Here is a 114,029-nt window from a genome sequence, read left to right on the forward strand (position 1 = left end):
GGGTCGGCCAAGAGCGGACGTTTACGGATGATTTGAAGCCGTTTGGAAGCAAGGCACTATTCAAGAGCCCCTTGCTCCCAGCTCCAAGATGAAACGGGTGAAGACTGAGGGCCAGCCAGGTAAGAAACTCGCTAACTTCCGCTGGCCCATCTCCAGAGGGTGACGCATCCGGTGGTAGCGCAGGAAATAGCGTATCCAGTACCAGTAGGTCTTCTCGGTGCGAATGCTGTAGTGATTCACCCTAATGACGTTACGAAACTGTTCTCGCAGGCGTGGCTTGGCTGATGTGGTATCCATATCGCATCAACGCTGTATGTTTGCACAGTATTATTGGTTGCACAAAAAGAGGAGGCCAAGCGAATACAGGTTATATGCAACAGTAAGAAGATAACCAACTGTTTTATAAAGAGAATTTACGTATTGAATCGATCGGGTGAGGTGTTGTTATGAAGAAGTCACTAATATGCAATCATAAAGCCGTCGGTCCACTCAACTGTTAGAAGGAGGCACTATGAAAACAACAGTCGACCTTGAGATTTTTAGCCCACGATGGGGCAACGAAGATACGTATACGGTTCAGCTCAATCGGGATTTCATGGAAATAAAAATGTCCCCGAGAGTTTCGAGGGCCACATGGATAGAAAATCAAGATCCAGAATGGAGCGGCGAATCCATTCAGGCAATTATGAATAATGACAATATTTACCCACCAAAAATCACGCAAGATCTTTTCGAGCACGTATGGAAAGAGTGGCGAAACGGCGACATAAATGATCAACAAGCCGAGGCCGAACTTCAAGAAATTGCTAAATGGATCAACGCCGTTACTCGCGCGAAGCCAGATACAGAGTTCTGGAATAAGTACTTCTAACAAGTGGCTCAAATCGCTCGCTACGCTCACTGGGACGGGCTAAAGCCCGCCCCTTAGCTTAATCGTTAGGTTGCAATGAAAGTATGCAGATACTGACCTACAAAAGAACACATACTGGCGACCCCGACTCATCAGGTCGATTTGGCATCAATGACTGTATGGGCCGTATCCGCAATTGGAATTTTGATGCTGTAATCGGTGTCGGTGGTTATGGCTCGGAACCTAGGAGCTATGGCATTGAGGGGCGTATAAATTGGGTCGGCCTTAATCCAACCCGTACGCCACATCCACAAGGTTACGGTCAAATCGTAACCTTTGAGTCGTTTGCATTGTTTGAAGAAAAGGGACCACTGCTTTCCGAACTAGCCCCGCTCATAGCACGTCGCATGTACGAAAAACGGGCTCGCGTATTGTTCAAGTCATATTCTTCAATGGAAAAAGCCGAAGCAGAAGTTCTATTGCTATCTTTGCTAGGTAATAGCCAATCAATAACCCCTACCGTCAAAGCGCGCCGTAAATGCCACAAGTTAAGAGCCGTAAAAAATTGCCGCGTTGCAACTTAACAAATGGTTCAAACCGTTCGCTTCGCTCACTGGGACGGGCTAAAGCCCGCCCCTTAACCAAACGCTAGGCGAAAAATGAGCACCAAAGCCAAATTCGAGCTACATGCCCTAAATTTAGGAAAGCTGGTCGGCAATCTTTTGACAATCGAGATGGCAGCTAGAATGTTTCTAGCTAAGCACGACGAAGACTTTCAATCCAAGATCGCAACTCAGCTACCGCGAGTTTCGGAAGGGGATCTTGTCGAATCGGATGCGTTCACCAATGCTGACGACTTAAGGCAAACGCTGCAGAAGTACAACAAGCGTGCGCCCAATGCGTTGGCAGTTCCGATTGATGAGATTGTATCTCTTCGAGACGCGTTGGCGCACGGGCGGACATTCGGATTCGGAGAGATACAGCACCTGAGGCTACTTAAATTTAGCCGGAAAGCTGCCGAAGGAAAGCATCGTGTCGAGTTGGCGCAAGACATGAGCGAAACCTGGTTTGTGCACAACATCCGCGTGCTCGAATCCGCGTTACAGAGCCTCACGCAGGCGTTGGACTATGAGCAGCGCGAGTTTGACTAGCCCGGCGCCTAACAAGGACAGGCACAGCGACGGCTTTTCCGTTGCGGCTTCGCCTCCACTACAAAGCCGCGCGTGCTGGCGGCGTTAGGAAAAACTGAAATGCGCGGCTTCATTTACATTCTCCATTCAAATGAGCGCCCCGGCATTGTAAAAATCGGGAAAACCACCAAGTCACCCAAAATTAGATGCAATGAACACAATCGTGACTGGTATCTATCAATTAACTCTTGGGAAGTAAGATTCTGGCGATGGATCGAGAACTGCAATATCGCCGAAACTGAAATACACAAGCTATTCGTCAAGCACAATCTAGGCGCCAGAGGACATCGTGAAGCTTTCAGGGTCGACGTGAGAGTTGCTGAAGAGACAGCTATAAGAGTTTGCGATAAATACCCTGCGAAAGGTGACGAACCGACGGCGCCAATCTTGAGGAAAAAGAAAACCCTTGATCGAATTGCTTACGCCCACATTGCACGCAACGGAATGCTCACAGAAAAAATCATAGAATACAAAAAACTAATGTCAGAACTCGATTTCTACAAATGGCTTATGGAGATAAAAGAGTTACTGTAGAGCTCCTTCTAACCATCAGTCATTCAGCAGCCGCGCCTATGCCTAACAAATGGTTCAAGTCGCTCGCTTCGCTCACTCGGGCCCGGCTAAAGCCGGCCCCTTAACCAAACGTTAGAAGCACATGAAATATTGCGCCAGCCTTAAAGAAAAAACAGACTTAGTTCACCACCAATTTTCCGAGCTGATTGGCAAAGCAGTTGTAGGCTATGAGTTAGCGCAAATTTGGTGTGAGGAAACCGCCGCTTGGAGCGAGTGGAATGACCTTCCAGTATTTTTATCAATTGGTTCAGGTGAGCTTTCTATCTCATGGCAAAAGTTTGATGAGCTCGCTATAGAGGTTGATCGTGTTCTGCCTTTTTCACTTTGTGGGAGCACAGTGCGCTGGATAGATAGCGGAAATATCCATCTTGACGCTGCTATTGGGCGTACCGTTGAGTCAGTTTCTTTAGCACAAGGAGCAATGACAGTGGGTGGCAGCGAAATAGAAATTTGGACGCGCTTACTAATTCATTTCACAGGCGGTGGTAGCTTGGATATTTTCAATGCGCTTGACGAAAACGGCTTTGAATTTCATACCAAGGCTGTAGAGGCCGGCGTATCGTGCTTCTAACTAGTGGTTCAAATCGCTCACTTCGTTCGCTGGGACCGGCTAAAGCCGGTCCCTTAATCAAACGTTAGAGATCACGGCAGTGGATGTGCTATCACACAAATTCCTGGTGAGACTAGGCACTGATACCGGAGCAACCACTGCGCAAGAGCGGTTATCGGTTGATTTCCTCATTAACGGCACATCTCTACTTACAAATATCGTAAAAATTGATGGCGGTCACGATGACTTTATAGGTTGCTTAGTACGCGGTTTCCCGAAGCAAAACGTTCAAGCAGTGGAGCGGCTCACGTGTGTGACATCTCCAGACTCAGAGTCAGGAAGAGTCCTTTTATACGTTTGTCCAGAGTGCGGGGATATTGGTTGCGGTGCTTACAGTGCTTTCGTTGAGCGTGCTGGCGGCACCTACGCTTGGCGAGACTTTGCATATGAAAATGGCTATGAAGATCCAAGGCCAATTTCAGGTGTTGGCCCATATACATTCGAAATTAAGCAATATGAGGTAGAGCTATATCGTGCAGGTGCCCTCTAACAATGCGCTCAAAGCGCTCTCTTCGTTCGCAGGGACCGGCGAAGCCGGCCCCTTAGCTTAATCGTTAGCCAGTAGGGGCATTCTGTGAAATCGGTCGAGACGCCGCTAGGAAGTATCAAATTTGAAGTAGTGGTGCATGGCAGGGCGCAAATGCGGATACTAGAGCTGCCGTGTACTCTTCAAAACGACATGACGCTTGAGCGGGTCGTTGCATGCGTGCTGATTGTAGAGCCAAGTATCGACGGCGCTGACCTTACTTTCTCAGCGCAGCTTGATAATGAAAGCCAGACTGGATCTCCTGAGTCTGGCGAGTTTCTCGACTGTGTGTCGTGGGAGGCTTCTGGCTGGGCTCTATCGCTAGGAACTGAAGATGGCGACGCTCTTTCTCAAAGGCTGAAGTGCCTGAATATCGAATCAAGTCCATATCCGATATCTTACTCCCGGTCGGGCCTAGAACTCCTCTTAACGGAACTAGAAAGAGGGAAAGCTTTGTCATTTCATTTCATCGTCGCATATAAGAGTCTCCCGGATGATCGGGAGTGTTCCACCTGGTTTGCGGTCGATGTTCCGCATGAGGTGGCTAACAAGGCATGCACGCGACAAGCGCGTGATGGCAGCGTTAAATGGCATGGTGAAGCGTGAATCGTCATTGGTGCCGTAGTCACTAGATGACCGCTTTTATCCGGCTGGAGTCATTGGCGACTGGCGGCTATGGGTCGAACCTGTGCTGCTGTAAAGGTCGTCCGCATACGATGAGGTGCAAAGGGCAGGGCAGTCAGGAGTTCAGCGTTCGCCACTGGCATCGCTTTTTTCGGTACTTTCTTTAGTACTCTGCTCCGTCAGATCTGCCTTGGTGGGCCAACTGTGCAGCACTTCAGGTGCCAGGAGAGTTGTCATTGCTGACTCTGATTTTTCGGGATCATCTTTTGATAAAAATCAAAAGATCGCAGCCTTCGGCAGCGCCTACAGATCGATCGTATTTCAATCTTTTGGAATGAGTGCTCCAGGCACTTGAATCACTCGGCTCGCCAAACGATGTCCCGCTTCTGCCGCCTCAGCCGGGCTGCCTCCCTTGAGCCGGTTGGCCAAATACGCCGCACTGAACGAGTCCCCTGCCGCCGTGGTGTCCACCACGCATTCGACCACCTGCGCCGGGACTTCGAACGACTCTCCATTACAACGAATCAGACATGCTTCAGCGCCACGCTTGAGCACTACTTCGGGCGTGCCAATCTGCTCATAAGCGGCAAACACCGCCGCACAATCGGAAAAGCTGAACAGCGCTTGCTCGTCCTCAACCGTCAACAACGCTAGGTCGACATAGGGCAGAACGCTGCGATAGGCCGCTTGCGCTTCCTCGGTCGAGGCCCATAACCGTGGCCGGTAGTTGTTGTCGAAAACGATCCGCGCATCCCGCTGTCGCGCTTCGATCAGGATTTCTAGAAGTTTTTCCCGTCCTTGTACGCCGAGCACCGCGAGCGTGATGCCGCTGAAATACAACACGTCGTAATCTGGCAACGCCGCCAGAACTGGCGCGGCGGCTGGGGTGGTGAAGCAATCGCGGACTGCCGCTTCGTTACGCCAGTAGAGAAAACGCCGCTCGCCGGCAGCATCGGTCTGGATGCAATACAGGCCGGGCAAGCGACCGGGTAAACGCTGGACCATTTCCAGGCCAATGCCTTCATCGGCCCAGCTCTGGCACATTGCATCGCTGAAACTGTCATCGCCCAGGGCAGTTATGTAATCCACCGCACCACTATCGCCTAGCTCACGGGTTAGGTAGACCGCAGTGTTCAGGGTATCGCCACCGAAGCTTTGTTGCAGGCTACCGTCGGCGCGCTGCTGCAATTCGATCATGCATTCGCCGATCAGGGCGATGCGCTGGATGTTGGGGCCTAGGGTGCTGAAGGTGTTCATTGATGGGTCTCTGGTGTATGGATGTTACCTGGCAGGCAGCTTCGGTCTGGATACTTAGAAGCAGGTTTCCATGGTTTCGATGACATTCAGCTGCTCATCCACCAGGCACCCGATACGCCACTTGTCGAAGGTCAGGCAGGGGTGCGAAGTACCAAAGGAAATAATATCGCCCACTCGCAATTCAACCTCCGGAGCCACGCTCATGAACGCATGTTGGTCCATCACTGCCGTCACCTTGCAGGCACTCACATCATCGCCGATGGCCGGCACCACACCGGCCTTGTAACGCAGCAACGGCACCGGCAAACCGGCATCGTAGGCCACGTCGCGCTTGCCCAGGGCTATCACTGCAAAACCCGGTTCTGGCAACGACTGCACATGAGCCCAAATTTCCAGCGCCGGGCGCAGACCTTCGTGCAGGTCGCTGCGTCGGTCGAGCACGCAACATTGCGCTTCTTTATAAATACCATGGTCGTGGGTCACGTAACTGCCGGGGCGCAGTACGCTGAGGAAGCGCCCGCTGGCATTCTGCGTTTCAAAAGATTCGGCGATCAGGTCGAACCAGGCCGAGCCCGACGCAGTGATGATCGGCTTGGCAATAGCGAACGCATCGCTGTTCTGCAACTGCACCGCTAGGCGTACCAAGGAGTCGGCAAACTCGCGAATGTCGCTCACGGCCTGATCGCCATGAATCACCCCTTCGTAACCCTCAATACCGGTCAGCGCCAACGCCGGTTGAGCGGCGATAGCCTTGGCCAGCGCCAGCACTTCAGCTTCGGTGCGGCAACCGCAGCGACCGCCAACCACGCCGTACTCGATCATCACGTTCAGGCGCGCGCCGCGCGAGGCGAAATACGCGCCGAGGTCAGCGACGTTATCCGGGTGATCAACCATGCAATGGAACTCGAAGGTCGGGTCTGCCAGCAGATCGGCGATCAGCGCCATGTTCGGTGTGCCGACCAACTGGTTGGCCATCAGCACGCGGCGCACACCATGGGCGTAAGCCGCGCGGGTCTGTGTGGCGCTCGCCAGAGTGATGCCCCAGGCACCAGCGTTCAGTTGCCGGCGAAACAGCGCCGGGGCCATGCTGGTTTTACCGTGGGGCGCCAGTTCTGCGCCGCTGTTGCTGACAAAGTCCTGCATCCAGCGAATGTTGTGTTCCAGCGCGTCGCGGTGCAGCACCAGCGCTGGCAGGCTGACGTCGCACACCAGATTGGCACCGGTCTGGGCGGATCCCTTTTCCACGGAGGCGGTATTGATGGCTGTAGACATGGTCGATTTCCTCACCCACGCAGCCGCAGGCAATAATTGTTATTCATTGATACGCCGGGCGAGGTTATTGGCGTTGTCGATCAGCACCCGGCGATAGTCGTTGTAGTTATTTTGCGCATCGGCTCGTGGGGCGACGATGCACAGGGTCGCGATGGCCACGCCGTTCGGGTCATTGACCGGGGCGGCGAAGCAATGGGTAAAGGTGTCGGCGACGCTATCGAAGGAAAAGAAGCCATCGATACCAGCCTGGCGGATTTCCTGGAGAAACCGCTCCAGCGGCAGGCGTTCGCCGTCCGGCAGAATGAAGTCATCGGGATCGATCAAATCGACTATCTCCTGATCGCTCAGGTGGGCCAGCAGCAGGCGTCCCGAAGCGGTCCAGGGGATTGGCGCGTTCTCACCGATGTCCGAAGAAATGCGGAAATGCCGCTCGCCTTCTTTCATCAGCGCCACGGTGTATTTGCGTCCGTTGAGCAGACACATCTGCGCGGTTTCGCGGGTCTGACTGACGATATCCTGCAAGGCGTGATCGGCTTCCCGCGCGAGGTCGAAATGGCGCAAATGCGCCTGCCCGAGGAAGTACAACTGACGGCCGAGATAAACCTGCCCGTCCTTGCCCACAGGTTCAAGGATACGCCGTTCCAACAAGGACGCGACCAGCTCGTAGACCGTGGATTTCGGGCTGCCGATGCCGCTGGCGATTTCGTTCGGTCGCAGGGGCTGGCCGGTCTCCTTGAGGAAATCGAGGATATCGAACGCCCGGTCCAGACCGCGAGCCCGGCGCTTGATGGTGTCTTCGGTCATGTTTTCAGGTTCCCATTCAAAGTGCCGAGAGTTTACCTAGAGCCAGGCGGCGACAGTTAGGCTGTCTTTTTCTTGTAGGCGATGCAGTCGATCTCAACCTTGCAGTCCACCATCATGTTCGCCTGCACGCAGGCTCTGGCAGGGGCGTGCTCGCTTTTGAAGTACTCGGAAAACACTTTGTTGAAACTCCAGAAATCCCGCGGGTCTTCCAGCCACACACCGGTACGCACCACATCTTCCAGCCCATAACCGGCTTCTTCGAGGATTGCGATCAGGTTTTTCATGGTCTGGTGAGTTTGCTCGACGATGCCGCCCACAATGATTTCACCATTCACCGCCGGCACCTGGCCGGACACGTGCAACCAACCATCGGCTTCGACTGCGCGGGCGAAAGGACGGGGCTGGCCTCCACCGGCGGTGCTACCGGTGCCGTAACGAATGATGCTCATGAGTGTTTCTCCTGATTGAAAAATGAATGCTTAAAAGCGGGTGTTCTTGAGAAATTCCGCAAGCCGTGGCGACTGCGGGCGTTCAAACAATTCCTTGGGCGGCCCCTGTTCTTCGATCCGCCCCTGATTCATAAAAACGATCTTGTCCGATACCTCGAAGGCAAAACGCATTTCATGGGTCACCAGCAGCATGGTCATGCCTTCTTCGGCCAAGCCCTTGATCACACTCAGCACTTCACCTACCAGTTCCGGATCGAGGGCCGAGGTGACTTCATCGAACAGCATCAGGCTTGGGTTCATCGCAATCGCCCGGGCAATCGCCACGCGTTGTTGCTGGCCGCCGGACAACTGGCCTGGGTAATGATTGCGTCGCTCCAGCAGGCCAACCCGCTCCAGCCATTTTTCCGCCAGCGCCACCGCCTCATCCATGTCCAGTTTTTTGACTTTGAGCAAACCGAGGGTGATGTTCTGCAACGCGGTTAGGTGCGGGAACAGATTGAATTGCTGGAACGCCATGCCGGTCATGGCACGATGACGAGCAATGACTTTTTCCGGGTGACGCACGCGCTTGCCGTTGACCTCGTCATAGCCGATGGATTCGCCGTCGAGCAGAATCTGCCCGCCCTGGAACTCTTCGAGCATGTTCACGCAGCGCAGTAGCGTGGTCTTTCCCGAGCCGCTGGAGCCGATCAGCGTGACCACGTTGCCACGATGCATGGTCAGGTCAACACCCTTGAGTACTTCGAGCTGGCCGTATTGCTTGTGAAGGCCACGAATGTCCAGCAGAGCTTGATTCTGTGTCGAAACTTGAGCTTGTGTCATGGCAAGGCCACCCGTTTTTCAATGTGCCGGCCGAGTAATTCGATGGCGTAATTGATGATGAAAAAGAGAAAACCGGCGAACAGGTAAAACTCCAGAGTCATGAACGTCCGAGCGATGACCTGCTGAGTGCTGAGCAGCAACTCGGCGACGCCGATCACCGACAACAGCGTCGACGCCTTGACTATCTCGGTGGAGGAGTTGACCCAGGTCGGCAAAATCTGCCGTAACGCCTGAGGCAACAACACGTAACCCAGCGCCTGGTAAAACGTCAGGCCGATGGCCTTACTCGCTTCCATTTGACCACTGGGTAGCGCTTGCAGCGCACCGCGCACAATCTCCGCGACGTGGGAGCCGCAAAACAACGTCAGCCCCAGAGCGCCAGCCCCGAACGCGCTGATCTGCCAGCCCAATGCCGGTGCCATGTAAAAGCACGCCAACACCAATACAAATACGGGCGTACCGCGAATGATGTCGACGTAAAGCCGGAATGGTGCACGCATCCAGAACGTGCCATACGTGAGTACCAGACCCGTGACGATGCCTATCATCGTGCCCAGCAAAATTGCCAGTGCCGAGCACTGAATAGTGGTCACAAAGCCCTGCCACAGGACTTCTCGCGCCACCCATAACTCATGCAACCAAGTGGGGGATTCGTACATGGGGCCTCCTATCGGCGAATCGCCAGACGCTGCTCGAGGTAACGCAGCATCAAGGCAATGAGGTAGCAGGCCGCAACATAGAGCACTGTAGTCACCAGCCAGGTTTCAATAACCCGATAGCTCTCGACATTGATCTTGCGCGCGTAATAGGTCAGCTCCGGCACGGCAATCGCCGCCGCCAACGAGGTGTCCTTGAACAGTGAAATGAAGTTGTTCGACAGGGCCGGCAGCACATTGCGCAGCATCACGGGGACGGTGATGTAAGCCTTGACCTGCCACTCTCCCAACCCGATCGCCAACCCGGCTTCACGTTGTCCCTTGGGAATGCTCAACAGCCCCCCACGAAACACTTCGGTCAGGTACGCCCCGGCATACAGCGACAGGGTGATGATGAACGAGGGGATCTTGTCCAGGCGAATGCCCAGGCTTGGCAACGCGAAATAGATCAACAGAATCAACACCAGAATCGGCGTATTACGAATCACCGTCACATACACCGACGCCAGCACCCGCAACACGCGATGCTTTGACAGCAAGGCAAACGCCATCAGCAGGCCGATCACGCAGCCGATCGCAATCGACACCAGCGCCAACTGAAGACCCAGACCGAGCCCCGCCAGCAAGGTGTCGAAGTCGCGCCAGACGGCAGCAAAATTCAACTGATAGTTCATAGTCAGCAGTACCTTGAGCGGGGCGATTTATAATCGCCTCGCTCTCACGGGATCATTTGAACTCGACTGGGAAACCGATCGCAGGTGGCGGAAGGTCTACACCGAACCATTGTTTGAACGACGCCGAATAGGTCGGAAACTCAACGCCGGTCATGCCTTCATGCAGAACGGTGTTGATGAAGTTCAGCCAGTCCTGATCGCCGCGTTTGACGGCGCACGCATAGGTTTGTGGGCTCCAGGCATAAGCCGGGCTGCGATAGCGACCGGGGTTCTGTACAATCAGGTATTTCACCGACGACTGATCGGTGGCTGCCGCGTCGGCGCGGCCGGAGTTCACTGCCTGATACATCAGATCAACGCTGTCATATTGATCAACCTTGGCCTTGGGCAGCGCCTGATGCACAAGCTCTTCGGCGTATACGTTCTGCAGCACCGCTACGGTAACGTCGTCACCGGCAGCTTTCAGGTCGTCGATTTCCTTGTATTTGCTGTTAGCCGGTAACAACAAACCGACACCTTCGCGGTAATACGGCAAGGTGAACGCCACTTGCTGTGCGCGGCTGGCGGTTACGGTGATGAACTGGCAACTCATGTCGACCTTGTCGGTCAGCAGATTCGGAATCCGCGCATCAGACGACTGCACCACGAATTCGACTTTGCTCGGGTCGTTGAACAGACCTTTGGCAACCATCCGTGCGATGTCGATATCAAAACCCTGCAATTGGCCATCCGCTCCCTGAAAGTGCCACGGCGCATTGGTACTGCCCGTGCCCACGATCAGTTTTCCACGGCTCAGCACGCTGTCCAGCTTGCTGTCTGCCGCTTGAGCGACACCCATGACGGAGGCCGAAGCCGCGAGAAACAAAACACACGCTTTAAATAAAGATGATGGGCGATGCATAGCAAGCACTCCAAGGTTATGATTGTTCCGCTATAACGGATATAAGTATGTAACAACGGAATAGACAGCAAGAAGTATGCCGCAGGTTGTGGGCGAAACCCCGTGAGAGATTGAAAAGTGTTTTGAATCAAACGGATGCGTATGAGCGTGAAGCAGGTGTTACGAAATGGACAGATGGATAAACGCTACCGTTGGCTACAGGTTGTGGGCGGTTGTGTGACATCTCGATGCATTACACGCCAAACGGAGCAACAGCATTGCGCAGAGCATCTGTAGTTTTTGGCAGTAGCTCTACCTGCTGGTCTCGTTTAACGTCAGCAGGCCTTCGATAGGCTTTGAAAAGGATATTTCAGTGAGCTCAAGAGCAGTCATCTCAGTATCAATACCGTGGTCTGTTGGTTTAATTGCTCGGTCGAAGTAGAAAATAACTTACCGGCTAAAACCTGTCGTTGAGCAGGTTTGTAGCCAGTGTGTTTGGCATAATGTTACTCACCCTTCACCCTTCACCCTTCACCCTCATCGTAGCGATGTTATTGATTAAGGAGTTTCCAGTATTTATGTCTTCTAAACGGAGCCCGGTACTTGCATTTATCATGTCGCTTGCAGTCGCTGGCTGGGGGCAGGTTTACGTCGGTAGAGTCACTCTGGCCCTGGTTATTGCAGGGATTATGTACGGCGGGATTTTGCTGGCTGGCCTTCTTGGTTTGATCGCGAGCCCAGCAGGAGTTTATGCATTCGCAGGGTTCGTTTTACTGATCAAGCTTAGTTCGGCATTTTTAGCTGCTAGCCAGGCTCGTAAAGCAAGCTGTAGCGGGAACTTTCCGAGAATGAGAACTCATGCTCTCTATGTGGCCGCGCTAATCATAGGTACTCTCACATTAATGTATCCATTGCGATCCAGTTTGCTTGGGTACAAGCTTTACTCCATTCCCTTTGGCTCGATGATTCCTGCACTGCAACTCGGGGACTACATTGTCACGGATACTAGATACGACACGCCAAACGTCGGAGACATTGTTGTCTATCGGTACAGAGGCACAAGTTCAGTTAAGCGAATTGCGGCGGTAGGTGGGGATACATTGTCTATCGTGGATGGTGAAGTACTGAACAATGAGCGTAATTTGGGGCTTTTTTTCGCGCCACCTGCTCGAGTGTCTATGGAATACTCGCTTACCCTCGCTCCGGTTAAAGTCAAACCGAACCATGTATATTTATTGGGTGATAATCGAGACTCCAGCACCGATAGCCGTTTTATTGGGCAGATTTCGACTGACGATATCAGCGGCAAGGTCACTGGAGTATGGCTGTCAAAAGAGCGGGCTAGGGTTGGTACGACCTTCGATTAATGCCTGAGGCTGCCACGGTAAAGTGGGGCACAGACAAGACAATATTGTTGCCTCTGGCCTGCTGCAATCTGAGAATCATCTAGCACGCACCCCACCTCACGTAGGTGGCGCAAAATTCAAGGCGCGACCATTGTCTTTGGTTCTAAGGGGACATTGATGGCATTCTGCGAACAATTAGGAACAGGCCACGATTCTGAAGTAACCAATTGTTCACTCTTGGTCAGTTTCTACTTGTCGGGATAGCCACTGAATGACCACAAGTGAACGCTATACGCATCACTCACCCCGCCGAGCATAAAGGCTACACATTTTTGGGTTGGGCGGTCCCATGCAAGTGATGCCGGTGGGCGTTACAATGGGGCCAGCGCCGATTTCCCTGATCGGGCACGCCCGGAGCTAGCTTCTCGATGTTCACCCTTGTCCACCTGGAAACATCGCCGCCTGAGTCCCTGAATTCGCAGGTGCTACAAATGGTGGTGGACTACTTCAGCGATATCAGCCCGGTGTCGTTGACGCCAAGCAATCCGCTCTATCAGTTGTACCAGTACGTGATTGGCTACGAGGTGCATATGTATCTGCAAGCCATGAGCAGTGCTGCGGATAGCGCCCCGAGATTGATCTTGGCTCTGGATAATGAAGACCCCTCGTTGGTGTTGGGTTTTGCCCTGTATTTGCCGAGCCAGGATGATGCCGAGGCTTGCACGCTGGCCTACATGGCAGTTCAGGCCAGCCACCGCCGACGTGGTATTGCCAAGGCCATGTTGCAGCAATTGCTTGAGCATCGTCCCCATGCGGAGCTGGCCTGCGTGGCGAGCAAGGTGCCAACCTTCGAAGCCATGGGGTTTCAGGTCGTGGCAGCGCAGGGGCCACACGTGGTGCTAAGCACTCGAAATTATCGTTCGGGTGGAATGGTGGCGGTGCAGGATCTGGCCCCGATTTTTCAGTCCAAGGAAGTGCGGCAGATTCACGCTTATCTAGTACAGCAGCATGGCAAGAAAGCCATGAGCGATGCCGAAAGCAAGCGCGACCGCCTGCTCGACCAGATGACCCATCAGGCTCAGGCATTGGTCAAAGAGCGCTTCCCTACGATTCACTGATGACAGTTCCGGCAACTACCTGCCGAAAGCCGCCTCCTGTATAAATTCGTGGTCTGCTCCCCCGGTTACCTTAGGAGAAAGCGATGCGCAAAATACCTCCATTGAACTCCGTGCGTGCATTTGAAGCAGTAGCGCGTCATCAGAGTTTTTCTGCTGCTGCCAACGAGCTTTCTGTGACGGTTGCGGCGGTCAGTCATCAAGTTCGGCAACTTGAAGACGGCTTGGGGCAAAAGCTCTTGGAGCGAGGCCGGACGGCAAGTCTCACACCGGCAGGCAAGGCGATTTATCCGTTGTTACGCGACGGCTTTGATCAGATTGCCCAAGCCTTTGCCTTACTCGTAGCGCCACAAGCCGGTGACGCGATTCAGGTGTCCACCACACGTGCATTTGCGGAGCGCTGGCTTATGCCGCGTCTGGCGAAGTTCAACGCGCTTTATCCCAACCTTGTGGTGTCTATTCATGCGTCGGAAAAGATCGTGGATGTGCGTGCCGGGACAGCAGACCTGGCTATTCGCTATGGGCCGGTCGACGCCGATGTGCGGGGCCCCGTGTTGTTTGTGGATAAGTACATCGCTGTAGCGCACAACAGCATCTGTCCTGCCGATCGAAATGCCCGGATTGACGATTTTCACAACCGTTCGCTGCTGGCGTTCAAATGGAAGAATCAGGCGCTGGATGTGCCGTTGTGGTCGGCTTGGCTGGCTCAAGTTGAACACGATACCTCGCGAGAGTTGCGCACCTCTTGGTACAGCGAGGAAACGCTGGCATTACACGCTGTCGAGCAGGGATTGGGCCCGTTGCTATGCAGCGACGTATTGGTTGACGATGGGTTGCGCTCTGGGCAGATGCGTAGAGTGGAAGGGCCGAGCTTGCCGGGCTTCACTTACCACCTGATCGAAGGCACAGGCTCTGCCCCACACAGCAGTCTTTCATTGTTTAGAGATTGGCTGCTGAGTGAGGCGGCCTCATTCAGGGAGAGCGCTCTGAATGAGGCGCAAGAGCCGAGCGGCGACACGGGCACTTACGCTGGCGAAAGCTGAGGTTTTTTCGCACCAGCCAGTTGCTTTACCAGGTTCGGGACGGTGTCGAAAGCATCTGCGATGGAGGCTTCATGTCGAGCGTCGCCAAACTCTTGATAATCGATGGAAATGGTATGGGTTTCATTCACCCCCAAGTAGTGCGCGCAAGTCTGGATATGAGTATCTAGGTGATTCATGGATTCGCGAATGCCTCCGGGGCCAAATCCGAATTCACCACGGGAAGACAGAGTGACCAGTTTCTTGCCATCCATAATCGGTTCCAGAGGGTAATCGCCACGGCCCAAATCAAAGCTGAATGTCTTGCCGATACGAATCACATTGTCGAACCAGGATTTGAGTTGAGCCGGCATGCCGTAGTTGTACATCGGAGTGCCGAGAACGATGACATCGGCGCGGTTCAGTTCCTCGATCAACTCATCGGAGAGGCGCAGCGCCTCGCGCTTTTCGGCAGTCATATGCGCTTGTGGCGTAAACACCGCTGCAATCCACTCCTCTGTTATGAATGGCGGTGGGTTGCGTCCAATGTCACGAACAATAACCTTTGTGTTGCCATCCTGTTCAACCCAAGCATCGACAAAAGCTTGCGAGAGTTTACGGCTTAGGGAGCGTTCGGATCGTACGCTGGCATCAATGTGCAAAAGAGTAGTCATGGGTTAGGTCCTGTTTAGTCTGAGATTGAATTACCTCAAGGCGTAAACAAGTTGGCCATAACTTTCGGCGGTCTGCCTATTGAGTTTTATTGGAGCTGAGTTAAATAAAACTCAACCGTTAAGTTTTATCTGTTTCGCTGGATTGAGACCCTTGTTGTTTCAAGTTTTTAGTGGTCTGACTGACGTTTATAGTTTGCCAGGTTGAGTAAAACTTAACGGACTGTATTTCATAAAGTGTTGTTTGATTTTTATAAGTTCTAGAACGCTGGCTCTTGATTGCCTTAGTGACGTTGAACTCTCTAAAAATAGAGACGGGCCCGGTGTTTCCAGGAAATTGACCTGGCATGGCGCGGGTTGGTAGGTGGGCGACGTTTGCAGCCAATCGGGGTTTTGTAGGGGTTATAGGATTTTTCATAGCTAGGACAACCAATTTAACAGCCCTGTCTTAGCCGCTTTGCAGAGGACACAAGCCATGACCCTGAACGCTTTGTCATTCAATGCTGTTGCACCTGAGGCCGCAGCTGTCGACTTTATTGCTGCGATGGGCAAGTGCGTCAGCGGCGTCACGGTTGTGACAACTGACGGACCCGGCGGACGTTTTGGTTTAACGGTGAGCGCCATGAGCTCGGTTTCTGCAGAGCCTCCGCTGTTATTGGTGTGCATCAATCGCAATAATCTGGCCTGCTCAGCAATTGATCGTAACGGCTGTTTTGCAGTTAACGTGCTGACAGGCGCGCAGCAACAAATCGCCCAAGTGTTTGCCGGTCAATTGCCTGTTGCTGGAGGCGATCGCTTTGCCTGCGCAAGCTGGATGGAGCAACACACTGGTGCTCCCGTTCTGGGTCAGGCTCTAGCCAGTTTTGACTGCTACCTCGAGCAGCAGATCAACCTCGGCAGCCATGCTGTATTTGTCGGGCGTGTGGCGCAGGCTCAATCTGCCGAAGGCAGTGCTTTGGCCTACTCGCAGCGTATTTTTGGCACCTTGAATGCGGATGCCAATGCCAAGTGAGAGCTGATTAATCATTACCCATAAATAGCCCCGCAGTGGCGGGGCTTGGTAATGAACTTGGCCGTTACGCATCGATGCAACGGCGTTCAATCGCAGGTGACGGCTCTAGTTTTGGGTCACGTACTTAAGCAGTTCAACCACTTGTTCCGGGGTTTGTGCCCAGGCCATTGCGGCGGCGTCGACTTCTTTCAGTGGGTGAATGATGTCGTCAGCGTGCAGAGTTATATAGGGTTTGCCCAGTGCGGCGCAGAAGCCTGCATCAAAGGCTGCATTCCATTGTTTGTATTTGTCGCCAAAACGGATGATCGCCACGTCGCACTGCTCAAGCAATGTCTTGGTGCGGATCGCGTTGACCTTGGATGATTTGTGGTCGCGCCAAAAGCTTTCAGCTTCAGCGCCGAGTACATCACCCGCAGCGTCGCTGCTTTCATGGTCGGTATTGGCCGAGGTGAATTTAATGTCGAGCTGTGCTTGGGCGGCGCCGTTGATGATGCGCTCACGCCAGTCGGTATGAATCTCGCCGGATAAGTAGATAGTCCAAGTCATCAGAACCTCAATGCTTTGTTAAAGACGACCACTATACCAAGCATGGCGCGCCGATGACGGCGCGCCAGTTGGATCAGCGTGCAGGATTGAAGGTCAGTGTGCTGCGGGTATGCGCTGCAACATCGCTGTCGCTCAGGTGCATGGGCAGGTAAACGCCTTGCATATAGCGCTCGGCTTGGTCGCTGTAATGGCTGTCGAAAGGTGTACCGCTTTGCCCAACCGGGTTGATGCCCAGCGCAGTGCTGGCATCGGCCAGGTCGACCAAGCGTCGGGTTGACGGCCCATAAACCACTGACCATGGTGCCGGGCTTACACGGTGTGACAGGTTGTTCGGCGTTTCATGGCCGCCTGGCGCTGCAAATGGGCCGACATTGAAGATGCGATCCAGAGGCTTTTTCTGGCCCAGTAGGTGGTTGTGAGTCAGGGTATGTGCAGTGCCCCATTGCCAGTTTTTCGGGTCGTCGCCCAAGGTTTGCTTGAGGTGGGCAATACTCGCTTGCCAAGCCACTTTGACTGTTTGCGCACGGTCTTCGACGGCCTCGGTGCTGCGGTTATCCCACCACGGTGAGTTAGCGTCAGCAGTCAGGCGGGGCAGCGCCACATCCAGTACGCGGGTGGTGAGCAAGTTGTCGAAAAATGCACCTTGCAACTCATCGCTCATCGCTTGCTTGGTTAATTCATATACAAGCTGGTTGAACAAAGTTGGCGCGGTTGCGTCGACTGTGTGGTCGCCGTTCCAAGTTACCAATTGTTCAAGCAGTGCACGTTCCTGGTCGTCAGTGGCTGCATTGCGCAGATCATCGATGATCGGGGCCAGCAAGCGTGGTGCGTAGCCTGTACCGGGGTCAAGTTGCAGTGCCTGGCTATTTTCCAGATCCCACTTCACCGAGTTGTCCGCTAAGCGTTGATTTAAACGCTGACCGCGATCCGGCAAGTTGTAGTAACCGGGGATTTCTATACCTGTGGGGGAAACGGTCTGAAAGTTAGCGGAGATGATATAGCCACGCTGCGGGTTTTCTTCCTGCGGGTTATCGCTGAATGGGTAATAGCCGAGCTTGTCAGCCTCTTCCGTGGAGCCATCGAGAATAAAGCTCGGGTTGACGCCAGCAGGGCGACGCGGCAGTTTGGCCGCCGCCCACCAGCCGATATCCCCTTTGGCGTTGGCCCAGATCACGTTAAGGCCCGGTGATTCGATTTTCTCTGATGCTGTGCGTGCTTTCTCAAGCGTGTCGGCGCGGTTGAGCTGGTAAAAGCCTTCGAGAATCGGGTTGTCGGTTTCCAGAAACGCCCACCACATGGCGATAGGTGTTTTGCCTGCGGACTCGCCCAATGCGTCGTTGATGATGGGGCCATGCGGGGAGCGGCGCAGGGTCAGAGTGACCGGCTCGGCATCTTTGACCGCAATGGTTTCGGTGCGGCTTTGTAGGTCTGTCCACTGGCCCTGGTACCAAACCTGATTAGGGTTTTGCGGGTTAACTTTTTCGGCGATCAGGTCGAGGTCGTCGTTCTGGAACATGGTGATGCTCCAGGCGAAATCCTTGTTGTGGCCCAAGGATGCAACCGGGTTGAGCGCCTGATGGTGGCCGTATAAGTCAAAACCGGGGTAGCTCAACTGCGCTTCGTACCACACCGCGGGTACTGAGAAGCGAATATGCGGGTCGCCCGCCAGCAAGGGTTTACCGCTGGCCGTGCGGCTGCCCGATACCGCCCACGCGTTGCTGCCTTCAAATTGTGGCAAACCCGCTTCGGCGAGCGCTTCATGGCTTAGGCGGGCGATGCTGTTGAGGTCTTTCCAATCATTACTCGCCAGCGGTTGTTGCATAACACCTTGCGGGTGCCAATCGAGATCGAACACCTTGAGGTAGTCGGCACCCAGTTGGTCACGCACATAGCTCAGCACGGGTTCTGTGCGAAACGCGGCAGCGAAGCTGTAAGCCATGTAACCGGCAACGCTGATAGTGTCGGCCACAGTGAATGGGCGTTTGTTAATGCCCAGCACATCAAATTCAACCGGCGCCGGATGGTTGTCCTGATACTGGTTGACGCCATCGAGATACGTTTGCAGCGCTTTGTATGATGCGCTGCTCTGATCCATCGTCTGCACGTATTCATCGGCGTGTTTGCGGATTTCCAGGGTGCGGAACAGACGGTCGGTTTCAACCAGTTTGCTGCCTAACACCTCTGCCAGCTCTCCGCGCGCCAGGCGGCGCATCAACTCCATCTGAAATAACCGGTCTTGGGCATGAACAAAGCCCAGTGCGCGGTACATGTCAGTTTCGTTTTCAGCCTTGATATGCGGCACGCCGCGCTCGTCGTAACGCACGCTGACGGGGGCTTTGAGGTGTTGCAGGGCAACGTCCCCCGTGCGCTGGGGTTGTTTGCTGGTGTAATACCAACCTCCGCCGGCAGCGGCTAGAGCAACAATGACGGCCAGTACAGAGAGCGAGCGCTTCATTCAATCATCCTTATTATTGTCTTGCGGTTCAGACCGCACTTTATGCCTCTATTGTGCGGACTAGGCAGGTCCACGGCATTGACCAAATACGTAATTGCTGAAATTATTTGGTCAATTAATCGTCGTTTATCCACAAGGCGCATATGACTGTTGAACAGCAGCTGCCAGCCGCCATCAGCCTGACTCATTCGGCGACTATGCGCCGTCTGTTATATGAGGGTTTGAGCAGCCTTGGCTTCGACCCGACCGATACTTATCGACGCGCCTATGACGGTGCGCGCCTAGCGCCGCCTTTATTCGATAGCCGCCATGAACATGATCACGCGCCGCGTTTTTGGCAGGCGCTGGAGCAGTTAACCGGCGATGTGGATATCGGTCTGCATTTGGGCGAGGTGATGAAACCGCGACCGATGGATGTGGTGGGCTACTTGCTATTGGCCAGTCGCGATTTGCGTCAGGCGTTGGAAAGCTTTGTGCGTTTTCAGCACATTCTCTCGGGCGGATTTGCTGCGCGGCTTGAAGAGCAGCGCGATAGTGTTCGGCTGATTATCGACCTCAACTATCGAGGTGTCGGCTCGCTGCGTCAGCAAATTGAGTGCTTGGCGCTTCTTTGGCAAAAGCAGTTGAGTAGCGTGACCGATGATGAATTCAGTCTTAGCGGGGTTGAGTTTCGTCATCCACAGCCGCGCATTATCAGTGAGCATCGGCGTCTGTTTGGCATTACTCCGCGCTTCGGGCAGCGCCACGACGCGTTGATATTTCCTCAGGCAATGCTTGCACGGCCTTCGCGTAGCGCTAATGCGCGCCTGTTCGAGTTGCTGAGCAAGCAGGCGACGATAGAACTGGCAGAGTTGAGCGAGAACTTGTTACTCGACCGTGTGCGCAACTGGCTGGAAACCAATCTAGGACGGCAGTTGTGTGGTCTGCAGCCATGCGCTTCGGCGTTGAATCTCAAACCGACGGCGTTGCAGCGGGATTTGGCGGCGCAGGGCAGTAGTTTTCGTCAGCTCCACGATGAGGTGCGCAGGCGGCGTGCGCTGGCGCTGCTTGAGCAAGGCATGGCCACGCGTGATGTTGCGCGTGCGTGCGGCTTTGCCGAGTTATCACCTTTCTACCGAGCGTTCAGGCGCTGGCAGGGTGGGACGCCCAAACATAAAGGTTTGCGCTGAGCGTATCGCTGACTGGCGCACCGCTATTTATTTAGCGGTCGCGGTCCAGTCACAGAAACAGCCAACCGCCATGTTATTGCTGGCGCTGACTGAGCGTCCATCAGCCAGAGCATCAAGAATTGGCTCAATAAAGCTATTGCTGGAATTGCAGGTCAGTCCCGAGCTGTAAGGGCCAAAGTAGGCGAGTTTGCCGGTTCGGTCCCAAATCGCTACCGCCGGGCTTGCGGGGAGCTTTTCGTTGCCCGGCAGTTGCGGCAAGGGCTTTAATGCGCTGAGTGTTTCCGGCAAATTACCGTTGGTTCCGGGTTTTTGCACCGCGTAAAACTCAACGCCTTGCGGCGCGAAATGTTCGACCAACTCGGCCAAATGCTGTTGATTGCCGACATTGCACGGGCATGCTGGGTCCCAGAAGTGCACCAGGCGAATAGGGCCCGGACCTGCGATAGCAGCGGGCAAGCGTATATCTGCACCCGTGAAAATGGCTGTGCGCTCGCTGAATGCACGCAGGTAGCGTGCCTCAAACCACAAGAACGCCGACAATAGTGCGATCATCACTGCAACGGCGGCGATACTGACGATGATGGTTTTACGGCGAGCTGCTGGCATGGGGGCTGTGCTTTCTAATGGTCGTATAGCTTGCCACGATGCGCCCGGCAGCAAAATATCCGCAGCGTAACCAGTGACGTGAAATAATTGCGCCACACGCCTACTTATCATGGAAAGCCCAATGCCAGAGCGTTTCAACCCTGACAGCGTGGTCGCTGGTCTGCGACCCATAGCCGCAGCCGCCATGAGTCTGCCGCAGGAGCAAGCGTATCGATCGTTCTATGGGCTCGACAAGCTAGCGGCGCAGCAGGTGCGGCTCGGTTTCTTTGATGCTGCCGGTTATCGCATTGCCGTTCAGGCCTGGTGGCCGCAAGCACCCAAGGCAACGCTGGTGTTGCTGCATGGTTATTACGATCACACGGCGCTGTATTGCCACGTGATTGAGTGGGCACTGAGTGAAGGTTTCGCGGTACTGGCATTTGATCTGCCGGGGCATGGCCTGTCGAGCGGAGCGCGTGCCAGCATTGGTGCCTTTGCTGAGTACCAAGTCGTGCTCAAGGCTGCTTTGACGCAGGCTGCTCAGCTTGATTTGCCGCAGCCCTGGCATCTGTTCGGCCAGAGTACCGGCGGCGCAATCGTTATCGACTACTTGTTGACGGGCAATCCTGGTGCCGAAATCGGCCAGGCGATTCTGTTTTCACCCTTGGTGCGGCCTCGGGCCTGGGGCTGGTCGAAGTTGAGTTATCGCGCGCTCAAGCCGTTTGTGCGCAAGATTTCACGACGTTTCACCGAAAACTCGCACGATGCAGATTTTATCGACTTTCTGCATCACCGTGACCCACTGCAACCGCAGTGTTTACCCACCGCCTGGGTTGGCGCGCTAATCCGCTGGGTGCCGGATATCGAGGCGACAGTGCGCAGTCCGCGAAGCCCGCTGATTGTTCAAGGTGAGGGTGATATGACTGTCGATTGGCAGCACAACCTGGCGATGTTGGACGCTAAGTTCAGCGCGCCGAAAGTTCTGCTTTTGCCCGAAGCGCGTCACCACATGGCCAATGAGGCGCAGTCCTACCGAGACCAGTACTTTGCGTTTCTGACCGAGCAATTGCACAAGTAGCAGAACTGCAAGACGCCACTGGCACGTCTTGCGGTTAGCCGGGAGCAGGCGGCGTGTTAAATACCTTGCGGGGCAGGAGCGAGATCCGCTGTATTTTGGCCGACAGCTAAACCTGCCCGCATCGCTGCCAGTGCCGCTTGGTAATAGGTTTTACCGGCATCCGACTGAGCGAAGCTTACGAACTCCTCGAGCTCAGCATCGCTCAGGTCGCGATAAACAAACAGCAAGGTGTTATCCAGCTCTGCGCCGATCTGACTCATCAAGTTCTGTCGTTGTGAGCTGAGTAGCGCTTGCGCCGCGCCGCCGCCGAGCAGGCCTGGAAGCATCTGACTGAGGCTGTCTGCCGCTACCCCAGCCAGCGCCAGGCTAACTTCCGCACCCGCTTCCTTGGCTGGCAAGGCTTGCGCCAGGTGACCAATCAGCAAACGACGGGTGTCAGAAGCCTCTACTTGTGGCAGACCATTGGCGTAACGCGCGAGTTGCTCCTTGTTGGTCGCGTGGGTTTCTGCTGCGACTATTTTCTTGCCCAGTGGCGAATTGAAGAAGGTCACTGCTGGCGCTGGGTCTGCCAAGTTGTCTTGCAAGGCTTTTTGCGCACGCTGATCCATGGCTTGTGGGGCAAACCGTTTGTTGCTGTTGTCGACCAATGCCTGGTAAACCGCAGGCGGCAGTGTGCTGCGATAACGCGCTTGAGCAGCGCTCAGGGCATCGTTGAAGTGCGCGCGTTGTTCAGGCCAACCCGCAACCTGATAAAGCTCGATTGAAGAAGCTGCCAGGCTTGGCAGGCTAATAAGCGTAAAAAGTGCAACACATAGGGCGCGCATAAAGACTCCTGTCTGGCGTGCGGCTATTTTCATTGGCCAGTCGATGCTTGTCGAGAAGCAGAAGCGGCGCTGATAGAATATCTGCATGTCTGAATATCCGTCCCCAGAGCAGCTTTCGAGCATAGTCGACGACCTGGCCGAGCAAGGCTGGTCACTCCAGCCTGATTTTCTCACACAGGCTCTGACCCTCGAACTAGCAGAAGAGTGCCGCAAACGTGCAGCGCAAGGTACATTGCTGCCTGCGAGTATAGGCCGTGGCCAACGCCAAGCGGTTCAGGAAGGCATCCGTGGTGACCGTATTCAATGGTTAGAGCCGGGGCAATCTCACGCGTGCGACCAGTACTTAGCGAAACTCGAGTCGCTGCGCCAGGCGATCAATCAAGGCCTGTATCTGGGCCTTGAGGATTATGAGAGCCATTTTGCCCTGTACCCACCGGGGGCATTCTACAAAAAGCATGTAGACCGCTTTCGTGACGATGATCGGCGGGCTGTTTCAGTGGTGTTGTACCTCAACCAGCAGTGGCAAGCAGAGCAGGGCGGCGAGTTGCGATTGCATCTACCTGATGGACAGGTGTGTGATGTGCAGCCGCAAGCCGGGGTGCTGGTGATCTTTCTCTCTGCCGGTATGCCTCACGAGGTTTTACCCGCTCAGCGCGAGCGGTTGTCGTTAACCGGTTGGTTTCGTCGGCGTGGCAGCTCGTCTCTTTAGGGCAAGCGGCTTGCGATACATCAATGCTGGAGGTCAGCCATGCACAAAATCCTAGTCAGTCGTTGTTTGTTGGGCCATCGGGTGCGCTATGACGGCGGTGCGCATGGGCCTTATGACGTTCTGGCGCGCTGGCAGGCTGAAGGCCGTGTTGTTGCCCTGTGTCCAGAGGTTGCGGGTGGCTTGCCGACGCCGCGCCCGGCTGCAGAAATTCCCAGTGGCCAAGGTGGACAAGTGCTCGACGGCTTGTTGCCGGTGATCAGTGTTGACGGCCAAGACTTCACCGCTCAATTCGTTTCAGGTGCCGAGCAGGCACTGGCTTTGGTAAAGCAGCACGGTATTCGAATGGCGCTGCTAAAAGCGCGCAGCCCGTCGTGCGGAAATATTGAGAATTATGATGGTAGCTTTAGCGGTACCAAGGTCGCCGGTGAAGGTGTGACGGCCGCTCAGCTACGGCGTGCGGGAGTTACAGTGTTTAACGAAGAACAGTTAGGCGCGGCAATGCAGATGCTTGCTGAGCTTGAACTAAACTAGAGCTGCTGTTTGCAGGGAACAAACCTGTCTCAAGCAGCGTCAATCGCATGAATCAATCCACAAGGTGTTCATGATGAATAAGTTACTGCCTGCTTTCGCTCTAAGTGCTGCCATGCTCGGGGCCAGTTTCGCAGCTATCGCTGAAGTGCCACGTACAGCCGCTCCGGAAAATGCCTCGGTGTATATTATTGAGCCGAAGGATGGTGCCACGGTCGATAAAACCTTCACCGTACGTTTTGGTTTGAAAGGCATGGGTGTGGCTCCAGCCGGTGTTGATGCGCCAGAAACCGGCCATCATCATTTGTTGATTGACCTCGATAAGCTGCCCGCAATGAATGCACCGCTACCGGCTACCGAAAACCTGGTTCACTTTGGTAAAGGCCAAACCGAAACCGAGCTGACCCTCGCACCGGGCAAGCACACCTTGCAATTGCTGGTGGGCGATAAAAACCACGTGCCACTGGATCCACCAGTGCTGTCGGAAAAGATCACCGTTACGGTTAAGTAGATTGCCCGGATTGCAATCCGCGCAGTAAGCCATAAAAAGGGAGGCCGAGGCCTCCCTTTTTAGTGCGCTTTAGCGCGTTCTTAGAACAGAACGCGGCTGCGGATCGTGCCGTTTACGTGCTGCAGTTTTTCCAATGCGAGATCGGAATAATCTGCGTCGACGTCGATGACCACGTAACCAACCTTCTCATTGGTCTGCAGGAACTGACCGGAGATGTTGATGCCGTTTTCGGCGAATACGCGGTTGATTTCGCTCATCACACCCGGAATGTTCTCGTGGATGTGCAGCAAACGGTGCTTGCCTGGATGTGAAGGCAAGGCCACTTCTGGGAAGTTGACCGACGAAACCGAGGTGCCGTTGTCGCTGTACTTAACCAGCTTCTCAGCCACTTCCAGACCAATGTTGGCTTGCGCTTCGGCGGTCGAACCACCGATGTGCGGCGTCAGGATCACGCGATCCAGACCGCGTAGCGGGCTTTCGAACTCTTCAGTATTCGAGCGTGGCTCAACCGGGAACACGTCGATGGCAGCGCCAATCAAGCGTTCTTCCTTGATTGCTGTCGCCAAGTGATCCAGCTCAACCACCGTGCCGCGTGCTGCGTTGATCAAGATGCCGCCGTGCTTGATTGCGCGGATTTCTTCTTCGCCAATCATCCACTGCGTTGATGGCAACTCAGGAACATGCAGCGAGATGATGTCGCACATGCCCAGCAAGTCATGCAGCTTGCCAATTTGGGTTGCATTACCCAACGGCAGCTTGGTCACTACGTCGTAGAAGAACACTTGCATGCCCAGTGCTTCTGCAAGCACCGACAGCTGTGTACCAATCGAACCGTAGCCGACGATACCCAGTTTCTTGCCACGGATTTCAAACGAGTTGGCTGCACTTTTGATCCAGCCGCCACGGTGGCAAGAGGCGTTCTTCTCTGGAATACCGCGCAGCAACAGAATTGCTTGCGCCAACACCAACTCGGCAACCGAGCGGGTGTTCGAGAACGGTGCGTTGAACACGGCGATACCGCGTTCACGCGCAGCGTCGAGATCAACCTGGTTGGTACCGATGCAGAAACAGCCGACTGCAACCAGTTTGTTTGCGCAATCAAACACATCTGCGGTCAGTTGGGTGCGTGAGCGGATGCCGATAAAATGGGCCTCGGCGATCTTTTCCTTCAGTTCGGCTTCAGGCAACGAGCCGGTGAGGTACTCGATATTGCTGTAGCCGGCAGCCTTCAGAGTGTCCACGGCATTTTGGTGGACGCCTTCGAGAAGAAGGAACTTGATCTTGCTCTTGTCGAGAGAGGTCTTGCTCATCGGAGTACCTGTTGTCCCACAATAGAGTGTCAGGAAAATTCTCAGCAGTGACTGCTGATAGGCCCGCAGGTTAGTGCTGGGCACTGGTTAACGGGGTGCGTATGCTAGCATACGTACCCCGCGAAACACCTACCTTGGCAGATGAAGCGTGCTCAGGGTGACCATGAATCGTTTGAGAGTTCTGTAGATGACCAGTCCTGTCCTAATTGATGAGTTGAAATCCTTAGTTGAAGCCGGAAAAGTCCTGACGGACGCCGATTCCCTTGAAGCGTTTGGCAAGGACTGGACCAAGCATTTTGCCCCGGCGCCACTGGCTATCGTCTTTCCCAAGAGTATCGAACAGGTGCAGGCCATCGTCCGTTGGGCGAACCAGAACAACGTTGCGTTGGTGCCATCTGGCGGCCGCACCGGTTTATCTGCTGCTGCCGTCGCAGCCAATGGCGAAGTTGTGGTTTCGTTTGACTACATGAATCAAATTCTGGGGTTCAACCAATTTGACCGCACCGTGGTCTGTCAGCCAGGCGTTGTCACCGAACAACTGCAGAACTTCGCAGAAGAGCAGGGTTTGTACTATCCAGTCGACTTCGCCTCTGCCGGATCGAGCCAGATTGGCGGCAATATCGGCACCAATGCCGGTGGTATCAAGGTTATTCGCTACGGCATGACCCGCAACTGGGTCGCAGGACTCAAGGTTGTGACCGGCACCGGCGAATTGCTTGAGCTGAACAAAGACCTGATCAAAAACGCCACGGGTTACGACCTGCGCCAGCTGTTTATCGGTGCCGAAGGTACGCTGGGCTTTGTTGTCGAAGCGACCATGCGTCTTGACCGCGCCCCGCAGAACCTGACTGCGATGGTGCTTGGTGCGGCTGATTTTGATTCGATAATGCCGGTGCTGCACGCTTTCCAGAACAAGCTCGACCTGACCGCGTTTGAATTCTTTTCGGATAAAGCCCTGGCCAAAGTCATGGCGCGCGGTGATGTGCCGGCAGCCTTTGAAACCGATTGCCCGTTCTATGCGTTGCTCGAATTTGAAGCCAGCACCGAAGAAGTTGCCAATGCCGCGCTTGAGACGTTCGAGCATTGCGTTGAGCAAGGCTGGGTGCTCGATGGGGTGATGAGCCAGAGTGAGCAGCAACTGCAGAACCTGTGGAAGCTACGCGAATATATCTCCGAGACTATTTCCCACTGGACGCCATACAAAAACGATATTTCGGTGACTGTCTCGAAAGTCCCGGCGTTTTTGCATGATATCGATGAAATCGTCGGTGAACATTACCCTGACTTTGAAATCGTCTGGTTCGGCCACATCGGTGACGGCAACCTGCACTTGAACATCCTCAAGCCGGAGAATTTGACTAAAGACGAATTTTTCGCCAAGTGCGCAACTGTTAATAAGTGGGTGTTCGAGATCGTGCAGAAGTACAACGGCTCGATTTCCGCTGAGCACGGCGTCGGTATGACCAAGCGTGACTATTTGGGATACAGCCGTTCCGAAGCTGAAATTGCTTACATGAAAGCCATCAAAGCGGTGTTTGACCCGAATGGCATCATGAATCCCGGTAAGATTTTCGCCTGAGTGACTGTTTAGCCAACGCTGAACAGCGCTCACTATTGCCAGGTGCTGTTGGTCAGCATTGCTTGCAACAGACTCGCTGGACTGTATTGCCTTTTAAGGAGTGTTCATGAGCTACCAGCATCAATATATCGACGGCACCACTATTCATTTTCCAATGGGTAAGGTGGTGTGTATCGGCCGTAACTACGCCGAGCATGCCAAAGAGCTGAATAACCCCGTTCCCACCGAGCCGCTGCTGTTTATCAAGCCGGGCAGTTGCGTGGTGCCACTCAACAGTGGCTTCAACATTCCGGATGACCGTGGTGCGGTGCACTACGAAGCCGAGATTGCAGTGTTAATTGGCAAGCCGCTGTCACGTTCGCCGAACAGCGAAGAAGTACGTGATGCTATTTCAGGCTTCGCTCCGGCTTTGGACCTGACCCTGCGTGAAGTGCAGGCCAAACTCAAAGAAAAGGGCTATCCGTGGGAAATCGCCAAGTCATTTGATGGCGCCTGCGTATTAGCACCTTTTGTCAGCGGCGATGCGATTACTGATCTGACCGACATTGGGATTCGCTTGAGCATCAATGGCGAAGTCTGCCAAGACGGCAACAGCAGCGACATGCTCAATCCGATCGTGCCAATGATCCAGAACATGGCCGGTCACTTTAATCTGCAACCTGGCGATGTCATCCTCACCGGAACTCCTGTCGGCGTAGGCCCTCTGAATAAGGGCGATGACCTGCAGCTTGAACTGGTTGGCCTGAGCAGTTTTAACAGCCAAGTCCTCTAATGCTTGGCCCTGAACACCTTTCTTAATATGTGCAGGGATGCGCGTTGAGCGGTATTTGAACTTTAGGATACGCCTAGATTGAGCGGTATCGTTTTTATTGAGTAATTGCGGTGCCCCAAAGCTCAAAGATGTTCAGCACTGTCTGTCGCAGCCTGCTGTTTTTAATGCTTGTGGTGTTTGTCAGTGTGGGGCTCTATCAACGCTGGGATGAACGAGCGTTGTTCTATATCAAAGAGCTGCAAGCCAATGCCGAGGTGCAAGCGTCGAGCATTTGGTTACCCAGCTATCGCGTAACCCTATCCGATAAAGCGATTGATGGGCTTGAAGAGGGCGAGGTTTCCGGCCTGACTTACCGGCCCAGTAGCAACACCTTATTTACCATATTGGGTAAGCATACCGAGTTGGTGGAGTTGTCGCTGACAGGTGATGTGCTGCGGCGTATCCCGGTGACAGGGCTTGAAAACCCGGAAGGTGTCGAAGTGCTTTCTGGTGACTTGATGGCAATTGTCGATGAGCGTCAGCGTACGCTAACGATTTTCTCATTAACGGCAAGCACCACCCAGGTTGATGCTCGGCAGCAGATTCAGGTTGACTTGGGATTCCCTGATGCCGGTAACAAAGGCTTCGAAGGGTTGGGTTGGGACAGTCGTCAACAACGTTTGCTGCTCGCTAAAGAGCGAGACCCCCGTGGCCTTTTCAGCATGCCACTGCCGAGTAAAAGCGGTCCTGCGCAGGGCATGCAAGAACTGAACATTGATGATGTTTTTGTCCGCGATATTTCTTCGGTGAGTTTTGATCCGCGTACCGGACATTCGTTGATGCTGTCTGACGAATCGCGCGTGTTGGTTGAGCTGGATGCCAACTTCAGGCCGCGTAGTTTTATTAGTTTTGCCACCGGGCTCAATGGCTTGGGTTGGGGGATCAAGCAACCCGAGGGTGTGGCTATTGGTGCTGATGGCGACATTTATGTAATCAGTGAGCCCAATCTGTTTTATGTGCTGAGTAAGTCTGATGCTGGCGACGATTAATTTAAGGAACCTCTGAAAAACTACTGCGCTAGATATTACTGTGTTAAAAAACTGCTCAAAATACTCATTTAGGCCAACTAAAGTCGAGCGCGACCCCGGTCGCTTTTTCGCACTTTTTTGCCTTGTACTATCGTCGCTCGCTACCTTTTTCAGAGGCTCCTTAAGTTTGGCTTAAGCCAAAATTCAGCAAGGCTTCAGCTACGCTGGTTAATCTGACCCTGTCATTCACTGATTAGAGATTCAGACTATGAAACGCACTACTCTTGCACTGCTTATTGCACCCCTGTTTTCCACTGCCGTTATGGCTCAGAGCTACAACGGTCCTAGCGCCAATGTTCAAGTGACCACCGTCGCCGAAGCAGTGAAGGCTGCTGATGACACTCAGGTTGTGTTGCAAGGTCAGATTGTCGAACGTCTGCGTGGCGAGCACTACACCTTTAAAGATTCGACCGGCACTGTCGAAGTTGAAATCGACGATGAAGACTGGCCAAGCCAAAGCGTTGACGACAAAGCCACCGTCAAGCTAGTCGGTGAAGTTGATCAGGGTCGTAGCGGCGTTGAAATTGAAGTCGACCGCGTCGAACTGGTTAAGTAAGCCAAGCTAGTTTTTTGTGATTGGCGTTCCGGGTGTACTTGATTAAGTGCACTCGGAGTCAGCCTGAAAGTAGATGTACGCTGCTGCAAGAGAAATTTGGGCGGCGTTTTTGATGTGCAATTTCTGAGAAACACAAACATGCGTTCCTTTTTCTCGGTTAAACGTGTGTTGCTGACCTTATTGGTACTGATGGTGATATTGCTGGCGGTAGCCGCCCAGCAGTTTCGCTTGTTTGAACGGATTTGGTTTAACGCGACATCTGCCAGCAGTAGTCAAACGGATGCAATCTGGTTGTCGGATTATCGAGTCAGTCTTGAGGCCAAGGTTATTGAGGGTCTGGAAGACGATATCTCAGCCCTGACTTTCGATCCTGATAGACGCACCTTGTTCACCGTCACCAATACGCAACCCCAGTTGATTGAGCTATCGCTTGATGGACGGGTTCTGCGACGCATTGATTTAGTCGGTTTTGGTGATGCCGAGGCGGTTGAATACATTCGCCCTAATGTGTTCGTTATCACCGATGAGCGCCGCCAACGGCTGTTGCGGGTAGAAATTGATGACAACACTAAGCAGATCAACGCTGATCAAACCAAGCAGTTTTCGCTCAGTGTTGGGGGCAGTGGTAATAAAGGTTTCGAAGGTTTGGCGTATGACTCGGTTGGCAAGCGTTTGTATGTTGCCAAAGAGCGTGACCCCGTGCGGATTCTTGAAATAACCGGCTTTGCCGAGACCAATGCCGAGGAAAAGTATTCAGTGCATGTGGCTGATAACATCAAGCGCGACAAGGGTTTGTTTGTGCGTGACTTGTCCAGCCTGCAGTTCGACGAGAGAACGGGCCATCTGTTGGCGCTCTCTGATGAGTCCAGCCTGGTTATTGAGCTCGACGCCGATGGTAAGCCGATCAGTACTTTATCGTTGCTGCGCCGCCAGCATGGCTTGAAGGCGTCGGTGCCACAGGCCGAAGGTGTCGCAATGGATGATAACGGCGTGCTGTATTTGATCAGTGAGCCTAATCTGTTCTATGTCTTCGAGAAAAAAACAAACTAGGGCAGTTCAACAATCCTAGAAGTCACAACCATCCCAGAATTCACAACAACCCCAGAAGTCATAAAAAAGCCGGTGCTCAAACAGAGCTACCGGCTTTTTATTGTTGGGCATTGCTTACAGAGTTTTAGCTCTCGTCGTTGAGCACAGCTATGGGCGCATTCTTTTGCACCGATTCAACACCGCCTTTACAGCTCGCGGCAGTGCTGTACATCTGGCTTTGGCCGACGACTTGGCCGTTGGTCGATTTGAGCACGAAGTAGTGCTTATCATTGCTAGATGTTTTGATCTCGAAAGCACCTTCGCGCGCCGAGTTCTTTCTGACTGACTCAATGCCATTGAGTGCCGAATCCTTGGCTTTATACATTTCGCTGGTGAGAATAATCTCACCGTTACCTGCTGACAGATTGAAGTGAAACTGACCGTCTTTAGCTTTTTTCAGATGAAATTTGCTGGCCATTGCGACCTCCTTGGTCGGGGTAGAGACAATTCGAGTCTAGCTTGTCTCTGCCATCCGGCCAGCTCAGGAACCTCTAAAAAACTACTGCGCTAGATATTACTGCGTTAAAAACGCTCACAGCCTTTAGGCTGAACGCACTTTAGTGCGGCTCCGAAGGGGTGAGCAACGCGAATCAAATGCTCATTTACAACACGTAAAGTCGAGCGCGACCCCGGTCGCTTTTTCGCATTTTTTGACTCGCTGGCGCTCGCCCTTCGGGCCAGCCTTTGGCTGTTACTCCCGTTGGTAGTTGCGCCTTGTACTACCGTCGCTCGCTACCTTTTTCAAAGGTTCCGTAAGTTCACTTATCGAGTCAGACGCTTGACCCCTTCGCTGGTTCCCAGCAGTAATAAGTCGGCGCCGCGCGCGGCGAACAAGCCATTGGTGACAACGCCGACGATCGCGTTGATTTGAGCCTCCAGTTCGCTTGGGTTAACGATCTGCATATTGAATACATCAAGAATTACGTTGCCGTTATCCGTGACTACGCCTTCGCGATACACCGGGTCACCGCCGAGCTTGACCAGCTCACGGGCGACATGACTGCGCGCCATCGGAATGACTTCGACCGGCAGTGGAAATGCGCCAAGCACCGGGACCAGCTTGCTGGCATCGGCGATACAGATAAACGTCTTGGCCACAGCCGCAACAATTTTCTCGCGAGTCAGTGCTGCGCCGCCGCCTTTGATCAAGTTCAAACGCTCATCGCTTTCATCGGCGCCGTCGACGTAAAACTCCAGGTCGCTGACAGTGTTTAGCTCGTACACCGGGATGCCGTGACCTTTGAGGCGGGCTGCGGTGGCTTCGGAGCTGGCAACTGCACCATCGAATTCCATTTTGTGCTTGGCCAGTGCATCAATAAAGCAGTTGGCGGTAGAGCCCGTGCCCACGCCAACAACGCTCTTGGCGTCCAGCTTGGGAAGGATATGGTCGACAGCAGCCTGCGCCACAGCTTGCTTGAGTTGGTCCTGAGTCATCACGGTTCAAAGCCTGAGTTGAAGATTGAATAGGCACTGATTATAGCGGTATGTGCGGCAAAACCTCGCGCTGATTGTGCTGACGTTGCGTCGCAACCCTTGTCCATGGCCTCAGATTCCGTGTGGTCTAGCACCGCCGCCGTGGGGTAGACTCGGGAGCTCAATTGGAACCCGCCTGCGATAGAGACCATGCTCGAACAATACGTTAAGAAAATCCTGACCTCGCGCGTCTATGACGTAGCGGTGGAAACGCCGTTGCAAGCCGCTCCTCAACTTTCAGAGCGCCTGGGCAACAAGATTTTGCTTAAGCGTGAAGATCTGCAGCCGGTTTACTCGTTCAAGATTCGCGGCGCTTACAACAAACTGGTTCAACTGAGTGATGTTGAGCGTGAGCGTGGCGTAGTCACCGCATCGGCGGGCAATCACGCCCAAGGTTTGGCCATGGCGGCCAAGCACCTTGGGGTGAAAGCCACCATTGTGATGCCCAGGACCACGCCGGAAATCAAGGTTCATGGCGTGCGTTCGCGTGGCGGAATCGTTGTGTTGCATGGCGATAGTTTTCCTGAAGCCTTGGCGCATTCGCTAAAGCTGGTCGAGGAAAAGGGCTTCACTTACGTTCATCCTTACGATGACCCGGACACCATCGCTGGCCAAGGCACCGTGGCAATGGAAATCTTGCGTCAGTACCAAGGCAAGATCGACGCAGTGTTTGTCCCGGTTGGCGGCGGCGGTTTGATCGCGGGTATCGCGGCCTACGTTAAATACCTGTGCCCGGAAACCAAGATTATCGGTGTGGAGCCGGATGACTCCAACTGCTTGCAAGCCGCCATGGCGGCAGGCGAGCGAGTGGTATTGGGGCAGGTTGGGTTGTTCGCCGATGGTGTCGCCGTTGCCCAGATCGGCAAGCACACCTTTGATATCTGCAAGGATTATGTCGACGAAGTGATTACCGTCAGCACCGATGAAATCTGCGCGGCGATTAAAGACATCTACGATGACACCCGCTCCATCACCGAGCCTGCGGGTGCGCTAAGCGTTGCCGGCATCAAAAAATACGTTGACCGTGAAGGCAGTCGAGGTCAGGTACTGGTCGGCATCGACTCTGGCGCTAACATCAATTTCGACCGTTTGCGTCACGTTGCTGAGCGCTCAGAGCTGGGCGAGAAGCGTGAGGCGATCATCGCCGTGACCATTCCAGAGCAGCCGGGCAGTTTCAAGGCGTTCTGTGAGGCGCTGGGTAAGCGTCAGATCACTGAATTCAACTACCGTTACCATGCCGCTAAAGAGGCGCATATTTTTGTCGGCGTGCAGACTCACCCCGAAACCGACCCGCGTGCAGCCTTGGTTGAAGGCTTGCAGAGCAAAGGCTTCCCGGTTATTGATTTGACCGACAACGAGCTGGCCAAGCTGCACATACGCCACATGGTGGGCGGGCGAGCGGAGCAGGTCAGTGATGAGCTGATACTGCGCTTTGAGTTTCCTGAGCGTCCGGGCGCCTTGTTCAATTTCTTGAATAGGCTCGGCGGTCGCTGGAATATCTCGATGTTCCATTATCGCAACCACGGCGCGGCAGATGGTCGTGTTGTGGCGGGTTTGCAAGTTCCCCAGCATGAGCGCCACTTGGTTCCGGAAGCACTCGATGCGATCGGTTATCCCTACTGGGATGAGAGCGAGAATCCGGCGTACAAACTTTTCCTTGGATAGGCCGTAAAACATTATGGAACATTATCAACTGGTAAAAATTGCCCACAGCGCCGTAGCCATACTTCTGCTGCTCGGTCTGCTGGCGCATGTGTTTATGCTCTGGAAGGCTCAGCGCAGCGCTGATGCAGCGGTACTGCAACGCAAACTCAAACGTACGCGTTTTATTAGCATGCCGGTGCTGGGCTTGCTGGCGCTGACGTTGCCGTTCAGTGGTTACTGGATGGTTGACATGACAGGGCTACCGCTCAGCCAGATGTGGTTGTTGGCGAGCAGTGTGTTGTTTGCGGTGCTGGTGATTCTGGGCTTGTTGCTATCCGGACGCCTGCGTGTCTGGCTGGCTTTGGGTGGAGCGCCAGCCTCGGCAGGCTTGAAGCGCTTCTGCATGGTTTACGCGGCGCTGATCTTTATCGTGCTGATCGCGATCATGGGGCTGATGGGCGCTAAGCCGGTTTAAGCGCTTCAGCATAAAAAAGGGTTACGGCGCATGCCTGTAACCCTTTTTTTGTGCCTGCTAATTGCCGCTGAAATTAACTTAACGCAGCGAAATCACCGGCCATCCACGTTGTTCAGCTTCAGCTTGTAGGCGTGGGTCTGGGTCAACGGCGAAAGCGTGGCTAACCTGTTCAAGCAGCGGCAAGTCGTTCATCGAGTCGCTGTAGAAGTAGCTGTCTTCCAGGGTGTAGCCGGTTTCTTCGAGCCAGCGATTAAGTCGGGTGACCTTGCCTTCCTTGAAGCACGGTACGTCCGTGGTGCGCCCGGTGTAGCGCCCCGCGGCCATTTCGCACTCGGTCGCCAACAGCGTTTCAACACCCAGTCGCTTGGCAATAGGGCCGGTCACAAAGCGGTTGGTCGCTGTGATGATCACCAGTTTGTCGCCCGCCTTGCGGTGTTGCTCCAGCAGGGCTTCAGCCTTAGCCAAAATAATCGGTTCTATACAGTCGCGCATAAAGTCGTCGTGCCACTGCTGCAGCTGGCTCATTTCAGTGCGACCGAGAATATCCAAGGTGAAATTCAGGTAGTCGGTGATGTTCAGCGTGCCCGCTAGATAGTCCTGATAGAACTCGTCATTGCGGTTCTTGTAGGCGATGCCATCGAGAATGCCACGCTCACACAAATAGTCGCCCCATGCGTGGTCGCTGTCGCCGCCAAGCAGGGTGTTGTCGAGATCAAATAAAGCCAAGCGCACACGTCACCTTCACCGGTTTTGCTTAAGGATCAGCAGAATAGCTGCTTTTGTCAGTCATTCCTATTACACCAACTAGCGCGTTGCCGCTGTTGCAGGCTTTGTGGAACAATGCCAATTCATGCGTTAACGAGGTTGTGCGCTGTGATCGACTCCGATGGTTTCCGCCCGAACGTCGGTATCATTTTGACTAATGATGCCGGGCAAGTGCTATGGGCGCGCCGGATTAACCAGGACGCTTGGCAATTCCCACAAGGTGGGATCAACGATAATGAGTCGCCAGAAGACGCGCTTTATCGCGAGTTGAATGAAGAAGTTGGGCTTGAACAGCGCGATGTTGAAATTCTCGCCTGCACTCGAGGCTGGTTGAGGTATCGTTTGCCTCAACGGTTGGTGCGCACGCACAGTCAACCGCTGTGTATTGGTCAGAAACAGAAGTGGTTTTTGCTGCGCCTAACCGCTGATGAACAGCGCGTACGCATGGATCTAACCAATAAACCTGAGTTTGATGGCTGGAAGTGGGTCAGTTATTGGTATCCTCTCGGTCAGGTCGTCACATTTAAACGCGAGGTGTATCGTCGCGCCCTTAAAGAACTCGCTCCGCGTTTGTTGACGCGGGACTGACATAGACTAGAGTCGAGCCATGCTCAATACGCTGCGCAAGATCGTCCAGGAAGTTAATGCCGCCAAAGATCTGAAGGCGGCGTTGGGCATTATTGTGCAACGCGTAAAGGAAGCCATGGGCAGCCAGGTCTGCTCGGTTTACCTGCTCGACCCTGAAACCAACCGTTTCGTATTGATGGCCACAGACGGCCTTCTGAAGCGCTCGATCGGCAAGGTCAGCATGGCGCCTAATGAAGGGCTGGTTGGCTTGGTTGGTACGCGTGAAGAGCCACTTAACCTCGAAAACGCTGCCGCGCACCCGCGCTATCGTTACTTTGCTGAAACCGGTGAAGAACGCTACGCCTCATTTCTAGGCTCACCGATCATTCACCACCGCCGGGTGATGGGTGTCTTGGTCATTCAGCAAAAAGAACGGCGCCAGTTCGACGAAGGTGAAGAGGCATTCCTGGTCACCATGAGTGCCCAGCTCGCCGGAGTTATAGCCCACGCCGAGGCAACTGGCTCCATTCGCGGGCTGGGTAAGCAAGGCAAAGGTATTCAGGAGGCCAAGTTTATCGGCGTGCCCGGCTCACCGGGTGCGGCGGTAGGTACCGCGTTGGTGGTACTGCCTCCAGCTGACCTTGAAGTCGTACCCGATAAAACCATCGAAAACATTGACGCTGAACTGGCCTTGTTCAAGACGGCCCTTGATGGCGTTCGAGCGGACATGCGCGCGCTTTCGGCGAAGATGGCCACGCAATTGCGCCCAGAAGAATGTGCGCTGTTTGATGTCTACCTGATGATGCTGGAAGACGCCTCACTCGGTAATGAGGTGGTCAACGTCATCAGGACGGGTCAGTGGGCGCAGGGTGCGTTGCGTCAGGTGGTGACTGATCACGTCAATCGTTTCGAATTGATGGACGATGCCTACTTGCGTGAGCGTGCGTCGGACATCAAGGATCTGGGCCGCCGCTTGTTGGCGTATTTGCAAAAGGCTCGCCAGCAAAACCTGACATATCCGGATAACACCATTCTTGTCAGTGAAGAGCTGTCGCCGTCGATGCTTGGCGAAGTGCCTGAAGGTAAGTTGGTCGGTCTGGTTTCGGTGCTTGGCTCGGGTAACTCGCACGTGGCTATCTTTGCCCGCGCCATGGGTATCCCGACCGTCATGGGCGCGGTGGATTTACCCTACTCGAAGATCGACGGCATCCAGTTAATCGTCGATGGTTACCACGGTGAAGTGTTCACCAACCCCAGCGAAATGTTGCGCAAGCAATACGCGGATGTGGTTGAGGAAGAACGCCAGCTTAGCCAAGGCCTTGATGCATTACGCGCGTTACCCTGCGAGACACTCGATGGCTATCGCATGCCGTTGTGGGTCAACACCGGCTTGCTGGCAGATGTAACTCGCGCGCAAGAACGCGGCGCCGAAGGGGTTGGCTTGTATCGCACCGAAGTGCCGTTTATGATGAAGGAGCGTTTCCCCAGCGAGAAAGAACAGCTGGCGATTTACCGTGAGCAGCTCGAAGCCTTCCACCCACTGCCAGTGACCATGCGCAGCCTGGATATCGGTGGTGACAAGTGCCTGTCGTACTTCCCGATCAAGGAAGACAATCCATTCCTGGGCTGGCGCGGCATTCGCGTCACCCTTGATCACCCGGAAATCTTCCTGGTACAAGCCCGAGCGATGCTCAAGGCCAGCGAAGGCCTGAACAATCTGCGGATATTGTTGCCGATGATCTCTGGGGTGCAGGAACTCGAAGAGGCCATGCATCTGATTCACCGGGCTTGGGGTGAGGTGCGCGATGAGGGCACCGATGTTCCATTGCCACCCATCGGCATGATGATCGAGATTCCGGCAGCGGTTTATCAAACCCGTGATCTGGCGCGGCAGGTGGATTTCCTTTCGGTGGGGTCTAACGACCTGACGCAATATCTGCTGGCTGTGGACCGCAACAATCCACGGGTGGCTGACCTGTACGATTTCTTCCATCCGGCTGTATTGCAAGCACTGCGCAAAGTAGTCGATGACTCACATGCCGAAGGCAAGCCGGTGAGTATTTGCGGGGAGATGGCCGGTGATCCTGCTGCGGCCGTGCTGTTGATGGCAATGGGTTTTGATAGCTTGTCGATGAATGCCACTAACTTGCCGAAGGTTAAGTGGTTGCTGCGTCAGATCACCATGACCAAGGCCCGCGAGTTGTTGGCGCAAGTGATGACCATCGATAATCCGCAGGTTATCGACAGTACCCTGCACTTGGCGCTGCGCAACCTGGGCTTAGGTCGCATGATTAACCCCGCTTCGGATATTCAATCCTAAGCTGTAGCTCAAGCCTCTGACCGAGGCTCGAGCACCTACCTAAAGCTGTTCGCCAATCAGCCTTGCAGGCTAATTTCACCTAGTTGCGCACCGTTTGGACCAAAACTGCGTTCAAGCAATTGCCAATGACCATCTGCCTGTACAACCAATGCAGTGCTGGCACGGGTGCCGTAGGTCTGGCTGGCAATAAATGCGCTGCCGAGCAGGCGTTCTGTGGCAATGCCGACGCCGGTGTCAGGCAAGGTGCTGTCATCAGGCACGCGGTTATCGCTGAGCAGCTCAAGCAAAGCCTGCGGTTGTGGCGATTCAATCAGTTGGGCAAGCGCATGTTTGGCGTAATCGACTTTCGGCCAGGTGCTGTCGAGGTCGGCGTTGGATAAGCCGTAAACGCCAGCGCTGAGCGCTCGTGCTTCACCGCTGATCGAGTTGAAATAGCACAGTTGCTGACCGTCGCCGACCAGCAGGTTAAACCCTGAATAATCAGCCGCATTGGCCGTAAGTGTTTCGATATAGTCGCAAGCGCTCAGTCGACCGCGGAGAAAGTTCGCTGGCAGTTCGCCGCGCGAACGTAAGCCAGAAGGCGGTCGTAGGTCACGAATATTGGTCAGCGCAGCGAAGCGGCCGCTATGGGTAATGCCCAGCCAAGTGCCGCCAGCTTCCAGGTCGCGCCCGGCAAATACCCCAGGAGCATCTTGCCACTCGCTCAGCGCGGCGCTGGGACGTGCGTAGAATTCATCGCGATTGGCCGCAACCACCAGGGGATAGGCGTGCTCCGGGCGCCATGCAAAGGTTATTAGGCACATGTTTGCTTCCTTGGTTGATGATGCTGTCACTTTACGCAATGCCGAGCATGGCATCCATCGCTCTAAAGTAGAGGCAAATTGCTGCATCCGTTACCATGCGCCTTTATTTCGGGGGTGGTGATGGAGCTGCTGCTGTATCTGATGCTTGGCGCTGCTGCTGGAGTGATGGCTGGCCTGTTTGGTGTCGGTGGCGGATTGATCATCGTGCCGGTGCTGGTCGCCAGCTTTGCCGCACATGGTTTTGCGCCAGAAATATTGACTCATCTTGCGGTGGGCACCTCACTGGCAACTATCATTTTCACCTCGCTCAACTCGGTACGTGAGCATCACCTGAAAGGCGCGGTGCGCTGGCTGGTGTTTGTCTGGATGGCTGTGGGTATATTGCTTGGCGCAGCGTTAGGCGCGCTGACTGCGAGTAAGATTCAAGGCCCGCTGCTGCAGAAGATCATCGGGGTATTTGCGATTAGTGTTGCGCTGCAGATGACCCTCGGCTTGAAACCCAAAGCCAGCCGTGCTGTCCCAGGCAAACCCGGATTAACCGTGGCAGGCGTGGTGATTGGTTGGGCATCGGCGATTTTTGGGATTGGCGGTGGCTCGCTGAGCGTGCCGTTTTTGATGTGGCGCAGCGTGCCGATGCAACAGGCTGTAGCAACTTCATCGGCTTGTGGCCTGCCCATTGCGCTGGCCGGTGCCATAAGCTTTATGTGGATCGGCTGGAACGAACCGCAGTTACCCCAATGGAGTGCAGGGTTTGTCTACTTGCCTGCGTTGGCCGGGATTGCCGTTAGTAGTATGTTTTTTGCACGAGTAGGTGCGCGTTTGGCGCATCGCCTATCGCCACTTGTACTCAAACGATTATTTGCCCTGCTGCTATTTTGCGTGGGCTTGAATTTCCTGATTTAACGCGTTCTTAGGAGTTTTTTGATGCTGGCTTACCCCCAGATCGACCCGGTTGCGATTTCCCTCGGCCCGCTGCAAATCCATTGGTATGGCCTGATGTATCTAGTCGGCATCGGCGGCGCATGGCTACTTGCCTCGCGCCGTCTGCACAGTTTTGCGCCGACCTGGACCAAAGAAAAGCTCTCGGACCTGGTGTTCTGGTGCGCCATGGGCGTAATAATCGGCGGCCGCCTTGGCTATGTGCTGTTTTACGATCTGTCTGCTTATATTGCCAACCCGCTGTTGATCCTTGAGGTATGGAAGGGCGGCATGTCATTCCATGGTGGCTTTATCGGCGTGATGCTGGCTTCGTGGTGGTTCGGCAAGCGCAACAACAAGACGTTCTTTGAGCTGATGGACTTTATTGCGCCATTGGTGCCAATTGGCTTGGGCGCCGGGCGTATCGGCAACTTCATCAACGCCGAACTCTGGGGCAAGGCGAGCGACGTGCCGTGGGCAATGGTGTTCCCGACCGACCCGCAGCAGCTTGCACGGCACCCGTCGCAGTTGTATCAGTTCGCGCTTGAGGGCGTGGCACTGTTCGCCATCTTGTGGTTCTACTCGCGCAAGCCGCGCCCGACCATGGCGGTGTCCGGGATGTTTGCCATGTGCTACGGCATATTCCGCTTCGTGGTTGAGTTCGTGCGGGTGCCGGACGAGCAGTTGGGGTATATCGCTTGGGGTTGGCTGACCATGGGCCAAATCCTGTCGCTGCCGATGATTCTTCTCGGTATCGGGCTGATCGCATACGCCTACCGTCATCAAACTGCCCAAGGAGCCGTGCAATGAAGCAGTATCTGGACATGATGCGCCTGGTTCGTGAGACCGGGACATTCAAAAGTGACCGCACTGGCACGGGCACTTACAGCCTGTTTGCTCATCAGATGCGCTTCGATCTGGCTGAAGGCTTTCCGCTGGTGACCACCAAGAAGTGCCACCTGAAGTCGATCATTCACGAATTGTTGTGGTTCTTGCAGGGCGATACCAACATCCGTTACCTCAAGGAGAACGGCGTTCGTATCTGGGATGAATGGGCCGATGAGAACGGTGATCTCGGTCCGGTTTATGGTTATCAGTGGCGCAATTGGCCGTCACCGAATGGTGAGTCGGTTGACCAGATCAGCAAGCTGATCGAGATGATCAAAACCAACCCGGATTCGCGGCGCTTGATCGTCTCGGCCTGGAACCCGGCACTGGTTGAGCAAATGGCGTTGCCGCCTTGCCATGCCCTGTTCCAGTTCTACGTCGCCGACGGAAAGCTGAGCTGTCAGTTGTATCAGCGCTCCGCTGATATCTTCCTCGGTGTGCCCTTCAATATCGCAAGCTACGCGTTGTTGACCTTAATGGTGGCGCAGGTCTGCGGCTTGCAGCCAGGTGAGTTCATCTGGACCGGCGGTGATTGTCACTTGTACGCCAACCATATCGAGCAGGCTGATTTGCAACTCAGCCGTGAGCCACTGCCACTGCCACAAATGAAGCTCAACCCAGAGGTCACTGATTTGTTCGCCTTCAAGTTTGAAGACTTCGAGCTGGTCGGTTACGAGGCGCACCCGCATATCAAAGCACCTGTTGCGGTATAAGCGCTGATGCAAAGCGCCGAGCTAAAAGCCTTCTACATGGTTGCCCGCCTGGGCAGCATTACCCAGGCGGCGAAAAAGCTCGGCCTCAGCCAACCCACCATCACCACTCAAGTTCGCAATCTTGAGAGCCAGTACAACGTCGAGTTGTTCTACCGAGGTGGGCGGCGCTTAACCCTGACCGATGCGGGTGTTGAGCTGCTGCCGATGGTCAAAAAGCTGATGCAGGAAGAAGCTGATATTGAGTTCTTTCTGCGCAACTGTGGCCAGGCGCAGGGTGTTTTGCGAATTGCCGCAACAGCACCGTATTACATGCTCGACCTGATCAAACGCTTTCATCAGCAATACCCGCAGATCGAAGTCAGCCTGGAAATTGGTAACTCTCAGCAGGTCATTGAGGCGCTGGAAGAATACCGGGTTGATCTCGCAGCATCTTCTCATCTCAACGCCGATGCACGCCTGACCCATCTGACCCTGGGCCAGGATCCGCTGGTTCTGGCGGTCCATCGTGAGCACCCGTTGGCGACCCAGCAAAAAGTAAGTGTGGCTGCGCTTGCCAGTCATTGTTTGCTCATGCGCGAACAGGGTTCGACCACCCGTGTGTTGACCGAGAAGATGCTCAAGGATGCTGGCATCACGATCGCCAAGCTGCTTGAGATTGGCGATCGTGAGTCGATACGTGAGGCGGTGATACGCAATATCGGTATCAGTGTGATTGCCCGTCAGGAGGTCCCTGATCACCCGGACTTGCAGGTCATTGAGTTGGAGCAGGCCCCACTGATCAGCGAGTACCTGTATTGCCTCAAAGAACGCCGCCAGGCGCGTCTCCCCGCCGCATTTCTGGCATTGGCCCGGACTCATTCGCGCAGCTGATGATGCCCGCGCAAAGGCAACTCTTCTCAGTATTTGCAGTAGCTCACCCCCAAATATCCTAATGACACTATTGGCAGCTTTTGCCTAACTGCAATCAAGCCTTCGTATAGGCTGTTTAGCATCAGCCTCATTCGAGCAATTTGCTCAGTGAGGTGGCACATGACTCAACAAAACATGCAGGTTCGCGGCATCCACAAAGGCTTCGGCGCTTTTCAGGCGCTTGATGGTGTTTCTCTGGATGTCGAGGCGGGCGAGCTGGTGTGCTTGCTCGGGCCATCGGGGTGCGGCAAAACCACTCTGTTGCGCTGCATTGCCGGGTTGGAGAAACAGGATCGCGGCAGCATCGTAATCGGCTCGCGCGATGTGTCCCATCTGCCGCCACAAGCCCGCGACTACGGCATCCTGTTTCAATCATATGCGCTGTTCCCCAACCTTAGCGTGGCACAGAACATTGCCTACGGCTTGAGCGGCGACAGTCGTGAAGTTGTGCGAGCGCGGGTCAATGAGATGCTTGAGCTGGTTGGCCTGCTTGGCAGTGAGAAAAAATATCCGGGGCAGCTCTCCGGAGGGCAGCAACAGCGTGTGGCCTTGGCCCGCGCACTGGCGCCAAAACCTTCGCTATTACTGCTTGATGAGCCGATGTCGGCGCTTGATGCGCGGGTGCGTGAGCATCTGTGCGGCGAACTCCGTCAGTTGCAGAAAAACCTCGGCGTAACCACCTTGATGGTCACCCATAATCAAGATGAAGCGATGCTGATGGCTGATCGCATTGCAGTGATGAACCACGGTCACGTTGAGCAATACGCCACGCCGCAAGAAATCTATAACCAACCCGCGACACCTTTTGTTGCGGAGTTCGTGGGGCAAGGCAATTGGTTGCCGTTTGCCTGCGGTCAGGATGGCAGTGCTCGGGTGGGCAGCCTGCAAGTGCGTTTGCCGCAAGCTCAGGTCTTGCAACAAGGGCGTTTGTTCTGTCGCCCTGAAGCGGTGGTGATTAACCCGCAAGACGGTATCGACAATCAGTTTCGTGCGCAGATGCGCGATGTCACCTTTCTTGGCAATCGCTGCCGGATGAGTTTCGAACTGACGGAATTGCCGGGGCTGACCTTGCAGGCCGAGTTATCCCCAGACGTAATGCCGCGACTGTCCAGCCCGGATATTCGGGTCGCGTTGCCTTCGAGCAGTCTGCAGGTGTTTGCTTAACATGATTGCGCAACCGCACATCAATCTGCAGGCGTCTGCAAAGAGCAAGCCTGCCGCCAGCAAAAGCCATGCAGGCTGGGCTGACCGACTGTTTGTTGAGGGCGGTAAAGGCTTGTTGCTGGTGCTGCTGATCGTTGCCGTACTGTTGCCGTTGCTGGCCATGCTCTGGCGTGGCTTTAGTGGTGAAGGGGGTGGCCTTAGCGCTGCACGTGAGTTGTTTTCCAGCGACAACTTTCGTTGGTTGCTGATGAACAGTTTGAAAGTGTCGACCACTGCGGCTCTGATTGTGGTGCCGCTGGCGTACCTGTTTGCCTATGCGCTGCAACGCACGTTGATAGCGGGAAAGGGCGTGTGGCGGGCGATTTCACTGTTGCCACTGATGGCGCCGTCGATGCTGCCGGGCATCGCCTTGATCTACCTGTTTGGTAATCAGGGCATCTTGCGCGGGCTGTTCGCTGACAACATCTACGGTTTCTGGGGGATAGTGCTTGGCGAGGTGATTTACACCTTTCCTCATGCATTGATGATCCTTATCTCGGCACTCTCCCTGGCGGACGCACGGCTGTTTGATGCCGCGTCGAGTATGGGCGCTTCACCGTGGCGTGCGTTTCGCAGTATCACCTGGCCAGGTAGCCGTCAGGGCGTATTTGCAGCGTTTTGTCTGGTGTTCACCCTGACGATTACCGACTTTGGTGTGCCTGTAGTGGTGGGTGGTGATTATCAGGTGCTGGCGCTGGAAGCCTACAAAGCAGTGGTCGGCCAGCAACAGTTCGGCCGTGGTGCATTGATCGGCATGGTGTTACTGGTCCCGGCACTGCTTAGTTTTGGGGTCGACATGTGGCTGCGTCGACGTTCGCGAGACACCATGAGCGGGCGCGCCCAGGTGTATCACCCACACCCCTCACGCCTGCGCGACGGTATTTTTCTGGGCATCGTCATCTTGCTATGTGCTGCGCTATTGCTGGTGTTTGGCATGGCGGTTTTCTCATCGCTGGTCAAGTTTTGGCCTTACAACCTGTCGCTGGTGCTGGATCACTACAGCTTCTCTGATTTGCCCGGCGGTTGGTCGGCGTACCGCAATAGTTTGATTCTGGCCACCTGCAGCGCGCTATTTGGCAGCCTGTTGATCTTCACTGGTGCCTACCTGATGGAGAAAACCCGGCAGAACGTACTGACGCAAATCCTGCGCATGCTCAGTTTTATCCCGATGGCGGTGCCCGGACTGGTGTTGGGCTTGGGCTACGTATTCTTCTTCAACTTACCGAGCAACCCGCTGAGTGGTTTGTACGGCACCCTGACTTTGCTTGTGGTGTGCACCATTGCGCATTTCTTGACCACTGCGCAGATGACTGCAAGCACTGCGTTACGCCAGCTTGATGGTGAATTTGAAGCCGCGGCACTGTCGTTGAAGATGCCGTTGGCCCGGCACTATGTGCGCGTGACACTACCCATCTGCCTGCCGGCCTTACTCGACATTATTCGCTACTTGTTCGTCTCGGCGATGACCACGGTTTCTGCCGCGATCTTCCTCTACAGCCCTGACAGCATGCTCGCCGCCGTCGCCGTGCTGAACATGGATGACGCAGGCAACGTTGGCGGCGCGGCCGCGATGTCGACCCTTATTTTAGTGACCTCGGCCGCTGTATCGGTGCTCTTGGCGGGCGCCTCACGCGTCCTGCTAAGACGCTCGCAAGCCTGGCGCCAAGCTGCGCCTAGCCATTAATTACTCTGGAGAAAGATATGCAATACCACACCCCAAAGCGATTACAAGCAGTGGTTCTCGACTGGGCTGGCACGGTCGTAGATTTTGGCTCGTTCGCTCCGACCAAGATTTTTGTCGAAGCATTTGCCAGTTTCGATTTGCAGATCAGCCTGCAAGAGGCGCGTGGGCCGATGGGCATGGGTAAGTGGGATCACATCCGCACCTTGTGTAACCAGCCGCAAATTGCCGAGCGTTATCAGCAGCGTTTTGGGCGTTTGCCGAGTGATGACGACGTGACTGCAATCTACCAGCGGTTTATGCCGCTGCAAGTTGCCAAGGTCGGCGAGCATTCAGCTCTCATTCCCGGTGCGTTGGAGACGATAGCGGCACTGCGCGCACAGCAGCTAAAAATCGGCACCTGCTCCGGTTATCCCAGGGAGGTGATGGACAAGGTGGTCGAGTTGGCAGCTGTCGCGGGTTATCAGCCGGACCATGTAGTGGCCAGCGATGAGGTGCCAAAAGGCCGGCCAAGCCCTGCACAAGCGCTGGCCAACGTCATTGCGCTGGGCATTGATGATGTTGCCGCCTGCGTCAAAGTGGATGACACCGAGCCGGGCATTGTCGAGGGCAGAGCCGCTGGAATGTGGACTGTTGCCCTGCGTTTCTCCGGCAACTTCCTCGGTCTCGACTGGGAGCAGTTCAACGCCTTGTCTGCTGAAAAGCTTGAAGCCGAACGGCTGCGTATCGACGGCTTGTTTGCAGCCTGTCGCCCGCATTACTTGATCGACACCATTAGCCAGTTACCCGCCGTGATCGAAGAGATCAATGCGCGCCTGGCCCGTGGCGAAACCCCGCAATCGCTTTAAAGCCAGATTCTGCCAACCGATAACAACTCTCGATAATGGAGCTTCACATGTTTAAACGTACTGCTCTAGCCACCGCTTTAATTGCCGGTTTCAGTTTGCACGCCAATGCTGCAACCGAGTTGACCGTTTACACCGCGCTCGAGGTGGAGCAACTCAAGGCTTACAAGGAAGCGTTTGAGAAGAAAAATCCGGATATCGAAATTAAATGGGTGCGTGATTCGACAGGCATCATCACCGCCAAACTGCTGGCAGAAAAAGCCCGGCCACAGGCTGATGCTGTGTGGGGGTTGGCAGCATCCAGCCTGGCCGTGCTCGATAAACAACAAATGCTTGAAGCCTATGCACCAGAGCAGCTGAATAAAATCAGTGCTAATTACCGCGATGCAGCCAACCCACCGGCTTGGGTTGGGATGGATGTTTGGGCGGCGACTGTTTGCTTCAACACTATCGAGGCAGAGAAGCAGAATCTGCCGAAGCCGGTTAGCTGGGAAGACCTGACCAAGCCAATCTATAAAGACAAAATCGTCATGCCTAACCCGGCTTCATCCGGCACCGGTTATTTGGATGTCAGCTCGTGGTTGCAAACCTTCGGTGAGCCGCAAGGCTGGGCTTACATGGATCGCCTGCATCAGAACATCGGCCAGTACACCCATTCGGGCTCCAAGCCTTGCAAGCTGGCAGCGGCGGGCGAATTCCCAATTGGCATTTCGTTTGAATACCCAGCGGTTCAGTTGCAACGCAAAGGCGCACCGCTGGACATCATCCTGCCGAAAGAAGGCTTGGGTTGGGACATCGAAGCGACCGGTATTATCAAAGGCACTGCTCATCTTGAGGCTGCGAAAAAACTGGCTGACTTCTCTGCCAGCAGCGATGCCATGCAACTGTACAAGAGCAACTTCGCGGTATTGGCCCAACCCGGTATCGCTGAGCGCTTCCAGGAATTACCGGCTGATTATGAGCAGCGTCTGATCAAGAACGATTTTGCCTGGGCTGCTGAAAATCGCGACAGAATCCTCGCCGAATGGCGCAAGCGCTATGACGGCAAATCAGAGCCTGTCGCTCAGTGACGTCGCCGGCAGCGACGCCCTGGCGGTGTTGCGCGGGCTTGCCGTGCTCTGCGCCCGCGCGCCTACCCAGAACGCCGCTGCCTGCCGCTCGATTTGTGGTGCGGTTGATTGGATAAAAAACCTGCAGGGGGGCGGCCGCAAGGCGTGCTCTTCCAGTTAGGGTGAATTAAACACTGAGTTTGAGGATTTTTAATGAGTCAGCAAGATTGTGACCTGCTGGTTGTGGGCGCCGGTATTCTGGGTTTGGCGCATGCTTATGCGGCGGCTAAACGCGGCCTTAAGGTCAAGGTATTCGAGCGCAGCCACACCGCTTTAGGTGCTTCAGTGCGTAACTTTGGACAAGCGCTGGTGACCGGGCAGGCGCCGGGCTCAATGCTCGATTTAGCACGTTTGAGCCGTGGGCTGTGGGCCGGTCTTGCGGCTGACGCAGGTCTGTCGATCAAGCAGCAAGGCTCGCTGTTGTTTGCTCGTACCGAAGCCGAGGAAGCGCTGCTTGAGGCATTTTGTAAAGGCCGGGCGCGCGAGCATGAATACAAGGTTGATTTGCTACGTGGCGCGGCGTTAAGCGATTTGTATGAGGGTCGCTTTGCACATCATCGCGTAGCATTGCATGGCTTGGATGACCAACAGATTTATTCGCGTGAAGCCATTCCGCAATTGGCTACACACTTACAGCAGCGTTACGCCGTAGAGTTTCACTTCTCGACCTTGGTGCAGGATATTCAGCCCGGAGTGGTCAAAACCACCCGTGGCGTCTTCCGTAGCCCGCGAGTTGTGGTCTGTTCAGGTCACGATTACCAGACCTTGCTGGCGGAGCAAATCAGCGCATTGAAACCACAGGTGTGCGGGTTGCAGATGCTGCGTGCGCGCTTGCAGCAACCTCTGCAGTTGCAGCATGCATTGCTCACCGGTTTGAGTTGTGTGCATTACGGTGCATTTTCTGACTTACCGGAGGCTGATGCCATTCGCGAGCAAATTCATCAGCAGCAACCGGAATTGCAAGCCAACGGCATTCATTTGCTGATCAGCCCGACACCTTACGGTGAGCTGATTATTGGTGATTCCCATGTTTATGGCAGTGATATCGAACCCTTCAATAGCGAAGCGACAGATCAAATACTGATCAATCTGGCGGAGCAAACCTTGGGCGCGCCGATTGAAGTGGTTGAGCGCTGGCAAGGTGTTTATGGCAGTCGTGGTCCGGGGCCATTTAGCGTGCTCTGCGCTGATCAAAGCGTGACCGCGGTGCTGATGCATACCGGTCTTGGCATGAGTGTTGGCTTGGGGTTGGGTGAACGTACTGTGGCTGCAATGCTCGGTGAAAGTGCTTGGCCGAGCACTCAGGCTGCATAAATTTAATAGCTCTGGAACTAGCGTTCCAGAGCGGTTGAACGCTTCAATACGCGGGCCTGCGAGGCCAGCACCGCCGCCTCTAATCCTGAATCGCCGCCAAAACTTGTTACCCTATGCCTTTGCTGGTGAACATGGAGTTTGGGTATGCATAGGATTATTGCGGTGTTTTTTTTGTGTCTGTTCGGTTTCTCAGCCGTTGCAGATGAGTCCGAGAAACCAGTTCTGCGCGTAGGTTTGAGTGAGGTTCCTCCCTTTGTCATCCAAGAAAAAAATGGTGACTGGCGTGGGATCAGCGTGGACCTCTGGCAGGACATCGCCAAGCAATTGGGTTACCAGTTCGAGTTCGAACCCATGCAGTTTGGCGAGCTACTCCCGAGCCTTGAAGCCGGGAGTCTCGATGTCGTGATTGGCGCGCTGACCATGACCGCAGAGCGCGAAAGCAAATTCGACTTCACTCATCCTATTTATCAAACTGGCTTGGCTATTGCGGTGCCTCGTGGCGCTGATAACAGTGGCTGGTCGGCGTTAAAGGGGTTGCTGTCTTGGCAATTTGCCAGCTTGGTGCTGGGTTTGGCTGGCTTGCTGTTGTTGGTCGGCGCTCTGCTTTGGGCGTTTGAGCGCCAGCGCAACAAAGATCAGTTTGGTGGTAATCCTGCACAAGGGTTGGGCAACAGCTTTTGGTGGGCGGCGGTAACCATGACGACGGTTGGTTATGGCGACAAATCACCGGTGACACTCGGCGGACGCTTGATCGCAATCATCTGGATGTTCAGCGCCTTGATCATGGTGTCGACCTTTACAGCTGCGGTCACCACGGCGTTGACGGTGGGCAACTTACAGAGTGGTATCGAGGGTGCTGAAGACCTGAACCGTGCGCATGTAGCGACTGTTGGCAGTACTGTCGGTGAGAAATACCTGGCCAGCCATCGTATTCGCAGCACCGTCTACCCGGATGTATTGAGTGCAATGCGCTCGGTGCAAGAGGGTACGGCTGACGCCGTTGTGTATGACTTGCCGATTTTGCAGTACCGCAATACTGAGTTGGCTCGCGGTGGTTTGGACGTATTACCGGGCACTTTTGACAATCAGTCATATGCGTTTGCGGTAGCCAGTGGCAGCAAGTTGCGTGAGCCGATTAGCCAAGAAATCCTGCGCATCACCAATAGCGATGAATGGCTGCGCCTGACGGATATTTACTTGAAAAACTAGCTTTGCAGTGGGCCCTCCAGCCCGCTCAATTGGCCAGTTGGGCGCTGCTGTTGGTGGGTGAGTTCGGTTTACTGTTTCGCCCCTGTCCCTTGATGCCCGTTTTCAAATTGAGTGCGCGAGGCGACGGCAATTCCATAAGGTAGAGCTAAACCTGTGAAAAAGTACTTTTTCGGCATGACTACAGCAGGACTGTCCAGTTGACCGGAGTAGGCTATTGGTGTCGTTCTTGTAGCTTTTAGCGTCGAAATTTTATTGTTTTTTCGCTAAAGGCCGCTGTAGTTTCTATTCGGTAACCTCAAGCAGTCGCCCGGCAACCGTATTGTCATAAGAATAAATAGCAAAATGCAGAGGCCCGTCATTGGAATTTCTTACCTACCTGGTTGATAACTCCGGATTACTTCTTAAGCTGACCCTTCAACACATTTCATTGGTGGCAGTCGCAGTCGGGCTGGCAATTCTAACGGGTGTACCCATCGGTATTGCTATTACTCAGAATGAGCGTGCGGCTCGTGCAGTGCTCTATACCTGCTCCATTATCATTACGATTCCGTCCATTGCCTTATTTGGCATCATGATTCCTGTCCTGTCTTTGATTGGTCAGGGCATCGGCTATTTACCCGCCGTTATCGCAGTTCTGCTGTATTCGCAGCTGCCCATAATTCGTAATACCTACACCGCAATCAATAACGTTAACCCGGCGCTCCGTGAGGCTGCACGGGGAGTCGGTATGAAGCCAATGCAACGCTTGCGGTTAGTTGAAATTCCATTAGCAATTCCAGTGATCATGGCCGGTGTGCGTACAGCTGTGGTGATGAATATCGGTGTTATGGCAATTGCCGCCTACATCGGCGCAGGCGGGCTCGGTGTGTTGATAAGCCGTGGCATTACGCAGAGCGACCCTCGGCAGTTGGTCGCGGGCGCTATCGCTGTCAGCTTGTTAGCCGTTATCGCTGACTACCTCCTGCTTTGGTTGCAGCGACGCCTGACTCCTGGCGGCGTATCAGCCTGATTAATCCTTCCTGAGCTGGTCTCAAAACAGGATACAACAATGATAAAAATCGATAATTTGACCAAAGTATTTGAAACCGCAAATGGTCCTGTAACTGCGGCTGACCGCATCAGCATGGAAATTCCAGAGGGTGAGATCTGTGTGTTGCTGGGGCCCTCAGGCTGCGGCAAAACCACCACTCTAAAGATGATCAATCGCATCATCCCCGCGACATCTGGTCGTGTGTTCATTAATGGTGAGGACACTACGGGCCTCGATACAGTCGAGTTACGTCGCAATATCGGCTACGTGATCCAGCAGGTTGGCTTGTTTCCGAATATGACGATTGAAGAAAACATCGCCATTGTTCCCAAGCTAATTGGTTGGCCAGCAGCCAAATACAAGGCTCGGGCAAAAGAGCTGATAGAGATGGTAGCAATGGACCCATCGGTGTTTCTCAAGCGTTATCCGCGAGAACTATCGGGCGGTCAGCAACAACGAATTGGAGTGGCGCGCGCGTTGGCAGCTGATCCACCTGTAATGCTTATGGACGAGCCGTTCGGAGCGATCGACCCGATCAACCGAGAAGTGATTCAGGACGAGTTTCTTAAAATGCAGCAGCAGTTGGGTAAGACCATTCTGTTTGTAAGCCACGATATTGATGAAGCGGTGAAAATGGCTGACAAAATCGCCATTTTCCGCGGCGGCCGCCTTGTTCAGTACGATACACCAGACGATATATTGGCCCACCCCAAGAATGATTTCGTTGAGAGCTTTGTCGGTGACGACCGCACCTTGAAACGCTTACGGCTGGTGCAGGTCGGTCGGGTGATGGAAGAGAAAATCGCCTTTGTAAAGCCAGGTGATACGCTCAAGACTGCGTTGGCCCGTATGGACGAACATGGCTATGGCTACGCAATACTGATGGTAAACGAGCGTCATCAGCCTATCGGTTATGTGTCCAAGAACGTTGCCCAGACTACTCAAGGGTTTTGTGGTGAGCACTACTTTGGCCTAAAGGCTACGATTCGTCCGAGCGACGATTTGCGCAAGGTTGCTTCACTGATGTTTAGTCATGACACCACGTGGTTGCCCTGCGTTGATGACAATGGCGTGTTGTTGGGCCAGGTTAATCAAAGGGGCATCACCCATTATCTTGGCGCGACTTATCGTAAGGATGCTGCTGTGACCGCTTCGATCATGCCTGCATGCGAAGACAGTGTTTGAGGCGGGGATTTGAATATGAATAGCCCTGCAGTTACACGTGCATTTTATCTAATGGCATTTATAGCGGTATTTATTGCCGGAGTCGCCAGCCAGCAGTCAGGCATTATCGAGGAATTCCTGGGTTACCAGGAAGACGTGGTGTATTTGATCGGTCAGCACATCGAACTGGTTGTGTTGTCTGGCGGTATTGCAATTTTGTTAGGCGTGCCGCTAGGCATTCTTTTGAGTCGCCCGCGATTTTCTCTGTATGCTGAAACGGCGATGCAGTCGCTGAATATCAGCACCACCATTCCGACTTTGGCTGTCCTGGCGTTATCCATGAGTGTTTTGGGTATCGGCAAACTTCCTGCTGTATTTGCCCTTTGTATCGCTTCCTTGTTACCCATCGTGCGTAACACCTACACAGGGTTGCGTGAGGTTCCTGCGCACCTTAAGGAGGCTGCTGCAGGCATTGGTATGACCCCCTCGCAAATGCTCCTGAAAGTTGAAATCCCCAATGCATTGTTTGTGATGTTTGCCGGGATTCGGACTGCCCTGGCGATCAATGTAGGCACCGTGCCCTTAGCTTTTCTTATCGGTGGCGGTGGTTTGGGAGAGTTAATTTTTACCGGTATTGATCTGGATGAACCGCTGATGATGCTGGCAGGCGCCATACCGACTGCATTGCTGGCGATCCTTGTGGATATTGCTGTCGCCGGCATCGCGTTTCTGCTTGTGCCTAAAGGCATCAACCCTTTGCGGGCTTGACCAGACCCCCTTGCACAACAAAAAAGGAATTTCTCATGCGTAACATGATCAAGCACCTCGGTGCGGCTGTACTGACCCTACTGATTTCCAGCACCGCGGCTCAGGCTGCTCAATTGGTAATCGGCGGTAAGAATTTTACCGAGCAGCAATTGTTAACCGAGATAACCGCTCAGTACTTGGGGCACCTTGGCTATGGTGTCGAGCGCCGCGCGGGCATGGGCAGTGCAGTCGTGCGTAAGGCATTGGAGAACGACCAGATAGATCTCTATTGGGAGTACACCGGCACCGCGCTGCTTAACTATCTGAAGGTTAAAGAAAAGATAACCTCGCCAGAAGCCGTGTATGAAAAGGTACGTTCGTTGGATCAAAAGAATGGTTTGGTATGGCTGACTCCGTCCAAGGCCAATAACACCTATGCCTTGGCCATGCGCAGTGCGGACGCCAAGGAGAAAGGCATCGCAACGGTCAGCGATCTGGTGCAGGCGCTTGATGAAGGCCAGAAATTGACGTTGGCGACTAATGCCGAGTGGTATGCGCGTGATGATGGGCTTAAGGAAATGCAAAAAGCCTATGGTTTTAAATTGCCTCGATCTGCGGTCAAGCGTATGGATACCGGTCTGACTTATGTGGCGCTCAAAGAAGGTCAGGTCGATATCGCTCTGGTTTTCGCCACTGACGGTCGAATCCCGGCGTTCAACTTCGTGGTCTTGCGTGACGACAAGGGATTCTTCCCGGATTATGCGATCACGCCAGTAGTGAGAGAGGCAATCCTTGAGGAGAACCCTCAGTTGGAACAGCAAATGAATAAATTGTCGGCACAACTGGATAATGAAACTATCTCGGCATTGAATGCCCGCGTTGATGTCGATCGCGTTTCAATCGAGCAAACAGCCGAAGACTTTCTAACCAGTAAAGGGCTGCTGTAAATCGAGTTGATGGGCGATGAGTTTCCAGTCTGTTTGGAGTGCTTTGCGTGAGTTTATCTGCACTTGTTGTCAGTATTGCTCAATATAATCCGCAACTTTTGGCGCTTGAGTCCAATCTCTCAGCCCACTGCGATTTGATTTGTCAGGCGCATGCCAGTGGCGCTGAGTTATTGGTGTTTCCCGAACTTTCACTGACGGGTTACCAGCTTGGGCGGCGTACACCTGAAGTCGCTATGCGCCGAGACGATGCCAGGTTATTGAAGCTCGCGAGTGTGGCGCCTGCGATGCTTGTGGTGGTTGGCTTCGTTGAGGAGGCCAGCCCCGGTGAATACTATAATGCTGTCGCTTACCTGCAATACGGTCAGGTTATTAATGTCTATCGAAAGTTAAACCTGCCGAACTATGGTGGCCTGGAAGAAGGAAAGTGGTTTCATCAGGGTGACGAAATTGTGCAAGTCGAGTGCAAAGAGCACTGGCGAGCCTGCACGCTGATCTGTGCTGATATGTGGAATCCGGCGCTGGTGCACTGTGCGATGTTGCGGCGCCCTGAGCTGTTACTTGCCCCAGTCAACTCGGCTTCGATGATTGTTAGTGAAGCATTCTCGAATGAAAAAAACTGGCACATTAACGTCTCATTCTACGCCATGCTTTATGGAATTCCGGTGCTCATGGCCAATCGATATGGGGCTGAAGGAGACGCTTGGTTTTGGGGCGGCAGTCGGATTATTGGCCCTCGTGGTGAAGTGCTTGCTCAGGCCGACGACGGGGAGTGTTTGATCAGTGCCACTCTTGAACTGGCGTCCATAAGTGCAGCGCGTTTTGACCATCCCGCTATTCGTGACGGCAACACACCTTTGATCAGACGGTTTCTGGATCAGTAATTCAGACCGATTAACCCAGTCACGATTTTATCCACCGCTAAGGCTTTGCAAGTCTGCTCAGGTTAGAGATGCTTAGCAGAAGCCGTAAAGTTTGGCGGGATTGTCTACCAATATACGCTTGCACACGGCTGGATCTGGCGCCCAAGTGGTGAGCAGGTCTAGCAAGCCGCCGTCGTTAGGCATTGGCGTTGAAATGTGCGGGTGTGGCCAGTCAGACCCCCATATGCAGCGTTCAGGGTTGGCTTGGATCAGTGCTTGAGCGAATGGCGTTACATCATGATAGGGCAGTTGCCGCTCACTGGTAATTCGATAGGCACCCGATAATTTGACCCAAACCTGATCGGCACGCATGAGTCGCAATAGTGTCTGAAAGCCTGGGTGCTCTATGCCTTTACTACAAGGCATATGCCCCATGTGGTCAATCACCACGGGCACCGGCAGTTGGCGAATCCGTTCTTCCAGCGATTCGAATGTCGATACATCGATCAGAAATTGTAAGTGCCATCGGCGGCTAGCCAGTCGTTTTGCGAGTGCAATAACGTCGTGCCAGGCAATCCCGCCCTTGAACAACAGATTCATGCGTATGCCGCAGTGGCCTCCTGCTTGCAACTCATCGAGTTGAGCATCGCTGACATCTGCATCAACTACGGCCACGCCCTTATAGGTTTTGCCTAACGACCGCAGATAGGCAAGCGTGTCGAGTTGCAGGCGGTTGTCAGCCCCATAAACGCTGGGTTGAATCAGTACGCCATGTTCAATCCCAAGCTGATTATGCAAGTGCAAATATGCGCCCACAGGAGCGTCGGGTGGCGTATAGGTACGATCTTCATGGTATGGATATCGAAGCTCTGGCCCGAACACGTGGGCATGTGTATCGCAGGCCCCAGACGGCATATCGAAGCAAGGTTTGCTTGGGAAAGGGTCAGGCGCTTCGCAAACTGGAATGGTTTCGCTCATTTAACAACTCTACTACTTGCGCTGATAATTAAACCCGAAACCGGTCTGTAGAACGGTTCCGGGTTTAGTCGACTGCACTTAGGGCGCGATGCGCTAGCGTCAGACGTTGGCCTGAACCCACTGAGCGATATGGTTAGAAAACGTGATGAACTTAGGGTCGTCGTCAAGCATCCATTCGGTATGACCCCCGCCTTCTAGCAGGAATAGTTCTTTAGGACCTGGATACGCCGCATACAGGGCTTGCGGCTCAGTCACTGGGTGCAGATCATTTTCAGCACCATGGGCAATCAGCAATGGCACGTTTGAGAATTTCTGGTCTAGACGTGCTTCAGGCTTGAAGCTGATGAGTGAGTCTGCAAAGTCAAAACTCGACGTTACGCCGTAGCCTGGCGCTTTGACCAGTTCAGTGAACACATATTCGCGGCTAACCGGGTCTAGTGGATAGATGTCGAACGGATCGATGCCCTTCGGCTCGCCACCACTGGCCAAGCGCAGACGTTCTTCTGCCATGAAGCGCTTGAAAGCCTTCCAGCCGTGTTCACCACGCAATGCTTTTTGCACGCGAATAGCATCGAAGAACCCGTTCATCGAAATCAGGCCGTCGATCTGATCTTCGCAGAGGTGATACGCATCGAGAATCAATCCGCCGCCCATGCCCCAGCCTGCCAAGACAACTTTGCGACCTTCTTTGTCTGCCCGCTGACGGACAACCGCTACTGCGTTAGCAATATCACGAACCTGCTCTTCGAGAATCACCCGCTCACGGATACCTTCTGACTCGCCAAAGCCGCGGTAGTCAAAACCGAATACAGTGAAACCTTTTGGGGTCAGTGCACGGGCATAGCGCTCTGGGTGAATGTTCTTCTGCCCAGTAAAGCCCGAGCATACGATGACGATGGGAAGTTTTGGGTTGTGTGATTGTTCGTCGCTGAAAAAAGCGCCATCAAGGTTCAGGCCATCGCTTTTAAACACCATTTTTTGTTCGATCATTGTTTGGTTCCGTGCTGGCTAGGGAGAGGCGGTTGCGAGATTTATAATTACCAATTTGCGCCTGACATTTTTTTTAATTTCCGACATTATTGGGTAAATTTCCGACTTAAGACGATGTCCCGTGAATGAAGCAATGGATGCAACCCAGACAGAGCATGTTGGGTTTTTTCTAATCCCCGACTTCTCGATGATCTCATTCGCGGCGGTGGTCGATCCGCTGCGCATGGCTAATCGGATAAGTGGAAAACCACTCTATCAGTGGCATTTCTACGGTTTGCACAACCAAGCGGTTCCCTGCAGTAATGGCGTTAGCGTGCAGCCAACACGCGAGATGAGCGACACGGCTGCTATTGATCGGATGATCGTGGTGGCGGGGATTCGAGCTCACTTAATGGATGAGCAGCCGCTCTATAAGTGGCTAAGAACCTTGGCAAAACGCGGGGTTGGTTTGGGGTCGACGTCAACCGGTAGCTTATTGCTTGCGCGTGCGGGCCTACTCAATGAACGGACCAGTACTATTCACTGGGAAAACCGGCAAAGCATGCAGGAAGAGTTCCCAGAGTTACGTGTGACAGGCGAGTTGTATGAGATTGATCGCAATGTCATTACCTGCTCTGGAGGGCTAGCTGGGCTGGATATGATTTTGCATCTGATCTCGCTCAAGCACGGCGAAGCGTTGGCCAATGACGTAGCAGAACAGTGCATTCACCCTAATATTCGTCCCGCGCATGATAAGCAGAGAATGAAGCTGCAGCTGCGCTACAACGCCAACCATCCACGCTTGATGCAAGCGTTGGAATTGATGCGAGAAAATATCGAAGAGGTTCTGACCTGTCAGGAAATCAGCGATTATGCAGGCATTTCTAACCGACAGCTGGAGAGGCTTTTCCATCAGCATCTGGGAATGTCACCCGCCCAGTACTATATGAGTCTCAGGCTTGAGCGCGCGTGCCATTTGCTGCAGCAGACGAGCATGTCCATTCTGCAAATAGGCACAGCTTGTGGCTTTATATCAACGTCCTACTTCTCCAGGTGCTACCGAAAACGCTACGCACACACGCCACGGGATGAACGCAAGGCCGGCGCGGCTTTAAGTGGCTGCAACGAACCTTCAATTTAGGGGCGGGACAATTTAGTGCTCTCGTTGCCCTCTGTAAAATTTCTGCCGATGATTGGCTGCTCGCTCCTGAGTTTAACCACGGCGAAGATGCTCACGATGCAGCATAGAGCTAGATAGGCAGATACATAGGTTGAGCTACCAGCCGCCCAGCCGACCAGCAGGGTACAGATAAAGGGCGTTGGGCCTGCAATCAGCATACTGTTCAGTTCGCGCGCGACACTGATCCCGGAGAAGCGCAGTTCAGTTGGGAACAGGTCTGCCAGCAGTAAACCCTGGGCCCCGGCCATTGCTCCGAAACTTATGCTGAAACCCAGACACAGGCCAATTGTGGCCAGTAACAGATTGCCGGAGTCGATAAGCGCGAACAGCGGATAGGCAAACAGCGCTGCAAAGCCTGCACCGAATATATAGATTTTGCTGGCTCCGAGGCGATCGGCCAGCCAGCCCATCAAAGGCGTGGTAAGTACCCCGCAAAATGAGGCCAGTAGGCTTATCCACAGCGCATCACTTCGATTGATATTGAGAGTATTGGTCATGTAGCTGAGACCGAAGGCACTCAGAATGTACACATTGGCGTTATGGCCGGTGACGGCGAGAAAACCGTAAGTCAGTTGCTTCGGGTAGCGTTTTAACAGGGTCTTCAGCGGGAGCTTGTGCGTTTCCTTGAGCGCCTTGGCGCGTTCAGCGGCCTGCAGGTATTCAGGGGTTTCATCCAGTTGCTGACGGATGTACAGCGCCACAACGAATAACACAGCTGAACTAAGAAACGGCAGGCGCCAGCCCCAGCTGCTCAGAGCCTCCTCCGAGAGTTGTGAAACTCCGAGGAATGTTAGCACCGCCAAAAGGATGCCGACCAAGGTCGCCGATTGCAGCATTGAGGTGTAGAAGCCGCGTTGCTGTGGTGGCGCGTATTCATAGACCAAGGTTACCGCACCGGCATATTCGGCGCCGGCACCGAAGCCTTGGACCATACGCATCAGCACCAACAGAATCGGTGCCATGATGCCTATTTGGGCGTACGTGGGTAGCAGGCCGATAGCGACCGTGCCTGCCCCCATCAGGGAAATTGAAAATATCAACGCTGGTTTGCGGCCGAAACGATCTCCGAGATGGGCAATCACCACCCCTCCGAGTGGGCGAACGAAAAAGCCCACGGCGAAGGTGGCGAAGGCCGCCAGAACACTGGCGGTGTCTGAGAGATCAGGGAAGAAAATCTTGTTGAGAATCAGGCTGGCGGCGGTGCCGTACAGGGCATAATCGAACCACTCGATGATGGTGCCGACAATTGAGGCGATCACCGCCTTGCGCACCCCGGCTGGGCTAGGCGTCTGTGCTGTGTACATCATCTTTGAGCTCCTTGTTATTGTTGTTTCATGCATTGCAGATGCTGGTGGATCACTCTTGGTGTGGCTCCAAGGCCGGGAGTTGATAGTGCAAGGCAAGTGCGTTGAGTTGTTTTGCCAAGTCAGGTGGTAGCGGCGTGCCGTTGGCTTTGCAGTCGCGCGTACGGTGTAATGCCTGCTCGCCTGGCAAGCGAACGCCGTCTCCACCAGGCCGAGGCGTGGCGCTGTGGCAGGCGCTTACCAAGGCGTCGATGTGTTGCAAGTAGGCGCTATTGCCAGCACAGGCTCGCGGGTCAAACAAGGTCAGGTTGACTGAGGCGCTCCAGCCGGTGCTCGGGGTTGCACGACCACCACCACTGAGACAACCGGCCATTACTTCTGCAATCAGGCCCATGGCAAAACCTTTGTGGCCGGCCTCCAAGCCTCCAAGAGGAAGAATGGTGCCGGGAGGGTTGCTGTGCATCACCGCCGGGTCGCAGCTGACGCGGCCCTGATTGTCGAGCAGTACGGGATAGTTGAACGCGGTGCCGCGTGCTTGTTGGCGGGCAACCGCAGCGTTAGTCGCCAAGCTAGTAGACATGTCGATAAGAATTGGCTCGGCGCTGGTTGGGGCACCGAAGGCAATGGGGTTTGAAGTCAGAACTGCGCTGGTGCCGCCAAAAGGGGCAACGCTGCTGTGGCCGGGGTCGGTAAGCGTTATCTGGATGATAAAGCCACGTTCGGTCGCCATCTGCAGGTAGGCGCTAAGGCTCGCGGTGTGGTGGCTGCGCTGGATATTCACGCTGGCCATACCGTAGCGTTTGGCACGCGGCATGGCTTCGTTGATTGCACGTTCAAGCAGCCAGGGGCCGGGAAGCTTGCAGCCATCCCAACTCAGGCAAGCTTGGTGATCCTGAAGGACGACTGGCTCACCGTGTAGAGTCATGCCGCCACTGTCTATCTCGCGCAAGTAGGCTGGCAGCAAAGCCAGGCCGTGAGTGGTTTTACCGAAGCATTCACCACGCAGCAGAACCTGCGCAGTACTGGCCGCTTTTTCGAGGGGCATGCCTTTGGCGACGAACAAGTCCTGGCTGAATTGAAGCAAGGCTTGGGTGCAGTAGCGTGTCTGCATAAGGACTCCTTGGTACACACCTGCTGGCCTGGGCAAACCCAGGCCGGTTGGTGTCTGGTTAGCTGGGCGTATCTGCCAAAGCCGGTGCGCTACCGTGGGTTTGTCGGTGGACAATATGCTGTTGCAGGGCATCCCAGTCCCAGTCAATGCCCAGGCCTGGTGCCTCGCTGGGAATGGCTTGACCATTCTCGATGCGAATGGTTGAGCGGGTGACAAGATCGAGTTGGGGAATGTATTCGAGCCAGCGGCTGTTCGGCACGGCGCAGCACAGACCCAGATGCAATTCCATCAGGAAGTGTGGGCAGACCGGAACATTGAAGGCCTCGGCTAGGTGCGCGACCTTGAGCCAAGGTGTGATCCCGCCAATACGTGCAACATCGGTCTGTACCACCGAGCATGCGCCGCTGGCCAAGTAATCCTTGAACTGCGCGAGGCTGTACATCGATTCGCCTACGGCAATTGGCAGGCTGGTTGATGCTGCCAGGCGCCGGTGTGCGCCGATGTCATCGGCGTGGATTGGCTCTTCGAACCAGGCAACATCCAACTCTTCGAATTGGCGGGCGCGTCGAATGGCTTCCTCCAGCGTAAAGCCTTGATTGGCATCGGTCATGATTTCCCAGGCTGGACCAACCTTGTCACGTACTGCGCCGATGCGCCGGACATCTTCGGCTACGTGCGGCCGCCCAACCTTTAGCTTGCCACCCCCAAAACCTTGCTCCTTGGCCTTTAGAGCTTCCTCGACCAATTCTGACTCGTCCATATGCAGCCAGCCGCCCTCTGTTGAGTAGAGCTGGATGGTCGATTTTGCCCCCCCAGCTATGCGGTGCAGCGGCAGACCGGCTTTGCGAGCGTGCAAATCCCATAGCGCGGTATCGATGGTAGCCAATGCGAGGGTGCTGACCGCGCCCACGGTCAGGGCATGAATGCGGTAGAACAGACTGCGCCAGAGGGCTTCGATGCCTTCTGCCTCTTGGCCTATCAAGACAGGGGCGAGGTGATCGTCGATCAGCTTACAAATCGATGAGCCGCCAGTGCCAATGGTGTAGCTATAGCCGGTGCCCGTAACGCCATCGGCGTCAGTGATACGCACCATTGGCGTTTCCTGGAGCTCGAAGCTTTGTACCGCGTCCGTACGCTTGACCTTGGGTTTGAGGTTGACTTGCAGCACCTCGACGGAAACTATCTTGGCCATGAATATGTCCTGTAATGGAGATTATTGAGTGCCGGCGGCAGCAATGTACCGGCGACTGAGACAGAGCAAGATGGCGACTGTGATCAGGCAGGCGCTGATCACATAGAGACCATTGTCGGCGCTGCCAGTGGTTTGTTTTATCCAGCCGACAATGGAAGGGCTGACGAAACCGGCCAGGTTGCCAATGGAGTTAATCACGGCAATACCAGCAGCAGATGCCGCGCCCGCCAGAAACAGTGGGGGCATGGTCCAGAACACTGGCAGTGCGGCGTAGATGCCGAATGTTGCAACGGTCAGGCCGGCCATGGAAAGGATCAGGCTGTCGCTGGCTAGGGCGCTGCCGATCAAGCCGATGGCACCAAGTACGCAGGCCCCGGCAACATGCAGAGGACGTTCGCGCCAGCGATCGGAGCTGCGTGCCAGCAGGAGCATGCCGGCGATCCCGGCGGCATTGGGCAGCGCACTCCACAGACCGACCTGAAACGCGCCTTGAACACCTGCCGCCTGAATCAAGGATGGCAGCCAGAAGCCGATTCCATATGAACCCATGACAATGCCGAAATAGATCAGGCTGAGCAGCCAGACGCGAGGCTCGCGGAAACCGCGAGTGGCGCCTTGGTTGGTGATACCCGCCTGGTCCTTGGTCAATTGATCGGATAGTTGCTGTTTCTGCTCCTGGCTCAGCCACTTAGCATGCTCGGGTTTGTCATCAAGCCAGGCCAGTACGCACAGGCCTGCAATCAGCGAGGGAATAGCCTCGATCAGGAATAACCATTTCCAGCCCGCTAGGCCTGCGACGTTATGAAAACCGTCGAGAATTGCACCGGATAGTGGCCCGCCGAGCATGCCGGCGACCGGCACCGCGACAATGAAACCCGCCAGAATCGAGCCGCGCCTGCTGGCTGGAAACCAAACGCTCAGGTAAAGAATGACCCCTGGGTAGAAGCCTGCCTCACAGGCACCGAGGATAAAGCGCAGGATGTAGAAACTGGTTTCTGAGGTCACGAACATCATGGACCCGGAGACGATGCCCCAGGAAATCATGATGCGGGCGATCCAGCGTCGAGCGCCAACCCGGTGCAAGATAAGGTTGCTGGGCACCTCGAAGAGGAAGTAACCGAGAAAGAAAATACCCGCGCCTGCGCCGTAGACCGCCTCGCTGAGCTGCAGGTCAGCGAGCATCTGTAACTTGGCGAAACCGACATTCACACGGTCCAGGTAGGCAACGATATAGCAGCCGAACAACAGGGGGATCAGTCGCCAGAAAACTTTCTTGAAAAGTGCGTTCTCGTCTTGGCTGTACTCAAGCGTTGGGGCGACATCGAGTTGGGTCATTGGTGTGTCCTGCTGTTATTTTTATTGTGGGTGCAGCGTTGGCCCCGGTAAGCAAATGCAGGCTCCCCGGGATCGTTGGACGAATCAGTTTCAGACGTCGGCGGCGTAGGTCTTTTGGCGTTGTTCACCAAGCCCTTCGATGCCCAGTTGCACGTGCTGATCAGGGCGCAGATAGACCGGTGGCTGTTGTCCAAGGCCAACGCCTGGCGGTGTGCCGGTGGAGATGATGTCTCCTGGTTGCAGGCTCATGAACTGCGACAGATAAGAAACCAGATAAGCCACGCCGTAGACCATGGTCTTGGTCGAACCATTTTGGTAACGATGACCATCTACCTCTAACCACATGCCCAGATTTTGCGGGTCGGCAATTTCATCGCGGGTAACCAGCCAAGGGCCGATTGGACCGAAAGTGTCACAGCCTTTGCCCTTGCACCACTGGCCTTCGCGTTCAATCTGGAAGGCGCGCTCGGATAAGTCGTTGACCACGCAGTAACCCGCGACATACTCCAGAGCGTGTTCCTCACTGACGTACTTGGCGGTTTTGCCAATGACTACGCCCAGCTCTACTTCCCAGTCGGTCTTTTCCGAGCCGCGAGGAATCTCGATACCATCATTCGGGCCGCAAATGGAGCTGGTGGCTTTCATAAATACAATCGGCTCGGGCGGAACCGTGGCGCCAGTCTCAGCGGCGTGATCGGAGTAATTAAGACCTATGCAGATGAATTTTCCGACATTGGCAACGCAAGGGCCGATGCGTTGGGAGCCTTCAACCAGCGGTAGGCTTTCGATTGACAGGCTGGCAAGCAAAGTCAGGTTCTGCGTGGAAAGGGTGTCGCCACCGACATCATTAATATGTTGCGACAGGTCGCGAATTCGCCCCTGTGCATCGAGTAAGCCTGGACGCTCCTGACCTGGGTTGCCGTAACGTAATAATTTCATGATTGACTCCTAGCCTAATAATGGGTTCAGGCGGTCCAGCCGCCATCAATGGTGTGGGTGTGACCGCTGGTGAAGGTGGCGCCTGCGAGGTACAGCACAAGCTCGGCGACTTCTTCCGGGGTGCCAATTCGGCCCATGGGTTGGCGGCCGACAAACGCAGCGCGTGCGGCTTGATAATCGCCTTGAGCGCGCAGGCGATCTTGCAGCGACGGGCTGTCCACGGTGCCGGGGCAGATGGCGTTGCAGCGAATACCTTGGGTGATGTAATCAGCGGCCACCGATTTGGTCAGGCCGATCACGGCAGCTTTGGTCACGCTGTAGGCAAATCGGTTGGGCACACCCTTGATGCTGGAGGCGACCGAAGCCATGTTGATGATGCTGCCGTCTTGTTGCGCCAGCATGCCGGGCAGCACGGCTTTGATCAGTTGGTATTGCGAGCGGACATTGAGCTGATAAGCAAAATCCAGATCACTTTCCGAACATTCGAGCAGCGTGCCGTTGTGGACAATGCCTGCGCAATTGAACAGCACGTCGATGGTGCCGTGGTTGGCAACCAATACATCTATGTCGGTTTGACTGAGTACATCGAGTCGCGCCGTCAGGATATTTGGCGTGTTAGTCAGCTCCGCGAGCTTCTCATCATTCACATCTGTGGCAATAACCTGGGCGCCGGCTTGAGCCAGGCGTATTGCTGCGGCGCGACCAATACCCTGTGCCGCTCCGGTGACCAGAGCCTTTTTTCCATGCAGTTGGGTCATCAATTCCCTCTCTTGTTCTAGGTGGGTGCAGAGCCATGTCTGCATGGTTAATTGTGCAGGAACATAATTTCCCTGTGAATTAATGATTCATATATAAATCTAAAAGACCAAGCATGCAACCCGAAAATGACAATTGACTCGGTCGGATTGACCCGGTCGGGTCGATGGGGAATCATGCGGGCGAACAGACCGCGGAGTGGATGACATGGCGCAGCAAGAGCAGGCAGCGGTGGAGTCGGAGGCGAATGAAGATCGCTACCGGGCGCCAGCCCTCGACAAGGGGTTGGACATCATTGAGGTGTTGGCTGAGCGCGAAGCGGGCTTATCCCAAGTGGAGATTGCCAAGGAGCTGGGGCGCAAGCCCAATGAGATATACCGCATGCTCGACCGCCTAGTACGCCGTGGCTATGTGTTACGCACTGAGGCCGACCAGTACGAATTGACCTTGAAACTGTTCGAGCTGGCTCACCGTCAGTCGCCGACCAGGCGCTTGGCCAGCCAGGCACTGCCGTTGATGCGGCGCTTTGCTGCCAGCAGCGGCCAGGCATGTCATTTGAGTGTGCAGGAGCGCGGCGGCTTGACCGTCATCGCTCAAGTCGATGCGCCGGGCTATTGGGGATTCGGTATCCGGCTTGGATCGCGCATGGGCCTGTTCGATACAGGTTCAGGGCACGTGATGTTGGCGTTTTCCGGTGCCGAGGAGCGCGAGTTGATGCTCCGCGAGACACCAGATACGGGCGCCCAGCTTGATAGCGACTTGCAGAAGGTGATCGAGCAGGTGCGTCAACAAGGCTATGCGCTGATGGCAAGCGAGCAGACCGAGGCTGTGTACAACATTGCTGTGCCGCTGTTTTCCAGCCCGGATCGAATTGTCGCGGTTCTGGCCAGTCCTTATCTGCAGCATCTCGATACCAATCGACTGCCGAACCGGGAGGCGGTGCTGGCGCAGTTGCAGCAGATCGCTCAACAACTCGGACAGCCGGAGTCGGACTAGGCGTTGTGCAGTCAGCACCGGGTTTGATGCTGTTTGACGGGGCGTCAGCCTTTGCTGATGCGCTGGCTAAGCAGCTCTTGGGTCAGTGCCTCAACTCTTTCGCGGCGCTCGCTGCTGCTGCGCCAGTTGCGACTATCAATGCTAGACCATTGTGGGTAGGCGCGGGCATCACGCAGTGCTTCGGGTAGCTTGCCTTGGCGCCATCTGCTGTCTTGCGGTGCTGCGAGTGTGATTGCTTCCATTGCCGCATGGCCGCGTTCATTCAGTGCGCTCAGCAGCAATTGCTGGCGTAGGGCCAAAAGCCGCAGCACGGCATCATCAACCGTTAACTCGCGCTCACCTTTGAGCTTGCTTTTGAGGCGTTCGCCATAGCCGCGCAAGGTCTGTGCGCTACCGCCCAGCAGCGCGCCCAGCGCAGCGGCAGCGCCAAGGGTTACGCCGCCAACCAGTAAGTCAATTCCGGCGCCAGTCGCCGCACCTGCAGCCATGCCGCCACCGACTTTGATTCCGAGTTGCTTGAGGGTTTGCGGGTTGAACAAGTCATCGCCCCAACGCCCATCGAGCAGCGGTAGGTCTTCAGCCTTGGCGTCATTTTTGCGGAAGGCATAGAGCTTTAGCAGGTCTTCAACGCAGCGTTGTTCGCGCTTGCAAATGTTCTCACGCAGCGAATTGATCGCCGCTTTTTCGAGCGTTGGCTCCGCTGCAACGCTGCGCCTGTAAGCAGCGCAATCAATCAGTAAGTCAGCAATTAATTGCACGCCCGCTTGTTCGCGAGCTTCGCGCTGGGCTTGGTGATCGTTGATCAAGCGTTGCAGTTGCGGCGCGGCTTTTTCCAGTAATAGGCCCAGGCTTTCATACAACCGTTGCTCACCATCAACCGGCGGCGCGACGCTGTCAAAACGCACCAAGGCATGCAAGCCGATACGTGCCAGCGCTTCACGCCACTCAGCTTCGCGGTGCGCAGTGCTGGCGACAAAATTCAGCACCGGTAGGAGCGGCCGTCCGCACATGCTCAATATTTCGAGTTCATCGCGGTATTTGGCCAGTACCGGCTCGCGCGCATCAATCACATACAGACCGGCGTCGGAGGCTTGAAGCTGGCGCAGCACTTTAGCTTCTTGCTCGAAGCGCTGATGCGCCTCGCTACTTTGCAGAAACCGCTCTAAACGTGCCGGGCCATCAAGTCGCTCACCGGGGTGGTCAAGCCGTTCTAGATAGTCGAGCAGGGCGATTGCGTCTTCCAGTCCCGGCGTGTCGTAAAGCTCCAGCAGTGCTTCACCCTCAACCGACAAGCGCGCGCCTTCAACGTGACGCGTGGTGCTGTGGTGATGCGATACCTCGCCAAAGCCAACGTCACGAGTCAGGGTACGCAGCAGTGAGGTTTTGCCGACATTGGTGTGGCCGACGACGGCCAGTCGCAGCGGCTTATTATTAGTCATGGCCGCTCTCCAGCCAAGTTAACGGCGCAGAGTCGCTGTGTGTCAGTTGCAAGGCGTCGAGTGCCTTGTGCCAGTCGCTTAAGCGATTGCCATCGAGTGTCTCGTCGGTCGGCGGTGGAAGCAGCCAGATGCGTGTAGTGCCCGCGCAGCGGCTCAGTTCGCCGAGCAAACCCAAGGCGCCGCGGTCGGGCGAGCGGCGTGGATCACAGGCAATCAGCAGGCGTGCAGGCGGAAACCGCGTCAGTTGTTCAAGCAAGCGTTGGCGTTGTTCCCGGGTGTCGATAACCCCAGCATCACGCACGCTTTTAGGCAGTTTGGTCGGTGGCCATTGGCGTTGCGCATCCAGCTCAATCGCCATCAACACCGCTTCTTCGCCAGGATTCGCGTTGTAACCTGTGGCGGGTTGATGCAGCACATCCGGTGCACTGTCATTCACCCCAATGCGTTCACTGCTCGGTTGCAGGCGTTCACGCAGCAGGCTGTAGCCGGGCAGACTGGTGTCGAGCTTAAGTGCGGCGCGACCTTTGCTCCAAAGTAGCCAGCAGACGAGTGTCAGCACTAAGCGTGGAATGATGCCGTAAACCAGCAACACGCCAACCAGCCAGCCAGCCCAGCTCTGCCTTGCAGCCTCGCTGAGAATGACATTGTCGCCGCTGATGCGGATTAGCTCGGCATCCGGCAAGCTAAAGCCAAACAGTGCTGGCAGAGCACCGATGCTTTGCGTCACTGCGGTAAAGGTTTCGCCACTGAGAATGGTGCTTTCCCAGACAAAGCCATAGCGTCGAGTGGCCAGTAGCAGCAACATGCTCAGCAGTGTGCTGAGCAGCGCGACCAGCCAGAAACCGTTGCTCATAATCCCTAACGCCCAGCGGCTGAGGCGCTGGCGTTGCAGCAGGATCAGTAATGCAGGTGCCAGTTGTGCGACTTGCGCATCGCGTGCCAGTTTCTCACTGAGCCACAACCACAAACGGCCCAGGGCGCCCGCGCTTTCTCCAGTAAAAAAAAGTCCTAACAGCCAACCGATCAGCATCAACAGGTTAAGCCCAAGCATGCTGCCGAGTGCCCAGAACACGTTGACCGGGCGCAGGCCGTCACCGAGAGCAGCCACACTCAAACCGATACCGCTGAATACGGCTAATACCAGCATGGCCAGGAATGCCAAACGTGAACCTTGGCGCCAATGGCTCAAGGCTTGGAGCTGTCCGTCGCGCTCGGCCAACAGTAATGCACGGTGTTGCAGCCGCTCAACAAAGTCGCCGCCCGCCACTTGCACACGGCGATTGGTTTCGCTGTCTTCAAGCGGCCCGGTGTGCTCTTCGCGCAAGCGGATGGTCTCGGTGAGCCAGAGCTTTTGCAGTTTGCTAAGCGTATTGGAAGCTGCAGTCACGCGGTATCTCATCTCAGGATTGAGTGCTGAGCATAACCGCTGGACGCTGTTTCAACTACGTCATCAGATTATTTACGCAGGCTTCTGACCTTAACTGCAACGTCTGGCTGGTCGCTGAACAGGCCGTCGATACCCGCGTCGAGGAAGATATTTATTTCCTGCTCAATATCGCCACGGGCTTGCGGGTCATCACCTTTGCGCAGATTGACTGGCAGAAAACTGTTTTCAGCGCGAAAGGTATAAGGGTGAACTTTCAGCTTGGCGGCGTGGGCGTCGGCGACAAAGCGTGTGGTGTTGGCCGGGTCGAGAGCGCCATTGCTGTCCAGAGGAATAATTGCGCTTTTGTGTGGGCCAACGCCGACGGCGTATTCGGCAACTTGCTTGAAACCTTGTGGGGTGGCCATTTGCGCGTAGGTCAACGAGCTACCGCTGAGGCTTTGATCAAAGGGTTGGCCTTCGCCGTACAGTTGAATCAGGCGGATTTCACTGTCACGGCTCAGCTGCTTGAGGTTGTTGACCTCGAACGACTGGATATAAACCGGTGCCTTGGCGCTATCCAGGCCATTGTCCTTGAGAATTTTCAGCAGCGGCTTTTCCATGCTCAAGCCTTGCTGCTGAAAATAGCTGGGGTGCTTGGTTTCTATGTACAGGCCAATCTGTCGCTGTTGGCTGCGTTGTAGATCTTTACTCAGGTCAATGATTTCCTGCAGCGTTGGGATCTGCATGCTGCCATTGAGGCGCGCGTTGCCGGGGCGAACATCAGGGATTCGCTCAATCGCGCGCAGGGTTTTTAATTCAGCCAGGGTGAAGTCCTCGCTAAACCAGCCATTGAGGGTGACCCCGTCGATACTTTTACTGCGTTTGCGCTCGGCAAACTCCGGGTGATCCGCCACGTTTGTGGTTAAGCCCAGTTCATTGTCATGCCGTGCCACTAACTGACCGTCTTTGGTCATCACCAGATCGGGTTCGATATAGTCGGCGCCCAAGGTCACAGCCAGCGCGTAAGCACCGAGTGTGTGCTCTGGCACATAACCGCTGGCGCCACGGTGGCCGATGATCAACGGATAAGGCTGCGCTTTGGCAGCGTGCTCTTGGCCCGGCGACTCAGACGCTGCGGTCGCCATAAAGGGCAAGCAAAGCAGACAGGCTAAAGCGCCCAGGCGAGAGCGGTGGTCAGCGAATAGATTGTTGAGTGCAGGCATGCGCGTCGTCCTTGTGCGAGAGGCAAACTGAAAGGATAGTCTGCAATGGGTTTGCTGACCTTTTGTTACAGCGCTTTGAATCAGTGGTTTTAACTGAGCTTAAGTCATGGTGGACAAGCTGCGCGTTGTCGCACCCTACACCCAAGCTTTGCTATGCTCGCCCGCATGAAAAATACTCTCCCTCTCTGTCTGATTGCGGCGCTCGCGGATAACCGCGTGATTGGCCTCGATAACCAAATGCCTTGGCACTTGCCGGCGGACCTTAAGCACTTCAAAGCGCTGACGCTGGGTAAGCCGATCATCATGGGGCGCAAAACCTGGGAATCACTCGGCCGGCCCTTGCCTGGGCGGCTGAATCTTGTGGTCAGCCGTCAAACCGATTTGCAACTGGATGGCGCAGAAGTCTTTGCTTCTCTGGATGACGCTGTCACCCGCGCAGAGGCATGGGCACGTGAACAGGGTGTGACCGAGTTGATGCTGATTGGCGGCGCGCAGCTGTATGCGCAAGGGCTTGAGCACGCACAACGGTTGTACCTGACGCGGATTAACCTGAGCCCAGAGGGTGATGCGTGGTTTCCTGAGTTTGATGCCGCCGCATGGCAACTGGCCTCAAGCGAAGCGCACGAAGCCACTGAAACAACCCCGCCTTACGTATTTGAAAGCTGGCAGCGCCCTTAAACGCATCAGCGAAAACTGCGGTGCAGTAGGGTGGGTGGCGCTTTTCCATCCACCCTTGAAAGCAATGCTGTGCCTAGCTGCGATCAGCCAAAACGCCGATCAAGAAGAACACCAGCAACAATACTGGCGCCAGGGTGTAGTTGTTGAACTGGCCGAGGCCTGCGCTGAGATAGGGCGTCAGGAATACGATTGCCAAGCCGTACACCACGGCACATACGACGACGAAGATAATGGTGCGAAAAACAAAGTTAAGGCCGCCAATGCTGCGCTGAACCCAGGCGTTGATGCCTGGGCCGAAGAGTACGAACAAGGTCGCCATGATCGCCAGCGAGATATCGTATAAGTGGCTGCGGCTCCAGCGTGACAATGTGGCGGTTAGGTCAAGTAGCAGGTCCATGCGGTGTCCTTAGAGCAAAGGGCTCATCAACTGCCTATCAAGGCAAAAACTGTTGCAGTAAGTCGTTTAGAAACAACTGACCCTCTGCTGTCGCAGTCAGGCGATCAGGATTGTTTTCAAGTAGACCGCGTTGCTGCGCCTGTTTACGAGCCTCGCTCAGCAGGCTGAGCGGCAGGCCGGTGCGTTGGCTGAACAGCTCGCTGGCAGCACCCTCGGTGAGGCGCAATACATTCATTAAAAACTCGAACGGCAGTTCATCCTGCCCGAGAACACGCTCGCCTGCACTAAAGCGCTTGTTAGGGTCGAGGTAGTCTTTGGGCAGACGGGTTTTCCAAGTACGCCGGATAATGCCATCAGGGCTGCTGAGTTTGCCGTGAGCGCCCGCACCAATCCCGATGAAATCGCCGAAGCTCCAGTAATTCAGATTATGCCGCGCTACTTTGCCTGGCTGGGCATAAGCAGAGACTTCATATTGTGCATAGCCATGTTCGGCAAGCAGCGCCTGGCCCGCTTCCTGAATATCCCAAAGGGTATCGTCTTCGGGCAGAGTTGGCGGTTGGTTCCAGAACACCGTATTGGGTTCGAGCGTCAGTTGATACCAGGACAAATGGGTCGGTCGTTGCGCAATTGCAGTGCGCAGATCAGCCAGCGCATCGTCAATGGATTGATCCGGCAAGCCGTGCATCAGGTCGAGGTTGAAGTTGTCAAAACCTGCTGCGCGAGCCATATCGGCAGCACGCACGGCTTCGTCGCCATCGTGAATCCGGCCAAGGGCTTGCAATTTCGCCGACTGAAAACTTTGCACGCCGATTGATAGCCGGTTGATTCCCAGCTTGCGGTAGGCAGAAAACTTGGCTTGTTCAAAGGTGCCGGGGTTGGCTTCGAGGGTGATCTCAATGTCGTCGGCAAACTTGATACGCTGCTCAACGCCTGCGAGCAGACGCCCAAGTGCCTTGGCTGAAAACAGGCTTGGAGTGCCGCCACCAAAGAAGATCGATGTCAGTTCGCGCTCATGCACAGCCGGTAAGTCTGCATCGAGGTCAGCCAGCAAGGCATCAACGTATTCTTCTTCTGGCAAGGTTGGCGCCGCAGCATGCGAGTTGAAATCGCAATATGGACACTTTTTAACGCACCAGGGAATGTGGATATACAGCGCCAGCGGCGGCAATACGAAGCCTTCAACCACATGGTGAACGCGGTCAGTGGCGATGGTTGCGTCTGCGCTCGAGGTTGCTGTCATAGGCCCAGCCGCTGTTTGAACAACGCCATGGCGCGCGCCCGGTGGCTGAGTTGGTTCTTCTCGGCTGGAGTTAACTCAGCGCTGGAACAGTCGCGCTCAGGCACCCAGAACAATGGGTCGTAACCAAAACCATGGGCACCTTGCGCTACGGGCAGGATACGCCCGTGCCACAGCCCTTCACAGATGATCGGCAGTGGGTCATCGGCGTGGCGAACCAAGGCCAGGCAGCAAACAAACTGGGCACCACGTTGCTCGGGGGCGACATCTTTAAGCGCTTCCAGCAGTTTGGCGTTGTTCGCCGCATCACCTTGGCCATCTGCGTAGCGCGCCGAGTAAATACCGGGCGCGCCGCCGAGGTAATCCACAGCCAGGCCAGAGTCATCGGCGAGAGCTGGCAAGCCGGAGACCCGCGCGGCATTGCGCGCCTTGAGAATTGCGTTCTCGACGAACGACAAGCCAGTCTCTTCGGGTTCGACGTTGCTGAACTCGCCAACTGAGCGCACGCGAATTGAGTCGCCAAGCATGGCTTGGAGTTCTTTGAGTTTGCCAGCGTTATGGCTGGCGAGTACCAGTTCAGTAAGTTGAATCATTCGTCTGGGAAAAATTCCTGGTTGAATTCGAAGCTATGCGCCTTGCCATCGCCAGCGGTGACATTAATGGTGAAGCGCAATACTTCACGCTGTTCGAAAGGGAACTGCGCAAGATAATAAATGGCGCCCGGCTCGCTGACTTGCTTAAAGTTAAGCGGGTAGTCTTTGCCCAGCAGATTCTTCACCGAACCGCTGACATTAGCGTTGCTGGCTTTGCCGCCTTTAAGCACGGCAATATTGACCACGCCTTGAGTTTTGCTACGCACTAAACCATTGGCTGCGGCGATATTTGGCTGCAAAAAGCCCGAGTTAAAAGCGTTGTAGTGAACGTCCATGTCACCGTATGTCTGCTTGCGTTCAGCGAAGGCTGGTAAGCTCAGGCACAGAGCCATAAGTAATACGACGAGGCGGCGCATAAGAGTGTCTCCTGTAAAAAAGTCAGCGGGGTTCAGTCGTTGCTGCCCGGGTTCATGGCGCTGTAACCACTGACACGATAGATGCCTATCTCACCTAATAGGTTAGGCAAGATTTTGCTGGCCCAACCATGCCGGTGGTCGCGGTCAACGGCAAGGCGTTGAAGAATGGTCGCTTGCTGGTCCAGGCACAGGCGCTCGAAGTCTTCAAATGTACAGAAGTGAATGTTCGGCGTGTTGTACCAGGTGTACGGCAAGAAGTCGGAAACCGGCATCCGGCCTTTGCTGGCGAGGTACCAGCGGCAGCGCCAGTGGCCAAAGTTTGGAAAGGTGATGATGCAGGTTTTGCCGACGCGGAGCATTTCCTTGAGGATTCGATCCGGGAAATGCACAGCTTGCAGCGCTTGGGTCATGACCACGACGTCGAAACTGGCGTCGGCAAAGTTTCCCAGACCTTTGTCGAGGTCTTGCTCGATGACATTGACGCCTTTATTGACGCACTCGGCAATGTTGTCCGGGTCGATTTCCAGGCCGTAACCAAAAACCTGCTTGTTATCGCGTAGCCAGGCCAGCAACTCGCCGTTACCGCAACCCAGATCGAGTACGCGGCTGCCTGCGGGAATCCAGTCTTGGATAATGTCCAGATCGGCTCTCATGCCTGCCTCACAGAGTAATTCGATTCATATAGCTGCTAAATGCCTGCAGATAACGCGGGATCGGGATCAAGAACGCATCGTGACCTTGCGGCGCGTCAACCTCCAGATAGCAAACGTTTTTGCGAGCGGAGGTCAGCGCATCAACGATCTCGCGTGAGCGTTCCGGCGAGAAGCGCCAGTCGGTGGTGAATGAGATCACGCAGAAGTCTGCTTGCGCCGTCGCCAATGTTCGCGCGAGGTCGCCATCATTCGCCGCCGCTGGATCAAAGTAGTCGAGCGCTTTGGTCATGAGCAGGTAGGTGTTGGCGTCAAAGCGTCCGGAAAATTCCTCGCCTTGATAGCGCAGGTAGCTTTCGACCTGAAACTCGACGCTGTGGAAGTCGTAATTGAGTTTTTCACTCTTTAAGCCGCGCCCGAATTTCTCGCCCATGGCGTCATCAGACAAATAAGTGATGTGTCCAACCATGCGCGCGAGCATCAGACCGCGCTTAGGGATAACGCCCTGTTCTTGGAAGTGGCCGCCATGAAATTCTGGGTCGGTCAGAATGGCCTGACGCGCAACCTCATTGAAGGCGATGTTCTGCGCTGACAGTTTCGGTGCCGAGGCAATGGCAACGCAATGCCGCACGCGCTGTGGATAACTGATTGTCCACTGCATGGCCTGCATACCGCCCAAGCTGCCGCCAACGACCGCTGCCCACTGCTCGATACCGAGTGCATCTGCCAGTCGGGCTTGGCTGTGCACCCAGCATTCGACGGTCATCACCGGGAAATCAGCGCCAAATGGCTTGCCGGTCTCCGGATTGATGCTCGAGGGGCCGGTAGAACCGTTACAGCCACCAAGGTTATTCAGGCTGACGACAAAGAAACGGTTGGTATCAATAGCTTTGCCTGGGCCGATACAGCTGTCCCACCAACCGGGTTTGCGGTCTTCAGCGCTGTGATAGCCCGCAGCATGGTGATGGCCGGACAGTGCATGGCAAATCAATACGGCGTTACTGCGCGCAGCGTTCAGTTCGCCGTAGGTTTCATAAACCAGGTCATAGTTGGCAAGGGTTCGCCCGGAAGCCAGTGATAACGGCTCGGCAAAATGCAGTACTTGGGGTGTCACCAAGCCAACAGAATCTTGTGGAAAGGCAGTCGACATCGACCCTGCTCGCAAAGTTGAGAGTTGAAAAAGAAAGTCATGCAGTCTAAAGAGCGCCGCCCCATGCGGCAAGCGATGGGGCGGCGCGATGAGCTTTTGAGTAAAGCCCGGATACAAAGTGGAGGCGCGGTTTGGGGCCGCGCCGATCAGTGGGCGCCGGAGATTATTCGGTGCCGCTCATGCTGCGAGCAGCTACTGGCAGGTTCACAACCTTGTTATGACGCTTGATTGGCGCCGGGCGGCGCAAGTTACGCAACATTTCCGCCGCTTCACTCAACTGTGCACTCAGGTCTTCGTGATAGAGCGCCAATTGCCGGGTGCGCTGACGGGTTTGTTGGGTTTCTTGGGCCAGTGCCTTGAGTCGCAACATATGTGTTTCAAGTAGCTGCTTGTGCTCTAGCGTGTGCTGCATCAGCGGCATCAAGGCATCGTTGGTCCATTGATCGGCATCTTGGCGCAGGCGTTGGTGCATGCCGACGACTTCTTGCGCAAGGGTGGCAAAGAAGCGTTTAGCCAGGCTTTTTTGCTCGGTCAGCAGGGACTTCAATTGCAAGCGGAACTGATCAGCCTTGATTTGCAGCTGCTTGAGTTCGCGCGCATAGCGTTCAACATTGAACTGCGGTGCATCAACGCCATTGAGCGGGTTTTCTTCGTTATGCCTGCGGTAAACCGCGGCGACCATGGTATTGGCGGTTTCCGCTTCATAGCCAAGGTTGTGCAGATCGTTTTTGATCGAGCTAAAGAAATGCACGATTGCTTGATTGATACCCACGGTTGTCCAGCAACTGGTGAGTTCTTTACGGGCGCGCGCCATGTGTATTTCGAGTTGCTCGGGGCGCACCGCAGCGCGGAGCATATCGCCTTGGCGTTTGAGTAGCCGCTGATTGGTTTTCAGGCCCAGCAAGCGCTTGTGGTGCTGGCTGTGATCTTCTTTGGTCTTGGCCGTCAGCTCAAAAAGCATCTGACCGTTATCTTGCTGATGCGTATTAAGCAGGACCTGCTGCTGACTAACTTGCTCAAGGCGCACGTTCAGGACGTGCTGACTGTTTTGTACTAAGCCGAGCACCTGATTCACCACATGATCTTCGATCAAGCGTTCTTTTTGGCTGACGATGCGCTCGCAGAGCAGTGTTTCCAGACTGTGCATTTGGCTGCGTGCCAGCAGGTCCGGGTCTTTGCGCACTTTCGCCAAAAGCGCCTGCTTAGCCGAAAGCGGCAGCACGTCGTCTGGTTTAACCCCAAGTTGTTTGGCGGTGAGGGTCTGGATCTGACGGATGCTATTCTGCACGAACGTCTCGCCAGCCAAATCATCCCAAAGCACGTCAATCTTATTCAGTACGGCAAATAAACTGGCGTGGCTTTCTTCTTCAAGCGGATGAATATGCTGCTGCCAGGCGGCCATATCGCTTGCGGTCACGCCGGTGTCGGCAGACAGCAAGAACAGGATCGCCTGCGCGCTCGGCAGCATTGAGAGTGTCAGCTCAGGTTCGCAGCCCAGTGCGTTAAGGCCAGGGGTGTCGAGAATGCGTAAGCCTTGGCGCAGCAGTGGATGGTCGAAATTGACCAAGGCATGGCGCCAGGCAGGAACCATGACAATGCCAGGTTTGCCGCTGTTTTCCAGCGAGTCTGGGTGGAAGCCCAATTGGATCGCGTCTTCAACCTTCATCGGTTTGGTTTTCGATACTTGGGTGAAGGCTTCAATCATGTTATCTGGATGACTGATATCCAGCGGAATATTTATCCAATGCTGGGGCGCGCGCTTGAACTGGGCAACGCTGGCCTCAGAGGTGCGGGTTTCAATCGGCAGCAGACGGATATACGAACGCTCGGAGCGTGGGTCGAAGAACAACTCCGTCGGGCACATCGTAGTGCGCCCGGCATGCGATGGCAGCATGCGCTGGCCATAAGAAGAGAAGAACAAGCTGTTGATTAGCTCGGTTTTACCGCGCGAGAACTCGCCAACGAACGCCAGCGTGATGTGATCTGTGCGCAAAACCCGTAGTGCCCGCTCAAGCTTGGCTGTGACGGTGTCTGAGCTTAATCGATTAGCTTCCAGCCAACTCCGATAGCGCACGATTTCACGCATTAACTCACGCTTCCACGTGACATAGGCGTCAATCTGCTGGGTGAGACGTTCCATGCTCATCAAACCTTTCCTTTCACGAATTCACACATCGTGTGCGTCTTGCACGGGGGTATTTAGGCTCCGCTTATAAACCATAATGGCTCTATTTGGGCGGAAGCTGGGACGTCTCTGAACCGTTGTGTGAGAGCCGTCTCATTCGCGTTAGATAACTGTGCTGATGGCATTATGCTCAGCTGGTTCGGCTCGTCAATTGTCCTTGTCGCTAAACGGTAGCGTCAGCTGACCAAATGGCTTGAATGCGGCGCTTTAAGAGGCGTGATACGGGCAGGATTTGCTGGCATGTAGCATTTTGTGACGGGCGTGAATAGGTTGCCTGGCAAAGTTGTAGGCAGGAATCTTCAACAGATTGGGCATGGCTGGATTGAAGGTAGCTTTGTCGTGGCTAGGCGAGGGTCAGCTCCCCGTCCAGCCACGGCTAAAGTTATTAGATCGCGAGGCTGAGGCCCGAGAGCATGCCGGTATAAACGGCCAGGTTGCGGATCACCAGCATGTCGATCAGGTTGAGTACCAAAAATGCCAGGATCGGCGACAGGTCGAGACCACCAAGGTTTGGCAGGATGCGCCGAAACGGAACCAGCAACGGTTCACAGATCTGATTGACTAGCTCAACCGCAGGGTTGTGGCTGCCTTGTGCGACCCAGGACAGGATCACACTGATGATCAAGGTGAAGAAGAATACCTTGAGGAACAATGCAGTGACGCCAATGATCGACCAAATCAGCACCAGCAGCGGAGCGCCAAAGCCATAACCCATGAGCATCAGGGTTAGCTCCATCAGCACAAACTGGACGATCAGCGCGAGGATTAGCGAGGACGTGTCGAGCCCGAAAATGCTCGGTATGAGTTTGCGCATCGGTTTCAACAATGGCTGAGTCGCGCGCACGATAAACTGGCTAAGCGGGTTATAGAAGTCAGCGCGGACCAATTGCAGGATGAATCGCAGCAGTACAATCAACAAGTAGAAACTGCCGATAGTTTGCAGGATGTAGACGCCTGCAGTGTTCAGACCAATCATTATTTGCTCCTTATTTGCCTAGCTGTTCGGCCAGCTCAGCCGAGCGGCGAGCAGCGGCGTTTAATGCGTCATCAACCAGAACCTCAAAACGGCCAGCCTGGAAGGTTTTGATTGCAGCTTCAGTGGTGCCCGCTGGCGACGTCACCCGGCGTCGCAGTTCACCCGCGTCTACATCGCTGGCGACGGCCATGTGCGCGGCACCCAAGGCTGTTTGCAGAGTCAGTTTGGCCGCAGTTTCGCGTGGCAGGCCGAGTTTTTCGCCTGCAGCGGTCATGGCCTCGATCAATAGAAAGAAATACGCGGGACCGCTGCCTGATACTGCGGTGACAGCATCGATTTGTTGCTCTTGGTCAAGCCAAACGGTCATGCCGACTGCATTGAGCAGTTGCTCCGCCTGATCTTTTTGCTCGGGGCTAACCTGGGCGTTGGCGTACAAACCACTGACGCCTTGGCGTAGCAGGGCTGGCGTATTGGGCATGCAGCGCACTATGGGTCGCTCGCCCAGCCAGTTTTCGAGGCTGGTGCAGTTGATACCGGCAGCAATGGATATCACCAACTGACCCGGTTTGAGGTGCTGGGCGAGATCGACGCAGACCTCTTTCATCACTTGCGGTTTGATCGACAGAACGATCACATCAGCACCTTCAATCGCCTCGGCGTTACTGGCGAATGTACTGATGCCGTGTTCTGCAGAGATTTTCGCGCGTTGTTCTTCGCCGCGGTCACTGGCACGAATGGCGCTGGCGTCCACGCCTTGCGCGCGCATGCCGCCGATGAGGCTGGCAGCCATGTTGCCCGCGCCGATAAAGGCGATGCGAGGAGAAGTCATAGCGAAGGTTCCTGTGTTGATTCAGAGGAATAGTTGCGGGCACCAAACAGTGCCGTACCAATTCGAACCCAAGTCGCGCCTTGGGCAATAGCCGCTTCAAGGTCGTGACTCATGCCCATGGATAATGTATCGAGGTTGAGGTTCAAGCCTTGCTGCAACTCGCGCAGTGAGGCAAACGCCGCATTTTGTTCAGCCGGGTCATCGCTGGGCTCTGGAATTGCCATCAAGCCCCTTAACCGTAAGTTTGGTAATTGATTCACTGCCGCCGCCAGTGCTGGCAATTGTTCAGGCGTGCAACCTGCTTTGCTCGCTTCTTGGCTGACATTGACCTGTATGCAGATATTCAATGCTGGCAGATGTGCAGGGCGCTGAGTAGATAAGCGTTCAGCAACCTTGAGGCGATCAACAGCGTGCACCCAAGCAAAGTTTTCAGCGATGGCGCGGGTCTTATTTGACTGAATGGGGCCGATGAAATGCCAAATCAATGGCAAATCAGATAAATCGTGCTGTTTATCCAGCGCTTCTTGTAGATAATTTTCACCAAAATCATGCAGCCCCGCTGCATAAGCCTGGCGAATTGCTGAGGCGGGTTTGGTTTTGCTTACAGCAAGCAAACCAATTGTCTCGGGTTGACGTGCACAGGCATGCGCCGCCTCACGGATCCGAGTTCCGACCTTTGCTATATTCTCTGATATCGTGGACATTGCTTACGCTCTGTGGCCCGTTCGCTCTGCGTGTGGGGCATTCTAACGTCAATGGCCGCTGGTTGAGAAAAACTAACGCGACGTGGCGCGTCATTCTGCCTGCAAAGTCGCGTGCTAGTTGAGCCGTTTGATTTGATTTAAACACTGCATAACCGGATGCGGTGGTTATTTAAGCAGCCTCTTGGGGAGTTACATGGATATCACAGAACTGCTGGCGTTCAGTGCCAAGCAAGGTGCTTCAGACTTGCACCTTTCTTCGGGGCTGCCACCGATGATTCGTGTTGATGGTGACGTGCGTCGCATCAACCTGCCAGCGCTGGACCATAAACAGGTGCATGCGCTGATCTACGACATCATGAACGACAAGCAGCGTAAGGATTTTGAAGAGTTTCTTGAAACTGACTTCTCGTTTGAAGTGCCGGGTGTCGCGCGTTTCCGGGTTAACGCCTTTAACCAGAATCGCGGTGCTGGCGCTGTATTCCGGACAATTCCTTCCAAGGTGCTGACCATGGAGGACCTCGGCATGGGCGAGGTTTTTCGCAAGATTACCGACGTGCCGCGCGGCCTGGTTCTGGTGACCGGCCCAACAGGTTCGGGTAAGTCGACAACCCTGGCGGCGATGCTTGATTACCTCAACGCCACTAAATATCACCATATTCTGACCATTGAAGACCCAATCGAATTCGTACATGAGTCGAAGAAGTGTCTGGTCAACCAGCGTGAAGTTCACCGCGACACATTGGGCTTCTCTGAAGCACTGCGCTCGGCGTTGCGGGAAGACCCGGACATCATTCTGGTGGGTGAGATGCGTGACCTTGAAACCATCCGCCTGGCACTGACCGCCGCAGAAACCGGCCACTTGGTATTCGGCACCTTGCACACCACCTCGGCGGCAAAAACCATCGACCGGGTTGTTGACGTATTCCCGGCTGAAGAAAAATCCATGGTTCGCTCGATGTTGTCAGAATCATTGCAGGCGGTTATTTCCCAGACCCTGTTGAAGAAAATCGGCGGTGGTCGGGTGGCTGCGCACGAAATCATGATCGGCACACCGGCGATTCGTAACCTGATCCGTGAAGACAAAGTGGCGCAGATGTACTCATCGATCCAGACCGGCGGTTCGCTGGGCATGCAAACCCTTGATGCCTGCCTGAAAGGGTTGGTGGCAAAAGGCTTGGTCAGCCGCGAAAGCGCGCGTGAGAAATCCAAGAACCCTGAGAACTTCTAAAAAAGCGCGACTGGCTATACTCCACACCTCTGGCGCCGTTTGTGCCCCGGAGCATAGGCGCCAATGGCACACGCGCATTGGCGTCACTTACAGCGTTAACGCGTGATTGCGACGGTGAGAGAGAACAATGGACTTTGAAAAACTGCTGCGCCTGATGGTCGAGAAAGGTGGTTCTGACCTTTTCATTACAGCGGGCGTGCCACCGTCGATGAAGGTCAACGGCAAGATCATGCCGATCACCAAAACCGCCATGTCGCCTGAGCAAACGCGTGAAACCGTGCATTCGGTGATGAACGAGCAGCAGCGTCGCGACTTCACTGAGAATCACGAATGTAACTTCGCGATCAGCGCGCGTGGCGTTGGCCGTTTCCGGGTCAGTGCGTTTTATCAGCGCAACCTGGCAGGCATGGTATTGCGCCGGATCGAAACCAATATCCCAACGCTTGATGACTTGCAGCTACCGGAAATTCTAAAAAAACTGGCACTGACCAAGCGCGGTTTGGTGCTGTTCGTTGGGGCGACAGGTACAGGTAAATCGACCTCTCTGGCGGCGATGATCGGCTATCGCAACAAGAACAGCAGCGGTCACATCATTTCCATTGAAGACCCGATCGAATATATCCACCAACACCAGAACTGCATCGTCACTCAGCGTGAAGTGGGTATCGACACCGAGTCATTTGAAGTCGCGCTGAAAAACACCCTGCGCCAGGCGCCCGATGTGATCCTGATTGGTGAGGTGCGAACCCGTGAAACCATGGATCACGCCGTCGCCTTCGCTGAAACCGGTCACCTGTGCCTTGCCACCTTGCACGCCAACAACGCCAACCAGGCGTTGGACCGGATCATCAACTTCTTCCCGGCTGACCGACAGAATCAGGTGTGGATGGATTTGTCGCTCAACCTCAAGGCAATCGTCGCCCAGCAGCTGATCCCAACCCCGGACGGCAAAGGCCGTCGCGCGGTAATTGAAGTCTTGATTAACACGCCGCTGGCTGCTGACTTGATTCGCAAAGGCGATGTGCACGAGCTCAAGGCGTTGATGAAACGCTCAACCGAGCAGGGTATGCAGACCTTTGACCAGGCGCTGTACAACCTCTACAGCCAAGGCGAAATCACTTACGAAGATGCCTTGCTCTATGCTGACTCGGCGAACGACTTGCGTCTGATGATCAAACTCGGCTCAGAAACCGACGGTGATCACCTGACCAGCATGTCTCAAGGCTTGTCATTGGAAGTCAGCAACGACGATAACCCGGGCCGCAGCTTCCGTTAGCCAAAGCGCTGTTAACAAACATTGGCGCAGCACGGCGATATTCCATGTGCTGCTCGATTGTTTGCGTAACCGGCAATCTCGGGTAAATTGTTGTCTCGGACTAGGGATGCAAGCAGGAGGCGCATATGCAGCAACAAGACACTCACAGTAAGACAATCGGCTATCTGTTGTGGATTTTCGGGTTTCTCGGTGCTCATCGTTTTTACTACGGTAAACCAGTGACTGGAACCATCTGGTTTTTCACCTTGGGCCTGTTCTTTATCGGTTGGATTATCGACCTGTTCCTGATCCCCTCCATGGATAAAGAAGCCGATTTGCGCTTCACCGCGGGCGAAACCGATTACAATGTTGCCTGGATTCTGTTGACCTTCCTCGGTATTTTCGGCGTACACCGTATGTACCAAGGCAAGTGGATCACCGGGATCATCTACCTGTTCACTGGCGGCTTGCTCTTTGTCGGCGTGCTGTATGATTTTTGGACACTCAATACCCAAGTGTCACTGAAGAACGCCTCACGGGCGTAGTGATCGCTTTGCACGAAAACCCGCACATTTGCGGGTTTTTTTGTGTGATAGCCAAAAGTCCCTGAATGCGTGCAGCTAAAGGGGGCGTGTGACGCCGCCAGAGTCCATCGGGTCGTTAACGCGCAAAATCCGCAGTAATTTTTTGTTACGGTGTCTCTCTCCAACTAAAAAAGAGAGAACCGTTATGAAGCTCGCGCCAAAATTGCTGGTCGCCGCACTCTGTTTGGGTCTGGCAGGTCAGGCTTTCTCCACCGAGCTCACGCACTGGCCGGCACCGGCAGCCAAGCAACTCAATGCAATGATCGAGGCGAATGCCAATAAAGGTAACTTCGCTGTCTTTGACATGGATAACACCAGCTACCGTAACGATCTTGAAGAATCGCTGCTGCCGTTCATGGAGAACAAAGGGCTGATCACCCGTGAAAAGCTCGATCCCTCCCTCAAATTGATGCCATTTAAAGACACCGCTGACCATAAGGAAAGCCTGTTCAGTTACTACTATCGCCTCTGCGAAGTGGACGACATGGTGTGCTATCCATGGGTTGCGCAGGTATTCTCCGGTTTCACCCTCCAGGAACTCAAAGGCTATGTTGATGAGTTGATGGCCTCGGGCAAGCCCGTGCCAAGTACCTATTATGACGGCGATGAGGTCAAGACCATCGAGGTCCAGCCGCCTAAGGTTTTCGCCGGTCAGACCGAGCTGTACAACAAGCTGATGGAAAACGGTATCGAGGTGTACGTGGTGAGTGCCGCGTCAGAGGAGTTGGTGCGCATGGTCGCCTCCGACCCGAAGTACGGCTACAACGTCAAACCGCAAAACGTCATCGGCGTAACGATGCTGCTTAAGAATCGGCAGACCAATGAACTGACCACCGCTCGTAAGCAGGTGAGTGCGGGTCAATACGATGAGAAGGCCAACCTCGGCCTTGAATTGACTCCGTATCTGTGGACACCTGCAACCTGGATGGCAGGCAAGCAGGGCGCCATCCTGACTTACATCGACCAGTGGAAAAAACCGGTTCTGGTGGCAGGTGACACCCCAGACAGCGACGGCTATATGCTATTCCACGGCGTCGACGTCAAGAAAGGCGGGATTCATCTGTGGGTCAACCGCAAAGACAAGTACATGACTCAACTCAACGGCATGATAAGAACCAACGCCGAGGCGCAAGCCAAGGAAGGTTTGCCCGTGACGGCTGACAAGAACTGGGTCATCGTCAAGCCAGATGAGATCCAGTAAGCGGCTCTGTGGGCCAGACCGATGTTCTCAAGGTCTGGCCCAGCATCCTTGAGCATTCAAGTTGAATGCTTGACCTCGGATAAATCATCCACTGCCAGCGCGCCAGTATCCGAGGTTTCCAGCACTGCGTAGGCACTGCTGCAAAACAGTGAATTCAGGCGCTTCATGTCGGCGATCAGCTCTAGGTGCAACGAACTGGTTTCGATGCTTTGCACAATTTTACGCTGCAGTCGGCTGACGTGAGCGTGGGCCAAGCGGCGTTCCTGGGCGCGGAAGCGGCGCTTCTCTTTAAGTAGTTGGCGGGCGCTTTCCTTGTCGGAACTGAGAAACACCGACAAGCCCAAACGCAGGTTGGCGATTAGCTGGCTGTGCAAGCCAGCCAGTTCTTCCAGGCCGGTTTCGGAAAATGATTGGCGTTGCGAAGTCTTTTGCTGCTGAACCTTGCGCAGCATGCGTTCGATCAGGTCGCTGGCAAGTTTGAGATTGATCGCCAACTCGATGGTTTCCGCCCAGCGACGGCTGTCTTGAGGGCTCAAGTCTTCGCGTGGCATTTGCGCCAGATACAGCTTGATGGCGCTGTAGAGCGTTTCAACATCATCGGTCAGGCGGCGGGTTTCCAGAGTCACCGCGCTCTGTTGGCTATGCAGCACATCGCGCATGCTTTCGAGCAAGTTGTCGATCAAGTCACCGAGGCGCAAGGTTTCCCGCGCTGCATTGGCCAGCGCCAGGCTCGGTGTGGCCAGCGCGGTTGGGTCCAGGTGCCGCGCCTTGGCTGCGCCATTGATTTCTGGCTTTTCGGGTATCAACCACGTGCAGAGTTTGGCCATTGGCCCAATGGTGGGCAGCAGGATCAGGCAGCGTGTGGTGTTGTATAGCAGGTGGAAGCCAATCACTATTTCCTGACGGCTAAAGTCGAGGCTGTCGATCCACTCCACCAACGGGTCGAGCACGGGGATAATCAACAGCAGGCCGATCAGTTTGTATAACAGGCTGCCAAGCGCCACTTGGCGGCCCGCCGCGTTTTGCATGCTGGTGCTGAGAAAAGCCAGCACGCCGCTGCCAATATTAGCGCCAATCACCAGGCCGATAGCCACCGGCAGGCTGATCAAGCCTGCGCCTGCCAGCATTGCAGTGAGCAATACGGCGGCAAGGCTTGAGTAGGAAATCATCGCGAATAAGGCTCCAACCAACGCATCAAGCAGGATGTCGCCGGTCAGTGAGGCGAAAATCACTTTTACGCCTTGCGCCTGGGTGATCGGTGTGGCGGCTTCGACAATCAGTTGCAAGGCCAGAATGATCAGCCCCAGACCAATACCGACCCGGCCCAACTGCCCTAGCCGAGTTTGCTTACGTGACAGGAAAAAGATCACACCGACGAAGATCAGCAGTGGCGATAGCCATGACAGGTCGAACGTCAGCACCCGTGCCATCACTGCAGTACCGACATCGGCACCGAGCATGGTCGCCAGCGCTGGTGTCAGCGTCATCAGGCCTTGGCCAACAAACGAGGTGACCAGCATGGCGGTGGCGTTACTGCTCTGGACGACCGCTGTCACGCCAATCCCTGCGACAAACGCCAGCCAGCGCTTGGACATGCTCTGGCTAATAACGTGGCGCAAGTTTGAGCCGTATACCCGCAGTATGCCGGTTCGGACAATATGTGTGCCCCAAATCAACAGGGCCACGGCAGATAACAAATTAAGCAGAGTGAGCATTCAGGCCCCCCTGTGTTGTTGACGCCCCAGAGGGGCAAGCATGCTGACGGTGTCGCATGCGTTCTTATACTTAAGCTGTAGTTGGCTCAAGACCTTAACGCCAGCATTGCACAGCTAAACAGTGGATGAAATAAAAATGTCATAAAGCATTTGCCACCAACGGCAAAAGTGCCAGCAGCGATAGCGCGGTCTGATTCAGTCTTTGGCCACGGCTGCGGGTTCAATAACAAAAAGCCCGGAATGTCCGGGCTTTGAGCTAATCAGGTCTAAACCACTAAGGTCAGCTTGGAATGATCGGTAGCTCACGCTTGTGCGCAGTTTTCAGGTAGGCGGCCTCGATGATTTCGGCTGCAGCATCCGAGACTTGATTGCCGAGAAGGTAGTTGTCGATATCGCTGTAGGTGCAGCCATAGGCAACTTCGTCGAGTTTACCGGGGGCAAGCTCTTCCAAGTCCGCCGTTGGCGCCTTATGCACCAAGGATTCCGGCGCACCGAGTTGCTTGGCGAGCAGGCGAACCTGGCTTTTGGTCAGGCCGGACAGGGGCGCCAAGTCGCAAGCGCCGTCACCAAATTTGGTAAAGAAGCCCATGACTGCTTCTGCTGCATGGTCGGTGCCAACCACTAAACCGCCGACAAAGTTGGCGATAGCGTATTGCGCGACCATGCGGGTGCGGGCTTTGACGTTGCCTTTGGCAAAGTCGGTCAGGCTCGGGCTTGGCTCTATGCCTTCAAGCTTGATGTTATTCATCAGGCCGTCGACAGCGTCGGCGATGTTGACCGCGGTCGACATGTCGGGCTGGATAAAACTCAACGCGGCTTGGGCGTCATGTTCGTCGGCCTGGGTCTTATATGGCAGGCGTACAGCGACGAATTTAACGGCGTGGCCTTCGTCGCGCATTTGGCTGACGGCCAGTTGGCACAGGCGGCCTGCAGTTGAAGAGTCGACCCCGCCGCTGATCCCCAGCACCAGCGCTTTAGCACCGGATGTGAGCAAAACGCTTTTGATGAACTTGATGCGTCGAGCGATTTCGGCTTTGGCGCTGGTGTCATCACTGATGCCTCTGTCGATGGCCAAGGCTGCCTGAATCTCTGTTCGCAAAATTGGGTTCATTACACATTCACCTTTTGAGGTTATTTCAGTGATGCCGAAAGCACCTGCGGTTTAGCGTCAGGAAGCTCAGGTCAGTACAGGATTTTTAATGCAATTATCGGGCAACTTTACCACCGCCCGCATCTTATTTTGTGGAATGGCTTTGTCGGATAGCTTCCAGCAAATAGCATTTCTGGCCGGGTTTTATCCTGGTGCATATTTGTTAAATGTTTGGCGGCTTAAGTCGTTCTCAGTGACGGTTGATGTTGAACGTGAAGACGTGGATTAACAATAAACGCCCGATGTGTTGCATCGGGCGTTTTGCGTTGCAGGTCAGTGGTTACCCGGACTTTTGGCTGAGCCTGAACAAGCCAACCTGTGGCGCTTCGCTGATCCAATGCTGAGCAACAGTCCAGCCCGCTTCAGCAGCCATTGCCGTAAACGACTCGACGCTGAATTTGTGCGAGTTCTCGGTGTGCAGGCTCTCGCCCTCAGCGAAGGTAAAGCGCTGGCCGGCAATAGTCACCGTTTGGGCAACCAGACTCAGCAGGTGCATTTCCATGCGCTGCTTGACCGGGTTCCACAGCGCTTGATGGGCGAAGTTGGTGAGATCAAAGTCAGCACCTAGCTCGCGGTTGATCCGCGCTAACAGGTTTTTATTGAAGCTGGCGGTAACTCCCGCTGCATCATCGTATGCCGTTTCAAGGATGTCGACGGGTTTAACCATGTCGACGCCGACGATAAATTGCGCGTCATTGCCCAAGATTGTTTTAGCCGATTTCAGAAACGCCACCGCTTGCCGCTGGTTGAAGTTACCGATAGTCGAGCCGGGGAAGAAGCCAATCCGCGGGCGCTGGCTAATTGCAGTGGGCAGGGCCAAGGTGCGGGTGAAATCGCCGACTTGTGGTATTACGCTTAGGGCTGGGTAGCGTTCGGTTAAGCGCTGCGCCGCCTGTTGCAGAGCATCTGGGCTGATGTCGATGGGCACGTAAGCGCCAAGGTGTGGCGCAGCGTCGAGCAACAGGCAGGTTTTATCGCTGGCACCGCTGCCAAACTCGATCAAGGCGCTGCCGGGGGCGAAGGTTGCGGCTATTTCACCGGCAACCGTGCTCAGTAAGCGAGTCTCGGCGCGGGTTGGATAGTATTCGGCGGTTTTGCAGATGTCCTCGAACAGTGCAGAGCCTGCCGCATCGTAGAAGTACTTCGGCGGTATGCTTTTGTGATCGGCTGCCAAGCCATTGAGCACGTCACGTCGGAATGAGCTGTGATCGTCGGTTATGGTTTTGTGACTGTCGCGAGCCAACCGCAGACCGCTCAGCACCCAGCGTTTTTCAGGGTGGAAAAAATTACGATAGCTCAGGCGTGTGTGACCCGGACTGGTGAAATTGGCACCGCCACGCAATATCATCTGATTGATCATGAATTTGCCGTTGTACTCGCCAACCGCGCCAGGTGCAGGACGAAAGCCTGGATAAGGGCTGTACGGGCTTTGCGTCCATTGCCAGGCAACATCATTGACCTGTTGCAGATAACCCGACTGGGCTGCTGCTTCCCATTCCGCCTCGGTCGGCAAGCGTGCTCCAGCCCAGCAGGCAAAGGCCGCCGCCTCGTAATAACTGATATGGGTGACTGGCGCATCGAGATCCACGGCTTGTAAACCGCTCAAACTCATCAGGCTCCAGCCTTGTTGGCTAGGCTGCCAGTAAAAAGGTGACTGCCAGTCCTGACTGTGCACGATGTCCCAGCCTTCAGCCAGCCACAACTCCGGGCGTGAATAACCGCCGTCATCCATGAACTCAAGCCATTGCGCATTGGTTACCAAGCGGTCGCTGATTTCGAATGGCTGCAAGTAAGTGGTGTGCCGTGGGCCTTCGTTGTCGAAAGCAAAGCCTTCGCCTTGGTGGCCAATTTCAACCAGGCCACCGGAATGAGCCTTGAACTGGCCCTTGCGTCCGCCGGAAGCTTTAGGCCAGCGGCGGTCGTAAGCCGGTTTCAGTGATGACGTGCTGAACAGATGAAGAACATCCATCAGCAACAGCTCTTGATGTTGTTCCTCGTGGGCGAGTCCCAGCTCTATCAATTTATAGTGGGTTGGGCTTGGCGGGGTTTGCAGCAGCTCAGCCATGTGTTGGTCGACATGCTTGCGGTAGGCGAGCACCTGATGCGCTCCGGGGCGCGTCATCAGGCCACGCTGTGGCCGAGGGTGACGCGGGCCAACGGCTTCGTAATAGGAGTTAAACAGGTAGCTGAAGTTGGGGTCGAACGCGCTGTAGTTGACGAGCTGTGGCGCGAGCAGAAAAGTTTCAAAAAACCAGCTGGTATGTGCGATGTGCCACTTTGCCGGACTGGCATCGGGCATTGATTGCACCACCATGTCTTCTGCGCTGAGCGGGGTGATCAAGGATTCTGTGCGGCCTCTGACGTCGAGGTAGCGGTCAAGCAATTCATTATGGGCGGGTGTGGGTTTTAAGGCTCTTAATGTGCTGCTCATCAACTCTTGTCTCCGCTGTTTAGGCTGGTCATTGTTGAGGCTGGCTGGTGGCTGGTGTTACAGGCTATGGGTGTGGAAACTCAGGGGGTTAACAATTTAGCTTTGAGTAAATCAGAGTCAGTTATTTGGATAAGGTTTCAGCTTAGACGGCTATCAGCTGTGCGCCTGTTTACTCAGCCAATAAAAACAAAACCCGCCAAACGGCGGGTTTTGTGTAGGTTGAGGCTTATGCTTGATAGCAGATATGCCCGTCTACCAAGGTGTAGCGCACCGCACTTGGCAGGCAGTGACCGATAAACGGGCTGTTACTGCCTTTCGAGAACCAGGTTTCACCCGCCAGGGTTGAGGCTTGTGGATCAAACAGCAAGATGTCAGCGGCTTGACCTGCAGCCAGCGTGCCTGCTGGCAGGCGCATCGCGTTGGCAGGACCAATGGTCAAACGCTGGAGCAAGGTTGGCAGGTCGAGCAAGCCGTCCTGAACCAGGGTCATCGCCAGCGGTAGCAGCAGTTGAACACTGCTGATGCCCGGTTCTGTCGCACCAAACGGAGCCCGCTTGGCGTCGGCTTCGTGCGGCTGATGATGGCTGGAAATCGCCTGAATCGTACCGTTTTTGACTGCCTGACGCAGACCTTCGCGATCTTTTTGCGTGCGCAGCGGTGGTTGCACGTGATAAAGGCTTGAGAAGCCTCGCAACGACTCGTCGGTGAGAATCAATTGGTAGAGCGCCACGTCAGCGGTGACCTTGAGGCCGCGAGCTTGCGCTTCGGCAATCAACTCCGCGCCGCGTGCGCTGGTCAGCTGGCTGAAGTGGGCGCGCACGCCAGTCTGTTCAACCAGCAACAGATTGCGGGCGAGGGCGACGGTTTCAGCGCTCTCAGGAATACCCGGTAGCCCGAGGAAGCTAGCTGTAGCACCTTCGTGAGCCAGGCCGCCTTCGGCCAAGTCGTGATCTTGTGAGTGAAATATCACCGTCAGATCGAATGTGGCTGCGTATTCCATCGCACGGCGCAGGGTACGGCTGTTGCGAAAGCAATCGAGACCATTGCTGAACGCCACGCAGCCCGCATCACGCAATGCAACCAGTTCAGCTAGCTGCTCGCCTTCCAAACCCTTGCTCAGCGCGCCGATGGGGAAGACTTTGGTGTGTCCGGCTTCGCGGGCGCGGTCGAGTACCATCTCGGCGACCGCGGGTGTGTCGAGTATCGGTTTGGTAAACGGTGGGCAGCACAGGCTGGTCACGCCGCCAGCCGCTGCGGCTAAGGTTTCAGTGGCAATGCTGCCTTTACGGCTGTAGCCAGGCTCGCGCAGGGCAACGTTGAGGTCGACCAAACCTGGCGCGGCGACCAACCCCTTGGCATCGAGGGTGTTTTCAGCAACGAAGTCAGTGGGTGCCTGACCGATGGCGACAAGCAAGCCGCCCTCGATAAACAGGTCTGTTTCGCGGTCAAGGCCGCTGCTCGGGTCGATTACGCGGGCGCCGAGGATACGGGTACGCATCAGTTCTGCTCCTCGGATTCTTGGTTAAGTTGGCGTTGAGTGTTTTGCCCGCTCATGGCCATCGACAACACTGCCATGCGAATGGCAATGCCGTAGGTCACCTGATTGAGGATCACTGATTGCGGGCCATCGGCCACCGCTGACTCGATTTCCACGCCGCGGTTGATCGGCCCAGGGTGCATAACCAGCGCATCGGGTTTGGCCAGTTTCAGGCGTTGTTCGGTAAGCCCGAAGAGGCGGTAAAACTCACCTTCGCTCGGCAGTAATCCACCCTGCATGCGTTCACGCTGCAGGCGCAGCATGATCACCACATCTACATCTTTAAGCCCGGCGTCCATGTCGCTGTAAGTGGTTACGCCAAATTGCTCGATACCAACCGGTAGCAAGGTTTTTGGGGCGATTACGCGGATGTCCGGGCAGCCCAGGGTCTGCAGGGCGATCATGTTTGAGCGCGCGACACGTGAGTGCAGGATGTCACCGACGATGGCGACCGAAAGATTTTCGAAGCTGCCTTTATGTCGACGAATAGTCAGCATGTCGAGCATGCCTTGCGTCGGGTGCGAATGGCGGCCGTCGCCACCGTTAATGATCGCCACGTCCGGGCACACGTGCTCGGCGATAAAGTGCGCCGCGCCGGAGTCGCCGTGGCGCACCACGAACATATCCGCAGCCATGGCTTCGAGGTTGCGCAAGGTGTCGAATAACGACTCGCCCTTGCTGGTCGAAGAAGTCGAGACGTTCAGGGTAATAACATCCGCCGAGAGGCGCTGAGCGGCCAGCTCGAATGTGGTGCGGGTGCGTGTCGAGTTCTCGAAGAACACGTTGCACACAGTCTTGCCGCGCAACAGCGGGACTTTCTTCACCGCTCTGGCGCCGACTTCGAGGAATGAGTCGGCGGTGTCGAGAATCTCGGTCAGCAGCTCGCGCGGCAAATCATCGAGCGAAAGGAAATGGCGCAACTGACCTTGGTCATTGAGTTGCAGAGGTCGCTTGGCTTCTGTCGGCGTCATCGCGGTAGGGGTCTCAGTTTGTGAGCGTTTGCAGCTCAAGAGTGAGCGGGGTCGGGCCAGATAATTTTACCCGCTGCGTGGCAGGCAATGACAAGGTTGCGCCGACGACATCTGGGCGAATCGGTAAGTCGCGAGCATCAAGGTCGAGCAGACTAACCAAGCTGATGCTGGCTGGACGGCCATAATCGAACAGCTCGTTCATGGCTGCACGGATAGTCCGCCCGCTCATCAGCACATCGTCGATCAACACAATGTGCTGACCTTCGATCTCAAACGGTAGTTCAGAAGGCTTTACTTGTGGATGTAAACCGTTCTGGGTGAAGTCGTCGCGGTAAAACGAAACATCAAGAATGCCCAGCGGCTCTTTATTGCCCAAGGTTTCAAGCAGAGCCTGTGCAACCCATACGCCGCCGGTACGGATACCAATGAAGCGCGGCGTGCTGATCTGCCGCTTGTTCAGGTGGCAGATTAGCGCGCTGGCTATTTCAGGTAGCAATTCAGCGGGATTGGGTAGGTTCATCACAAACTCCTTGGGCACTGAGCTGGGCTCAGCCTGAAATATTTTCTTCCAGCCATCCTTCGAGCAGTAAAGCGGCGGCCAGTGCATCCACTGGACGTTCGCGATAACCGCTATTTTGGCCTTGCTGTAAGCGCTCGCCTTTGGCCGCGTAGGTCGTCAGGCGTTCGTCATGGGTGTGAACGGGTAGATTAAAGCGGCCGTTGAGGCGACGCGCGAACTTCTCTGCACGCTCGCTCATCTCGCTCGGGCTGCCGTCCATGTTCAGCGGCAAGCCGACGACAATTGCATCGGGCTGCCATTCGCGTATCAGGGTTTCAACCTTCTGCCAGTCAGGCACGCCGTTCTGAGCTTTAAGTACACACAATTCGCGCGCCTGGCCGGTAATCACCTGGCCAACAGCGACGCCAATCTGTTTGGTGCCGTAATCGAAGCCGAGCAATAAACGCAGCGGGGTAGGGTTACTCAACAGTTGCCTCCATCAAGCATGTCCAGCTTGTGAAGTCAGCAAGCTCAAGTTGATACCCAGCTGCGATGCGGCGGCATTGAGGCGTTGGTCGTAGGGCAGGTCGAACAGAATATCGTGGGTCGCAGGGCAGGTGAGCCAGGCGTTCTCGGCGATCTCAGTTTCTAACTGGCCTGCATCCCAGCCTGCATAACCGAGGGTGATCAGGTATTTATCCGGCCCGGTGCCAGCGGCAATCGCAAATAGCACATCTTGCGAGGTGGTCAGGCCCAGCTCGCCAAGCTCAAGTGTGGCCTGGTAATGGTCACCAGCAGGATGCAGGACAAAGCCGCGATCAGTCTGCACCGGGCCGCCGGTAAAGATCGGCAAGCTTTCGCAGATTACTGGCGGCTCACTTTCTTCGCTGAGCTGTTCCAGTACGTCGGCAAGGTTCAGGCCGCTTGGGCGGTTGATCACCAAGCCCATTGCGCCTTGATCGTTGTGCTCGACGATATAGGTCACGGTTTGCGCAAAATGCTCATCGTCCATGTGTGGCATGGCGATCAGCAACTGGTGTTTGAGGTAAGTCGGGCTGGCATCTTTCATGGACGCTAGCTTAAAGCCTGCGACCTGAGCCGGGAAGCCAAAACACGGTTTTCCTCACCGCTGTTGCTATAAAACATCACGTCATGAGGTAAAAAGGTGGGTCAGACTCAGTTGCTCGACAAGCGATCGCCACGCTCAAATCGCCAAGTGCGGATGATCTCCAGGCGGTCGGCATCAGCCAGATCGCCGCTGAACGGTGCATACGGCGCGGCGAGGCGGACGATTCGCAGTGCAGCTTTGTCGAGCAGTGGCTGGCCGGATGATTCCAGCACCATGACTTCGTGCAGCGTGCCGTCGCGGTTGATCGATACCAGCATGCGCAAACTGCCGTAGATCTGCTTGCGGCGAGCGTCGTCCGGGTAGTTGAGATTGCCGATGCGCTCAACCTTTTTGCGCCAGGCATCTTTGTACCAAGCGCCTTTGTCCTGCATGGTTGAAGCCGCGTTGAGGCGGACAATCTTTGGCCGTTTGGCGTATTGCTGAACTTCTTGTGCCAATTCGGCTTCAAGGCTGGCGATTTCACTGCTCAGTTGTTCGCGGTCAAACGTTGGTGCCTTACGGGTTGGCTCGACCTGCTTGACCTTTTCTTGCTTGACCTGAACTTTCTGCGGTTGTGGTTTAGTGGTGGCAACTACTTTCTTCGGTGCCTGCTTGGGCACTGGCGGTGGTTGCGGCGCAGCAGGCGGAGTCACTTTTTTTACTTGGGTGTCCTGGAACGGTGCCTGTTCTGTGGTCTTCGGCGCCGCTTTGTGCTCTAGCGTGCCGCTTCCTTGCTGATTGTTCTGTGCAAGAAAGTCTGCCTCTTTAGGCTTTTCTTCACTCTTGAACGTCGACAGGGTGATTTCCAAGGTCTTGCTGACGGTCACGGGATCAGCCAGAGTGAAACTCAAGCCAAGAATCAACGCGATATGCAGCACGGCCGCAAGAAACAGCGTGAAGCCCAGTCGGTCTGCTGGTTTTACGCCTGCAGAAGGTGTGTTTGGTGTCTTGGCTGTTGGTTTCATCAATATCTGGTTCAGCTCGGAATGCCGCGCAGTCTGCCGACTGGAGGCCATGGCCTGCAAGTTACAAGTTCAAAGCTGCTACCTGCTTCAAACTTGTGGGCTCCTTAAGGAACCTATGAAAAACTACTGCGCTAGATATTACTGCGTTAAAAAACTGCTCAAAATGCTCATTTACAGCACGTAGAGTCGAGCGCGACCCCGGCCGTTTTTTCACATTTTTTGCCTTGTACTATCGTCGCTCGCTACCTTTTTCAAAGGCTCCTTAACAGCGCTGGAATCAGCTTCTTGGCTGTGTATTGCGGCAAACCCTGAATCTGTACCTTGATCCAGGGTTTGGGCTCAAATGCCGGAATTATCTGGCGCTGAGCTTTTCAGCAATTACATCCATCAGTCGTTCAGCGATCCTGGTGTCATAGGCGGCATCAATCTCGCGGATGCAGGTTGGGCTGGTGACGTTGATTTCGGTCAAGTGATCGCCGATCACGTCCAAACCAACGAACAGCAAGCCTTTTTCACGCAAGGTTGGGCCAATGCCTTGGGCAATCTCCAGGTCTCGCGCGCTCAATGGCCGCGCTTCACCGCGACCGCCTGCCGCAAGGTTGCCACGGGTTTCGCCTGCCGCAGGGATACGTGCCAGGCAATAGGGTACAGGTTCGCCGTCGATCATCAGAATCCGCTTGTCGCCATCAACAATGGCGGGCAGATAACCTTGCGCCATGATTTGCTGGGTGCCATGTGCGGTCAGGGTCTCAAGGATTACCGAGAGATTTGGGTCGCCCTGACGATGGCGGAAAATCATCGAGCCGCCCATGCCGTCCAAGGGTTTCAGAATAATGTCGCCTTGTTCTTTGGCGAAGTCGCGCAAAATATCGGCACGTCGGCTGACGATGGTTTCCGGCGTGTATTGCGGGAATTGAGTGGCAAACAGCTTTTCATTGCAGTCGCGCAGGCTCTGCGGGCGATTGACCACCAGCGTGCCAGCGTTCTCAGCTTGTTCAAGCAGATAGGTCGCGTAAACAAACTCATTGTCGAACGGCGGATCCTTGCGCATCAGGATCACATCCAGCTCTGACAACAGCATGTCTTGCTCGGCGCCTAGCTCAAACCAATGCTCAGGATCATGGAACACCTTTAGCGGGCAAGTCCGAGCACGTGCTTGGCCTTTGCTCTGGTGCAGATCTTTGACTTCCATATAAAACAGCGACCAGCCGCGAGCCTGGGCTGCGAGGAGCATGGCCAGAGAGCTATCCTTCTTGAAGGATATCTGCGCGATAGGATCCATGACTATGCCAACACGAACGGTCATGTGTTTATCTCCGTAAAGTCACAATGTGAGCTGTAAATAAGGTGTGGGAGACTATCACGAGCCTTTAATCGGCGCTGATTGTGTAGTCGTTCAAGGAAAAAACCTTAGCCGTCGGTAGCTTATAGCTTGCATCTGGAGAGTGTGCTAAAAAGGCCAGATGATCAGGGTAACAATCTATCGGCGTCATATGTATGGCAGCTGATGATCTGGAGCTTGTTCAAAGGCTGAGTCCGCAATGCTCACACGCAATAAAGCGGTTGGCGTCGCAGCAGATAATGTTGCGGTTTGCCTCTGATTTATTGGGTTTTGACGCGACATCAATTGATGGGCGGTCGAGCTGAACTGGCTCCAGCAGAAAAATAACGACTCACCGAGGCGATGGTAGGGCAAACATGGAACAGCATTCCGAGGGTTTGAGAGTAATGGTCATTGACGATTCGAAAACGATTCGTCGAACCGCAGAAACCCTGCTCAAGAAAGTGGGTTGCGATGTAATTACTGCAGTAGATGGTTTTGATGCTTTGGCAAAAATTGCCGATACCCATCCAAACATTATTTTTGTAGATATCATGATGCCGCGTCTTGATGGTTATCAGACGTGCGCCCTGATCAAGAATAATAGCGCCTTTAAATCCACGCCGGTGATCATGCTGTCCTCCAAGGATGGGCTGTTCGATAAAGCCAAGGGCCGTATCGTGGGTTCTGATCAGTACTTGACCAAACCCTTCAGTAAAGAAGAGTTGCTCGGTGCGATCAAAGCTCATGTGCCTGATTTTATGCCGGTGGAACAAGCATCCTGACATCTATCTGTACGCACATAGATGTCCTTTAAGTAGTGGGAAACACCATGGCTCGAATTCTGATTGTTGATGACTCTCCGACCGAGATGTACAAGCTGACCGCAATGCTTGAAAAGCATGGTCATGAAGTCTTGAAGGCGGAAAATGGCGCTGATGGCGTCGCACTGGCTCGTCAGGAAAAACCTGATGCGGTATTGATGGATATTGTCATGCCGGGGCTGAACGGCTTCCAAGCGACGCGTCAGTTGACCAAAGATGCGGACACGAATCACATTCCAGTGATCATCGTGACCACAAAAGATCAAGAAACCGACAAGGTATGGGGTAAGCGCCAAGGCGCTAAAGACTACCTAACCAAGCCGATTGATGAAGACACACTGCTTAAAACTCTGAATGCTGTGCTGGCCGGTTAATTCCGACTTAGTTAGCAAACCCTTACCAGAAGGCTGCAGTGGGCATGTCTGACGTACGAACACCTTTTCAAAAACTTCTTGAAATCGATCAACGTTGTCGTGCGCTCGCGGCTGGTTTGCCTATGCAGCAAGCCGCCCAGCAGACATGGAGTGGTATCGGCTTTCGGATGGGAGAGCGTTTGTTCGTCGCACCGATGGGTGAGGTCGGTGAAGTGCTGCACGAACCACGGTATACCTTGTTGCCAGGCGTTAAGAGCTGGGTCAAGGGCGTGGCAAACGTGCGGGGTCGTTTGCTTCCAGTCATGGATTTATGCGGCTTTCTAGGTAATGAGTTGTCGCCACTGCGTAAGCAGCGACGGGTACTGGTCGTGGATCACCAAGAGATTTTTGCAGGCCTTACGGTCGACGAAGTCTTTGGGATGCAGCACTTTTCAGTTGATACTTTTTCTGAACAGTTGCCACCACTTGAAGCATCGGTAGAACCGTTTATCCATGGCGTCTTTCAACGTGAGCAAGCTTGGTTAGTGTTTAGCCCTTTTGCGCTGGCACAGAACCCAGACTTTCTAGCGGTAGCATTTTAATAAGATTTTCGGTTGGGTCGGCTTTGTCGGCCTTTTGGCGTTATATGGGAACCGTAGTGCGGTCGGTCCAGGCGGGGGCCAGATAATGAAAAAACTAAATGCAGGCAAATTATTCGCGGGTACGCGCAGCAGTACGCTGATCCTGGGGCTGTTTATCGTCCTGATTCTGTCAGTGGTGTTGTTGTTCGTTAACTTCGCTTATATCAACACCCAGTCCAACTACGATACTGAATACATCGGTCACTCCGGTGAGCTACGTGTTCTGTCCCAGCGTATTGCTAAAAACGCCACGGAAGCTGCAACAGGTACGCCTGAAGCCTTTGGTTTGTTGCGTGATGCACGCAACGACTTTCAAAAGCGCTGGGCAATCCTGACCGATGGCAACGCTGAAAGCGGATTGCCGCCAGCTCCTGAGCAAGTGCAGCCACAAATGGCGGCTGTGCAGAAAGATTGGGACAGCTTGCGTAAAAACACTGACTCCATTCTGGCCAGTGAGCAAACCGTTCTGTCGTTGCACCAAGTAGCGGCAACGTTGGCTGAAACCATTCCACAACTGCAGGTTGAGTACGAAGAAGTCGTCGATATCCTGTTGGAAAGTGGTGCGCCAGCGGCTCAGGTTTCGGTCGCTCAGCGTCAGTCGCTGTTGGCTGAACGTATCCTCGGCTCGGTGAACAAGGTTCTCGCCGGTGATACTGACTCGGTACAGGCTGCGGATACCTTCGGCCGTGACGCCAGCCTTTTCGGTCGCGTATTGAGCGCGATGCTGGAAGGCAATGTCGCCATGGAAATCACCCGGGTAGAAGATATTGAGGCGCTGGATCGTCTCGGTGAGATTTCTGAGCTGTTCGAATTCGTATCGGGTTCGGTAGACGAAATTCTCGAAACTTCGCCAGAGCTGTTCCAGGTTCGTGAGTCGGCGAACTCGATCTTTACTGTGTCGCAAACCCTACTCGATAGAGCTTCCGACCTGTCGGCTGGTTTTGACAGCCTCGTTGACGGCCGTCAGATCAATACCCTGATCGGTTATGTGCTGGGCTTGCTGGTACTGGCTTCGATCATCCTGATCGGTATCGTGATGGTCCGCTCGACTAACCGCCGACTGACTGAAACGGCCGAAAAGAATGACCGTAACCAAACTGCGATTTTGCGACTGCTCGATGAAATTGCCGACCTCGCAGACGGTGACTTGACGGTAGCGGCAACTGTAACCGAGGACTTCACCGGCGCAATTGCTGACTCCATCAATTACTCCATCGACCAACTGCGTGACCTGGTTGCGACCATTAACTTGACCGCTGTGCAGGTGGCAGGTGCTGCTCAGGAAACACAGGCGACGGCGATGCATCTGGCCGAGGCGTCTGAGCACCAAGCGCAAGAAATTGCCGGTGCATCTGCGGCGATCAACGAAATGGCTGTGTCGATTGACCAGGTATCGGCGAACGCCTCTGAATCGTCCGCGGTAGCGGAACGTTCGGTAGCCATCGCCAACAAGGGTAACGAGGTGGTGCACAACACCATCACCGGCATGGATAACATCCGTGAGCAGATCCAGGACACATCGAAGCGGATTAAGCGCCTCGGTGAATCGTCCCAGGAGATCGGTGACATCGTTAGCTTGATTAACGACATTGCTGACCAAACCAACATTCTCGCCCTTAACGCTGCAATTCAGGCCTCCATGGCCGGTGATGCAGGTCGAGGCTTCGCCGTAGTTGCGGACGAAGTACAGCGCCTCGCAGAACGTTCCTCTGCTGCAACCAAGCAGATTGAGGCACTGGTTAAGACGATTCAGACTGACACCAACGAAGCTGTAATTTCGATGGAACAGACCACCTCTGAAGTGGTGCGCGGTGCTCGCCTGGCGCAGGATGCCGGGGTTGCACTGGAAGAGATTGAGAAAGTATCGAAGACCCTTGCGGCCTTGATTCAGAACATCTCCAACGCAGCACGCCAACAGGCATCGTCTGCCGGTCACATCTCCAACACCATGAACGTGATTCAGGAGATCACCTCGCAAACGTCGTCCGGTACAACCGCAACCGCCAAGAGCATTGGTAACTTGGCGAAGATGGCCAGTGAGATGCGTAAGTCGGTATCCGGCTTTACCTTACCGGAAGGGGAGCAGGCTTAATCGATGGCTGCGCAGCGGCTTGCAAAGGTCGCTGCCCGGAGTCCTAGGACTATGACCGAACGTCACGACAACCCGCTTGGTGCGTGGGCCTTGCAGCCAGTCATGGAGATGTCTAACGACGAATTCCATCGCTGGCAGACCTTGCTCGAAGATCGCACTGGCGTCGTGATTCAGGAGCAGCGCAAAGCGTTTTTGCAGACCAACCTGAGTTCGCGCATGCGTGAACTGGGCGTCAGTGACTACGCTGACTACTATCGCCAGGTCACAGATGGGCCGCGTGGCGCGGTTGAGTGGTCGTTGCTGTTGGATCGGTTAACGGTTCAGGAGACCCGGTTTTTTCGTCACCGCGCCTCATTTGATGTGCTTGAGCGTTACCTGCAATCAAGGTTGCAGCAACCGTTGGCTAAGCCGTGGGAGTTCTGGAGTGTTGGCTGCTCCAGTGGTGAAGAGCCGTATTCATTGGCCATCACTGCCGCCCAGGTGCTTGAAAATGCCGGATTGCCTGCACATTTTGCGGTCACCGGTACCGACATCAGCCTCAACGCGTTAAGTAAGGCACGTGAAGGGCGGTTTGCAGCGCGAAAGCTTGAGCAATTAGAGACACATATAGCTCAGCGTTATTTTTCTGCTGAGCCCGATGGCAGCCTCAAAGTATCACCGGAACTGGCGTCGCAAGTGTGTTGCGCCAAGCTCAATGTGCTGGAGTTGGCGAAGGCGCCAATGGCCGGCATGGACGTTATTTTTTGTCAGAACTTGTTGATCTATTTTCGTCGCTGGCGTCGCCGAGAGATCCTCAATTGCTTAGCAGAACGCCTTGCACCGGGTGGTCTGCTGGTTATTGGGGTCGGTGAAGTAGCGGGTTGGCAGCATCCGGATTTGATACCGGTCGCCGACGAGCGAGTTCTGGCGTTTACCCGTAAGGGCAAGTTATGAGCGGAGTGACTATGGGTGATCGGCACGACTATGTCGCCCTAGAGTGGGTCAAAGGCGAAGTAGCAGAAACCCTGAAGCAGGCACGTCAGGCACTTGAGTCGTTCGTTGAGAACCCTCAAGACCCTACGCGCATGCGTTTCTGTTTGACTTACGTGCATCAGGTACACGGTACCTTGCAGATGGTTGAATTCCATGGCGCGGCATTGCTCGCGGAAGAAATGGAACACCTCTCGCAAGCGTTAATGGAAGGTCGGGTCGGCAACCAGGGCGAAGCGCTGGAAGTGCTGATGCAGGCGATTCTGCAGATGCCGGTTTATCTGGATCGCATACAAACTGCGCGCCGCGATCTGCCGATGGTCGTGCTGCCTCTGCTCAATGACCTGCGCTCTGCACGTGGTGAAAAACTGCTCTCAGAGACCAGTCTGTTTGCCCCGGATATGTCCCAGCGCCCGTCAGCGCTGTCGAGTGAAGCACTGGCGCAGCGCTATAACGCTGAGCTGCCAGGATTGCTACGCAAGCTGCGGCAAATGCTGCAAATGGCTTTGGTTGGCGTGTTGCGCAATCAAGATCTGCCAACCAATCTGGGGTATATGGCGCGGGTATTTGCACGCCTGGAATCGCTGTGCAAAGAGGCGCCGCTCGGTCCGTTATGGCAGATCGCCTCGGGCGTTATTGAAGGGCTCGCCAGCGGCAGTATCGCCAATGGAAGCTCGGTGCGCGCGCTGTTGCGTGAAGTCGACAAAGAACTCAAGCGGCTGATGGTCCAAGGTGCAGAGGGCTTCAATCAGCCTGCGCCGGATGAGTTGATCAAGAACCTGTTGTTCTATGTCGCCAAAGCTAGCGGCAAAACCCCACGTATTGCCGCATTGAAACAACATTACCGTCTGGATGAAGCACTGCCTGACGATGAAATCGTTGACGCCGAACGGGCGAGCCTCGCGGGTCCTGACCGCAACGCCATGCGTTCGGTGGTGGGTGCGCTGTGTGAAGAGCTGGTTCGGGTCAAAGACAGCCTCGATCTGTTTGTGCGCAGTGACCGTGCACAAATCGCTGAGCTGGAGTCTTTGCTTGCTCCGCTCAAGCAAATTTCTGACACCTTGGCGGTGCTGGGTTTTGCCCAGCCGCGTAAAGTCATCATTGACCAAATAGCCGTGGTTCAAGGCTTGGCCCAAGGCCTGCGTGAGCCTAGCGATGCCGTGTTGATGGATGTAGCCGGCGCGCTGCTGTATGTCGAGGCGACGCTGGCGGGCATGGTTGGCCCATCCGAAGAGGGCGGCAGTGAGGAAAGCCATCTGCCGACTACCGACGTCGCGCAGATCCACCAGTTAGTGATCAAAGAGGCGCGCACCGGCCTCGAACAAGCCAAAGATGCGATTATTGAATTCATTGCTTCGCAGTGGAATCACGACCATCTGGCCCGTGTGCCCGAGTTGCTCACGCAAGTACGTGGCGGCTTGGCAATGATTCCGCTGGAGCGCGCTGCGCAACTGCTTAATGCCTGCAATCGTTACATTCAAGAGCAATTGCTAGAGCGCAAAGCCATACCTAATTGGCAAAGTCTGGACACTCTGGCAGACGCTATTACCAGCGTTGAGTATTACCTTGAGCGCTTGGGTGATGATCACGCGAGCCAAGGTAATTTGATTCTCGACGTGGCGGAAGAAAGCCTCGAAAGTTTAGGTTATCCGCTGCAGCAAAAACCATCGACTCTTGATCAGCCAGAAGCGCCTGAATCAGCAGATGTTGCGACGCTGGATAAAGCCGAAACCGAGCCGCTTCAGCCCGCAGCGTTCGACGCCAGCGCTGAGTTTGATCTTGAGGAGCAAGCGGCGTTGCCTGAGTTCGATCTGGACCTCGGCGCCAACGAACTTGAGCCTTTGGCTAATCCGCTGGACGACATCGAAGTAATCAATGCTGAGTCCATCGCAGAACCAGAACCAGAGCAAAGCCTGGAAGTGGATCTGTCGAGTGACAACTTTGACGCTGCTCTTGAGCAACAGCTTGATGCTGAAACGACAAAAGTAGAGCCGATTACCGACTCGAGCCCGGCGCAGTCAGATGAGTCCGTGGATTTTGGCTCATTGGATGATCTGAGTGATGAGTTTGCTGACCTTGATTCAGACAACCCAGAGGCGCTGAGCTTTGACTTGGCCGAGATCACCCCGGTTGAAAACAGCACCGAAAACGACATCGAGCTGGTTGACTTCGATTTCGCCGATCTGGAATTTGAGCCGACGGATGCGCCAGCTGATGAGCAACTGCCTAGGTTGCAACTTGATGAAAATCCAGCGTTTTCATTAGATGACCCCGACCTGCAGCTTGAGGCCTTCAGCCTTGATTCGCTAGAGCCACAAACCAGCTGGAACGACGAAGATATTGCAGCACTGGGCTTGCCAGAGGTTGAGCTGCCAAGCTTGAGTGAGTCACAGCCTACGTCTGCCGATGAGGCTGAAAAGCCGATGTCGATGGCCGATGTCATGGCTGCACCGGCGCAAGTGGTTAACCCACCCGCCCATGACGTACCGCCAAGCCTGTTGCCGCCTCCGGCCGATGAAGAGCCCTTCGATGATGAACTGGCTGAAGTGTTCATTGAAGAAGCCGCTGAAGTACTCGAAACCATCGCCGAGTATTACCCGCAGTGGTGCGCTGACACCCAGAACAAAGATGCCTTGATTGAAGTGCGTCGGGCTTTCCACACCCTCAAGGGCAGTGGCCGGATGGTCCGTGCGCTGGTTATCGGTGAGCTGGCTTGGTCGATTGAAAACCTGCTCAATCGCGTACTTGATCGCAGTATCGAGCCTGATGCTGATGTGCAACAGGTGATCACTGATGTCATCAACCTGACACCTGAACTGGTCAACGAATATGCTGACAAGGCGCAGCGTCAGCGTGATGACGTTGACCTGCTGGCGATGACTGCGCATGCCTTGGCCAAAGGCCAGCGCATCAACCAGCCAGTGGTCACCGAGCCAGTTGAGGCCACGGTTGAAGCGTCTGATGATGTGGCTGAACCGTCGAGCGACCGTGATGAAATGCTCGATCCGCAGTTGCTGGATATCTTCCGCAGCGAGGCTGAGACTCATCTCGACACCTTGTTGCGTTTCATCGCCGATTGCGAACGTGAGTTACCGCAGCCGGTTACCGATGATTTGCAGCGTGCTCTGCACACGCTAAAAGGCAGTGCCTACATGGCCGGTATTCTGCCGGTTGCCGAGATCGCTGCGCCGCTGGAAAAGCTGGTCAAGGAGTTCAAGACCAACCTGATCGCGTTGGATATGTCCGAGGCTGATCTGTTGCGTAGGGCTGAGCAGTTGTTCCGTCTGGCGCTTGCGCAACTTGAAGAGCATCCGCTGGCCGCATTGCCTGGCGCGGAAACGTTCCTCAGTGATGTGCAAGCGTTGCATCGGGAGCGCCTCGATACTGCTGAGAACAACCGCAAAAGTGAGTTGGGCGAGACGCGTGATCCACAGTTGATCAGCATCTTCCTGGCTGAAGGCATGGATATTCTGCTGGATGCCGAGAAACTCTTGCGCAACTGGCGCGAACATCCGTTCGAGCGTCAGGAACTCAGCGCATTGCTTGATGAGTTAACCATGCTTGGGCGTGGCGCTGACATGGCTGAGCTGCCGCAAATCGATGAGCTTTGCGAGGCATTGCTGGATCTTTATGGCGCTGTCGAAGAAGGCAGGCTTGCGGTTAGTGAGCGCTTCTTCACTGAGGCAGAGCTGGCCCACGAAGCACTTATCGGAATGATGGATCAAGTCGCTGCGGGCCTGCAGGTCAGTACTGAGCCGCAGCGAGTCGAGGCCTTGCGGGTTTTGCTCAATGAAGCACTCGATCCATCCAAGTTGGCTTTGTTGTCGAGCCCCGACGGCCTGGACATTGTTGAGCTTGATGCTGCAACTGCGGCGCTGCAGGCGCTTACAGACGCAGATTCGGTTGAGGAGTCAAGCGTTGACCCGACCGAAGAGCCAAGCGACGAGCTGCCCGCATCAACCGCTGAAATCGTAGCGTTTGAACCTGAACCTGCTCAACCGCCACTTGTCGAGCAACCATCAAGCATCGATGTCTATGAGTCGTTGGATGACGAGATGGTTGAAATCTTCCTTGAGGAAGCGGTCGACCTGCTCGATAGCGCCAGTGTTTCACTCGATCGCTGGTTGGCAAACCCGGAAGATCACACTCCACTGCACGAGCTTTATCGTGATCTGCACACCCTCAAAGGTGGTGCGCGGATGGCCAACATCAAGCCGGTTGGTGACCTCGGTCACGAGCTGGAAACGCTTTATGAGCGTCTGCTCGATGGTCGTCTGAAGGTTGCGCCTGAACTGACTGGTTTACTCCAGCAAAGTCACGACCGCCTGGCCGTTCAAGTTGAACAGATGCAAGCTCGGGCGCAAATGGCTCCGGCCGATGATTTGATTGCTGCCATTCAGGCATTTATCCGTGGTGATCAGATTGTTGCGGACGATCAGCCTCAGGCAGAGCCATCGACGCCCGCTGGATCAGTTGACGACAGCGCCGAAATTGCCGAGCTAACTGCTGAACCTGAGCCTGAGCCTGAGATTGAGCACGACCTGTCAGACGCTGAGACGGATGAATCAGCGTCTGATCAGCCAGACGCTCAAGCCGCAGACCTCGAACCTGAGAACGGCGAAGAACTGGGCGCCGAGCAACCTGATGCCGAACCGATAAGCGCAGAGGATGCGAGTGCCAGCGAAGCTGACTTACAGCCGCTGGACGAAGCGAATCAGACCGATGCGACGCAAGCACCCTTGCTCGATCTCAATATGTCGTCCGAATCAGATGCTGTGCCAGCGGCGCAAGCGCCGATTGCGGAGCCTGTTGATGAGCGTGATCAAGAGCTGGTCGAGATTTTTCTTGAAGAAGCTTTCGATATTCTCGACAGCTCGGCTACGGCCTTGCAACGCTGGATCAACGATGTTGATAACAGCCTTGAGTTGGAGTCACTGCAACGCGACCTGCACACCCTTAAAGGTGGCGCGCGGATGTCTGAAATCGCTGAAGTTGGCGATCTCGCCCATGAGCTTGAATTTCTGTATGAAGGTTTGAGCGATGGCCGCCTGCGTGCGAGCCCTGAGCTGTTTAACTTGCTGCAACATAGTCACGACAGCCTTGCAGCAATGCTCGAAGCCGTGCGTGATCAGCGTCCGGTGCCAAATGGCGCTGCATTGATCGAGACCATCAAGCAGTTCCGCAGCAGTCCGGGCCAACAGCTGAGCATGCCATCCAGCGTGCACTTGCATGCGGCTGGCGCTGAAGATGGCGAAGAGTCAGATATCCTCGATATCTTCCTTGAAGAAGCGGATGAGCTGCTTGAATCAATGGAAGTTGCGGTCGGCCGTTGGGACGTCAGTCGTGATGACGTCAGCGCGATTGATGACATCCTGCGTATTTTGCACACCCTCAAAGGTGGCGCGCGTTTGGCCGGTCAGAAGCGACTGGGTGATCTGGCGCATGACCTTGAGCAGCATCTGAGCGAAGCGCAGCAGCAAAGTGCGCCATGGCCGGAGAGCATTTATCTCGACGTGCAGTCGGGTTATGAAGGCCTGGTTAGCGAAGTTGATTTGCTGCGGGAACGCCTGGCGAATGAACCTTTGGATGCGCCGGTCGAAGAGCCAGCAGCGCCCGTCGCCAATTATCAGTCAAACCTGTCTGCGCCGATTGTTGCCGCCAGTGCAATGCCTGCGCACGAACTGGTCGACAAGGTTCTGCCTTTCGTCCGTCGCGCCCAGGAAGCTGCACAAGAAGCCGCATCACGCCGGGCTCCGCAAGAGCTGGTCAAAGTGCCTGCGGAGTTGCTTGAAGGCTTGGTCAACTTGGCGGGTGAGACATCGATCTTCCGTGGCCGGGTTGAACAGCAGGTCAGTGACTTTGGCTTCACGCTCAGCGAGATGGAATCGACCATCGACCGGGTACGTGATCAGTTACGGCGTCTCGATACTGAAACCCAGGCACAGATTCTCAGCAGCTATCAGGCTGAGGCTGAACGCGCCGGTTACGAAGACTTCGATCCGCTGGAAATGGACCGTCACTCACAACTGCAAACCTTGTCGCGCTCATTGTTCGAGTCGGCGTCTGACTTGCTCGATTTGAAAGAGACACTGGCCGCACGTAACCGCGACGCGGAAACCTTGCTGCTGCAACAAGCGCGGGTCAATACCGAGTTGCAGGAAGGCCTGATGCGTACGCGCATGGTGCCATTCGAGCGTTTGGTACCGCGTCTGCGGCGTATCGTCCGCCAGGTTGCAGGCGAGCTAGGCAAACAGGTTGAGTTCGTCGTCGGTAATGCCGATGGTGAGATGGACCGTACCGTTCTTGAGCGTATCGTCGCACCGCTTGAACACATGCTGCGTAACGCCGTGGATCACGGTATTGAGTCAGTTGATGCGCGCCGCGCTGCGGGTAAGCCTGCGCAAGGCACGATTCGTCTGAGCCTGGGCCGCGAGGGCGGTGATATCGCCCTGACCCTGACCGATGACGGTGGTGGTATCAACCGTGATGCGGTTCGCCGTAAAGCCATCGAGCGTGGCCTTATGGATGCAGATTCCGACCTCACTGATTACGAAGTTCTACAATTCATTCTTGAGGCGGGTTTCTCCACTGCCGAGAAGGTCACGCAGATCTCTGGCCGTGGCGTCGGTATGGACGTGGTGCACTCCGAGGTTAAGCAGCTCGGTGGCTCGATGAGCATCGACTCGACGCCGGGCGTCGGCACCAGCTTCCTGATTCGTCTGCCATTTACCGTGTCGGTTAACCGCGCGTTGATGGTGTACTCGGGTGAAGACCTCTACGCGATTCCACTGAACACCATCGAAGGTATCGTGCGCGTTTCGCCTTACGAGCTTGAAGCCTATTACGCGCCTGATGCGCCGCGCTTCGAGTACGCTGGCCAAGCTTACGAGTTGCGTTATCTCGGCGACCTGCTCAATAACGGCCAGCAACCGAAACTGGTTGGGCAAAGCTTGCCGTTGCCGGTGATTCTGGTGCGTTCGAGTGAGCACACCGTTGCGGTGCAGGTCGATTCGTTGGCGGGTTCTCGTGAGATCGTGGTGAAGAGCCTCGGTCCGCAATTTGCCGGTGTGCACGGTATTTCCGGGGCGACCATCCTCGGTGACGGTCGCGTGGTGGTGATTCTCGATCTGCTGGCAACCATTCGTGTGTTGCACGCGCATCTGCTTAACCAACTGCAACCTCGCTTGGTTAACCAGAAAGCGACAGAGGCGGAGATCGAAGCCGATCGTCCAACGCTGGTGATGGTGGTGGATGACTCGGTGACGGTGCGTAAGGTGACCAGCCGTTTGCTTGAGCGTAACGGTATGAACGTACTGACCGCCAAAGATGGGGTTGATGCGATCTCGCTGCTGCAAGAGCACAAGCCAGACATCATGCTGTTGGATATCGAAATGCCGCGCATGGATGGCTTCGAAGTGGCGACGCTGGTGCGTCACGACTCACGTCTGAAGGACTTGCCGATCATCATGATCACCTCGCGTACCGGTGAAAAACACCGTGAGCGGGCGCTAAGCATTGGTGTCAACGAGTACCTGGGTAAACCTTACCAAGAGTCGCTCTTGCTTGAGAGCATCAATCAGTTGGTTAAACGCACATGACAGCAAAGGCCACCGCTCGCATCGCCGTAATTGCTGATACATCCTTGCAGCGCCATGTGCTGCAGCAGGCGCTGGCGGGCAGTGGCTACGAAGTGGTTATGAACAGTGATCCAGCGCGTCTTGATGAAGAGGCGTTGCAGGCATGCGAGGCTGACCTGTGGCTGGTTGATCTGGCTCAGTCAGACGACTCGCCATTGATTGATAACCTGCTCGAAACGACCTCTGCGCCGGTGTTGTTTGGCGAAGGCCATGCGCCTGAACGTCATTCCGAGAACTACCCACGCTGGGAACGCAGCCTGTTTGCCAAACTTAAAAAGCTGGTGGGCGATCCGTCAAAAGCAGTGGGGCCAACGCTTGAGGCTTTATTGACTGAGGCGCAGCGCCCAACGCGTTTAGAGTTGCCGCAAGTGCTGGCTGATTCGCAATTGGTGGTCGGCGCGCCTGCGCAGCAGGTCTGGCTGTTGGCCGCATCAATGGGCGGCCCGGCAGCGGTTAAAGCCTTTCTGGATGCTTTGCCCGGCGGTTTGCCGGTGGGCTTTATTTACGCGCAACACATCGATGCCAGCTTCGAGTCAGTGTTACCGCAAGCGGTAGGCCGGCACAGTCAATGGCATGTTAACCCGGCGCGCGACGGCGATAGTGTGCGGTGCGGCGAAGTGATTGTAGTGCCGATCAGCCGTGAACTTGAGTTCGCCCGCGACGGTGCGATGCATATTACCGAACGTGCCTGGCCCGAGCCGTATAGCCCTTCGATTGACCAGATGATGTTGAATCTGGCTCAGCAGTTTGGCAACCAATGCGGGGTGATCGTATTCAGTGGCATGGGCAGCGATGGCAGTGCAGCTGCCGCGTACGTCAAACGTCAGAATGCACTTGTCTGGACCCAGCGCGCCGATACGTGCGTGTGCCCAAGTATGCCCGACAGCTTGCGTGAAGGTGGCTACAGCGATTATACGGCTGACCCTCGTGAGCTGGCGCTCGGGCTGGTTAATTATCTGGCAGAGCAGTGCCGTAATTCTGCATCGAACGCCTGATCAGGACTTCTTAATGAGCCAAGCTATAACGACCGAAAACAGCGTCACCAGCCTCACGTGCCTAGCCATTCCGTTGGCCGATCGCACCTTGCTGATACCTAACGTGGTGGTTGCGGAGTTGATCCCGTATCGCGCGCCACAGCCGAGCGCGGGGATGCCTGCATGGTTTTTGGGGCAGATCAATTGGCGTGACCTGCGCTTGCCGTTGTTGTCATTCGAGGCAGCCAGTGATGGGCAGGCACAAATCGGCGGCAATGCTCGGGTGGCGGTGATCAACGCGCCGGGTGGCCGGGAAAAAGTTAAGTTTATTGCCCTGCTGGTGCAGGGTATTCCGCGCTCGGTAAAAGTTGCCAGCGACCTGGTTACAGCACCTGGCGCAACACTGGCGCCATTGGAATTGGATGCGGTGCAAGTGGGTGATGAAGTGGTCAAAATCCCTGATCTGATCGCACTTGAGCAGTTGCTGGAAGACGCAGGCCTGATCTAAGCCTGGCTGCACGACAAACGCCAGCGGATGCTGGCGTTTTGCTTTACGGCTGCTGCGACTTAAAAATCGCCCCACAACTGCTGCGCGACACTCAGAGCCACCACCGGCGCCGTTTCGGTGCGCAACACCCTTGGGCCTAAACGCGCAGCATGAAAACCCTGTTCTTTGGCCTGCTCGACCTCGGCGTCATTCAAGCCGCCTTCAGGCCCGATCAAAAAGGCCAGCGAGCGGGGCTTGGCATGGCTCTCCAGTGGTTCGGCAACCGGGTGCAGCACCAGTTTCAACTCGCTGTCTATCTGCGCTAGCCAATCTTTCAAGCTGATCGGTGGATGAATCACCGGCACCACTGAGCGGCCACATTGCTCACAGGCGCTAACCGCCACCTGACGCCAATGCGCCATGCGTTTATCTGCACGTTCATCTTTAAGTCTGACTTCACAGCGTTCGCTGACGATCGGACTGATCTCGGTTGCACCCAGCTCTGTGGCTTTTTGAATCGCCCAATCCATTCGCTCGCCACGCGACAAACCCTGACCGAGATGAATGCTCAGGGGCGATTCCGGTTGCCCGGCGATACATTCGCGCAGATCAACGCTGACGGTCTTTTTGCCAACTTCAACCAGCTCGCCAAGAAACTCGTTGCCGCTGCCATCAAACAACTGCACCGCATCGCCGACGCTATGGCGCAGCACGCGGCTGATGTAATGAGCCTGCGCCTCAGGCAACGGGTGCTGGCCAATGGAGAGCGGGGCATCGATAAAAAAACGAGATAGGCGCATGGGCAAACTATTAACTGAATACAGGGAAGCGCAGTTTAGCGTGTTTGAAGCCCGCGTTGTGTGTGAGCACCGGTATGGTGTTGAGTCGCATTGCAGACGTTTGCAGCGGTCGATATGGACGGCCGCCGGACTTTCGTATTAGGGTCAAACGCGTTGATGGGATACAAAGGAGTACGTCATGGAAAAAACAATCAGACTTGCCGGCCAAGCCGATATCAATGCTATTTTTGATATTCGAACAAGCGTTCAGGAAAACCACTTGTCCCATAGTCAGTTAGCGGAAATGGGTATTACTCCCGAGACTATCAGACAGGCAATTTTAGAGGCCCCGTGCGCTTGGGTCGCTGAGGTCGATGGTGTCCCTGTAGGTTTTTCCATGGTTGATGTTGAGGATGGCTGCGTATTTGCCGCCTTCGTTCTCCCTGAGTTCGAGGGGCACGGATTGGGTCGCAGTCTGATGGAGAGAGCAGAGGCTTTCCTATTTCAACACCACCAGACGATATGGCTAGAAACCGCTGGAGCAAGTCGTGCGAGTGGCTTTTATCGAAGCCTTGGCTGGCAGCCCGTGGAGAATTTACCGGAAGGTGATATTCGCTTTGAAAAATGCCTGAATAATAACTAAGCAATGCGCCAGCTAGGCGCTTACAAACAACGAACATGTTCTTAGGGGACAGACCACGTTTTCGCTGGATGCGTATAAACAAATGGGGTCTGTCATTAGCTCTTAAGTTGCTTGGCGACGGTTTCGAGCGTACTCAAGGAAGCCCTCGACATCTTCAGAGCATAGTTGCTCGACAACACTAGCCACTTCCTCTTTCGGCCAGTCCCACCATTGGCTGGCTAAGAGTGCATCACGTGTTGGTTGATCAAAACGCCAGCCGATAACCCGGGCAGGATTTCCCGCGACAATCGAGAAGGGTTCGACATCCTTGCAAACCATTGCTCCAGCCGCCACGACAGCCCCGTGGCCAATGGTAACCCCCGATAAAATTGTGCATTGGGTGCATAACCAAACATCGCTGCCGATAAGCACATCGCCCCGTGACTCTTCGTAATCCTCGATGTGACGAGCTTGTTTCAACATGGCTGGGAAGGGATAGGTGGTGACCCAGTCAGTCCGATGATTACCGCCAAGTAGAATCAGAACCCCTTTGGCGATTGAGCAGTAAGCGCCAATTTTGAGTGTCGTACCTTCGCGAACGTACTTGACGTCAGGCATTCCATAGCTGCCGGTGCCATATTCATAGTGCGGGTAACGGCGCTTGAAATGTTCTTTGCCTCGATCAAATTCGGGCACACGTCCAAGGATACGTTTAAGCCGTTTTCTCTTTGCGCCAGGGCTTGCAACGCCTATGTACAACAGCACCACTATCAGCGCGCTAGCCGATAGGACTAATGACACCCACTCCATGTTTCACTCTCCATTTCCATATTTGGTACAAACACCAACAAAAACTGACAGACCACGCTTTCGCTGGATGCGTATATGGGATCTGTCATTCGCTATTAAGTTGCTTGGCGACGGTTTCGAGCGTACTCAAGGAAACCCACAATATCGTCAGAGCACAGTTGCTCGACAACACTCGCAACTTCTTCTTTTGGCCAGTGCCACCAATTCGTCGCAACCAGCGCTTCGCGTGTTGGCTCATCAAAACGCCAGCCGATTACCCGAGCAGGATTTCCCGCAACAATAGAGTAGGGTGCGACATCCCGATTAACCAGTGATCCAGCAGCCACCACGGCACCGTGACCGATGGTGACTCCCGATAAAATGGTGCTGTTGGTACATAGCCAAACATCGCTTCCGATTATCACATCGCCCCGTGATCCGTCGTAGCCCTTGATGTGACTCGCTTCTTTCAACTTGGCCGGGAAAGGGTAGGTGGTGATCCAGTCAGTACGATGATTACCTCCAAGTACGATCAGCACGCCATTGGCGATTGAACAGTAAGCGCCAATTTTGAGTGTCGTGCCTTCGCGGAAATCCTTTACGTTAGGCATTCCATAGCTGCCGGTGCCATATTCATAGCGCGGGTAGCGACGTTTGAAATGTTCCTGACCCCGATCAAGTTCGGGCACTTGCTCAAGGATACGTTTAAGCCGCTTTCTCTTTGCGCCAGGGCTTGCAACACCTATATACACCAGCACTACGATCAGCGCGCTCGCTGACAACACCAACGATACCCACTCCATTTCCCACTCCCCCCAAAGCCACGCTGGGTCCTCGTAGTTGATTTTAGTGGTCAACTAATCTCGAACACGGATTTCAATTTTTTATTAGTTTTCACCGGCTCATTAGCTTCCAGTCCCATGATCTAAAGACATGGCAGCTAATGGCCGATCATAAATATTTATTGGCTGAGCTTAACCCTGCTTTGTGATCCGGCTTGCAAAACCGTAACGCTTAACCCGGGTCACGAAAGCCCGGATAGTTGCTATTACCCTGGGCCACGCTGACCGACGTGCGGGTGGCAATATCAATCCCCTCGCTGGCGACTTCTGCCAGAAAGTCGATCTGCTCAGGGGTGATCACATACGGCGGCAGAAAGTACACCACGCTCCCCAGTGGGCGCAGCAGCGCGCCGCGGTCCAGGGCGTGCTGATAGACCTTTAAGCCGCGCCGTTCTTGCCACGGGTAAGGCGTTTTGCTGGTTTTGTCTGCGACCATTTCGATTGCCAAGGCCATGCCTGTTTGGCGGACTTCGGCAACATGCGGGTGGTCGACCAGGTGAGCTGTGGCGTCGTGCATGCGTTTGCTCAGTGCGCGGTTGGCTTCGATAACATTGTCTTGCTCGAAGATATCCAGTGTCGCCAACGCCGCTGCGCAAGCCAGCGGATTGCCGGTGTAGCTGTGCGAGTGCAAAAACGCGCGCAAGGTTGAATAGTCGTCGTAGAACGCTTGGTAAATAGTGTCGGTGGTTAAGCAGGCGGCAAGCGGTAAGTAGCCTCCAGTCAGTGCTTTGGACAGGCACAGGAAGTCCGGGCGAATCCAGGCTTGTTCGCAGGCGAACATGGTGCCGGTGCGGCCGAAACCGACTGCAATCTCATCCAGAATCAGGTGCACGCCATAGCGGTCACAGGCTTCACGCAACAGTGTCAGGTAAATCGGATGGTACATGCGCATACCGCCTGCGCCTTGGATCAGCGGTTCAACGATGACGGCTGAAACTTCGTGATGATGCTCGGCAAGTGTTTGTTCCATGTGGTTGAACATTAGCCGCGAATGTTCTTCCCAGCTCACGCCTTCCGGGCGGTTGTAGCAGTCCGGGCTTGGTACTTTGATCGTGTCGAGGAGCAGGGCTTTATAGGTGTCGGTGAACAACGCGACATCGCCAACCGACATCGCCGCGACTGTCTCACCATGGTAGCTATTGCTCAGGGTGACGAAGCGTTTTTTCTCTGGCTGGCCGATGTTGAGCCAGTAGTGGAAGCTCATCTTCAAGGCGATTTCGATGCACGATGAGCCATTGTCCGCATAAAACACCCGGTCGAGTCCGTCCGGGGTCAGCTTGACCAGGCGTTCTGATAGCTCGATGACGGGTTGATGGCTGCAACCGGCGAGGATGACATGTTCCAGTTGATCGACCTGATCCTTGATGCGCTGATTGATTCGCGGGTTGCAGTGACCGAAGACATTGACCCACCACGAGCTGACCGCATCGAGATAACGCTTGCCGTCGAAGTCCTCAAGCCACACACCTTCGCCGCGTTTGATGGGCACTAGAGGGAGCTGTTCGTGGTCTTTCATTTGTGTGCAAGGGTGCCAAACCACAGCGAGGTCGCGCTGCATCCACTGGTTATTCAAACTCATAGGGGACTCCAAATCTTTGCACACAGCCTATCAGATGCGAATGCTGGGCTTCTGAGCAATTAGTGATTGAGTTTCAAGCCATCGGTCTTGTTAGGTAGATGGGACGGCAGTCGTGGGTTGTTGGGTCACTGATGGTTGTTGCTGTAACAATGGTCGGTAAA

Annotated in this window: 110 protein-coding genes; 56 read left to right on the forward strand and 54 right to left on the reverse strand. The window is 54.9% G+C overall.

Translation table 11 applies throughout. The features are described 5' to 3' along the window. Positions 1–60: 60 nt before the first annotated feature. Complete coding sequence (locus B9K09_RS01465; protein WP_256574179.1) at positions 61–297, reverse strand: phage integrase N-terminal SAM-like domain-containing protein; 237 nt, start codon at positions 295–297, stop codon at positions 61–63. Positions 298–511: 214 nt separating this feature from the next. Here B9K09_RS01465 and B9K09_RS01470 point away from each other — a divergent pair, with 214 nt between their 5' ends. From B9K09_RS01470 to B9K09_RS01495, 6 genes are all read left to right on the forward strand, one after another. Beyond that, positions 512–871: a hypothetical protein gene (locus B9K09_RS01470; RefSeq protein ID WP_087515181.1), complete on the forward strand. Its 360-nt coding sequence runs from the start codon at positions 512–514 to the stop codon at positions 869–871. A gap of 83 nt (positions 872–954) precedes the next feature. Next, on the forward strand, positions 955–1,434 hold the full coding sequence (locus B9K09_RS22525) for a hypothetical protein (RefSeq protein WP_157699314.1): 480 nt from the start codon (positions 955–957) through the stop codon (positions 1,432–1,434). 75 nt (positions 1,435–1,509) lie between these two features. Continuing rightward, positions 1,510–2,001 (forward strand): hypothetical protein, encoded by a 492-nt coding sequence (locus B9K09_RS01475; protein ID WP_087515182.1) that lies wholly within the window; start codon positions 1,510–1,512, stop codon positions 1,999–2,001. 99 nt (positions 2,002–2,100) lie between these two features. Next, on the forward strand, positions 2,101–2,574 hold the full coding sequence (locus B9K09_RS01480; RefSeq protein ID WP_087515183.1) for a GIY-YIG nuclease family protein: 474 nt from the start codon (positions 2,101–2,103) through the stop codon (positions 2,572–2,574). Between the two features lie 121 nt (positions 2,575–2,695). Next, complete coding sequence (locus tag B9K09_RS01485; protein ID WP_087515184.1) at positions 2,696–3,184, forward strand: hypothetical protein; 489 nt, start codon at positions 2,696–2,698, stop codon at positions 3,182–3,184. Positions 3,185–3,797: 613 nt separating this feature from the next. Beyond that, positions 3,798–4,355 carry a hypothetical protein gene (locus tag B9K09_RS01495; RefSeq protein ID WP_157699315.1) on the forward strand — a complete coding sequence of 186 codons (558 nt, stop codon included), beginning with the start codon at positions 3,798–3,800 and terminating at the stop codon, positions 4,353–4,355. Between the two features lie 339 nt (positions 4,356–4,694). On the opposite strand, the gene B9K09_RS01500 is transcribed toward B9K09_RS01495, so the two are convergent. From B9K09_RS01500 to B9K09_RS01535, 8 genes are read right to left on the reverse strand one after another with little or no spacing between them, the layout of a single operon-like run. Further along, positions 4,695–5,630 (reverse strand): sugar kinase, encoded by a 936-nt coding sequence (locus B9K09_RS01500; protein WP_087515187.1) that lies wholly within the window; start codon positions 5,628–5,630, stop codon positions 4,695–4,697. Positions 5,631–5,684: 54 nt separating this feature from the next. Further along, a complete protein-coding gene (locus tag B9K09_RS01505; protein WP_087515188.1) occupies positions 5,685–6,902 on the reverse strand; it encodes an amino acid deaminase in 1,218 nt (405 codons plus the stop codon). Between the two features lie 39 nt (positions 6,903–6,941). Continuing rightward, complete coding sequence (locus B9K09_RS01510) at positions 6,942–7,706, reverse strand: IclR family transcriptional regulator (protein WP_087515189.1); 765 nt, start codon at positions 7,704–7,706, stop codon at positions 6,942–6,944. Between the two features lie 56 nt (positions 7,707–7,762). Next, positions 7,763–8,155, reverse strand: coding sequence for a RidA family protein (locus B9K09_RS01515; protein WP_087515190.1), 393 nt, complete (start codon positions 8,153–8,155; stop codon positions 7,763–7,765). Positions 8,156–8,185: 30 nt separating this feature from the next. Then, on the reverse strand, positions 8,186–8,977 hold the full coding sequence (locus tag B9K09_RS01520) for an amino acid ABC transporter ATP-binding protein (RefSeq protein WP_087515191.1): 792 nt from the start codon (positions 8,975–8,977) through the stop codon (positions 8,186–8,188). Continuing rightward, the gene (locus tag B9K09_RS01525; RefSeq protein ID WP_087515192.1) at positions 8,974–9,636 is read right to left on the reverse strand and encodes an amino acid ABC transporter permease; all 663 of its coding nucleotides are present in this window, start codon (positions 9,634–9,636) and stop codon (positions 8,974–8,976) included. The genes B9K09_RS01520 and B9K09_RS01525 overlap by 4 nt, the downstream gene beginning before the upstream one ends. Positions 9,637–9,644: 8 nt before the next feature. Continuing rightward, positions 9,645–10,307 carry an amino acid ABC transporter permease gene (locus B9K09_RS01530; RefSeq protein ID WP_087515193.1) on the reverse strand — a complete coding sequence of 221 codons (663 nt, stop codon included), beginning with the start codon at positions 10,305–10,307 and terminating at the stop codon, positions 9,645–9,647. A gap of 52 nt (positions 10,308–10,359) precedes the next feature. Further along, complete coding sequence (locus B9K09_RS01535) at positions 10,360–11,208, reverse strand: transporter substrate-binding domain-containing protein (RefSeq protein WP_087515194.1); 849 nt, start codon at positions 11,206–11,208, stop codon at positions 10,360–10,362. 557 nt (positions 11,209–11,765) lie between these two features. Here B9K09_RS01535 and lepB point away from each other — a divergent pair. The 3 genes from lepB (at position 11,766) to B9K09_RS01550 (ending at position 14,691) form a co-directional block, all read left to right on the forward strand. Further along, positions 11,766–12,554, forward strand: a complete 789-nt coding sequence (gene lepB / locus B9K09_RS01540) for a signal peptidase I (protein WP_087518937.1) — start codon at positions 11,766–11,768, stop codon at positions 12,552–12,554. A gap of 407 nt (positions 12,555–12,961) precedes the next feature. Further along, entirely contained in the window at positions 12,962–13,651 is a 690-nt protein-coding gene (locus tag B9K09_RS01545; RefSeq protein ID WP_087515195.1) for a GNAT family N-acetyltransferase, read from the forward strand. Between the two features lie 83 nt (positions 13,652–13,734). Then, complete coding sequence (locus B9K09_RS01550; protein WP_087515196.1) at positions 13,735–14,691, forward strand: LysR substrate-binding domain-containing protein; 957 nt, start codon at positions 13,735–13,737, stop codon at positions 14,689–14,691. Here the strand turns inward: B9K09_RS01550 and B9K09_RS01555 are convergent. After that, positions 14,673–15,341: an FMN-dependent NADH-azoreductase gene (locus B9K09_RS01555; RefSeq protein WP_087515197.1), complete on the reverse strand. Its 669-nt coding sequence runs from the start codon at positions 15,339–15,341 to the stop codon at positions 14,673–14,675. The genes B9K09_RS01550 and B9K09_RS01555 overlap by 19 nt on opposite strands. A 472-nt stretch (positions 15,342–15,813) precedes the next feature. Between B9K09_RS01555 and B9K09_RS01560 the strand changes: the two genes are divergently transcribed. Then, positions 15,814–16,350 carry a flavin reductase family protein gene (locus tag B9K09_RS01560; protein ID WP_087515198.1) on the forward strand — a complete coding sequence of 179 codons (537 nt, stop codon included), beginning with the start codon at positions 15,814–15,816 and terminating at the stop codon, positions 16,348–16,350. Between the two features lie 105 nt (positions 16,351–16,455). Here the strand turns inward: B9K09_RS01560 and B9K09_RS01565 are convergent, their stop codons facing one another. Both B9K09_RS01565 and B9K09_RS01570 read right to left on the reverse strand, forming a co-directional pair. Continuing rightward, positions 16,456–16,896 (reverse strand): YtoQ family protein, encoded by a 441-nt coding sequence (locus B9K09_RS01565; RefSeq protein WP_087515199.1) that lies wholly within the window; start codon positions 16,894–16,896, stop codon positions 16,456–16,458. 73 nt (positions 16,897–16,969) lie between these two features. After that, positions 16,970–19,351 (reverse strand): penicillin acylase family protein, encoded by a 2,382-nt coding sequence (locus tag B9K09_RS01570; RefSeq protein WP_087515200.1) that lies wholly within the window; start codon positions 19,349–19,351, stop codon positions 16,970–16,972. Between the two features lie 143 nt (positions 19,352–19,494). On the opposite strand from B9K09_RS01570, the gene B9K09_RS01575 reads away from it, so the two are divergent. Continuing rightward, positions 19,495–20,520 (forward strand): AraC family transcriptional regulator, encoded by a 1,026-nt coding sequence (locus B9K09_RS01575; RefSeq protein ID WP_087515201.1) that lies wholly within the window; start codon positions 19,495–19,497, stop codon positions 20,518–20,520. Positions 20,521–20,547: 27 nt separating this feature from the next. On the opposite strand, the gene B9K09_RS01580 is transcribed toward B9K09_RS01575, so the two are convergent. After that, positions 20,548–21,126, reverse strand: coding sequence for a DUF6436 domain-containing protein (locus B9K09_RS01580; protein ID WP_087518938.1), 579 nt, complete (start codon positions 21,124–21,126; stop codon positions 20,548–20,550). A gap of 121 nt (positions 21,127–21,247) precedes the next feature. Here B9K09_RS01580 and B9K09_RS01585 point away from each other — a divergent pair, with 121 nt between their 5' ends. Then, positions 21,248–22,183, forward strand: coding sequence for an alpha/beta hydrolase (locus B9K09_RS01585; RefSeq protein WP_087515202.1), 936 nt, complete (start codon positions 21,248–21,250; stop codon positions 22,181–22,183). 56 nt (positions 22,184–22,239) lie between these two features. On the opposite strand, the gene B9K09_RS01590 is transcribed toward B9K09_RS01585, so the two are convergent. Then, positions 22,240–23,007 carry a DUF2059 domain-containing protein gene (locus B9K09_RS01590; protein WP_087515203.1) on the reverse strand — a complete coding sequence of 256 codons (768 nt, stop codon included), beginning with the start codon at positions 23,005–23,007 and terminating at the stop codon, positions 22,240–22,242. 85 nt (positions 23,008–23,092) lie between these two features. On the opposite strand from B9K09_RS01590, the gene B9K09_RS01595 reads away from it, so the two are divergent. From B9K09_RS01595 to B9K09_RS01605, 3 genes are all read left to right on the forward strand, one after another. Continuing rightward, positions 23,093–23,716 carry a 2OG-Fe(II) oxygenase gene (locus B9K09_RS01595; RefSeq protein WP_087515204.1) on the forward strand — a complete coding sequence of 208 codons (624 nt, stop codon included), beginning with the start codon at positions 23,093–23,095 and terminating at the stop codon, positions 23,714–23,716. A 39-nt stretch (positions 23,717–23,755) separates the two neighbouring features. After that, the gene (locus tag B9K09_RS01600) at positions 23,756–24,247 is read left to right on the forward strand and encodes a DUF523 domain-containing protein (RefSeq protein ID WP_087515205.1); all 492 of its coding nucleotides are present in this window, start codon (positions 23,756–23,758) and stop codon (positions 24,245–24,247) included. Between the two features lie 73 nt (positions 24,248–24,320). Beyond that, entirely contained in the window at positions 24,321–24,755 is a 435-nt protein-coding gene (locus B9K09_RS01605) for a DUF4399 domain-containing protein (RefSeq protein WP_087518939.1), read from the forward strand. 80 nt (positions 24,756–24,835) lie between these two features. On the opposite strand, the gene serA is transcribed toward B9K09_RS01605, so the two are convergent. Then, positions 24,836–26,065, reverse strand: a complete 1,230-nt coding sequence (gene serA / locus B9K09_RS01610; RefSeq protein ID WP_087515206.1) for a phosphoglycerate dehydrogenase — start codon at positions 26,063–26,065, stop codon at positions 24,836–24,838. A gap of 187 nt (positions 26,066–26,252) precedes the next feature. Between serA and B9K09_RS01615 the strand changes: the two genes are divergently transcribed. The 5 genes from B9K09_RS01615 (at position 26,253) to B9K09_RS01635 (ending at position 31,089) form a co-directional block, all read left to right on the forward strand. Next, positions 26,253–27,644, forward strand: a complete 1,392-nt coding sequence (locus tag B9K09_RS01615) for an FAD-binding oxidoreductase (RefSeq protein ID WP_087515207.1) — start codon at positions 26,253–26,255, stop codon at positions 27,642–27,644. 106 nt (positions 27,645–27,750) lie between these two features. Then, positions 27,751–28,416, forward strand: coding sequence for a fumarylacetoacetate hydrolase family protein (locus tag B9K09_RS01620; protein WP_087515208.1), 666 nt, complete (start codon positions 27,751–27,753; stop codon positions 28,414–28,416). A 128-nt stretch (positions 28,417–28,544) separates the two neighbouring features. Continuing rightward, positions 28,545–29,444 (forward strand): SdiA-regulated domain-containing protein, encoded by a 900-nt coding sequence (locus B9K09_RS01625; protein ID WP_087515209.1) that lies wholly within the window; start codon positions 28,545–28,547, stop codon positions 29,442–29,444. A 247-nt stretch (positions 29,445–29,691) separates the two neighbouring features. After that, the gene (locus B9K09_RS01630; RefSeq protein ID WP_087515210.1) at positions 29,692–30,039 is read left to right on the forward strand and encodes a NirD/YgiW/YdeI family stress tolerance protein; all 348 of its coding nucleotides are present in this window, start codon (positions 29,692–29,694) and stop codon (positions 30,037–30,039) included. A gap of 138 nt (positions 30,040–30,177) precedes the next feature. Beyond that, positions 30,178–31,089 (forward strand): SdiA-regulated domain-containing protein, encoded by a 912-nt coding sequence (locus tag B9K09_RS01635; protein WP_087515211.1) that lies wholly within the window; start codon positions 30,178–30,180, stop codon positions 31,087–31,089. A 124-nt stretch (positions 31,090–31,213) separates the two neighbouring features. Here B9K09_RS01635 and B9K09_RS01640 read toward each other — a convergent pair whose 3' ends face one another. Then, positions 31,214–31,546 (reverse strand): YegP family protein, encoded by a 333-nt coding sequence (locus tag B9K09_RS01640; RefSeq protein ID WP_087515212.1) that lies wholly within the window; start codon positions 31,544–31,546, stop codon positions 31,214–31,216. 344 nt (positions 31,547–31,890) lie between these two features. Then, positions 31,891–32,562 (reverse strand): ribose-5-phosphate isomerase RpiA, encoded by a 672-nt coding sequence (rpiA, locus tag B9K09_RS01645; RefSeq protein WP_087515213.1) that lies wholly within the window; start codon positions 32,560–32,562, stop codon positions 31,891–31,893. A 189-nt stretch (positions 32,563–32,751) separates the two neighbouring features. Here rpiA and ilvA point away from each other — a divergent pair, with 189 nt between their 5' ends. Both ilvA and B9K09_RS01660 read left to right on the forward strand, forming a co-directional pair. Continuing rightward, positions 32,752–34,266, forward strand: a complete 1,515-nt coding sequence (gene ilvA / locus B9K09_RS01655) for a threonine ammonia-lyase, biosynthetic (protein ID WP_087515215.1) — start codon at positions 32,752–32,754, stop codon at positions 34,264–34,266. Between the two features lie 13 nt (positions 34,267–34,279). Further along, positions 34,280–34,720: a DUF2269 family protein gene (locus B9K09_RS01660; protein ID WP_087515216.1), complete on the forward strand. Its 441-nt coding sequence runs from the start codon at positions 34,280–34,282 to the stop codon at positions 34,718–34,720. A gap of 78 nt (positions 34,721–34,798) precedes the next feature. Here B9K09_RS01660 and B9K09_RS01665 read toward each other — a convergent pair whose 3' ends face one another. Further along, entirely contained in the window at positions 34,799–35,452 is a 654-nt protein-coding gene (locus tag B9K09_RS01665; protein ID WP_087515217.1) for an HAD family phosphatase, read from the reverse strand. A gap of 141 nt (positions 35,453–35,593) precedes the next feature. On the opposite strand from B9K09_RS01665, the gene B9K09_RS01670 reads away from it, so the two are divergent. Together B9K09_RS01670 and ptsP are read left to right on the forward strand one after the other, a co-directional pair. After that, positions 35,594–36,073, forward strand: coding sequence for an RNA pyrophosphohydrolase (locus tag B9K09_RS01670; protein ID WP_087515218.1), 480 nt, complete (start codon positions 35,594–35,596; stop codon positions 36,071–36,073). 19 nt (positions 36,074–36,092) lie between these two features. Beyond that, positions 36,093–38,372 carry a phosphoenolpyruvate--protein phosphotransferase gene (gene ptsP / locus B9K09_RS01675; protein ID WP_087515219.1) on the forward strand — a complete coding sequence of 760 codons (2,280 nt, stop codon included), beginning with the start codon at positions 36,093–36,095 and terminating at the stop codon, positions 38,370–38,372. Positions 38,373–38,428: 56 nt separating this feature from the next. Here ptsP and B9K09_RS01680 read toward each other — a convergent pair whose 3' ends face one another. Then, complete coding sequence (locus B9K09_RS01680) at positions 38,429–39,175, reverse strand: NRDE family protein (RefSeq protein WP_087515220.1); 747 nt, start codon at positions 39,173–39,175, stop codon at positions 38,429–38,431. 120 nt (positions 39,176–39,295) lie between these two features. Between B9K09_RS01680 and B9K09_RS01685 the strand changes: the two genes are divergently transcribed. From B9K09_RS01685 to B9K09_RS01760, 15 genes are all read left to right on the forward strand, one after another. Beyond that, positions 39,296–40,078, forward strand: coding sequence for a sulfite exporter TauE/SafE family protein (locus tag B9K09_RS01685; RefSeq protein WP_087515221.1), 783 nt, complete (start codon positions 39,296–39,298; stop codon positions 40,076–40,078). A 21-nt stretch (positions 40,079–40,099) separates the two neighbouring features. Further along, positions 40,100–40,903, forward strand: a complete 804-nt coding sequence (gene lgt, locus B9K09_RS01690; protein ID WP_087515222.1) for a prolipoprotein diacylglyceryl transferase — start codon at positions 40,100–40,102, stop codon at positions 40,901–40,903. Beyond that, a complete protein-coding gene (locus B9K09_RS01695) occupies positions 40,900–41,694 on the forward strand; it encodes a thymidylate synthase (protein ID WP_087515223.1) in 795 nt (264 codons plus the stop codon). The genes lgt and B9K09_RS01695 overlap by 4 nt, the downstream gene beginning before the upstream one ends. Before the next feature lie 6 nt (positions 41,695–41,700). Beyond that, the gene (locus tag B9K09_RS01700; protein WP_087515224.1) at positions 41,701–42,564 is read left to right on the forward strand and encodes a LysR substrate-binding domain-containing protein; all 864 of its coding nucleotides are present in this window, start codon (positions 41,701–41,703) and stop codon (positions 42,562–42,564) included. 159 nt (positions 42,565–42,723) lie between these two features. Further along, entirely contained in the window at positions 42,724–43,767 is a 1,044-nt protein-coding gene (locus B9K09_RS01705) for a putative 2-aminoethylphosphonate ABC transporter ATP-binding protein (protein WP_087515225.1), read from the forward strand. 1 nt (position 43,768) lies between these two features. Then, on the forward strand, positions 43,769–45,490 hold the full coding sequence (locus B9K09_RS01710; RefSeq protein ID WP_087515226.1) for a putative 2-aminoethylphosphonate ABC transporter permease subunit: 1,722 nt from the start codon (positions 43,769–43,771) through the stop codon (positions 45,488–45,490). Between the two features lie 17 nt (positions 45,491–45,507). Continuing rightward, complete coding sequence (phnX, locus tag B9K09_RS01715; protein WP_087515227.1) at positions 45,508–46,335, forward strand: phosphonoacetaldehyde hydrolase; 828 nt, start codon at positions 45,508–45,510, stop codon at positions 46,333–46,335. 47 nt (positions 46,336–46,382) lie between these two features. Further along, positions 46,383–47,402, forward strand: coding sequence for a putative 2-aminoethylphosphonate ABC transporter substrate-binding protein (locus B9K09_RS01720; protein WP_087515228.1), 1,020 nt, complete (start codon positions 46,383–46,385; stop codon positions 47,400–47,402). Between the two features lie 192 nt (positions 47,403–47,594). Further along, complete coding sequence (locus tag B9K09_RS01730; protein ID WP_087515230.1) at positions 47,595–48,755, forward strand: TIGR03364 family FAD-dependent oxidoreductase; 1,161 nt, start codon at positions 47,595–47,597, stop codon at positions 48,753–48,755. Positions 48,756–48,899: 144 nt separating this feature from the next. Continuing rightward, the gene (locus B9K09_RS01735) at positions 48,900–49,964 is read left to right on the forward strand and encodes a transporter substrate-binding domain-containing protein (protein ID WP_256574180.1); all 1,065 of its coding nucleotides are present in this window, start codon (positions 48,900–48,902) and stop codon (positions 49,962–49,964) included. Between the two features lie 358 nt (positions 49,965–50,322). Continuing rightward, a complete protein-coding gene (locus tag B9K09_RS01740) occupies positions 50,323–50,973 on the forward strand; it encodes an ABC transporter permease (protein WP_087515231.1) in 651 nt (216 codons plus the stop codon). 39 nt (positions 50,974–51,012) lie between these two features. Next, the gene (locus B9K09_RS01745; protein WP_087515232.1) at positions 51,013–52,179 is read left to right on the forward strand and encodes an ABC transporter ATP-binding protein; all 1,167 of its coding nucleotides are present in this window, start codon (positions 51,013–51,015) and stop codon (positions 52,177–52,179) included. Positions 52,180–52,194: 15 nt separating this feature from the next. Then, the gene (locus B9K09_RS01750; RefSeq protein WP_087515233.1) at positions 52,195–52,926 is read left to right on the forward strand and encodes an ABC transporter permease; all 732 of its coding nucleotides are present in this window, start codon (positions 52,195–52,197) and stop codon (positions 52,924–52,926) included. Between the two features lie 35 nt (positions 52,927–52,961). Next, positions 52,962–53,852: a glycine betaine ABC transporter substrate-binding protein gene (locus B9K09_RS01755; protein WP_087515234.1), complete on the forward strand. Its 891-nt coding sequence runs from the start codon at positions 52,962–52,964 to the stop codon at positions 53,850–53,852. 47 nt (positions 53,853–53,899) lie between these two features. Then, the gene (locus B9K09_RS01760; RefSeq protein WP_087515235.1) at positions 53,900–54,733 is read left to right on the forward strand and encodes a nitrilase-related carbon-nitrogen hydrolase; all 834 of its coding nucleotides are present in this window, start codon (positions 53,900–53,902) and stop codon (positions 54,731–54,733) included. A 72-nt stretch (positions 54,734–54,805) separates the two neighbouring features. Here B9K09_RS01760 and B9K09_RS01765 read toward each other — a convergent pair whose 3' ends face one another. Then, a complete protein-coding gene (locus tag B9K09_RS01765) occupies positions 54,806–55,690 on the reverse strand; it encodes an amidohydrolase (protein ID WP_087515236.1) in 885 nt (294 codons plus the stop codon). Positions 55,691–55,789: 99 nt separating this feature from the next. After that, positions 55,790–56,680 (reverse strand): alpha/beta hydrolase, encoded by an 891-nt coding sequence (locus B9K09_RS01770; RefSeq protein WP_087515237.1) that lies wholly within the window; start codon positions 56,678–56,680, stop codon positions 55,790–55,792. Between the two features lie 121 nt (positions 56,681–56,801). Here B9K09_RS01770 and B9K09_RS01775 point away from each other — a divergent pair, with 121 nt between their 5' ends. Then, a complete protein-coding gene (locus B9K09_RS01775) occupies positions 56,802–57,800 on the forward strand; it encodes a GlxA family transcriptional regulator (protein ID WP_218191979.1) in 999 nt (332 codons plus the stop codon). Here B9K09_RS01775 and B9K09_RS01780 read toward each other — a convergent pair. From B9K09_RS01780 to B9K09_RS01805, 6 genes are all read right to left on the reverse strand, one after another. Further along, positions 57,797–59,146, reverse strand: coding sequence for an MFS transporter (locus B9K09_RS01780; protein WP_218191980.1), 1,350 nt, complete (start codon positions 59,144–59,146; stop codon positions 57,797–57,799). The genes B9K09_RS01775 and B9K09_RS01780 overlap by 4 nt on opposite strands. A 49-nt stretch (positions 59,147–59,195) precedes the next feature. Next, positions 59,196–60,254, reverse strand: a complete 1,059-nt coding sequence (locus tag B9K09_RS01785) for an Ldh family oxidoreductase (RefSeq protein WP_157699316.1) — start codon at positions 60,252–60,254, stop codon at positions 59,196–59,198. Positions 60,255–60,312: 58 nt separating this feature from the next. Beyond that, positions 60,313–61,446, reverse strand: a complete 1,134-nt coding sequence (locus B9K09_RS01790) for a mandelate racemase/muconate lactonizing enzyme family protein (protein ID WP_087515241.1) — start codon at positions 61,444–61,446, stop codon at positions 60,313–60,315. 21 nt (positions 61,447–61,467) lie between these two features. Then, positions 61,468–62,781 (reverse strand): MFS transporter, encoded by a 1,314-nt coding sequence (locus B9K09_RS01795; protein ID WP_087515242.1) that lies wholly within the window; start codon positions 62,779–62,781, stop codon positions 61,468–61,470. A 90-nt stretch (positions 62,782–62,871) separates the two neighbouring features. Next, complete coding sequence (locus tag B9K09_RS01800) at positions 62,872–63,720, reverse strand: fumarylacetoacetate hydrolase family protein (protein ID WP_087515243.1); 849 nt, start codon at positions 63,718–63,720, stop codon at positions 62,872–62,874. 26 nt (positions 63,721–63,746) lie between these two features. Then, on the reverse strand, positions 63,747–64,478 hold the full coding sequence (locus B9K09_RS01805) for an SDR family oxidoreductase (RefSeq protein ID WP_087515244.1): 732 nt from the start codon (positions 64,476–64,478) through the stop codon (positions 63,747–63,749). A gap of 205 nt (positions 64,479–64,683) precedes the next feature. Between B9K09_RS01805 and B9K09_RS01810 the strand changes: the two genes are divergently transcribed. Continuing rightward, positions 64,684–65,472 (forward strand): IclR family transcriptional regulator, encoded by a 789-nt coding sequence (locus B9K09_RS01810; protein ID WP_218191981.1) that lies wholly within the window; start codon positions 64,684–64,686, stop codon positions 65,470–65,472. Positions 65,473–65,516: 44 nt separating this feature from the next. Here B9K09_RS01810 and B9K09_RS01815 read toward each other — a convergent pair whose 3' ends face one another. From B9K09_RS01815 to B9K09_RS01825, 3 genes are all read right to left on the reverse strand, one after another. Next, complete coding sequence (locus B9K09_RS01815) at positions 65,517–66,911, reverse strand: GTPase/DUF3482 domain-containing protein (protein ID WP_087515245.1); 1,395 nt, start codon at positions 66,909–66,911, stop codon at positions 65,517–65,519. Beyond that, positions 66,904–68,298, reverse strand: coding sequence for a DUF2868 domain-containing protein (locus B9K09_RS01820; protein WP_087515246.1), 1,395 nt, complete (start codon positions 68,296–68,298; stop codon positions 66,904–66,906). The genes B9K09_RS01815 and B9K09_RS01820 overlap by 8 nt, the downstream gene beginning before the upstream one ends. Before the next feature lie 68 nt (positions 68,299–68,366). Next, positions 68,367–69,500 carry a glycerophosphodiester phosphodiesterase gene (locus tag B9K09_RS01825; protein WP_087515247.1) on the reverse strand — a complete coding sequence of 378 codons (1,134 nt, stop codon included), beginning with the start codon at positions 69,498–69,500 and terminating at the stop codon, positions 68,367–68,369. A gap of 165 nt (positions 69,501–69,665) precedes the next feature. On the opposite strand from B9K09_RS01825, the gene B9K09_RS01830 reads away from it, so the two are divergent. After that, on the forward strand, positions 69,666–70,178 hold the full coding sequence (locus B9K09_RS01830) for a dihydrofolate reductase (protein ID WP_087515248.1): 513 nt from the start codon (positions 69,666–69,668) through the stop codon (positions 70,176–70,178). Between the two features lie 73 nt (positions 70,179–70,251). Here B9K09_RS01830 and B9K09_RS01835 read toward each other — a convergent pair whose 3' ends face one another. The 10 genes from B9K09_RS01835 to B9K09_RS01880 all read right to left on the reverse strand — a co-directional run bounded on the left by B9K09_RS01835 (position 70,252) and on the right by B9K09_RS01880 (position 79,315). Next, positions 70,252–70,575 carry a DUF3392 domain-containing protein gene (locus B9K09_RS01835; RefSeq protein WP_087515249.1) on the reverse strand — a complete coding sequence of 108 codons (324 nt, stop codon included), beginning with the start codon at positions 70,573–70,575 and terminating at the stop codon, positions 70,252–70,254. A 37-nt stretch (positions 70,576–70,612) separates the two neighbouring features. Then, complete coding sequence (gene hemW / locus B9K09_RS01840; RefSeq protein WP_256574182.1) at positions 70,613–71,815, reverse strand: radical SAM family heme chaperone HemW; 1,203 nt, start codon at positions 71,813–71,815, stop codon at positions 70,613–70,615. Then, positions 71,812–72,405: an RdgB/HAM1 family non-canonical purine NTP pyrophosphatase gene (gene rdgB, locus B9K09_RS01845; RefSeq protein WP_177408625.1), complete on the reverse strand. Its 594-nt coding sequence runs from the start codon at positions 72,403–72,405 to the stop codon at positions 71,812–71,814. Before rdgB ends, hemW begins: the two co-directional genes overlap by 4 nt. Beyond that, a complete protein-coding gene (locus B9K09_RS01850; protein ID WP_087515250.1) occupies positions 72,402–72,821 on the reverse strand; it encodes a DUF4426 domain-containing protein in 420 nt (139 codons plus the stop codon). The genes rdgB and B9K09_RS01850 overlap by 4 nt, the downstream gene beginning before the upstream one ends. A gap of 32 nt (positions 72,822–72,853) precedes the next feature. Beyond that, on the reverse strand, positions 72,854–73,474 hold the full coding sequence (gene metW / locus B9K09_RS01855) for a methionine biosynthesis protein MetW (protein WP_087515251.1): 621 nt from the start codon (positions 73,472–73,474) through the stop codon (positions 72,854–72,856). Positions 73,475–73,481: 7 nt separating this feature from the next. Beyond that, positions 73,482–74,621 (reverse strand): homoserine O-acetyltransferase, encoded by a 1,140-nt coding sequence (locus B9K09_RS01860; protein WP_087515252.1) that lies wholly within the window; start codon positions 74,619–74,621, stop codon positions 73,482–73,484. Positions 74,622–74,784: 163 nt separating this feature from the next. Further along, positions 74,785–76,767, reverse strand: coding sequence for a dynamin-like GTPase family protein (locus tag B9K09_RS01865; protein ID WP_087515253.1), 1,983 nt, complete (start codon positions 76,765–76,767; stop codon positions 74,785–74,787). A 424-nt stretch (positions 76,768–77,191) separates the two neighbouring features. Continuing rightward, positions 77,192–77,782, reverse strand: coding sequence for a YggT family protein (locus tag B9K09_RS01870; RefSeq protein ID WP_087515254.1), 591 nt, complete (start codon positions 77,780–77,782; stop codon positions 77,192–77,194). Positions 77,783–77,792: 10 nt separating this feature from the next. Next, positions 77,793–78,611: a pyrroline-5-carboxylate reductase gene (proC, locus tag B9K09_RS01875; protein ID WP_087515255.1), complete on the reverse strand. Its 819-nt coding sequence runs from the start codon at positions 78,609–78,611 to the stop codon at positions 77,793–77,795. Further along, positions 78,608–79,315 (reverse strand): YggS family pyridoxal phosphate-dependent enzyme, encoded by a 708-nt coding sequence (locus tag B9K09_RS01880; protein ID WP_087515256.1) that lies wholly within the window; start codon positions 79,313–79,315, stop codon positions 78,608–78,610. Before B9K09_RS01880 ends, proC begins: the two co-directional genes overlap by 4 nt. A 193-nt stretch (positions 79,316–79,508) precedes the next feature. Here B9K09_RS01880 and pilT point away from each other — a divergent pair, with 193 nt between their 5' ends. The 4 genes from pilT to B9K09_RS01900 all read left to right on the forward strand — a co-directional run bounded on the left by pilT (position 79,509) and on the right by B9K09_RS01900 (position 83,583). Next, complete coding sequence (gene pilT / locus B9K09_RS01885; RefSeq protein WP_087515257.1) at positions 79,509–80,543, forward strand: type IV pilus twitching motility protein PilT; 1,035 nt, start codon at positions 79,509–79,511, stop codon at positions 80,541–80,543. Positions 80,544–80,670: 127 nt separating this feature from the next. Continuing rightward, complete coding sequence (locus B9K09_RS01890) at positions 80,671–81,819, forward strand: PilT/PilU family type 4a pilus ATPase (RefSeq protein ID WP_087515258.1); 1,149 nt, start codon at positions 80,671–80,673, stop codon at positions 81,817–81,819. A gap of 125 nt (positions 81,820–81,944) precedes the next feature. After that, complete coding sequence (locus B9K09_RS01895) at positions 81,945–82,343, forward strand: TM2 domain-containing protein (protein WP_087515259.1); 399 nt, start codon at positions 81,945–81,947, stop codon at positions 82,341–82,343. 184 nt (positions 82,344–82,527) lie between these two features. Continuing rightward, positions 82,528–83,583, forward strand: coding sequence for a phosphorylcholine phosphatase (locus tag B9K09_RS01900; RefSeq protein WP_087515260.1), 1,056 nt, complete (start codon positions 82,528–82,530; stop codon positions 83,581–83,583). Positions 83,584–83,639: 56 nt separating this feature from the next. Here B9K09_RS01900 and B9K09_RS01905 read toward each other — a convergent pair whose 3' ends face one another. Both B9K09_RS01905 and nadE read right to left on the reverse strand, forming a co-directional pair. Then, positions 83,640–85,298, reverse strand: a complete 1,659-nt coding sequence (locus B9K09_RS01905; protein WP_087515261.1) for a Na/Pi cotransporter family protein — start codon at positions 85,296–85,298, stop codon at positions 83,640–83,642. Positions 85,299–85,578: 280 nt separating this feature from the next. Next, positions 85,579–86,409, reverse strand: a complete 831-nt coding sequence (nadE, locus tag B9K09_RS01910; protein WP_087515262.1) for an ammonia-dependent NAD(+) synthetase — start codon at positions 86,407–86,409, stop codon at positions 85,579–85,581. Positions 86,410–86,497: 88 nt separating this feature from the next. Between nadE and B9K09_RS01915 the strand changes: the two genes are divergently transcribed. Next, on the forward strand, positions 86,498–86,677 hold the full coding sequence (locus B9K09_RS01915) for a hypothetical protein (protein WP_087515263.1): 180 nt from the start codon (positions 86,498–86,500) through the stop codon (positions 86,675–86,677). 51 nt (positions 86,678–86,728) lie between these two features. On the opposite strand, the gene egtB is transcribed toward B9K09_RS01915, so the two are convergent. From egtB to gshB, 8 genes are all read right to left on the reverse strand, one after another. Next, on the reverse strand, positions 86,729–88,879 hold the full coding sequence (gene egtB / locus B9K09_RS01920) for an ergothioneine biosynthesis protein EgtB (RefSeq protein ID WP_087515264.1): 2,151 nt from the start codon (positions 88,877–88,879) through the stop codon (positions 86,729–86,731). A gap of 226 nt (positions 88,880–89,105) precedes the next feature. Then, on the reverse strand, positions 89,106–90,377 hold the full coding sequence (locus tag B9K09_RS01925; protein WP_087515265.1) for a dihydroorotase: 1,272 nt from the start codon (positions 90,375–90,377) through the stop codon (positions 89,106–89,108). Beyond that, entirely contained in the window at positions 90,377–91,387 is a 1,011-nt protein-coding gene (locus tag B9K09_RS01930) for an aspartate carbamoyltransferase catalytic subunit (RefSeq protein ID WP_087515266.1), read from the reverse strand. Before B9K09_RS01930 ends, B9K09_RS01925 begins: the two co-directional genes overlap by 1 nt. Positions 91,388–91,400: 13 nt before the next feature. Then, positions 91,401–91,907, reverse strand: coding sequence for a bifunctional pyr operon transcriptional regulator/uracil phosphoribosyltransferase PyrR (pyrR, locus tag B9K09_RS01935; protein WP_087515267.1), 507 nt, complete (start codon positions 91,905–91,907; stop codon positions 91,401–91,403). 28 nt (positions 91,908–91,935) lie between these two features. After that, positions 91,936–92,373, reverse strand: a complete 438-nt coding sequence (ruvX, locus tag B9K09_RS01940) for a Holliday junction resolvase RuvX (protein WP_087515268.1) — start codon at positions 92,371–92,373, stop codon at positions 91,936–91,938. A 12-nt stretch (positions 92,374–92,385) separates the two neighbouring features. After that, a complete protein-coding gene (locus tag B9K09_RS01945) occupies positions 92,386–92,955 on the reverse strand; it encodes a YqgE/AlgH family protein (RefSeq protein WP_087515269.1) in 570 nt (189 codons plus the stop codon). A gap of 107 nt (positions 92,956–93,062) precedes the next feature. Next, on the reverse strand, positions 93,063–93,959 hold the full coding sequence (locus B9K09_RS01950) for an energy transducer TonB (protein ID WP_087518944.1): 897 nt from the start codon (positions 93,957–93,959) through the stop codon (positions 93,063–93,065). Between the two features lie 352 nt (positions 93,960–94,311). After that, positions 94,312–95,265: a glutathione synthase gene (gene gshB, locus B9K09_RS01955; RefSeq protein ID WP_087515270.1), complete on the reverse strand. Its 954-nt coding sequence runs from the start codon at positions 95,263–95,265 to the stop codon at positions 94,312–94,314. 392 nt (positions 95,266–95,657) lie between these two features. On the opposite strand from gshB, the gene pilG reads away from it, so the two are divergent. The 8 genes from pilG to B9K09_RS01995 all read left to right on the forward strand — a co-directional run bounded on the left by pilG (position 95,658) and on the right by B9K09_RS01995 (position 109,278). Next, positions 95,658–96,065 (forward strand): twitching motility response regulator PilG, encoded by a 408-nt coding sequence (pilG, locus tag B9K09_RS01960; RefSeq protein ID WP_087515271.1) that lies wholly within the window; start codon positions 95,658–95,660, stop codon positions 96,063–96,065. Positions 96,066–96,112: 47 nt separating this feature from the next. Next, entirely contained in the window at positions 96,113–96,478 is a 366-nt protein-coding gene (gene pilH, locus B9K09_RS01965; RefSeq protein WP_010485677.1) for a twitching motility response regulator PilH, read from the forward strand. 44 nt (positions 96,479–96,522) lie between these two features. Further along, positions 96,523–97,059, forward strand: coding sequence for a chemotaxis protein CheW (locus B9K09_RS01970; protein ID WP_087515272.1), 537 nt, complete (start codon positions 96,523–96,525; stop codon positions 97,057–97,059). 85 nt (positions 97,060–97,144) lie between these two features. Beyond that, the gene (locus B9K09_RS01975; RefSeq protein WP_087515273.1) at positions 97,145–99,190 is read left to right on the forward strand and encodes a methyl-accepting chemotaxis protein; all 2,046 of its coding nucleotides are present in this window, start codon (positions 97,145–97,147) and stop codon (positions 99,188–99,190) included. Positions 99,191–99,241: 51 nt separating this feature from the next. Further along, on the forward strand, positions 99,242–100,123 hold the full coding sequence (locus B9K09_RS01980; RefSeq protein ID WP_087515274.1) for a protein-glutamate O-methyltransferase: 882 nt from the start codon (positions 99,242–99,244) through the stop codon (positions 100,121–100,123). 11 nt (positions 100,124–100,134) lie between these two features. After that, entirely contained in the window at positions 100,135–107,757 is a 7,623-nt protein-coding gene (locus tag B9K09_RS01985) for an Hpt domain-containing protein (protein WP_087515275.1), read from the forward strand. Then, a complete protein-coding gene (locus B9K09_RS01990) occupies positions 107,754–108,791 on the forward strand; it encodes a chemotaxis protein CheB (RefSeq protein ID WP_087515276.1) in 1,038 nt (345 codons plus the stop codon). The genes B9K09_RS01985 and B9K09_RS01990 overlap by 4 nt, the downstream gene beginning before the upstream one ends. Positions 108,792–108,804: 13 nt before the next feature. Next, entirely contained in the window at positions 108,805–109,278 is a 474-nt protein-coding gene (locus tag B9K09_RS01995) for a chemotaxis protein CheW (protein ID WP_087515277.1), read from the forward strand. A gap of 59 nt (positions 109,279–109,337) precedes the next feature. On the opposite strand, the gene B9K09_RS02000 is transcribed toward B9K09_RS01995, so the two are convergent. Continuing rightward, entirely contained in the window at positions 109,338–110,057 is a 720-nt protein-coding gene (locus B9K09_RS02000; RefSeq protein WP_087515278.1) for a 16S rRNA (uracil(1498)-N(3))-methyltransferase, read from the reverse strand. Positions 110,058–110,235: 178 nt separating this feature from the next. On the opposite strand from B9K09_RS02000, the gene B9K09_RS02005 reads away from it, so the two are divergent. Then, positions 110,236–110,679, forward strand: a complete 444-nt coding sequence (locus B9K09_RS02005; RefSeq protein WP_087515279.1) for a GNAT family N-acetyltransferase — start codon at positions 110,236–110,238, stop codon at positions 110,677–110,679. A gap of 102 nt (positions 110,680–110,781) precedes the next feature. On the opposite strand, the gene B9K09_RS02010 is transcribed toward B9K09_RS02005, so the two are convergent. The 3 genes from B9K09_RS02010 to B9K09_RS02020 form a co-directional block, all read right to left on the reverse strand. After that, positions 110,782–111,468 carry a CatB-related O-acetyltransferase gene (locus tag B9K09_RS02010; RefSeq protein ID WP_087515280.1) on the reverse strand — a complete coding sequence of 229 codons (687 nt, stop codon included), beginning with the start codon at positions 111,466–111,468 and terminating at the stop codon, positions 110,782–110,784. A 95-nt stretch (positions 111,469–111,563) separates the two neighbouring features. Continuing rightward, positions 111,564–112,250: a CatB-related O-acetyltransferase gene (locus B9K09_RS02015; RefSeq protein ID WP_087515281.1), complete on the reverse strand. Its 687-nt coding sequence runs from the start codon at positions 112,248–112,250 to the stop codon at positions 111,564–111,566. Between the two features lie 211 nt (positions 112,251–112,461). Continuing rightward, a complete protein-coding gene (locus B9K09_RS02020) occupies positions 112,462–113,868 on the reverse strand; it encodes an adenosylmethionine--8-amino-7-oxononanoate transaminase (protein WP_087515282.1) in 1,407 nt (468 codons plus the stop codon). Positions 113,869–114,029 lie beyond the last annotated feature (161 nt).

Source organism: Pseudomonas sp. M30-35 (assembly GCF_002163625.1).
In the GTDB taxonomy this organism is placed as follows: Bacteria; Pseudomonadota; Gammaproteobacteria; order Pseudomonadales; family Pseudomonadaceae; genus Aquipseudomonas.

Coding starts and splice junctions, on each gene's coding strand:
- B9K09_RS01465 (WP_256574179.1), bottom strand. CDS start 297: ATGGATACCACATCAGCCAAGCCACGCCTGCGAGAACAGTTTCGTAAC.
- B9K09_RS01470 (WP_087515181.1), top strand. CDS start 512: ATGAAAACAACAGTCGACCTTGAGATTTTTAGCCCACGATGGGGCAAC.
- B9K09_RS22525 (WP_157699314.1), top strand. CDS start 955: ATGCAGATACTGACCTACAAAAGAACACATACTGGCGACCCCGACTCA.
- B9K09_RS01475 (WP_087515182.1), top strand. CDS start 1,510: ATGAGCACCAAAGCCAAATTCGAGCTACATGCCCTAAATTTAGGAAAG.
- B9K09_RS01480 (WP_087515183.1), top strand. CDS start 2,101: ATGCGCGGCTTCATTTACATTCTCCATTCAAATGAGCGCCCCGGCATT.
- B9K09_RS01485 (WP_087515184.1), top strand. CDS start 2,696: ATGAAATATTGCGCCAGCCTTAAAGAAAAAACAGACTTAGTTCACCAC.
- B9K09_RS01500 (WP_087515187.1), bottom strand. CDS start 5,630: ATGAACACCTTCAGCACCCTAGGCCCCAACATCCAGCGCATCGCCCTG.
- B9K09_RS01505 (WP_087515188.1), bottom strand. CDS start 6,902: ATGTCTACAGCCATCAATACCGCCTCCGTGGAAAAGGGATCCGCCCAG.
- B9K09_RS01510 (WP_087515189.1), bottom strand. CDS start 7,706: ATGACCGAAGACACCATCAAGCGCCGGGCTCGCGGTCTGGACCGGGCG.
- B9K09_RS01515 (WP_087515190.1), bottom strand. CDS start 8,155: ATGAGCATCATTCGTTACGGCACCGGTAGCACCGCCGGTGGAGGCCAG.
- B9K09_RS01520 (WP_087515191.1), bottom strand. CDS start 8,977: ATGACACAAGCTCAAGTTTCGACACAGAATCAAGCTCTGCTGGACATT.
- B9K09_RS01525 (WP_087515192.1), bottom strand. CDS start 9,636: ATGTACGAATCCCCCACTTGGTTGCATGAGTTATGGGTGGCGCGAGAA.
- B9K09_RS01530 (WP_087515193.1), bottom strand. CDS start 10,307: ATGAACTATCAGTTGAATTTTGCTGCCGTCTGGCGCGACTTCGACACC.
- B9K09_RS01535 (WP_087515194.1), bottom strand. CDS start 11,208: ATGCATCGCCCATCATCTTTATTTAAAGCGTGTGTTTTGTTTCTCGCG.
- lepB (WP_087518937.1), top strand. CDS start 11,766: ATGTCTTCTAAACGGAGCCCGGTACTTGCATTTATCATGTCGCTTGCA.
- B9K09_RS01545 (WP_087515195.1), top strand. CDS start 12,962: ATGTTCACCCTTGTCCACCTGGAAACATCGCCGCCTGAGTCCCTGAAT.
- B9K09_RS01550 (WP_087515196.1), top strand. CDS start 13,735: ATGCGCAAAATACCTCCATTGAACTCCGTGCGTGCATTTGAAGCAGTA.
- B9K09_RS01555 (WP_087515197.1), bottom strand. CDS start 15,341: ATGACTACTCTTTTGCACATTGATGCCAGCGTACGATCCGAACGCTCC.
- B9K09_RS01560 (WP_087515198.1), top strand. CDS start 15,814: ATGACCCTGAACGCTTTGTCATTCAATGCTGTTGCACCTGAGGCCGCA.
- B9K09_RS01565 (WP_087515199.1), bottom strand. CDS start 16,896: ATGACTTGGACTATCTACTTATCCGGCGAGATTCATACCGACTGGCGT.
- B9K09_RS01570 (WP_087515200.1), bottom strand. CDS start 19,351: ATGAAGCGCTCGCTCTCTGTACTGGCCGTCATTGTTGCTCTAGCCGCT.
- B9K09_RS01575 (WP_087515201.1), top strand. CDS start 19,495: ATGACTGTTGAACAGCAGCTGCCAGCCGCCATCAGCCTGACTCATTCG.
- B9K09_RS01580 (WP_087518938.1), bottom strand. CDS start 21,126: ATGCCAGCAGCTCGCCGTAAAACCATCATCGTCAGTATCGCCGCCGTT.
- B9K09_RS01585 (WP_087515202.1), top strand. CDS start 21,248: ATGCCAGAGCGTTTCAACCCTGACAGCGTGGTCGCTGGTCTGCGACCC.
- B9K09_RS01590 (WP_087515203.1), bottom strand. CDS start 23,007: ATGCGCGCCCTATGTGTTGCACTTTTTACGCTTATTAGCCTGCCAAGC.
- B9K09_RS01595 (WP_087515204.1), top strand. CDS start 23,093: ATGTCTGAATATCCGTCCCCAGAGCAGCTTTCGAGCATAGTCGACGAC.
- B9K09_RS01600 (WP_087515205.1), top strand. CDS start 23,756: ATGCACAAAATCCTAGTCAGTCGTTGTTTGTTGGGCCATCGGGTGCGC.
- B9K09_RS01605 (WP_087518939.1), top strand. CDS start 24,321: ATGAATAAGTTACTGCCTGCTTTCGCTCTAAGTGCTGCCATGCTCGGG.
- serA (WP_087515206.1), bottom strand. CDS start 26,065: ATGAGCAAGACCTCTCTCGACAAGAGCAAGATCAAGTTCCTTCTTCTC.
- B9K09_RS01615 (WP_087515207.1), top strand. CDS start 26,253: ATGACCAGTCCTGTCCTAATTGATGAGTTGAAATCCTTAGTTGAAGCC.
- B9K09_RS01620 (WP_087515208.1), top strand. CDS start 27,751: ATGAGCTACCAGCATCAATATATCGACGGCACCACTATTCATTTTCCA.
- B9K09_RS01625 (WP_087515209.1), top strand. CDS start 28,545: ATGTTCAGCACTGTCTGTCGCAGCCTGCTGTTTTTAATGCTTGTGGTG.
- B9K09_RS01630 (WP_087515210.1), top strand. CDS start 29,692: ATGAAACGCACTACTCTTGCACTGCTTATTGCACCCCTGTTTTCCACT.
- B9K09_RS01635 (WP_087515211.1), top strand. CDS start 30,178: ATGCGTTCCTTTTTCTCGGTTAAACGTGTGTTGCTGACCTTATTGGTA.
- B9K09_RS01640 (WP_087515212.1), bottom strand. CDS start 31,546: ATGGCCAGCAAATTTCATCTGAAAAAAGCTAAAGACGGTCAGTTTCAC.
- rpiA (WP_087515213.1), bottom strand. CDS start 32,562: ATGACTCAGGACCAACTCAAGCAAGCTGTGGCGCAGGCTGCTGTCGAC.
- ilvA (WP_087515215.1), top strand. CDS start 32,752: ATGCTCGAACAATACGTTAAGAAAATCCTGACCTCGCGCGTCTATGAC.
- B9K09_RS01660 (WP_087515216.1), top strand. CDS start 34,280: ATGGAACATTATCAACTGGTAAAAATTGCCCACAGCGCCGTAGCCATA.
- ptsP (WP_087515219.1), top strand. CDS start 36,093: ATGCTCAATACGCTGCGCAAGATCGTCCAGGAAGTTAATGCCGCCAAA.
- B9K09_RS01680 (WP_087515220.1), bottom strand. CDS start 39,175: ATGTGCCTAATAACCTTTGCATGGCGCCCGGAGCACGCCTATCCCCTG.
- B9K09_RS01685 (WP_087515221.1), top strand. CDS start 39,296: ATGGAGCTGCTGCTGTATCTGATGCTTGGCGCTGCTGCTGGAGTGATG.
- lgt (WP_087515222.1), top strand. CDS start 40,100: ATGCTGGCTTACCCCCAGATCGACCCGGTTGCGATTTCCCTCGGCCCG.
- B9K09_RS01695 (WP_087515223.1), top strand. CDS start 40,900: ATGAAGCAGTATCTGGACATGATGCGCCTGGTTCGTGAGACCGGGACA.
- B9K09_RS01700 (WP_087515224.1), top strand. CDS start 41,701: ATGCAAAGCGCCGAGCTAAAAGCCTTCTACATGGTTGCCCGCCTGGGC.
- B9K09_RS01705 (WP_087515225.1), top strand. CDS start 42,724: ATGACTCAACAAAACATGCAGGTTCGCGGCATCCACAAAGGCTTCGGC.
- B9K09_RS01710 (WP_087515226.1), top strand. CDS start 43,769: ATGATTGCGCAACCGCACATCAATCTGCAGGCGTCTGCAAAGAGCAAG.
- phnX (WP_087515227.1), top strand. CDS start 45,508: ATGCAATACCACACCCCAAAGCGATTACAAGCAGTGGTTCTCGACTGG.
- B9K09_RS01720 (WP_087515228.1), top strand. CDS start 46,383: ATGTTTAAACGTACTGCTCTAGCCACCGCTTTAATTGCCGGTTTCAGT.
- B9K09_RS01730 (WP_087515230.1), top strand. CDS start 47,595: ATGAGTCAGCAAGATTGTGACCTGCTGGTTGTGGGCGCCGGTATTCTG.
- B9K09_RS01735 (WP_256574180.1), top strand. CDS start 48,900: ATGCATAGGATTATTGCGGTGTTTTTTTTGTGTCTGTTCGGTTTCTCA.
- B9K09_RS01745 (WP_087515232.1), top strand. CDS start 51,013: ATGATAAAAATCGATAATTTGACCAAAGTATTTGAAACCGCAAATGGT.
- B9K09_RS01750 (WP_087515233.1), top strand. CDS start 52,195: ATGAATAGCCCTGCAGTTACACGTGCATTTTATCTAATGGCATTTATA.
- B9K09_RS01755 (WP_087515234.1), top strand. CDS start 52,962: ATGCGTAACATGATCAAGCACCTCGGTGCGGCTGTACTGACCCTACTG.
- B9K09_RS01765 (WP_087515236.1), bottom strand. CDS start 55,690: ATGAGCGAAACCATTCCAGTTTGCGAAGCGCCTGACCCTTTCCCAAGC.
- B9K09_RS01770 (WP_087515237.1), bottom strand. CDS start 56,680: ATGATCGAACAAAAAATGGTGTTTAAAAGCGATGGCCTGAACCTTGAT.
- B9K09_RS01780 (WP_218191980.1), bottom strand. CDS start 59,146: ATGATGTACACAGCACAGACGCCTAGCCCAGCCGGGGTGCGCAAGGCG.
- B9K09_RS01785 (WP_157699316.1), bottom strand. CDS start 60,254: ATGCAGACACGCTACTGCACCCAAGCCTTGCTTCAATTCAGCCAGGAC.
- B9K09_RS01790 (WP_087515241.1), bottom strand. CDS start 61,446: ATGGCCAAGATAGTTTCCGTCGAGGTGCTGCAAGTCAACCTCAAACCC.
- B9K09_RS01795 (WP_087515242.1), bottom strand. CDS start 62,781: ATGACCCAACTCGATGTCGCCCCAACGCTTGAGTACAGCCAAGACGAG.
- B9K09_RS01800 (WP_087515243.1), bottom strand. CDS start 63,720: ATGAAATTATTACGTTACGGCAACCCAGGTCAGGAGCGTCCAGGCTTA.
- B9K09_RS01805 (WP_087515244.1), bottom strand. CDS start 64,478: ATGACCCAACTGCATGGAAAAAAGGCTCTGGTCACCGGAGCGGCACAG.
- B9K09_RS01810 (WP_218191981.1), top strand. CDS start 64,684: ATGGCGCAGCAAGAGCAGGCAGCGGTGGAGTCGGAGGCGAATGAAGAT.
- B9K09_RS01815 (WP_087515245.1), bottom strand. CDS start 66,911: ATGACTAATAATAAGCCGCTGCGACTGGCCGTCGTCGGCCACACCAAT.
- B9K09_RS01825 (WP_087515247.1), bottom strand. CDS start 69,500: ATGCCTGCACTCAACAATCTATTCGCTGACCACCGCTCTCGCCTGGGC.
- B9K09_RS01830 (WP_087515248.1), top strand. CDS start 69,666: ATGAAAAATACTCTCCCTCTCTGTCTGATTGCGGCGCTCGCGGATAAC.
- B9K09_RS01835 (WP_087515249.1), bottom strand. CDS start 70,575: ATGGACCTGCTACTTGACCTAACCGCCACATTGTCACGCTGGAGCCGC.
- hemW (WP_256574182.1), bottom strand. CDS start 71,815: ATGACAGCAACCTCGAGCGCAGACGCAACCATCGCCACTGACCGCGTT.
- rdgB (WP_177408625.1), bottom strand. CDS start 72,405: ATGATTCAACTTACTGAACTGGTACTCGCCAGCCATAACGCTGGCAAA.
- B9K09_RS01850 (WP_087515250.1), bottom strand. CDS start 72,821: ATGCGCCGCCTCGTCGTATTACTTATGGCTCTGTGCCTGAGCTTACCA.
- metW (WP_087515251.1), bottom strand. CDS start 73,474: ATGAGAGCCGATCTGGACATTATCCAAGACTGGATTCCCGCAGGCAGC.
- B9K09_RS01860 (WP_087515252.1), bottom strand. CDS start 74,621: ATGTCGACTGCCTTTCCACAAGATTCTGTTGGCTTGGTGACACCCCAA.
- B9K09_RS01865 (WP_087515253.1), bottom strand. CDS start 76,767: ATGAGCATGGAACGTCTCACCCAGCAGATTGACGCCTATGTCACGTGG.
- B9K09_RS01870 (WP_087515254.1), bottom strand. CDS start 77,782: ATGATTGGTCTGAACACTGCAGGCGTCTACATCCTGCAAACTATCGGC.
- proC (WP_087515255.1), bottom strand. CDS start 78,611: ATGACTTCTCCTCGCATCGCCTTTATCGGCGCGGGCAACATGGCTGCC.
- B9K09_RS01880 (WP_087515256.1), bottom strand. CDS start 79,315: ATGTCCACGATATCAGAGAATATAGCAAAGGTCGGAACTCGGATCCGT.
- pilT (WP_087515257.1), top strand. CDS start 79,509: ATGGATATCACAGAACTGCTGGCGTTCAGTGCCAAGCAAGGTGCTTCA.
- B9K09_RS01890 (WP_087515258.1), top strand. CDS start 80,671: ATGGACTTTGAAAAACTGCTGCGCCTGATGGTCGAGAAAGGTGGTTCT.
- B9K09_RS01895 (WP_087515259.1), top strand. CDS start 81,945: ATGCAGCAACAAGACACTCACAGTAAGACAATCGGCTATCTGTTGTGG.
- B9K09_RS01900 (WP_087515260.1), top strand. CDS start 82,528: ATGAAGCTCGCGCCAAAATTGCTGGTCGCCGCACTCTGTTTGGGTCTG.
- B9K09_RS01905 (WP_087515261.1), bottom strand. CDS start 85,298: ATGCTCACTCTGCTTAATTTGTTATCTGCCGTGGCCCTGTTGATTTGG.
- nadE (WP_087515262.1), bottom strand. CDS start 86,409: ATGAACCCAATTTTGCGAACAGAGATTCAGGCAGCCTTGGCCATCGAC.
- B9K09_RS01915 (WP_087515263.1), top strand. CDS start 86,498: ATGCAATTATCGGGCAACTTTACCACCGCCCGCATCTTATTTTGTGGA.
- egtB (WP_087515264.1), bottom strand. CDS start 88,879: ATGAGCAGCACATTAAGAGCCTTAAAACCCACACCCGCCCATAATGAA.
- B9K09_RS01925 (WP_087515265.1), bottom strand. CDS start 90,377: ATGCGTACCCGTATCCTCGGCGCCCGCGTAATCGACCCGAGCAGCGGC.
- B9K09_RS01930 (WP_087515266.1), bottom strand. CDS start 91,387: ATGACGCCGACAGAAGCCAAGCGACCTCTGCAACTCAATGACCAAGGT.
- pyrR (WP_087515267.1), bottom strand. CDS start 91,907: ATGAACCTACCCAATCCCGCTGAATTGCTACCTGAAATAGCCAGCGCG.
- B9K09_RS01945 (WP_087515269.1), bottom strand. CDS start 92,955: ATGAAAGATGCCAGCCCGACTTACCTCAAACACCAGTTGCTGATCGCC.
- B9K09_RS01950 (WP_087518944.1), bottom strand. CDS start 93,959: ATGAAACCAACAGCCAAGACACCAAACACACCTTCTGCAGGCGTAAAA.
- gshB (WP_087515270.1), bottom strand. CDS start 95,265: ATGACCGTTCGTGTTGGCATAGTCATGGATCCTATCGCGCAGATATCC.
- pilG (WP_087515271.1), top strand. CDS start 95,658: ATGGAACAGCATTCCGAGGGTTTGAGAGTAATGGTCATTGACGATTCG.
- pilH (WP_010485677.1), top strand. CDS start 96,113: ATGGCTCGAATTCTGATTGTTGATGACTCTCCGACCGAGATGTACAAG.
- B9K09_RS01970 (WP_087515272.1), top strand. CDS start 96,523: ATGTCTGACGTACGAACACCTTTTCAAAAACTTCTTGAAATCGATCAA.
- B9K09_RS01975 (WP_087515273.1), top strand. CDS start 97,145: ATGAAAAAACTAAATGCAGGCAAATTATTCGCGGGTACGCGCAGCAGT.
- B9K09_RS01980 (WP_087515274.1), top strand. CDS start 99,242: ATGACCGAACGTCACGACAACCCGCTTGGTGCGTGGGCCTTGCAGCCA.
- B9K09_RS01985 (WP_087515275.1), top strand. CDS start 100,135: ATGGGTGATCGGCACGACTATGTCGCCCTAGAGTGGGTCAAAGGCGAA.
- B9K09_RS01990 (WP_087515276.1), top strand. CDS start 107,754: ATGACAGCAAAGGCCACCGCTCGCATCGCCGTAATTGCTGATACATCC.
- B9K09_RS01995 (WP_087515277.1), top strand. CDS start 108,805: ATGAGCCAAGCTATAACGACCGAAAACAGCGTCACCAGCCTCACGTGC.
- B9K09_RS02000 (WP_087515278.1), bottom strand. CDS start 110,057: ATGCGCCTATCTCGTTTTTTTATCGATGCCCCGCTCTCCATTGGCCAG.
- B9K09_RS02005 (WP_087515279.1), top strand. CDS start 110,236: ATGGAAAAAACAATCAGACTTGCCGGCCAAGCCGATATCAATGCTATT.
- B9K09_RS02010 (WP_087515280.1), bottom strand. CDS start 111,468: ATGGAGTGGGTGTCATTAGTCCTATCGGCTAGCGCGCTGATAGTGGTG.
- B9K09_RS02015 (WP_087515281.1), bottom strand. CDS start 112,250: ATGGAGTGGGTATCGTTGGTGTTGTCAGCGAGCGCGCTGATCGTAGTG.
- B9K09_RS02020 (WP_087515282.1), bottom strand. CDS start 113,868: ATGAGTTTGAATAACCAGTGGATGCAGCGCGACCTCGCTGTGGTTTGG.